The sequence below is a fragment of the Bradyrhizobium sp. 153 genome, from assembly GCF_023073835.1.
Taxonomy (GTDB): domain Bacteria; phylum Pseudomonadota; class Alphaproteobacteria; order Rhizobiales; family Xanthobacteraceae; genus Bradyrhizobium.
The window spans coordinates 1-114256 of record NZ_JADPKH010000017.1; the positions used below are offsets into that span (position 1 = coordinate 1).

The 114256-nt window shown below is 63.7% G+C and carries 107 protein-coding genes, 2 tRNA genes and 3 pseudogenes (1 of these 112 cut by a window edge); 64 read left to right on the top strand and 48 right to left on the bottom strand.

The genetic code is table 11. The annotated features are described in order from the left end of the window. A partial coding sequence (locus tag IVA91_RS03900; RefSeq protein ID WP_256466397.1) for a DUF899 family protein occupies positions 1-178 on the top strand: 178 nt, incomplete at its 5' end. Positions 179-377: 199 nt separating this feature from the next. Here IVA91_RS03900 and IVA91_RS03905 read toward each other — a convergent pair. The 15 genes from IVA91_RS03905 to topA form a co-directional block, all read right to left on the bottom strand. Then, a complete protein-coding gene (locus IVA91_RS03905; protein WP_247420633.1) occupies positions 378-1409 on the bottom strand; it encodes a nitronate monooxygenase in 1032 nt (343 codons plus the stop codon). Positions 1410-1629: 220 nt separating this feature from the next. Continuing rightward, positions 1630-2526, bottom strand: a complete 897-nt coding sequence (locus IVA91_RS03910) for an alpha/beta hydrolase (RefSeq protein ID WP_247277000.1) — start codon at positions 2524-2526, stop codon at positions 1630-1632. 174 nt (positions 2527-2700) lie between these two features. Further along, positions 2701-3585 carry a sugar phosphate isomerase/epimerase gene (locus IVA91_RS03915; RefSeq protein ID WP_247277001.1) on the bottom strand — a complete coding sequence of 295 codons (885 nt, stop codon included), beginning with the start codon at positions 3583-3585 and terminating at the stop codon, positions 2701-2703. Between the two features lie 59 nt (positions 3586-3644). After that, positions 3645-4412 (bottom strand): transporter substrate-binding domain-containing protein, encoded by a 768-nt coding sequence (locus tag IVA91_RS03920; RefSeq protein ID WP_247277002.1) that lies wholly within the window; start codon positions 4410-4412, stop codon positions 3645-3647. 32 nt (positions 4413-4444) lie between these two features. Beyond that, on the bottom strand, positions 4445-4798 hold the full coding sequence (locus IVA91_RS03925) for a cytochrome c (RefSeq protein WP_247277003.1): 354 nt from the start codon (positions 4796-4798) through the stop codon (positions 4445-4447). A gap of 94 nt (positions 4799-4892) precedes the next feature. Beyond that, on the bottom strand, positions 4893-6614 hold the full coding sequence (locus tag IVA91_RS03930; protein ID WP_247277004.1) for a PQQ-binding-like beta-propeller repeat protein: 1722 nt from the start codon (positions 6612-6614) through the stop codon (positions 4893-4895). 1151 nt (positions 6615-7765) lie between these two features. Beyond that, positions 7766-9535 carry an adenylate/guanylate cyclase domain-containing protein gene (locus IVA91_RS03935; protein WP_247277005.1) on the bottom strand — a complete coding sequence of 590 codons (1770 nt, stop codon included), beginning with the start codon at positions 9533-9535 and terminating at the stop codon, positions 7766-7768. A gap of 336 nt (positions 9536-9871) precedes the next feature. Beyond that, positions 9872-12127, bottom strand: coding sequence for a glucans biosynthesis glucosyltransferase MdoH (mdoH, locus tag IVA91_RS03940; RefSeq protein WP_346015465.1), 2256 nt, complete (start codon positions 12125-12127; stop codon positions 9872-9874). Further along, positions 12010-13470, bottom strand: a complete 1461-nt coding sequence (locus IVA91_RS03945; protein WP_247458398.1) for a glucan biosynthesis protein G — start codon at positions 13468-13470, stop codon at positions 12010-12012. The genes mdoH and IVA91_RS03945 overlap by 118 nt, the downstream gene beginning before the upstream one ends. A gap of 456 nt (positions 13471-13926) precedes the next feature. After that, positions 13927-14094, bottom strand: coding sequence for a 50S ribosomal protein L33 (gene rpmG / locus IVA91_RS03950; RefSeq protein WP_007603295.1), 168 nt, complete (start codon positions 14092-14094; stop codon positions 13927-13929). Positions 14095-14218: 124 nt separating this feature from the next. Then, positions 14219-15544, bottom strand: coding sequence for an LLM class flavin-dependent oxidoreductase (locus tag IVA91_RS03955; RefSeq protein WP_247277007.1), 1326 nt, complete (start codon positions 15542-15544; stop codon positions 14219-14221). A gap of 249 nt (positions 15545-15793) precedes the next feature. After that, on the bottom strand, positions 15794-16546 hold the full coding sequence (locus IVA91_RS03960) for an NUDIX hydrolase (RefSeq protein WP_247277008.1): 753 nt from the start codon (positions 16544-16546) through the stop codon (positions 15794-15796). A 32-nt stretch (positions 16547-16578) separates the two neighbouring features. Beyond that, positions 16579-17019, bottom strand: a complete 441-nt coding sequence (locus tag IVA91_RS03965; protein WP_247277009.1) for a DUF983 domain-containing protein — start codon at positions 17017-17019, stop codon at positions 16579-16581. Then, positions 17013-19370 carry a ribonuclease R gene (rnr, locus tag IVA91_RS03970; protein ID WP_247277010.1) on the bottom strand — a complete coding sequence of 786 codons (2358 nt, stop codon included), beginning with the start codon at positions 19368-19370 and terminating at the stop codon, positions 17013-17015. Before rnr ends, IVA91_RS03965 begins: the two co-directional genes overlap by 7 nt. Before the next feature lie 7 nt (positions 19371-19377). Next, positions 19378-22128: a type I DNA topoisomerase gene (gene topA, locus IVA91_RS03975; protein WP_247277011.1), complete on the bottom strand. Its 2751-nt coding sequence runs from the start codon at positions 22126-22128 to the stop codon at positions 19378-19380. Positions 22129-22356: 228 nt separating this feature from the next. Between topA and IVA91_RS03980 the strand changes: the two genes are divergently transcribed. Further along, positions 22357-22596 carry a hypothetical protein gene (locus IVA91_RS03980; RefSeq protein ID WP_247277012.1) on the top strand — a complete coding sequence of 80 codons (240 nt, stop codon included), beginning with the start codon at positions 22357-22359 and terminating at the stop codon, positions 22594-22596. 165 nt (positions 22597-22761) lie between these two features. On the opposite strand, the gene IVA91_RS03985 is transcribed toward IVA91_RS03980, so the two are convergent. Continuing rightward, positions 22762-23232 (bottom strand): helix-turn-helix domain-containing protein, encoded by a 471-nt coding sequence (locus IVA91_RS03985; protein WP_247458343.1) that lies wholly within the window; start codon positions 23230-23232, stop codon positions 22762-22764. A 122-nt stretch (positions 23233-23354) separates the two neighbouring features. Here IVA91_RS03985 and IVA91_RS03990 point away from each other — a divergent pair, with 122 nt between their 5' ends. Next, on the top strand, positions 23355-24128 hold the full coding sequence (locus tag IVA91_RS03990; RefSeq protein ID WP_247277014.1) for an SDR family oxidoreductase: 774 nt from the start codon (positions 23355-23357) through the stop codon (positions 24126-24128). Between the two features lie 71 nt (positions 24129-24199). Here the strand turns inward: IVA91_RS03990 and dprA are convergent, their stop codons facing one another. Then, complete coding sequence (gene dprA / locus IVA91_RS03995) at positions 24200-25342, bottom strand: DNA-processing protein DprA (RefSeq protein ID WP_247458345.1); 1143 nt, start codon at positions 25340-25342, stop codon at positions 24200-24202. Positions 25343-25433: 91 nt separating this feature from the next. Here dprA and IVA91_RS04000 point away from each other — a divergent pair, with 91 nt between their 5' ends. After that, complete coding sequence (locus IVA91_RS04000) at positions 25434-26678, top strand: amidase (RefSeq protein ID WP_247277016.1); 1245 nt, start codon at positions 25434-25436, stop codon at positions 26676-26678. Here the strand turns inward: IVA91_RS04000 and IVA91_RS04005 are convergent. The 4 genes from IVA91_RS04005 to IVA91_RS04020 form a co-directional block, all read right to left on the bottom strand. Then, on the bottom strand, positions 26670-27884 hold the full coding sequence (locus IVA91_RS04005) for a patatin-like phospholipase family protein (protein WP_247277017.1): 1215 nt from the start codon (positions 27882-27884) through the stop codon (positions 26670-26672). The genes IVA91_RS04000 and IVA91_RS04005 overlap by 9 nt on opposite strands. 215 nt (positions 27885-28099) lie before the next feature. Then, on the bottom strand, positions 28100-28696 hold the full coding sequence (plsY, locus tag IVA91_RS04010; RefSeq protein WP_247277018.1) for a glycerol-3-phosphate 1-O-acyltransferase PlsY: 597 nt from the start codon (positions 28694-28696) through the stop codon (positions 28100-28102). Between the two features lie 38 nt (positions 28697-28734). Continuing rightward, positions 28735-30045: a dihydroorotase gene (locus tag IVA91_RS04015; RefSeq protein WP_247277182.1), complete on the bottom strand. Its 1311-nt coding sequence runs from the start codon at positions 30043-30045 to the stop codon at positions 28735-28737. Between the two features lie 5 nt (positions 30046-30050). Further along, entirely contained in the window at positions 30051-30998 is a 948-nt protein-coding gene (locus IVA91_RS04020) for an aspartate carbamoyltransferase catalytic subunit (protein WP_157334028.1), read from the bottom strand. A gap of 222 nt (positions 30999-31220) precedes the next feature. Here IVA91_RS04020 and IVA91_RS04025 point away from each other — a divergent pair, with 222 nt between their 5' ends. Genes IVA91_RS04025 through IVA91_RS04035 form a run of 3 tightly spaced genes read left to right on the top strand, consistent with a single transcriptional unit; the run spans position 31221 to position 34388 of the window. Continuing rightward, positions 31221-31934: a M15 family metallopeptidase gene (locus IVA91_RS04025; RefSeq protein ID WP_247277183.1), complete on the top strand. Its 714-nt coding sequence runs from the start codon at positions 31221-31223 to the stop codon at positions 31932-31934. 22 nt (positions 31935-31956) lie between these two features. Next, positions 31957-33600 carry an acyl-CoA dehydrogenase family protein gene (locus IVA91_RS04030; RefSeq protein ID WP_247277019.1) on the top strand — a complete coding sequence of 548 codons (1644 nt, stop codon included), beginning with the start codon at positions 31957-31959 and terminating at the stop codon, positions 33598-33600. A 23-nt stretch (positions 33601-33623) separates the two neighbouring features. Then, positions 33624-34388 carry a type II CAAX endopeptidase family protein gene (locus tag IVA91_RS04035; protein WP_247277020.1) on the top strand — a complete coding sequence of 255 codons (765 nt, stop codon included), beginning with the start codon at positions 33624-33626 and terminating at the stop codon, positions 34386-34388. On the opposite strand, the gene IVA91_RS04040 is transcribed toward IVA91_RS04035, so the two are convergent. Next, entirely contained in the window at positions 34385-35308 is a 924-nt protein-coding gene (locus IVA91_RS04040) for an AEC family transporter (RefSeq protein ID WP_247277021.1), read from the bottom strand. The two genes, IVA91_RS04035 and IVA91_RS04040, sit on opposite strands and share 4 nt — an antisense overlap. Before the next feature lie 3 nt (positions 35309-35311). Then, positions 35312-35803: a Holliday junction resolvase RuvX gene (gene ruvX, locus IVA91_RS04045; RefSeq protein ID WP_247277022.1), complete on the bottom strand. Its 492-nt coding sequence runs from the start codon at positions 35801-35803 to the stop codon at positions 35312-35314. A gap of 45 nt (positions 35804-35848) precedes the next feature. On the opposite strand from ruvX, the pseudogene IVA91_RS04050 reads away from it, so the two are divergent. After that, positions 35849-36102: pseudogene (locus tag IVA91_RS04050) on the top strand (hypothetical protein). 206 nt (positions 36103-36308) lie between these two features. Here the strand turns inward: IVA91_RS04050 and IVA91_RS37070 are convergent. Both IVA91_RS37070 and IVA91_RS04065 read right to left on the bottom strand, forming a co-directional pair. Beyond that, positions 36309-37242 (bottom strand): annotated as a pseudogene (locus IVA91_RS37070) (cyclase family protein). 200 nt (positions 37243-37442) lie between these two features. Beyond that, a complete protein-coding gene (locus IVA91_RS04065) occupies positions 37443-38333 on the bottom strand; it encodes a LysR family transcriptional regulator (protein ID WP_247277025.1) in 891 nt (296 codons plus the stop codon). A 96-nt stretch (positions 38334-38429) separates the two neighbouring features. On the opposite strand from IVA91_RS04065, the gene IVA91_RS04070 reads away from it, so the two are divergent. The 9 genes from IVA91_RS04070 to IVA91_RS04110 all read left to right on the top strand — a co-directional run bounded on the left by IVA91_RS04070 (position 38430) and on the right by IVA91_RS04110 (position 46670). Beyond that, positions 38430-39437: a nitronate monooxygenase gene (locus tag IVA91_RS04070; RefSeq protein ID WP_247277026.1), complete on the top strand. Its 1008-nt coding sequence runs from the start codon at positions 38430-38432 to the stop codon at positions 39435-39437. Between the two features lie 24 nt (positions 39438-39461). Continuing rightward, entirely contained in the window at positions 39462-40538 is a 1077-nt protein-coding gene (locus tag IVA91_RS04075) for a nitronate monooxygenase family protein (protein ID WP_247277027.1), read from the top strand. A 77-nt stretch (positions 40539-40615) separates the two neighbouring features. After that, complete coding sequence (gene gatC / locus IVA91_RS04080) at positions 40616-40903, top strand: Asp-tRNA(Asn)/Glu-tRNA(Gln) amidotransferase subunit GatC (RefSeq protein WP_247277028.1); 288 nt, start codon at positions 40616-40618, stop codon at positions 40901-40903. An 18-nt stretch (positions 40904-40921) separates the two neighbouring features. Then, the gene (locus IVA91_RS04085; RefSeq protein ID WP_247277029.1) at positions 40922-41134 is read left to right on the top strand and encodes a hypothetical protein; all 213 of its coding nucleotides are present in this window, start codon (positions 40922-40924) and stop codon (positions 41132-41134) included. Continuing rightward, positions 41131-42606 (top strand): Asp-tRNA(Asn)/Glu-tRNA(Gln) amidotransferase subunit GatA, encoded by a 1476-nt coding sequence (gene gatA / locus IVA91_RS04090; RefSeq protein ID WP_247420662.1) that lies wholly within the window; start codon positions 41131-41133, stop codon positions 42604-42606. The genes IVA91_RS04085 and gatA overlap by 4 nt, the downstream gene beginning before the upstream one ends. Further along, positions 42597-42899, top strand: a complete 303-nt coding sequence (locus IVA91_RS04095; RefSeq protein WP_247277031.1) for a hypothetical protein — start codon at positions 42597-42599, stop codon at positions 42897-42899. The genes gatA and IVA91_RS04095 overlap by 10 nt, the downstream gene beginning before the upstream one ends. After that, a complete protein-coding gene (gene gatB, locus IVA91_RS04100) occupies positions 42896-44374 on the top strand; it encodes an Asp-tRNA(Asn)/Glu-tRNA(Gln) amidotransferase subunit GatB (RefSeq protein ID WP_247420665.1) in 1479 nt (492 codons plus the stop codon). The genes IVA91_RS04095 and gatB overlap by 4 nt, the downstream gene beginning before the upstream one ends. A 1535-nt stretch (positions 44375-45909) precedes the next feature. Further along, a complete protein-coding gene (locus tag IVA91_RS04105) occupies positions 45910-46176 on the top strand; it encodes a hypothetical protein (protein ID WP_247277033.1) in 267 nt (88 codons plus the stop codon). A gap of 400 nt (positions 46177-46576) precedes the next feature. Next, positions 46577-46670: transfer RNA gene (locus IVA91_RS04110), tRNA-Ser, on the top strand. Between the two features lie 270 nt (positions 46671-46940). Here the strand turns inward: IVA91_RS04110 and IVA91_RS04115 are convergent. Beyond that, positions 46941-49370: a lytic transglycosylase domain-containing protein gene (locus tag IVA91_RS04115; RefSeq protein ID WP_247277184.1), complete on the bottom strand. Its 2430-nt coding sequence runs from the start codon at positions 49368-49370 to the stop codon at positions 46941-46943. Positions 49371-49649: 279 nt separating this feature from the next. Here IVA91_RS04115 and dapA point away from each other — a divergent pair, with 279 nt between their 5' ends. From dapA to IVA91_RS04135, 4 genes are read left to right on the top strand one after another with little or no spacing between them, the layout of a single operon-like run. Further along, positions 49650-50540 carry a 4-hydroxy-tetrahydrodipicolinate synthase gene (gene dapA, locus IVA91_RS04120; RefSeq protein ID WP_247277034.1) on the top strand — a complete coding sequence of 297 codons (891 nt, stop codon included), beginning with the start codon at positions 49650-49652 and terminating at the stop codon, positions 50538-50540. A gap of 52 nt (positions 50541-50592) precedes the next feature. After that, positions 50593-51009, top strand: coding sequence for a large conductance mechanosensitive channel protein MscL (gene mscL / locus IVA91_RS04125; protein ID WP_247277185.1), 417 nt, complete (start codon positions 50593-50595; stop codon positions 51007-51009). Positions 51010-51068: 59 nt separating this feature from the next. Further along, positions 51069-51542, top strand: coding sequence for an SsrA-binding protein SmpB (gene smpB, locus IVA91_RS04130; protein WP_145629990.1), 474 nt, complete (start codon positions 51069-51071; stop codon positions 51540-51542). 3 nt (positions 51543-51545) lie between these two features. After that, positions 51546-52127 (top strand): peroxiredoxin, encoded by a 582-nt coding sequence (locus tag IVA91_RS04135; protein WP_247277035.1) that lies wholly within the window; start codon positions 51546-51548, stop codon positions 52125-52127. Between the two features lie 8 nt (positions 52128-52135). On the opposite strand, the gene IVA91_RS04140 is transcribed toward IVA91_RS04135, so the two are convergent. Together IVA91_RS04140 and IVA91_RS04145 are read right to left on the bottom strand one after the other, a co-directional pair. Continuing rightward, a complete protein-coding gene (locus IVA91_RS04140; protein WP_247277036.1) occupies positions 52136-52810 on the bottom strand; it encodes a uracil-DNA glycosylase in 675 nt (224 codons plus the stop codon). Continuing rightward, positions 52791-53435 carry an NYN domain-containing protein gene (locus IVA91_RS04145; RefSeq protein WP_247277037.1) on the bottom strand — a complete coding sequence of 215 codons (645 nt, stop codon included), beginning with the start codon at positions 53433-53435 and terminating at the stop codon, positions 52791-52793. Before IVA91_RS04145 ends, IVA91_RS04140 begins: the two co-directional genes overlap by 20 nt. A 329-nt stretch (positions 53436-53764) precedes the next feature. On the opposite strand from IVA91_RS04145, the gene rpoZ reads away from it, so the two are divergent. The 12 genes from rpoZ (at position 53765) to IVA91_RS04205 (ending at position 66582) form a co-directional block, all read left to right on the top strand. After that, on the top strand, positions 53765-54157 hold the full coding sequence (gene rpoZ, locus IVA91_RS04150; protein ID WP_007603391.1) for a DNA-directed RNA polymerase subunit omega: 393 nt from the start codon (positions 53765-53767) through the stop codon (positions 54155-54157). Positions 54158-54363: 206 nt separating this feature from the next. Next, a complete protein-coding gene (locus IVA91_RS04155) occupies positions 54364-56649 on the top strand; it encodes a bifunctional (p)ppGpp synthetase/guanosine-3',5'-bis(diphosphate) 3'-pyrophosphohydrolase (RefSeq protein ID WP_247277038.1) in 2286 nt (761 codons plus the stop codon). 45 nt (positions 56650-56694) lie between these two features. Beyond that, entirely contained in the window at positions 56695-57447 is a 753-nt protein-coding gene (locus IVA91_RS04160) for a pyridoxine 5'-phosphate synthase (RefSeq protein WP_247277039.1), read from the top strand. Further along, positions 57444-57863, top strand: coding sequence for a holo-ACP synthase (acpS, locus tag IVA91_RS04165; RefSeq protein ID WP_247277040.1), 420 nt, complete (start codon positions 57444-57446; stop codon positions 57861-57863). The genes IVA91_RS04160 and acpS overlap by 4 nt, the downstream gene beginning before the upstream one ends. Positions 57864-58111: 248 nt before the next feature. After that, complete coding sequence (lepB, locus tag IVA91_RS04170) at positions 58112-58876, top strand: signal peptidase I (RefSeq protein WP_247277041.1); 765 nt, start codon at positions 58112-58114, stop codon at positions 58874-58876. Further along, a complete protein-coding gene (gene rnc / locus IVA91_RS04175; protein WP_247420676.1) occupies positions 58873-59709 on the top strand; it encodes a ribonuclease III in 837 nt (278 codons plus the stop codon). The genes lepB and rnc overlap by 4 nt, the downstream gene beginning before the upstream one ends. Then, entirely contained in the window at positions 59699-60625 is a 927-nt protein-coding gene (gene era, locus IVA91_RS04180; protein WP_247277043.1) for a GTPase Era, read from the top strand. The genes rnc and era overlap by 11 nt, the downstream gene beginning before the upstream one ends. Before the next feature lie 21 nt (positions 60626-60646). Then, positions 60647-61027, top strand: a complete 381-nt coding sequence (locus IVA91_RS04185; RefSeq protein ID WP_247277044.1) for a hypothetical protein — start codon at positions 60647-60649, stop codon at positions 61025-61027. A gap of 40 nt (positions 61028-61067) precedes the next feature. Then, positions 61068-61820, top strand: a complete 753-nt coding sequence (gene recO / locus IVA91_RS04190; RefSeq protein WP_247277045.1) for a DNA repair protein RecO — start codon at positions 61068-61070, stop codon at positions 61818-61820. A 100-nt stretch (positions 61821-61920) separates the two neighbouring features. Then, on the top strand, positions 61921-62208 hold the full coding sequence (locus IVA91_RS04195) for a hypothetical protein (RefSeq protein ID WP_247277046.1): 288 nt from the start codon (positions 61921-61923) through the stop codon (positions 62206-62208). A gap of 60 nt (positions 62209-62268) precedes the next feature. Next, positions 62269-64527, top strand: coding sequence for a DNA topoisomerase IV subunit A (gene parC, locus IVA91_RS04200; RefSeq protein ID WP_247277047.1), 2259 nt, complete (start codon positions 62269-62271; stop codon positions 64525-64527). 1278 nt (positions 64528-65805) lie between these two features. Then, positions 65806-66582, top strand: coding sequence for a DUF4239 domain-containing protein (locus tag IVA91_RS04205; protein ID WP_247420680.1), 777 nt, complete (start codon positions 65806-65808; stop codon positions 66580-66582). A 36-nt stretch (positions 66583-66618) separates the two neighbouring features. On the opposite strand, the pseudogene IVA91_RS04210 reads toward IVA91_RS04205, so the two are convergent. Beyond that, positions 66619-66726 (bottom strand): annotated as a pseudogene (locus tag IVA91_RS04210) (IS110 family transposase); the annotation flags it as partial. A 457-nt stretch (positions 66727-67183) separates the two neighbouring features. Between IVA91_RS04210 and IVA91_RS04215 the strand changes: the two are divergent. Continuing rightward, complete coding sequence (locus IVA91_RS04215; protein ID WP_247420683.1) at positions 67184-69046, top strand: response regulator transcription factor; 1863 nt, start codon at positions 67184-67186, stop codon at positions 69044-69046. A gap of 271 nt (positions 69047-69317) precedes the next feature. On the opposite strand, the gene IVA91_RS04220 is transcribed toward IVA91_RS04215, so the two are convergent. The 3 genes from IVA91_RS04220 to IVA91_RS04230 all read right to left on the bottom strand — a co-directional run bounded on the left by IVA91_RS04220 (position 69318) and on the right by IVA91_RS04230 (position 72470). Beyond that, complete coding sequence (locus tag IVA91_RS04220) at positions 69318-69755, bottom strand: nuclear transport factor 2 family protein (RefSeq protein ID WP_247277050.1); 438 nt, start codon at positions 69753-69755, stop codon at positions 69318-69320. Between the two features lie 511 nt (positions 69756-70266). Next, on the bottom strand, positions 70267-71652 hold the full coding sequence (chrA, locus tag IVA91_RS04225) for a chromate efflux transporter (protein ID WP_247450876.1): 1386 nt from the start codon (positions 71650-71652) through the stop codon (positions 70267-70269). Further along, a complete protein-coding gene (locus IVA91_RS04230) occupies positions 71652-72470 on the bottom strand; it encodes a chromate resistance protein ChrB domain-containing protein (protein ID WP_247277053.1) in 819 nt (272 codons plus the stop codon). Before IVA91_RS04230 ends, chrA begins: the two co-directional genes overlap by 1 nt. Before the next feature lie 197 nt (positions 72471-72667). Here IVA91_RS04230 and dmeF point away from each other — a divergent pair, with 197 nt between their 5' ends. The 3 genes from dmeF to IVA91_RS04245 all read left to right on the top strand — a co-directional run bounded on the left by dmeF (position 72668) and on the right by IVA91_RS04245 (position 75598). Beyond that, positions 72668-73636 (top strand): CDF family Co(II)/Ni(II) efflux transporter DmeF, encoded by a 969-nt coding sequence (gene dmeF / locus IVA91_RS04235; protein WP_247277054.1) that lies wholly within the window; start codon positions 72668-72670, stop codon positions 73634-73636. A 72-nt stretch (positions 73637-73708) separates the two neighbouring features. Further along, positions 73709-74539, top strand: coding sequence for an N-acyl homoserine lactonase family protein (locus IVA91_RS04240; RefSeq protein WP_247277055.1), 831 nt, complete (start codon positions 73709-73711; stop codon positions 74537-74539). A 180-nt stretch (positions 74540-74719) separates the two neighbouring features. Then, complete coding sequence (locus IVA91_RS04245; RefSeq protein ID WP_247277056.1) at positions 74720-75598, top strand: DMT family transporter; 879 nt, start codon at positions 74720-74722, stop codon at positions 75596-75598. On the opposite strand, the gene IVA91_RS04250 is transcribed toward IVA91_RS04245, so the two are convergent. Both IVA91_RS04250 and IVA91_RS04255 read right to left on the bottom strand, forming a co-directional pair. Continuing rightward, on the bottom strand, positions 75595-75786 hold the full coding sequence (locus tag IVA91_RS04250; RefSeq protein WP_247277057.1) for a hypothetical protein: 192 nt from the start codon (positions 75784-75786) through the stop codon (positions 75595-75597). The two genes, IVA91_RS04245 and IVA91_RS04250, sit on opposite strands and share 4 nt — an antisense overlap. A 31-nt stretch (positions 75787-75817) precedes the next feature. Next, a complete protein-coding gene (locus IVA91_RS04255) occupies positions 75818-76975 on the bottom strand; it encodes an MFS transporter (RefSeq protein ID WP_247277186.1) in 1158 nt (385 codons plus the stop codon). 177 nt (positions 76976-77152) lie between these two features. Between IVA91_RS04255 and IVA91_RS04260 the strand changes: the two genes are divergently transcribed. Beyond that, positions 77153-78412, top strand: coding sequence for an adenylate/guanylate cyclase domain-containing protein (locus tag IVA91_RS04260; protein WP_247277058.1), 1260 nt, complete (start codon positions 77153-77155; stop codon positions 78410-78412). Between the two features lie 57 nt (positions 78413-78469). On the opposite strand, the gene IVA91_RS04265 is transcribed toward IVA91_RS04260, so the two are convergent. Continuing rightward, positions 78470-79714 carry an MFS transporter gene (locus IVA91_RS04265; RefSeq protein WP_247277059.1) on the bottom strand — a complete coding sequence of 415 codons (1245 nt, stop codon included), beginning with the start codon at positions 79712-79714 and terminating at the stop codon, positions 78470-78472. A 164-nt stretch (positions 79715-79878) separates the two neighbouring features. Between IVA91_RS04265 and IVA91_RS04270 the strand changes: the two genes are divergently transcribed. After that, on the top strand, positions 79879-81243 hold the full coding sequence (locus tag IVA91_RS04270) for an Nramp family divalent metal transporter (protein WP_247277060.1): 1365 nt from the start codon (positions 79879-79881) through the stop codon (positions 81241-81243). Positions 81244-81383: 140 nt separating this feature from the next. Here IVA91_RS04270 and IVA91_RS04275 read toward each other — a convergent pair whose 3' ends face one another. The 3 genes from IVA91_RS04275 to hemB form a co-directional block, all read right to left on the bottom strand. Beyond that, a complete protein-coding gene (locus tag IVA91_RS04275; protein ID WP_247277061.1) occupies positions 81384-82160 on the bottom strand; it encodes an arginyltransferase in 777 nt (258 codons plus the stop codon). 119 nt (positions 82161-82279) lie between these two features. Further along, entirely contained in the window at positions 82280-82819 is a 540-nt protein-coding gene (locus IVA91_RS04280) for an RDD family protein (RefSeq protein WP_247277062.1), read from the bottom strand. 211 nt (positions 82820-83030) lie between these two features. Beyond that, on the bottom strand, positions 83031-84095 hold the full coding sequence (hemB, locus tag IVA91_RS04285; RefSeq protein ID WP_247277063.1) for a porphobilinogen synthase: 1065 nt from the start codon (positions 84093-84095) through the stop codon (positions 83031-83033). A gap of 123 nt (positions 84096-84218) precedes the next feature. Between hemB and IVA91_RS04290 the strand changes: the two genes are divergently transcribed. The 12 genes from IVA91_RS04290 to IVA91_RS04345 all read left to right on the top strand — a co-directional run bounded on the left by IVA91_RS04290 (position 84219) and on the right by IVA91_RS04345 (position 94945). Further along, complete coding sequence (locus IVA91_RS04290) at positions 84219-84716, top strand: DUF6163 family protein (protein ID WP_247277064.1); 498 nt, start codon at positions 84219-84221, stop codon at positions 84714-84716. Between the two features lie 506 nt (positions 84717-85222). After that, a complete protein-coding gene (locus IVA91_RS04295) occupies positions 85223-85741 on the top strand; it encodes a MarR family winged helix-turn-helix transcriptional regulator (RefSeq protein WP_018320040.1) in 519 nt (172 codons plus the stop codon). 196 nt (positions 85742-85937) lie between these two features. Next, on the top strand, positions 85938-86174 hold the full coding sequence (locus IVA91_RS04300; RefSeq protein WP_247277065.1) for a hypothetical protein: 237 nt from the start codon (positions 85938-85940) through the stop codon (positions 86172-86174). A 37-nt stretch (positions 86175-86211) separates the two neighbouring features. Next, complete coding sequence (locus IVA91_RS04305) at positions 86212-86433, top strand: hypothetical protein (RefSeq protein ID WP_014494771.1); 222 nt, start codon at positions 86212-86214, stop codon at positions 86431-86433. A gap of 266 nt (positions 86434-86699) precedes the next feature. Continuing rightward, complete coding sequence (gene glyA / locus IVA91_RS04310) at positions 86700-87998, top strand: serine hydroxymethyltransferase (RefSeq protein WP_247277066.1); 1299 nt, start codon at positions 86700-86702, stop codon at positions 87996-87998. Positions 87999-88013: 15 nt separating this feature from the next. Beyond that, positions 88014-88496 carry a transcriptional regulator NrdR gene (gene nrdR, locus IVA91_RS04315; protein WP_011087793.1) on the top strand — a complete coding sequence of 161 codons (483 nt, stop codon included), beginning with the start codon at positions 88014-88016 and terminating at the stop codon, positions 88494-88496. Then, the gene (ribD, locus tag IVA91_RS04320; RefSeq protein WP_247277067.1) at positions 88493-89641 is read left to right on the top strand and encodes a bifunctional diaminohydroxyphosphoribosylaminopyrimidine deaminase/5-amino-6-(5-phosphoribosylamino)uracil reductase RibD; all 1149 of its coding nucleotides are present in this window, start codon (positions 88493-88495) and stop codon (positions 89639-89641) included. The genes nrdR and ribD overlap by 4 nt, the downstream gene beginning before the upstream one ends. Next, positions 89641-90252 (top strand): riboflavin synthase, encoded by a 612-nt coding sequence (locus IVA91_RS04325; protein ID WP_247277068.1) that lies wholly within the window; start codon positions 89641-89643, stop codon positions 90250-90252. Before ribD ends, IVA91_RS04325 begins: the two co-directional genes overlap by 1 nt. 155 nt (positions 90253-90407) lie before the next feature. Continuing rightward, positions 90408-90899 carry a 6,7-dimethyl-8-ribityllumazine synthase gene (gene ribH / locus IVA91_RS04330; protein ID WP_247277069.1) on the top strand — a complete coding sequence of 164 codons (492 nt, stop codon included), beginning with the start codon at positions 90408-90410 and terminating at the stop codon, positions 90897-90899. 3 nt (positions 90900-90902) lie between these two features. After that, complete coding sequence (gene nusB / locus IVA91_RS04335) at positions 90903-91400, top strand: transcription antitermination factor NusB (RefSeq protein WP_027548253.1); 498 nt, start codon at positions 90903-90905, stop codon at positions 91398-91400. A 193-nt stretch (positions 91401-91593) separates the two neighbouring features. Then, positions 91594-92592, top strand: coding sequence for a thiamine-phosphate kinase (thiL, locus tag IVA91_RS04340; RefSeq protein WP_247277070.1), 999 nt, complete (start codon positions 91594-91596; stop codon positions 92590-92592). A gap of 232 nt (positions 92593-92824) precedes the next feature. After that, positions 92825-94945: a sodium-translocating pyrophosphatase gene (locus IVA91_RS04345; RefSeq protein ID WP_247277071.1), complete on the top strand. Its 2121-nt coding sequence runs from the start codon at positions 92825-92827 to the stop codon at positions 94943-94945. Positions 94946-95095: 150 nt separating this feature from the next. Here IVA91_RS04345 and IVA91_RS04350 read toward each other — a convergent pair whose 3' ends face one another. Both IVA91_RS04350 and IVA91_RS04355 read right to left on the bottom strand, forming a co-directional pair. Then, positions 95096-96097, bottom strand: coding sequence for a tripartite tricarboxylate transporter substrate binding protein (locus IVA91_RS04350; RefSeq protein ID WP_247277072.1), 1002 nt, complete (start codon positions 96095-96097; stop codon positions 95096-95098). A gap of 191 nt (positions 96098-96288) precedes the next feature. Then, the gene (locus IVA91_RS04355; RefSeq protein WP_247277073.1) at positions 96289-96774 is read right to left on the bottom strand and encodes an outer membrane protein assembly factor BamE; all 486 of its coding nucleotides are present in this window, start codon (positions 96772-96774) and stop codon (positions 96289-96291) included. Between the two features lie 98 nt (positions 96775-96872). On the opposite strand from IVA91_RS04355, the gene IVA91_RS04360 reads away from it, so the two are divergent. The 7 genes from IVA91_RS04360 to IVA91_RS04390 all read left to right on the top strand — a co-directional run bounded on the left by IVA91_RS04360 (position 96873) and on the right by IVA91_RS04390 (position 101582). Next, the gene (locus IVA91_RS04360; protein ID WP_247277074.1) at positions 96873-97424 is read left to right on the top strand and encodes a ubiquinol-cytochrome C chaperone family protein; all 552 of its coding nucleotides are present in this window, start codon (positions 96873-96875) and stop codon (positions 97422-97424) included. Continuing rightward, a complete protein-coding gene (locus IVA91_RS04365) occupies positions 97421-97990 on the top strand; it encodes a DUF177 domain-containing protein (protein ID WP_247277075.1) in 570 nt (189 codons plus the stop codon). The genes IVA91_RS04360 and IVA91_RS04365 overlap by 4 nt, the downstream gene beginning before the upstream one ends. Positions 97991-98285: 295 nt before the next feature. Further along, positions 98286-99347: a phosphate acyltransferase PlsX gene (plsX, locus tag IVA91_RS04370; protein ID WP_247277076.1), complete on the top strand. Its 1062-nt coding sequence runs from the start codon at positions 98286-98288 to the stop codon at positions 99345-99347. Beyond that, a complete protein-coding gene (locus IVA91_RS04375; protein ID WP_247277077.1) occupies positions 99344-100324 on the top strand; it encodes a beta-ketoacyl-ACP synthase III in 981 nt (326 codons plus the stop codon). The genes plsX and IVA91_RS04375 overlap by 4 nt, the downstream gene beginning before the upstream one ends. 131 nt (positions 100325-100455) lie before the next feature. Continuing rightward, positions 100456-100797, top strand: coding sequence for an integration host factor subunit alpha (locus IVA91_RS04380; RefSeq protein ID WP_018456841.1), 342 nt, complete (start codon positions 100456-100458; stop codon positions 100795-100797). A gap of 24 nt (positions 100798-100821) precedes the next feature. Then, the gene (locus IVA91_RS04385; RefSeq protein ID WP_247277078.1) at positions 100822-101400 is read left to right on the top strand and encodes a MerR family transcriptional regulator; all 579 of its coding nucleotides are present in this window, start codon (positions 100822-100824) and stop codon (positions 101398-101400) included. Between the two features lie 104 nt (positions 101401-101504). Continuing rightward, positions 101505-101582 (top strand) — tRNA-Pro (locus tag IVA91_RS04390). Between the two features lie 361 nt (positions 101583-101943). Here the strand turns inward: IVA91_RS04390 and IVA91_RS04395 are convergent. From IVA91_RS04395 to IVA91_RS04405, 3 genes are all read right to left on the bottom strand, one after another. Next, positions 101944-102474 carry a septal ring lytic transglycosylase RlpA family protein gene (locus IVA91_RS04395; protein ID WP_247458347.1) on the bottom strand — a complete coding sequence of 177 codons (531 nt, stop codon included), beginning with the start codon at positions 102472-102474 and terminating at the stop codon, positions 101944-101946. Between the two features lie 374 nt (positions 102475-102848). Then, the gene (locus IVA91_RS04400; protein ID WP_247277080.1) at positions 102849-103052 is read right to left on the bottom strand and encodes a hypothetical protein; all 204 of its coding nucleotides are present in this window, start codon (positions 103050-103052) and stop codon (positions 102849-102851) included. A gap of 760 nt (positions 103053-103812) precedes the next feature. Then, entirely contained in the window at positions 103813-104052 is a 240-nt protein-coding gene (locus IVA91_RS04405) for a hypothetical protein (RefSeq protein WP_247458349.1), read from the bottom strand. Positions 104053-104579: 527 nt separating this feature from the next. Here IVA91_RS04405 and IVA91_RS04410 point away from each other — a divergent pair. Both IVA91_RS04410 and IVA91_RS04415 read left to right on the top strand, forming a co-directional pair. Next, the gene (locus tag IVA91_RS04410) at positions 104580-105551 is read left to right on the top strand and encodes an SDR family NAD(P)-dependent oxidoreductase (RefSeq protein WP_247458351.1); all 972 of its coding nucleotides are present in this window, start codon (positions 104580-104582) and stop codon (positions 105549-105551) included. 252 nt (positions 105552-105803) lie between these two features. Next, positions 105804-106916, top strand: a complete 1113-nt coding sequence (locus IVA91_RS04415; RefSeq protein ID WP_247458355.1) for an alpha/beta hydrolase — start codon at positions 105804-105806, stop codon at positions 106914-106916. Between the two features lie 13 nt (positions 106917-106929). On the opposite strand, the gene IVA91_RS04420 is transcribed toward IVA91_RS04415, so the two are convergent. Both IVA91_RS04420 and IVA91_RS04425 read right to left on the bottom strand, forming a co-directional pair. Then, positions 106930-107436 carry a MarR family transcriptional regulator gene (locus IVA91_RS04420; RefSeq protein WP_247458356.1) on the bottom strand — a complete coding sequence of 169 codons (507 nt, stop codon included), beginning with the start codon at positions 107434-107436 and terminating at the stop codon, positions 106930-106932. 26 nt (positions 107437-107462) lie between these two features. Then, positions 107463-107669 carry a hypothetical protein gene (locus tag IVA91_RS04425; RefSeq protein ID WP_247458358.1) on the bottom strand — a complete coding sequence of 69 codons (207 nt, stop codon included), beginning with the start codon at positions 107667-107669 and terminating at the stop codon, positions 107463-107465. Positions 107670-107844: 175 nt separating this feature from the next. On the opposite strand from IVA91_RS04425, the gene IVA91_RS04430 reads away from it, so the two are divergent. Next, positions 107845-109401, top strand: a complete 1557-nt coding sequence (locus tag IVA91_RS04430; RefSeq protein ID WP_247458360.1) for a porin — start codon at positions 107845-107847, stop codon at positions 109399-109401. Positions 109402-109666: 265 nt separating this feature from the next. Here the strand turns inward: IVA91_RS04430 and IVA91_RS04435 are convergent, their stop codons facing one another. From IVA91_RS04435 to IVA91_RS04445, 3 genes are all read right to left on the bottom strand, one after another. After that, positions 109667-110170: a GcrA family cell cycle regulator gene (locus IVA91_RS04435; RefSeq protein WP_247277086.1), complete on the bottom strand. Its 504-nt coding sequence runs from the start codon at positions 110168-110170 to the stop codon at positions 109667-109669. Positions 110171-110243: 73 nt separating this feature from the next. Next, positions 110244-110441 (bottom strand): hypothetical protein, encoded by a 198-nt coding sequence (locus IVA91_RS04440; RefSeq protein ID WP_247458362.1) that lies wholly within the window; start codon positions 110439-110441, stop codon positions 110244-110246. Between the two features lie 200 nt (positions 110442-110641). Further along, complete coding sequence (locus IVA91_RS04445) at positions 110642-111583, bottom strand: acetamidase/formamidase family protein (RefSeq protein WP_247458364.1); 942 nt, start codon at positions 111581-111583, stop codon at positions 110642-110644. 168 nt (positions 111584-111751) lie between these two features. Between IVA91_RS04445 and IVA91_RS04450 the strand changes: the two genes are divergently transcribed. The 3 genes in view from IVA91_RS04450 to IVA91_RS04460 are tightly spaced (at most 55 nt apart) and all read left to right on the top strand, a layout consistent with a single transcriptional unit that may run on beyond the window. Continuing rightward, complete coding sequence (locus tag IVA91_RS04450; RefSeq protein WP_247277187.1) at positions 111752-112519, top strand: YdcF family protein; 768 nt, start codon at positions 111752-111754, stop codon at positions 112517-112519. A gap of 55 nt (positions 112520-112574) precedes the next feature. After that, on the top strand, positions 112575-113357 hold the full coding sequence (locus IVA91_RS04455; RefSeq protein WP_247458366.1) for a DUF169 domain-containing protein: 783 nt from the start codon (positions 112575-112577) through the stop codon (positions 113355-113357). A 9-nt stretch (positions 113358-113366) separates the two neighbouring features. Beyond that, positions 113367-114256 carry the 5' portion of a saccharopine dehydrogenase NADP-binding domain-containing protein gene (locus IVA91_RS04460; RefSeq protein ID WP_247458367.1) on the top strand. Its footprint extends 289 nt past the window's final position, so 890 of the gene's 1179 nt are visible here — the first part of the coding sequence; the start codon lies at positions 113367-113369; its stop codon lies beyond the right edge, outside the window.

The window sequence follows — 114256 nt, forward strand, 5'->3', positions numbered from 1 at the left end:
CCACACGTACTCGGCATATTCCCGTGGCATTGAAAATTTGATGGGTGCCTTCATGTGGCTCGATCTCACGCCCAAAGGCCGCCATCAATTCGATGACGGCCACAGCCGGCTTAGTGACGACGGCCGGGACGTCCGAACGCTCGGGCGACCCAGCGGCGCGAGGACTGGCTGTCATTGACGGTCACTGGCGACATCACTGGGTTAGGAGAGCTTCATGTCCGCACTCGGCGGTAACCCGAAAGTCCCGCAATCAGGAGCAGAGCGGCGCGATTAGCCCTTAGCTATAGCAGGCAGAACCATTTTCCGAACGCAACTACGGCGGTAGACCGGACGCGCAACGACGCCTGCCTCAACGCCGCTTTTGACCCCCAAAGCAGTCACTCGTCTGGTGCTCGAGTTGACTGAGCGAGCTGAAAAACCAGCCGCCGGGCGCCATCGACCAGTTCTTGGACGACATCCGCTGCAGGCTTAATTTCATTCACTAAGCCGACGCCCTGTCCCGCTAGAAAATCCATCGAGTCCAGGTCGCCCGAGGCGTCTGGCGTCGGTGGAAAGCCCATGAAGCGCAAGAGTGGCGTCGCCCGGCCACCGACTTTCGTCTCGCCAATCTGCGGCTCATCGGCCCGCTGCTCACTGCCGCGCGCCTCATCTGGCAGCCAGCGTTCGACAAAGGGCGTGCGCAGTGTGCGATGAGGGGCATTGGGCCAGCCGTGACCGAAAAGCGTCGTCCGCACCGTGTAATCTTCCGCTGCATCGATAACCTTCTGTTTATAGACCGTATGCGCGTAGGCTTCTGTCGTAGCGATCAGCCTCGTTCCGATCATCACGCCCTGCGCTCCGAGAGCGAGAGCGGCGGCGAAGCCCCGCGCATCCGCAATGCCTCCGGCTGCAATGACGGGAACTGGAGCCACCGCGTCGACGACCCGCGGTACCAGCGCCATTGTTGTAATATCGCCAGCCAGGTGGCCACCGGCTTCCACACCCTGAGCAACGATGGCATCGACCCCGGCATGAGCAGCTCTTCGCGCGTGGGCAACCGAGCCGACTTGGTCGATCAGTTTCACCCCTGCCGCTTGGGCTGGGCCTACAAAGGGAGTCGGATCGCCCCAAAAGGTCAAGAGGACTGGAACCCGCTCCTCGAGGCACACTTCGATGACCGCCTCGATTGGAAATGGCAGATGCGGTCCACTCAGCAATATACCGACCCCGAACGGCTTTTCGGTGAGCGATCGCAGGCGCCCAATCTCCTCGCGCAGCACCGGCGGCGGGTTGCCGCTAAATGACATAATGCCGAGTCCGCCAGCGTTGCTCACCGCTGCCGCAAGCTCGGGCCCGGTGATAAACCCCATCGGTGCGGCAAAGACGGGCACATCAATCGCCAACAGATGGCAGAGCGCGGTGCGCAGCATGACAGCCTCCATTGCATTCGGTGTACCCCCGCCACCGCAGCGGAAGTAAACATCGCCCAGAGGGCGGACTCAAGGTGGCGCGTGCTCCAACAATCCGGTGTTGGCCCTGAGCGGTATTGCACCGCCACAAGAACTCGGTCGCTAACAGGACATAGCGGAAATTGTCCGACAACCGACTATTGTAGAGGGCGACGCTCGTGATCCAAACCGGACTACGGTGTTAATGTTTGCCGATAAACGTAAGGACAGCCTGGTCGTACGCGTCAGGAGCTTCTGCAGGCACGGTGTGCGAACTTCCGGCAATGATGATCCTCTCGCGGTTTGGTAGGCAGGTCTCTAGCTGGTCGACAATTCGATAGAAGAATTTGGGACTTCGCTCGCCATTGGACAGAAGCGTTGGCGCATTGATCGACTTGGCCATTTCGCACGTGAACGCCGGCCTCGGGCGTTTTGTTGTGGCGTCGGCTTGAAAGGACGCCACGTTATCGAAGTTCATCTTCTGGTCGGCAATGGATCGACGTTCATAGGCGCCCGGTCCGCCGACGGCGTTCACGAACAGCGGTATGCCGGTTTTCACGTCGCCTGCCTTGACTGCCTCCCTCGCCGGTGCCTGGGCATTGCCCCACTCTTTCAACATGTCGCCGAGCCCGGGAACGCCGGCCAGGATGCCCGTCGCGGGCGGTTCGTTGAGCGTCAGGCTGACCAACTTTTCCGGATGCACGGCGGCAAAGAAAAGCGCCGCATGCGCGCCAGACGAATGCGCAACGACCCTGACCTTCGACAAGCCTAGAGCCCGCACAAACGCGGCAAGATCCTCGCCGTGCGCATCCGCAGCGCCATCCGGCATGCTCTCAGGACTTGCCTCATTTGGGAAGTGGTTGCGGCGGCTGTAGGCAATGGCGCGATAGCGATCGGCGAACTTTGGAAGATGCTGCAGCCACATTCGGTAATCTTGAAGACCGCCGTGAACAAATATAACCGGTTCGCCTTGACCAACTTCCACGTAGGCAAGTTCAGTCCCATTGGCAGTGACGCGCTTTATGTCTTCTGCGTGGGCGCTGGAAACCTCGAGAAAAATACACGACGCTGCGGCGAACTTAGCGACGAGGCGGAGCATTGCAGTCTCCCTTATGGCTTATAGCCCCACGGCAGTGAGGCTAATTCGAGGCAATCTCAGGGCTGGTGGCCCGCCCTTATTTTTGTCTGCCGGGCCAGGCGCTGGAGGTGTTGGCGCATGTGGCAACTCGGCAGTGCATTCGCTCATTGCGGGTCCTCAATTCGCGTTACGAAACTATCGGGGCGTTCGCGGCGAAATACGCGTGTGGCGAAGGAAGGCGATGCTCGTCTCTATACTTTGCAACGGATCGGCCGAAACATCTTGCTCGACGAAAAAATGCTGCACGCCGCACCGAAACGACGCGTCGAGTATTTTTGCGAAGTCGATCGTGCCGTTGCCTAGCTCGGTGGTCGATCCGTCGCTCGCCATATCCTTGAGATGCACCAAGCGGAATCGAGATGGATGTGTCTTCAAGACTTTCACGGAATCGAGGTTTCCTTTGGTTGCCCAGTAAACATCGAGCTCGAACTTGACAAAGCGCTGATCCGTACGGCTGAGCAGAATGTCGTAAGGCTGGACGCCACCTGCGAGGTTCGCGAACTCAAAATCGTGATTATGATAGGCAAGTGTCAGCCCGGAACGCGCCGCCAATTCACCGATCCTATTCAATCTGTCACAAATCCGCTTCCAATCGTCGATTGTCTGCCGTTCCAACTGGTCCAGCCATGGACACACGACAAACCGGCTGCCAAGCAAATGAGCGATGTCGAACGATGATCCGGTATTGTCTCGCAGGTTGCCGTAGTCGATATGCAGCGACGGCGCAGTGAGACCCAGGCCCAGCAAAAGTTTCCGGGTGCGCCGCACATTGGGGCCGAGAATGCCGGCAAACTCCACCTCGCGATAGCCGAGACGGGCAACCTTCCGTAGGGTCCCGTCAAAGTCGGCTTTCAGCAGATCGCGGACCGTATAGAGCTGGAGACCAATTTTCGACAGCTCCCGACCGGATACCGGCGCAATCCCTATCGCGGCACCTCCCGCGATACCGGCGAGAATATCGCGTCTGCTGAGGACCGCGCGCGGGGAACCAACGGAGAAAGTTGTCGACCGGCGGACCACAATCCCACTGCCTCTCGATGCCCACCATTGATTGCCGGGTTGCCGAGACTGTCGCGCAGCTACTTCGGCGTTTGCAGTACGACCCCGTAACGACCGTATATCCGACCAATCGTGCCGTCGTTTCGCAGCCGTTCAAGCGCTCCATTGATGGCTTCGCGCAGTGCATCATCCGGCCGAACCATGCCAACGGCGACATTCCAGTTGAGATCGGCCACGGTCTCGTCGCGATCCAGGATGCGAAATGCTTTGTCCGGGTGCGTCAGATTGAAATAGCTCGCCGACGTGGGCGTGACCGCAGCGGCGTCAATCTCATGGTTTGACAGGGCGTCGAGGCTGTCGCTCTCGAAGCCAAAGGTCGACGTGGGTACGTGCCGTTGACCGATGATCATGGCTGCGACGGATCCGACCTGCACTCCCACCTTGGTATGCTCGTTGAGGCTCTTGAACGAGGTGAGTGGGCTGGATGACGGCACGACCAGCGCGACGCCAGTGCGATAGTAGGGCTTTGAAATTCTCAAGCGGGTTTCGCCTTGCGCGTCGCGGTCGGCGATGACATCCAGGAGAATGTCGCAGCCGGCGCTACGCATCTGGTACTGGGTGATGATCCAATCTAGCCTCAGCGAGACGCCGAGTTCGCGCGCGAGCGCCTGACCCAATTCGATCTGAAAGCCGGGAGGATCACCGGTTTTGCTCGCGAAGGGAAGCGAGTTGGGATGGGCGCAGAGCCCGAGCACGCCGGACGAACGGATCGCGTCCAGGGTCCGCGCTTGCGCTGGCCCCGACATTCCGATGACGGCGCCGATGACGAGCAGAAGAATTGTCTTCATTCGCGTCCCCGCGTAGATGGGGCCCCAGCGGCTCAGCCCTCGCGCGGCTTCAAGGCGCGGATATATTTGACGATCTGGTCGATCTGCGCGTCGGTGAGGGCGCCGTCAAATGCCGGCATCGCGCCTTGCTTGCCGTGCTTGATGCGGTTGTGCAGAAAATCGTCATCGCGCGGCGAATTCATCAGCTGCGGCCCCTTGCCGGCAGCCCGTCCGCCATCGGAGTGGCAAAAGCCGCAGGTCCCCGCGAACAACTGCTCGACATCGAACGTTCCGTTCTCTGGCGCAGGGGTAGCAGGCTGCGCTTGAACCAACCCGGTGAGACACAATAACGAAGCGCCCAACAGCGCCGATCGCAGCGCGGTGATCTTGTTCGATTGCGATTTCAAGGCATCCAGCTCCATGTCCTGAAACACGTCCGGCGAGTTCAACGTCCGGGGAGCAAGCTTGCGCCCGCTCCCCGGCAGATCAATTTGCGATAGCCTATTTCAGGCTGTAGACGATGAGCGCACCGTCGTCGCGCGGCATGCTCTTGTAAACGCCGCCGAAATTTGGCGCATATTCGTCGGACAACATGCCGCCAAAGCCCGCGACCACGGCGATATATTGCTTGCCTCCGGCGGAGTAGCTGATGATGCCGCCTTGATGGCCGGTTCCGTCGGAGTGATTCCACAGTTCACCCCCGGTTTCGGCATCGTAGGCGTGAAGTGTGCCGCGGGAGTCAGGTACGAACACGAGATTTCCCGCGGTCGAGAGCACACTTCCAAGCGGCGGCTCGGGATAGCGAACCTCCCATTTCTTCGCCCCGGTGACGGGATCGCGCGCATCCAGGTGACCATAGATCTCACCGCCCGGAGGCGGCGCCATCTTGAAATCGGCGCCGATGTTGAGCTGGACCTGTGGCGTGGTGACAGGCGTCGTCTTCTGGATATCGAGCGTCATGCACCATTCCTGGCCGATTTTATAATAGAGTCCGGTCTTAGGGCTGTACGAGCCGGAATTCCAGCTGACGCCACCTCCGATGAATGGACACAGCGGCGGTTCGGTCACTTTGCCCGCGGAGAAGTCGCGCCGGCCGATCAGCGCGCCCGTCTTGGGGTCGATATCCTTGACGAAATTGATGTTCTCAACGAGCCGCCAAACGTTCTTGACGGCGAGATTGCGGTCATAGACGAAGATGAAACCGCTCTTGTTCGGATGGACGACAAGCTTCTGACCGTCACGATCGAGCATCAAGAACTCGCCGACGGCGCTGTCGAAATCCCAGGCATCATGAGGCAGCTCCTGATGGTAGAACTTCAGCTTGCCAGTATCGAGATCGAGACCGATCACCGACGTCGTGTAGAGATTGTCGCCGGGCCGCGCGCCTTGCGTCTTGTAGTCGGCGCCCGACCAATCGTAGAGCGGCGCCGGGTTGGCGGTGCCCCACAGAATCGTGTTGGTCTCGGAATCGTAGGTGCCCGGCATCCAGCCGCCACCTCCACCCGTGCGCCAGGAATCGTTTCCCCAGGACTTCATCGCTTCATCAGTGCCTGCGACCGTCAGGAACTCCCACTTCTTTTTGCCGGTGGCGGCATCGACAGCAAATATCGGACCGCGGCCCGGCCACTCTCCGCCTTGCGAGCCGATGATCACCGTACCCTTCGCGTAAAGCGGCGCACCGGTGAAACCGACTGTAAGTTTTTGCGAATCGATCAGCTTGGTATCCCAGAGAACCTTCCCTGACTTCATATCGAGTGCGATCAGACGGCCGTCCATCGTGCCGACAAAGGCCTTGCCTTCGCCGAGCGCCAAGCCGCGATTGTAGGGGGAATGGGTCTGGCGCGCGATCAGCGCCTCGTCGAGCTCAGGGAAATAGGACCAGATCACCTCGCCGGTCGCGCCGTTTAGCGCAAAAACCCGGCTGTAGGAGCCCGTGTAATAAAGAACCCCGTCGGCCGCGAGCGGCATTGATTGCAGGCCGCGCGTCGAGCGTCCGGGAATATGGATCCAGGCAACACCCAGATTGCCGACGTTGCTTGCGTTGATCTGCGCCAGCGGGCTGTAGTGATAGGATTTGTAAGAGCCGTGATAGGTCAGCCAATCATTCTGACCAGCGGCCTCGATCCGAGCTGTATCCACGGATTGAGCCAATGCTGACGACACAATCAGTGTCGCGCCAATGGCAACAAGAGGTAAACCAGATTTGCGCCACCGCCTCTTCATGTATACGTCCTCCCGTTTTTGTTTATCGACCTGCATTTTTCAAGCGCCGACCGTGAGTTGCATGCAGTTCAGTGCCTCATCGATTCATCTCCAATCGCGCGTGAGTTCCCAGCAAGCTTCGATCTCTCCGGCGAAAATCGCCAAAGAAGCTACAAGTCCACGTTCGTTGGGTTGTCGTTGCACTTCTGCTTGCGATCATAGAGTACGCCGGATCACGCGGAGTGCAATGTCGGAAATGCGCCTGGCGCAAAATGACAGACCGGCTTACCTTTTGATAAATGTTTTCTTTCGAATAGCTGCGTCGTCAGGATGTCGCCTAGAGCAACGCAAAAAGCGAGATCCCGCGAAGAGCGATCGGCCGCTGTGCACGATGCCAAAGAATCCAGGGCTAGGCCGGCCGCCACATGTTCATGAGCGGCGCGGCGCTGCGGCGTCAATTTTCGATATGGGCAAAGACCCCCGTAAAGCGGGCGGCGGGCTCGCCACAACCGAGCGACGGTCTACTCGCCGTGATCGGAAGCCTAGCAGTCCGGTATTCCTGGTGGACGCGCTGAGGCATTGGCGTTGGCACTGGTCGCGGCAGAAGGTGTGGAAGGAGAGCCAGTGCTTGCGCCGGGCGACGTTGTTGAACCGACCGTCGTGTTTCCAGATGGTCCAGTTGCAGTGGTGCCACTCATGTCGCGAACGACCTTATTGGCTACGTCCCAGCATTGCTTGGTATCATGACCGCTCGACCCACCCGTCGAAGTTCCTTGTGCGTTTGCGAATGTACCGACAGCTAACAATGCGGCGCTGATCGCCGTTGACAGAAGAATCTTCCTCATGGACGAATCTCCTCCTTGAGAGCCGGCTGGAATGCCGACGCCTCTCAATGCTGACGCGCCATCCAACGTTCCTCACAGGGCGGCCGAACACATGGCTGCTCCGACCACCGCTGCAAAGTGCAGCTTCTTCTTGCCAACCCGGAGCCGTCACACATGGCCCTTGCGCCGTATTGCACCGCCACAGAACCCCGGTCGCTTGCGACCCGCTCGGCTCCTACACCATGGCCTGGCGCATCGGCGGCGCGTTGATCTGGTCAGCTGATGAAGCTAGGGCGGAAGCAAGTGGCAGACCACCCAAACGGATGTCCGTGCCCGTACCACGGTCTATTATCGTAAGTTCGTTACGCCGGCACGGCTTAGTCCGTCCGCGAGGTGTTCGCGATATCTCAAGTCGAGGTATGGAGTTGTTATTTCGAATTGCCGCCGCGGGTCCTTCGGTTGTCGGGATATAAACTCCTGCAGCAAAGGCTGTGCTTCTTCTATGCGTCCAAGTTGCCCCAGGCTCGCAAGAAGGGCTCTGAGAGCGAGATAAGGACGTCGTAGCTGGATCGCTAGTTCGCCGTAATGCACTGCCTCCTCGTAGTTCTCCTGATGGTAATGGGCCAGCGCAACGAAGCTAAGGAAGCTTCCGGCCTGTGGATCGTTCGGATTCAGGCGTAAGCTGCGCAATAACGAATCCAGAGCTTCAGTGAAATGCCCGATATGGACCCGAACCAAACCAAGGGAGAAAAACCCTAATGCGAAATTTGGATTAAGGTCGATTGAACGTTGCGCCTCGGCAAGCGCTTGGGAGTGCATCTGCCTCAATAAGCTGGCCCAACACAGGGCGTAGTGGCAGTAGGGATCGCGGTCGTCGAGCGCGACTGCGCGCGCGGCCGCAGTATAGATGTCCGACACATCTTTCGTGAGATCGCTGCTCCAGCCATACCAAATGCGGGCATTCAGTGTACGGGCAAGCGTCATGTGAGCCTGAGCGAGGTTCGGATCAAGCGCTAACGCCTGTCTTATAAGAGTTATCGCCTCTTCGTGCTCTTCAGGTGCGAGCTGCGAGAAGTGCCACATCGCACGCATACAGCAGTCGAAGGCATCGAGATTCCTGACGCTTTTTCGAAACGCTCGTCTCCCTTCGATCAGCAGCATCTCAGGCTCGATGGCACCGACTACGCTCTGCGTGATCTCGTCCTGAATGGCGAATATGTCGGCCAAATCGCGGTCGAAGCGCTCCGCCCAGAGGTGATTTCCTGTTTGTGCTTCGATCAGCTGTCCCGTGATCCGCACGCGCTGCCCAGCCCGTCGTACACTGCCCTCGAGGACATATCGAACGCCAAGTTCGCGAGCGACCTGTTTCACGTCAACTGCGCGCCCCTTGTACACGAACGTCGAATTTCGGGCGATGACGAAAAACCAGCGGTTATGGGACAGAGCGGTAATTATGTCCTCTGTGATGCCATCTGCGAAATATTCCTGCTCGGGATCTCCACTCATGTTCGAGAACGGAAGTACCGCGATGGAAGGCTTATCTGGGAGTGCGAGCGAACCACCCAGGATGCCGGTACTTACCGGATGCTCAGGTTGCCAATCCACCGAGTAAACCGAGACTGGACGACTGATATTCTTCAGTGAGCGCTGTCCGAGCGGAGTGAGTGCAAAGTTCAGCTTGCCTTCGATCTGATCTCGCACCGTACCTGAAATGCAAATTCCGCCTGGTTCAGCCACCCCTTCGAGTCGCGCAGCGACATTCACTCCATCGCCCAGTACATCATCGCCATCCGCCATGACGTCGCCAACATTGATGCCAATCCGAAACTCCATCCTGCGGTCCTGAGGAAGATCGGCGTTGTGGCGATCAAGAGAGCGCTGGATGGCCACGGCGGCGCGCACCGCCTGGACTGCACTACTGAACTCCGCAATCACGCTGTCGCCTGCGGTCCCAAAAACCCTGCCTGCGTGTTCGGCGATTAGATCGGATATCGTGCGACGATACCCGTCCAAAGTTTGCAAGGTCGCCTCTTCATCCGCCGACATCAGGCGGCTGTAGCCCGCAACATCTGCTGCCATGATCGCGGCCAAACGCCTTGTGATCGGAGGGTTGTTCATGGCTCCGCTCCATCTAAAGGAGCGAGTTTAGCCGAAACCAGCCCGCGGGGTAAGCCGTGCGATCTCGGCTGTCGACGGTGAAGCGGACGACGGGCGGCGCTTGGTTCGATCGCCGCTTGTGGCCCAAGGCCGACGTGGAGCCATTCTGCTGCCACGTCGGCTTCTGCGCGCAAAGCGAATGCGACAATTGCGGAGGCACGCGCCAGTCAACACTCTCGTGCCCCGGACGCAGCGCAGCGTCACTTCCGACGGTGCGCTGCCGAGCCGGGGCCCAAAGCTGCGGCTTTCTGGATCCCGGCTCGGCGCAGCAGCGCTCAGCGGCCCAGGTCGAGCTCTTCAACCAGCTCCATTCTTACCTGCGCGAGGCATCTCAAGGACCCTCTGGAGCAGCGTGGGATGGCCAAGAACGGCGCGCAATTCCGGTTTGTCGAGCCATGCTGCTGCGTCCTCAAAGCTTTGGCATTCCTCGAGCTTGATGGTTGCCGTCGCCAATGGCACGTCGACGGGGCCGAATTTGCGCGGACTGGCAAGCGATAGTGATCCCAAATGCGCGCCTAACAATTCCAGATCCTGGCTGAGCTGGTGTAGTGCCCCGGCCATCGCGGTGGGCTCAGATGCGGCGAGTTCGTTTGCACGGAGCACCACAGCGGGCGGGTTGTTGGTTTCCGGCGTGGCAAAAAGTCCAGGCGTCTTCAGTCGTGCAGACGTCATGAGACCCAACGGGATTGAAAGCAGAAGACCCAGTACGACAGGCGACATCCAAAGCAGCAGGGGCAGAGAGACCGCGTAGGCACTGAGCGATAGCGCCAATCCGCAGAGCGTAGGGCCGGCGAGCTTGCGATAGATTTCGCCGCGAGCCAGCTCGCCATCGCTCCGGCGCTGCACCTGCCAGCCGGCGTCCCGACCAGCTAGAATTTCAAACACGGCCTTGGTCTGGAGGATCATCATGCATGGAGCGATCAAAGCCGCAAGAAACGTCTCGCAAGCGACTCCGGCCAGTACGCGAGGACTCCTTGCGAATCCGATCCGCTCTTTTCGATTGCCGATCAGCACCAGGTAGGCGAGCAGCTTCGGCAGGATCAGAAGTCCCATTGTCGCTGCAAAGACCCGGGCGGCAAGCACCGGGTCCTGTTGCGGCCAGGTCGGAAACAAACTGAAGCCTTTGGGAAAATACTCCGGTCGGATGAAATGCGCCTGCAGTGCAATCAGCAGGCCGAGTACCAGGAATAGAAACCACAGCGGCGCGGTGACATAGGAGCCGATGCCCGTAAGCAAATGCAACCGCGAGACCCAATGTAGCCCGCGGGCGGGCAACACCGCCAGATGCTGAAGGTTACCCTGGCACCAGCGGCGATCTCTTGCCGCAAAGTCCAGCAGTGACGGCGGGACTTCTTCGAAGCTGCCGCCAAGGGCCGGTGCCAGATAGATTTTCCAGCCCGCGCGGCGCATCAACGCGGCCTCGACAAAATCATGGCTTAGGATGTGACCCCCGAAAGGCTTACGACCGCTCAGCTCCGGCAGGCCGGCCTCCGCAGCGAACGCCTGCACCCGGATGATGGCGTTGTGGCCCCAGTAATTGCTGTCGCCACCGTGCCACCAGGCATTGCCGGCTGCAATGATGGGGCCGTAAACACGCCCCGAGAATTGCTGCAGCCTACTGAAAATTGTGCGCGCGTTGACGATGACCGGCTGCGTCTGGATCAGCGCAGCAGCGGGATGGGACTCCATCGCGTGGACAAGGCGAACTATTGTGTCGCCCTCCATGAGGCTGTCCGCGTCGAGAACGATCATGTGATCATAGGCCGACCCAAACCTCATGACCCAGTCGGCGATGTTGCCGGATTTCCGCGCGATATTGTTGGAGCGATGCCGGTAGTACAGCCGCGCGGCGCAGCAGGCGCGGCGCAGCCCAATGAACGTCATCTCTTCACGAATCCAGATGTCGGGGTCGCTCGTATCGCTCAGTAAGAACCAGTCGAACTGGTCCCCATATCCGGTAGCTTGAACTGATTCATACATGGCGCGCAGTCGCGCCATGAGATGATGCGGGTCCTCATTATAGGTGGGTAGCAGCATGGCTGTGCGGGAGGTTACACGAGGCAGGGGGCCCGTCGTATCGATCGGCAGACAAGACCGGGTGCGCGTGAGCAGCACGAGGAATCCGGCGAACGCGGACATGAAGGAGAAGGCGACCCATGCGAGCAGCACGAGGAAAAAGCCGAGCAGCATCGCCTCGAGGAAGGTTACACCGCCAACCTTCACCACGTCATACATGCCGTAGCCGCCTGCAAGCGTCAGCACCCCAGTCCCGACAAAAATAAAGAGGCGGCGGAGCGTCAAGGCGGTGCCCGAATGTACCGGCGACGGGTTAGCCTCAGTCGCGCGATCCAGCCGGCACGGCAGCATCGGCATCGGGCTTTCTGGCGGGAGGAATGTGCTGCCAGGTGCGTCCGGCGACGGCGTCGGCGACGGCCTCAGGGCGTCCATCGATAGGTCCACACTTCGGAGACTGGCGCTTCGTTTTGCGCCAAGAAAGCTCGTAATTCGATGGCGGCTTGCTTCTTGACCGAGCATTGGAAGCTCAGACGCCATCCGCCTGTCATGGGATTAGGTTGCGTGACGATGTTGCTGATTTCGGCTTGTGCAGCGGTCACCACACCTTTGATGGTCTTGGCATCGATGCCTTTGAGTCGCTCCCCCATCAGTTCCAGCACGAACAGTTTGCTATCATCTCCCCGGCTTCCGATCGCCGTTCGCGTGAACCGTGCGAGCGCCTCCGGTTTGGGGGCGTCCGGACCCCAGTGCAGCCGATAGGTGAAGATGTGTTCGCTTTTGGCGGTCAGCGGGTGCTTGGGTTGCCAGAGCGCTGCGATGTTATCGTGAATGTCCTCCTTGGTAGGTATCTCGAATAATTTCACCGCTCCTTCGCCCCAATCTCCGATCGGCTCGAACCATAGACTTGGGCGCTTTTCGAAGTTGGATTCGAGATCCTGATAGGCGAAGAAGTTCCTCTCCCGCTGCATCAGTCCGAAGCCGCCCGGATTGACATCGGCAAAGCTGCTGACCTGCAGATCGTGCGGATTGTTGAGGGGACGCCAGAGTTGCTCACCTCTGCCGTTGAAGATCGCAAGTCCATCCGAGTCGTGAACCGCGGGGCGGAAATCGTCAAAATCTTTGCGATCGTTCGGCCCGAAGAAGTACATGCTGGTCATAGGCGCGAGCCCGGCATGCTCGATGTCTACCCGGGGATAGAGAACCATCTCGACGTCGAAAACCGTGCTTTGGCCTGGCCGGATCGTGAATCGGTAGCTTGCGGCCGCGCTCTTGCTGTCCAGCAGCGCGTGCACCACGATGGACGAGGCATTTGGCGTCGGCTTCTCCAGCCAGAAAGCCTTGAACACCGGGAATTCTTCGCCCTTGCTCTCGCCGGTATCGATCGCTAGCCCGCGCGCCGACAGGCCATACGTCAGTCCTTTCGCGACTGCTCGAAAGTAACTGGCGCCCAGGAACACACAAACTTCATCGTAATAATCCGGCCTGTTGATCGGCGCGTGAATGCGGAATCCGCTGAACCCGATGTTGACATCCGGCCATTGTCCGAGACCCTCTCCGAACGAGAAGTCGTCGCGCCGATACGGGATCGGTATGACGCTCCTATTCACCACCTGAAAAATGTCGACCCGGTTCTTGTAGAAAAAGCCGCGGTGAAAAAATTGCACTTCGAACGGTAGCTTCTCATCACGCCACAACGCCTTCTCAGGCGCGAAGCGAATTGATCGGTATTGGTCGTAGTTGAGATTCTTCAGTGCATCCGGCAGCTTCTCGTCGGCAGGCGCGAATGATTTCGCGGCAAGCGCGCGGGCAAGTTCGCGCACGTAGGATGGGCTGAATGGCTGGGCGGGCCCCGTCTCAGCCTTCCCTGCACGCAGTAGCATGTTGGCAACTGAGAACGCAGCCGATACGCGAAGGACTTGCCGGCGGTTCACGCTCACGTCTCCCGGTTCGAAACAGGTGGGAAAACGGCCTATGTTCCCCGGAGTTCCGTGCGGGTAGGAGGATCTGCCACTGGTGACTTCAGCAGAATGTTCGAATGGACTGAGGAGGGGATTTGAAGCAAGACTGGCGTGAACTGCGGGGCAGCTCTCGCGGCTGGTCTGCCAACTGCCGGAGCTCGCGGTGTTTGGCGTTTCCCAAGTCCGCACGCTCAGATTAGCTCAGCTCTCGCGACCCGGACGCAGCGCAGGGTCATCTCGGTGGTGTGCTGCAGAGCCGGGCCCATGGCCCTGGATCGCTGTGTGGCTTGCTCAGGCGCTGCAGCGCGCCGAGGGCGAGAGCCAAAATAAAACGGGGCCCTGAAGGGCCCCGCAAAGCTCTGCAACGCTGCGCCGAACTTACTTGATCTTGGCTTCGCGGAATTCGACGTGCTTGCGCGCGACCGGGTCATACTTCTTCTTGACCAGCTTGTCGGTCATGGTGCGCGAATTCTTCTTGGCGACGTAGTAGAAGCCGGTGTCGGCCGAAGACACGAGCTTGACCTTGATGGTGACCGCTTTGGCCATGTTCAAAACCTCAGGAATGAAGGAAATCTGGAGCCGGCCAAACGGCCCGCGTTGGCCGGCAACCTAGCCAGAAACCGCCTGATGTCAAGGTTTTAGGGGGCAGAAACCACCCAAATCGGCCCGATCAGGCCTCGAAGAAGCGGTTTTTCGGCCGCGGCAGGCCCAGATTCTCCCTCAAAGTGGCCCCTTCATACTCTTTGCGGAAAATCCCGCGGCGCTGCAGCTCCGGCACCACTTTGTCGACGAAATCGTCGAGACCGGCGGGCAGGAACGGGAACATGATGTTGAAGCCGTCGGAGCCGCGCCCGACAAGCCATTCCTCCATCTGATCCGCGATGGTCTTGGCCGTGCCCACGAACGAAAGGCCCCCATAGCCGCCGACGCGCTGGGCAAGCTGGCGCACGGTGAGCTTTTCGCGCGCGGCGAGATCGACCATGCGCTGGCGACCGCTCTTGCTGGCGTTGGTCTCGGGAATATCGGGGAGCGGGCCGTCCGGATCGAAGCCGGAAGCGTCGGTGCCGAGAATGACGGAGAGCGAGGCGATGGCGCTGTCGTAATGCACGCGGCTGTCGAGCAGCGCGCGCTTCTCCTTCGCCTCATCAACGCTGTCGCCGACCACGACGAAGGCGCCGGGAAGGATCTTCAGGTGCTCGGGATCGCGGTCGACCTTCGCCATGCGGCCCTTGATGTCGGCATAGAGCTTTTGCCCGTCGGCGAGGCTGCCGCCGCCGGTGAACACGGCCTCGGCCGTCTCTGCCGCGAGCTGCCTGCCATCTTCGGAGGCGCCAGCCTGCACGATCACTGGCCAGCCCTGCACGGGGCGGGCGATATTGAGGGGACCGCGCACTTTCAGATATTTGCCCTGGTGGTCGAGCGTGTGCATCTTCGCGGGATCGAAGAACAGGCCGGTCTCGACGTCGCGCACGAACGCATCGTCGGCGAAGGAGTCCCAGAGCCCGGTGACGACGTCGTAGAACTCGCGGGCGCGCTTGTAGCGTTCGGCGTGCTCCATGTGATCGTCGCGGCCGAAATTGAGCGCCGCGTCCGGATTCGAGGTGGTGACGATATTCCACCCCGCACGCCCGCCGCTGATGTGATCGAGCGAGGCGAAACGGCGCGCGACGTGATAGGGCTCATCGAACGTGGTCGATCCCGTAGCGATCAGGCCGATGCGCTCGGTGACGGCCGAGAGCGCCGACAGCAGCGTGAACGGCTCGAACGAGGTCACGGTGTGGCTGCGCTTGAGCGCGTTGATCGGCATGTTCAAGACGGCGAGGTGATCGGCCATGAAGAAAGCGTCGAACTTGCCGGCCTCGAGCTTGCGGATCAGCGTCTTGATGTGGCCGAAATTGAAATTGGCGTCAGGCCAGGCGCCGGGATAGCGCCAGGCGCCGGTGTGGATGCTGATCGGGCGCATGAACGCGCCAAGCTTGAGTTGCCGTTGTGCCATCGCCCGCTATCCGTTCTTGGTGACGCTCGGGAACACATAGGCATGCCGGGCAACTCCGCCATTGGGGAGGGCGGAAAGAATTTTTTGTTTTTCGATGTGGGCTCAGTAAATTCGCATCATTCCGGGGCGCCGCGTAGAGGCGAGCCCAGAATCCATCGAGCCGTGGAGACGATGGAGAAATGGATTCCGGGCTCGCGCTGCGCGCGCCCCGGAATGACCAGAGGAAAGAGCCGCGCCGTGAATGACGGCCTAGCTCAAAACATCCTTCTGCATCTTGCCGCCGTAGAAATGGAAGAACGGCACCGGTGCATCGTGGCGGAGCGGGCCGGTGGCAAGGCGGGTGTCGAGCTCGTTGAGCACGTTGCGTGTCATCGGATGCAGGTCTGCGAGTGGTTTTGAGCCGAGCTCGACCCAGACCAGCTCGACCAGCTCGGCATCGGCATGGATCACGCCCTCGACGCGATGGGTGATCGCGGAAGCATCCGCGGTAAAGAAGCGGGTGTCGAAGCGCTTGACGCGGCCGGGCGGAGTGATGGCGCGGGCGATCAGGAACAGGCCGGAGGGATCGGGCAGCAGGCCGGCATCCGCGAATGGCTTCCAGGGGCCCTCGAGCTTCGGCGCCTTGCCTTCAGCCTTGCGGCCGAGGCAGAGACCGGTCTCCTCGCAGGCTTCGCGAATCGCGGCAATGGCGAGCGATTTGGCGCGCGAGGGAGGAGTCTTCGGGCTGCCCTTGGCGAGATTGGCTTCGAGCTCCGCGGTGATGGGGGCGGCGCAGGGCACGCGATAATCGGCCTTGTCGACACGGCCGCCGGGGAAAACGAACTTTCCGGGCATGAACACCACCTTGTCGTGGCGCTTGCCGACCAGCACTTTGGGAATAGGCCCGCTGCGATCGACCAGGATCAGTGTCGCTGCATCCCTCGGACGAAAATAGGGATGGTGGTCGGCTTCCTTCTCCTCGTGAACTTTAGCCTTCTCCTCTGCCGGCGAAATATCCGTCATGTCCTCACCCAAACCGCTCTTGTTTGTTTTGCTTACACAGGCGGAATACCATCGGGAGGGTTCTCGTCAAACCCGTGCATGCGCAGAGCCCATTGCAAGCCGACCACAGCTCCCTTGACGGGCTGCAACAGCGCGAGCGAGGCGAGGAAGGTAAAAGGCAGATAGGCCACGAAACTGAGCCACACCGGCGTCGTGTAGTTGGTCTCGATCCAGAGGATGGCCGGTACCACGATGTGGCCGACGATGACGATCACGAGATAGGCGGGCAGATCGTCGGCGCGATGCGGGGTGAAATCGAGGTCACATTTGGCGCAATTGTCCGCCGTCTTCAGAAAGGCGCGGAACAGCTTTCCCTCGCCGCAGCGCGGGCAGCGGCCGCGAAAGCCATGCTTCATCGCAGCCCACACGTCGCGCCTCTCGACAAGGCCGGTCTCGCGCGTCCAGATCTTCGGCGCCGTGCTCATCGTCACCATGCCTTGCCCTTCTGTCCCTTGCTTTTGCTCTTGCTTTTCCCCTTGGCCTTCTTGCCCTTGCCGGATGTCTTCTGTTTCTCCGGCCTGCGCTTCTTCTCGGGACTGCGTCCCGGATGCGGCGTCGACGATTTGCGCTGCGGGCGGAACGGCCTGCGTTCGCGGGAGCCGGTCTCACCGGCCGATGACAGCAGCTCGAAGCGCAGCGCTCCTGCGATGGGAGCCGCTTCGATCAGACGAACGTCGACGACGTCACCGAGCTGATACATGGTGCCGCTGCGCGTGCCGACCAGCGCGTGGCGGCTCTCGTCATAGTTGAAATATTCCGTGCCGAGGGATCGGATCCGGATCAATCCGTCGGCGCCGGTCTCGGCGAGCTTGACGAACAGGCCGGCGCGGGTGACGCCGGAGACGCGGCCCTGAAAACTCGCGCCGATGCGGTCGGCGAGATGGTGCGCGATCAGGCGATCGACGGTCTCGCGCTCCGCCTTCATCGCGCGCCGTTCGGTGAGCGAGATATGGGCGGCGACTTCACCGAGAGATTCGGGCGTCGCGCTGTCGGGCAGGGCGCCTTCGCCGAGGCCGAGCGCGCGGACCAGCGCGCGATGCACGACGAGATCGGCATAGCGGCGGATCGGCGAGGTGAAGTGCGCATAGCGGCGCAGGTTTAGGCCGAAATGACCGTAGTTTTCCGAAGAGTATTCCGCCTGGGCCTGCGCGCGCAGCACGACCTCGCTCACCAGCGGGTAATAATCGTGGCCTTCGAGCTGGGCCAGCACGCGGTTGAACAGCGTCGGGCGCAGCGCACCTGATTTCGTGAAGGGGACGTCCAGTGTCTCCAGGAACTCGCTGAGGGCGTGGACCTTCTCCAGCGTCGGCTCGTCGTGCACCCGGTAGATCAGCGGCAGCGATCTCTTCTCCAGCATCTCGGCCGCGGCGACGTTGGCGAGGATCATGAACTCCTCGATCAGCTTGTGCGCATCGAGACGCTCCGGCACGACGACGCGGTCGACCGTTCCGTCGCTCTTCAAGAGGATCTTGCGCTCGGGCAGGTCGAGATTGAGCGGATCGCGCTCGTCGCGCGCGCGCTTGACGCAGGCGTAAGCCGCGTAGAGCGGCTTCAGGATCGGATCGAGCAGCGGGCCCGTGGTATCATCGGGCCGACCGTCGATCGCAGCCTGTGCCTGCGCATAATGCAGCTTCGCCGCCGAGCGCATCAGGATGCGGTGGAAGCTGTGCGAGCGCTTGCGGCCGTCGGGTCCGATCACCATGCGCACCGCCAGTGCGCCGCGCGGCTCACCCGGCACCAGCGAGCAGAGATTGTTGGAGATGCGCTCGGGCAGCATCGGCACGACGCGGTCGGGGAAATAGACCGAGTTGCCGCGATCGAGCGCGTCGCGGTCGAGCGCGGTGCCCGGCCGGACATAGAAGCTCACGTCTGCGATGGCCACGTTGACGATGAAGCCACCCTTGTTGTTGGGATCGTCGTCGGGCTGCGCGTGGACCGCGTCGTCGTGATCCTTCGCATCCGGCGGATCGATGGTGACGAGCGGCACGTCGCGCCAATCCTCGCGCCCTTTCAGGTTCGCAGGCTCCGCCGCCTCCGCCTCGCGCTCGGCCGCGGGCGAGAATTGCAAGGGGATGTCGTGGGCGTAGATCGCGATCAGGCTGATCGCCTTCTCCGACTTCACCGAGCCGAGCCTCTCCTTGACGCGACCGGAGGCCAGGCCAAAGCCGCGCGAGCGGACGATGTCGACGCTGACGAGGTCACCGTCTTGCGCGCCTTGTGTATCGGTCTTCGCGATGTTCAGCTCGCGGTCGGCGAACTTCTTGTCGACGGGAACGAGTCGTCCGCCGCCTTCGGAAAGACTGCGGAAGACGCCGAGGATGCGGCTCTTGGCCTTGTCGATGACCTTGATGATGCGGCCGCGATAGGCGGGACCTGCGTCCTCGTCCGAGCGCTCGACGCGCAGCAATGCGCGGTCGCCGACACCGGCGGCCGTGCCAGGCTTGGGCCGGCGCGGCATCTCGATCAGGATTTTTGGCGGCTCGCCGCTTTCGACCTCGTCCCATTCGGCGGGGGAGGCGATCAACTCGCCGTCGGAGTCGCGGCCGGTGATATCGGCGAGCAGCGTCGGCGGCAGCGTGTCGGGCTCGGAGACCTTGTGGCGCTTCTTCTTGATGATGCCGTCGTCGCCGAGCTCGCGCAGCATGCGCCTGAGCTCGGCGCGATCGGCGTTCTTCAGGCCGAACTCGCGCGCAATTTCGCGGGTCCCGACCTCTCCGTGGTTTGCCTTGATGAAGGCGACGATGGCTGCCCTGTCGGGAAAGCCATGGTCATTCTTGCGTTTCACTTAACCTCTAATTCTTGCCGGCACTCTTCTTGGCCGGGGCCTTGGTGGCGGCCGCCTTGGTCGGCGACGTCTTGGCAGTCGACGAGACGGCGGCGCGCGCCTTGCTGGTGGATTCGGTTTTCGATTTGGCCGGGGCTTTCTTCGCCGCCGGTTTCTTCGGCTTCGGCGCGGCGTCCTCGCCGTCCGCAGCCTTCTCAGTAGTCTTCTTGGCCTTGGCAGGCTTTGCCGCCTTCTTCGCCTTGGTCTTGCTGCCGCCCTTGGCCGCGCGTTCGTCGATCAGCGCGATCGCCTGCGGCAGCGTGATGGCATCCTTTTCGAACTCGGCCGGGATCGTCGCGTTGACACCGCCTGCGGTGACATAGGGGCCATAGCGGCCGCTCTTCACGGTGACGGTGCCGAGCGTCGGATGGTCGCCGATCGTCTTGCCGGGATCGGCGCCGAAGCGGCGGCTCGGGCCCTTCGCCGCCTTCTCGGCGATCAGCGTCACCGCGCGGTTGAGGCCGATGTCGAATACTTCGTCGCCGGCTTCGAGACTCGCATAGGTCTTGTCGTGCTTCACGAACGGCCCGAAGCGGCCGAGGCCGGCGGTGATCGGCTGCCCCGTCTCTGGGTGCTTGCCGATCTCGCGCGGCAGCGACAGCAGTTTCAGCGCAAGCTCGAGGTCGACATCGCTGGGCGAGGTGCCCTTCGGAATGCCCGCGCGCTTCGGCTTCTCGCCTTCCGCATAATCCTTCTGCTCGCCGAGCTGGATGTAGGGGCCGAAGCGGCCGGCCTTGACCCAGACATCGAAGCCGGTGTCGGGATCCTGGCCGAGCGAGCGGTCGGCGCTAGCTTCCCCATCGGCGGCGAGCTGGCGGGTGTAGCGGCATTCCGGATAGTTCGAGCAGCCGACGAAGGCGCCGAACTTGCCGGCCTTGAGGTTGAGCCGGCCGGTGCCGCAATTCGGGCATTGCCTGACGTCGCCGCCATCGGCGCGCGGCGGGTAGATGTGCGGGCCGAGCATCTCGTCGAGCACGTCCAGCACCTGCGCGACGCGCAGGTCCTTGATCTCGTCGACGGCGCCGATGAAGTCGCGCCAGAAATCCTTCAGCACCTCCTGCCAGGAGATCTCGTTGTTGGAGATGCGGTCGAGCTGCTCTTCGAGGCCGGCGGTGAAATCGTATTCGACATAGCGGCTGAAGAAGCTTTCGAGGAACGCGATCACGACGCGGCCCTTGTCCTCGCCGTGCAGGCGCTTCTTCTCCAGCTTGACGTAGCCGCGGTCCTTCAGAACCTGGAGGATCGAGGCATAGGTCGAGGGACGGCCGATGCCGAGCTCTTCCATGCGCTTGACGAGGGATGCCTCCGAGAAGCGCGGCGGCGGCTCGGTGAAATGTTGGGTGACGGCGAGCGACTGCCGCTTCAGGGCTTCGCCGGCGCTCATGCCGGGCAGGCGGCGGGAATCCTCGTCCTCCTCGTCGTCGCGCCCTTCCTGGTAGAGCGCGAGGAAGCCGTCGAACTTGATGACTTGACCGGTGGCGCGCAGCTCCAGCGTACGGCCGCCGGCCTTCGCGGTGATGTCGACCGTGGTGCGCTCGAGCTCGGCCGCTTCCATCTGGCTTGCGATGGTGCGCTTCCAGATCAGCTCGTAGAGTTTCGCCTGGTCGGAATCGAGCTTGCGGCTCATGCTGTCGGGCCGGCGCGACAGATCCGTCGGGCGGATCGCCTCGTGCGCTTCCTGGGCGTTCTTGGCCTTGGCCTGGTACTGGCGGGGAGCGTCCGGCACATAGGCGTTGCCGTAATCCTCGCCGATCACCTTACGCGCCTGGGTGATCGCTTCAGGTGCGATCTGCACGCCGTCGGTACGCATATAAGTAATGAGTCCGGTGGTCTCCCCGCCGATGTCGATGCCTTCATAGAGCCGCTGGGCGATGCGCATCGTGTGCGCCGGCGCAAAGCCGTATTTGCGGCTGGCTTCCTGCTGCAGCGTCGAGGTGGTGAAGGGCGCCTGCGGATTGCGCCGCGCGGGCTTGGCATCGACCGCGGTCACAGCGTAGGCGGCCGCTTCCAGCGCCTTCTTGAAGTCGTCGGCTTCCGCGCCGGTGCCGATGTCGAGGCGCTGGATCTTCTTGCCGTCGGCGCCGACCAGACGGGCCTCGAAGGCATCGCCGCGCGGGGTCAGCAGGGTCGCGACCAGCGACCAATATTCGCGCGCGACGAACTTCTCGATCTCGAGCTCGCGATCGCAAACGAGGCGCAGCGCCACCGACTGCACGCGGCCGGCCGAGCGCGCGCCCGGCAGCTTGCGCCACAGCACGGGGGAGAGGGTGAAGCCGACCAGATAGTCGAGCGCGCGGCGCGCCATATAGGCGTCGACCAGGGCGCCGTCGATCTGGCGCGGATGCTTCATCGCGTCGGTGACAGCCTGCTTGGTGATGGCGTTGAACACCACGCGCTCGATCTTCTGGTCCTTCAGCGCGCGCTTTTCCTTCAGCACTTCGAGCACGTGCCAGGAGATGGCCTCGCCCTCACGATCGGGGTCGGTGGCGAGAATCAGGCGGTCAGCGCCCTTCAGCGATCTCGCGATATCGTTCAGCCGCCCGGCGGCCTTGGGGTCGACCTCCCAGATCATCTTGAAATTGGCGTCAGGATCGACGGAACCGTTCTTGGCGGGAAGGTCGCGGACATGGCCGAACGAAGCCAGGACCTCGTAGGACGAGCCCAGATATTTGTTGATCGTCTTGGCTTTCGCCGGCGACTCCACAATAACGATATTCATGTAGTTCCAGTAACTTACGGGAAAATCTTGGGCCGAAAACCAAAGGATTCGGGTCGGCCGTTTCGACCCGAACATGGGTGGTGAGGCCGTCCCTGTCAAATCGGGGCGTGTTGAAGGCCGCCGCGGTAGGAAAAGTTTCATATCGAAAAAGTTGCAAAATACCACCTTGGAGTTGCGATCGATGTCGGCGTAAGGTTTCTGCGGGGCATGGATTCGGGGTGGGGTCTGGTGGCTAAGCCAGCAAGGAAACGGGCGCGCGCCGGATCAGGCGCGCCGGGAGGCTCGCGCAACGAGGAACCGGGGGAAGGCGGGGCGGATGAGGCGGTCGCCTTCATCGCGGAGCAGACGGCCGCCCTGCGCAAGCTCGCCGAGCGCCACAAGCTGCACATGTTGCATTATTTATTGGGCATGACCCAGCTCGAGGCCGACGAGCATCTGAGATTGCGGACCAAGCGCAAGCTATCGTGAGATTCTAAAGTCGTCTCGGCGAAGCTGGGACGCATAGGACGTGAACTATCGAGAGTGCGCACCATCCGCACCGGCGGAGGATCGCTGCCTGTCTTCGCCAAACTGCTCCCGGTGGTTATGGGTCGCGTCGCCGGGACGACGTTGAGGAGAGATCGTGCGCGACGGCTATCCCGCCGCCCTTCGCCGCGGCGCCGGCCGCGGTTTCAGCGTGGTATCGGCCGGCGAGAGCAGGCGGCCGTCCTCGGCGCGCAATTCGAGTTTCTTCACCGGGCAGCCTTTGGCGCGATCGACCAGAATGGTCGCGATCTCGTCGGGGTGGTCGTCGAACTCCTCGCTCCATTGCCGTAGCGCGACCAGCACCGGGAAGGTGCCGCGGCCCTTCGGCGTCAGCACATATTCCTGGTAGGCGCTGCCGTCGGAAGCGGGGGCGGTCGCCAGAATGCCGTGCTCGACCAGTGACCGCAGGCGCGCGGCCAGAATGTTCTTGGCCATGCCGAGCTTGCTCTGGAATTCGCCGAAGCGCCGCACGCCGAACAGTGCCTCGCGGATGATCAGCAGCGACCACCAGTCGCCAAGCGCCTCCAACGACCGTGCGATCGGGCAGGAATCGCCGTCGAAGCTCGTTCGTCTCACCATTGTCTCTCGTCCTGTCGCGTTCGCCCGCGTGCCGCGCCGATCACGCGCTTGTGTGGTTGCATCATAAAACCATTTGTCTTAGATGACAACTTAGTTTCATAATGCAACTACTGGAGGCGAGCGTGAGATTGAAGAACAAGACGGCCCTGATTACCGGCGGCAACAGCGGCATTGGCCTTGCGACTGCAAAGCTGTTCGTGGCCGAGGGCGCCAAGGTGGTGATCACCGGCCGCAACAAGGGGACGCTGGAGGCCGCTGCGAAAGAGCTCGGGCCGAACGCGCTTGCGCTGGTTGCCGACGCCACCGACATCGCCGCGACGGAGGCCGCGATCAAGAAGGGCGCGGACAGGTTCGGCAAGTTCGACATCGCCTTCGCCAATGCCGGCATCGCCGGCGGCACGCCGCTCGGCTCAGCCACGCTTGAGGTCTTCGAGACCGTGATCCGCACGAACCTCACCGGCGTGTTCTTCACCGTTCAATCCGCGCTGCCCTACCTCAACGACAATGCCTCGATCATCCTCAACGGCTCGGTGATCTCCGTGCTCGGCATTCCCGGCTACTCGGCTTACGGTGCCGCGAAGGCCGGCGTTCGCGCGATGGCGCGGACCATGGCCTCGGAACTGTCGCCGCGCGGCATCCGCGTCAACGTGGTCGCGCCGGGCGCGATCCGCACACCGATCTGGGGACCTGCGGTGGCGACGCCCGAGGCTGAGAAGGCATTCGAGAGGCGCATCGCGCTGTCGACGCCGCTGGGGCGCATGGGCGAAACGGATCACGTTGCGAAGACCGTGCTGTTCCTCGCTTCCGATGATTCCGCGCATGTGCAGGGCCAGGAGATCTTCGTGGACGGCGGCGCGGTCGCATCTCCGAGCGGCGCGCCGATCTATCGGGGCTGATTGCTCAAGCGAACTCGATTCCCTCTGGCGCAACTCGGCTGTTGCGCCGGACGGTTCAGCGGCCGCGAGCCCTAGAGCAGCGACACCAATCCGCCGCCGTGCCGTTCGAGCCGGCCCGCGAGCTCGAGCTCCAACAGCACGGTGCGCACGATTGCGGGCGAGGCGCCGGACATCCGCACGAGATCGTCGATCGAGATCGGGGCAGGCCCGAGCAGGGCGGTGATCTGGTCGCGGTCGTGGCCTTGCGGATCGCGATCGAACGGCTCGCTGTCGGGCTCGCCTGCGGGATGCATCAGCGGCCGCTCCATGATCGGCTGCACCGCGTTGATGATGTCGGCGGCCTCGGTGACGAGGGTTGCGCCCTGCTTGATCAGATCGTTGGTGCCGGCGGCGCGCGGATCGAGCGGCGAGCCGGGCACGGCGAATACCTCACGGCCCTGTTCGGCCGCCATGCGCGCGGTGATCAGCGAGCCCGAGCGGTGCGCCGCTTCCACCACGACCACGCCGAGCGAGGCACCGGAGATCAGTCGGTTGCGGCGGGGAAAGTCGCGGGCGCGCGGCTCGTGGCCGAGCGGCATTTCGGAGATTGCCGCGCCCTCATGGTCGAGGATCGCTGCGAGCAAATCGGCATGTTCGGGCGGATAGATGCAATCATGCCCGCCGGCGAGCACGGCGATCGTGCCGCCTTCGACGCTCGTGCGATGCGCGGCCTGGTCGACGCCGCGGGCGAGACCCGAGATGACGACAAAACCGGCTTCGCCGAGCTCGCGCGCAAGCTGGCCGGCAAACTTCAGCCCGGCGCCGGAAGCATTGCGCGAGCCGACGATCGCGATCATCGGCCGCATCAAGCTTTTCGTGTCGCCGCGCACGGCGAGCAAAGGCGGTGCATCGTCGAGCGTTGCGAGCCGCGCCGGATAGCCGTCTTCACCGGGCGCGAGCCAGGCGATGCCGAACTTGCGGCTTGCGGCGAGCTCGGCCTTGACTTCGTCGGCGCTACAGATGCGCCCCGACCGTGCCGCGCCGCCGCGGCGCGCCAGATCCGGCAGCCGCTCCAGCGCGGCGCGCGCGGTGCCGAAATGGTCGACCAGCGAACGGAAGGTGCGCGGCCCGACATTGTCGGAGCGGATCAGCCGCAGGCGGTCGATCCGCTCAGATTCGGTCAGCTCCACGCTTGGATTGATGGCGTCCACGGCGTCTCCTTGCAGGCACAGCATGGAACAACCTGAGGGCGTTGCGCAACAGTGACGTGCGCTTGCGCGACCGCGCCCCGATGCTAAAAGCGATGCCAATAAGAAGGATTTTGCCATGATCTCACTCGCCGACCTCCAGCGCCGCATCGAAGCGGGGGAGCTGTCGCCCGATTCCGCGATCGCGCAATCGCATTCGGCGATCGAGGCCAAGGAGAAGGACGTCCGCGCCTTCGTTCGCCACGACAAGGCTGCGAAGGCGCAAAGCGCCGGTCCGCTGCGCGGCATCGCGGTCGGGATCAAGGACATCATCGATACCGCCGATTTCCCGACCGAGATGGGCTCGGAGATCTATCGCGGGTGGCAGCCGCGCTCGGATGCGCCCGTCGTGATGATGCTGAAGCGGGCCGGGGCCACCATCATCGGCAAAACCACGACCACGGCGTTCGCCTCGCGCGATCCCACCCCGACGCGCAATCCGCATAATCTCGGCCATTCGCCGGGCGGCTCATCCTCCGGTTCGGCGGCAGCCGTCGGCGCCGGCATGATCCCGCTGGCGCTGGGCACCCAGACCGGTGGCTCGGTGATCCGTCCCGCCGCCTATTGCGGGACCGCTGCGATCAAGCCGTCGTTCCGCATGCTGCCGACGGTCGGTGTGAAGTGCTACTCGTGGGCACTGGATACCGTCGGCCTGTTCGGCGCGCGCGTGGAAGATCTCGCGCGCGGGCTGTTGGCGATGACCGGGCGCGGCGAATTCTCCGGCATTGCCGCCGCGACGTCGCCGCGCATCGGCGTGGTCAGGCAGGAATTCGCCGGCGCAGTGGAGCCGGCGGCCGAAGAGGGGCTGCAAGCCGCGATCAAGACGGCGACGCGCGCCGGCGCCAGCGTCCAGACCATCGATCTGCCCGAAGCGGTGCAGGAGGCCTGGCGCATCCATCCGATCATTCAGGATTTCGAGGCGCATCGCGCGCTGGCCTGGGAGTTTTCCGAACGCCACGACGAGATCGCGCCGATGCTGCGTGCCAGTCTCGATGCGACGGTTGGCCTGACGCCGAAGGACTATGACGAAGCGCGGCGGATCAGCCGCCGCGGCCGCCGTGAACTCGGCGAGCTGTTCGAAGGCGTCGACGTGCTCCTGACCTATTCCGCGCCGGGCACCGCGCCCGCCAAGGAGCTCGCGACCACGGGCGATCCCCGTTACAACAGGCTCTGGACCCTGATGGGCAATCCTTGCGTCAATGTGCCGGTGCTGAAGGTCGGCGGCCTGCCGATCGGCGTGCAGGTGATCGCGCGTTTCGGCAACGATCCGCGCGCACTTGCGGCGGCCTGGTTCCTGGAGGAGGCGCTGGCGAAATCAGGCTAGCGCAGGTTCGGGGGCAGCAATGCGATGGCCGGATGCAGCCGGCGCTGCGCTGTTATCTGCACCTTGCTTCAGCCAGCGCTCGGCGGCCTCGCGGCCGCTCCGGTGCAGCAGGCGAATGAAGCCGCGGCCGAGATCGGTGGATGAGCGCTGCGCCAGCCCGTCAACGGAATCTTCTGCCGCGATCCTGGTGAGCCGCAGCGACGGCGCGGCTTGCGACTGCGCCCATTCGATCGCGGCGATCTCGGCATTGAGGGCGGCGTTGGCCGCGATCTGGTCGAGCCGGCGGTCGATCGCGGCGAGTGTGATCGGTACGTAGCTGTCGCGCGCCGGCGTGACCTGGACGAGCAGCACATCGGCGGTCGTCGCGTCCTGCGCCAGGCGCAGCAGCGGCGGGTTGCCGCCAAGGCCGCCGTCCCAATAGGCTTCGCCGTCGATCTCGACGGCGCAGTGGACGAGCGGCGGGCAGGTCGAGGCCAGCGCGACGTCGGTGGTGATTGCCTCGTTGCGGAAGATCTGCTGCTGGCCGTCGCGGATCCGCGTCGCTGCGATCAGAAGCTTCGGGCAGTTCGGATGGCGCAGAGCGGCGAAATCGATGTCGCGCGACAGCGCCTGCCGCAGCGGATCGAGATCGAACGGATCAAAGTGACCGGAGCGCAGCGTCGGCCCGAACGCGACCGAGCTTCCCGCCGGCGAGAAGCCGCCGACCAGCATCAGTGCGCGGAACGAAGCTTCGTGCATCAGCCGGAGCCAGAACCGATTCAGCCGGGCGCGGGCGCCTTCGCGGCCACCTTCGGCAAAGCCGGAGCCGAGCAGCAGCGCGTTAATGGCGCCGGCGCTGGCGCCGCTGATGGTATCGATCGCGATGTCAGGCTCTTCCAGCAGCCGCTCGAGCACGCCCCAGGTGAAGGCCGCAAAAGTGCCGCCGCCCTGCAGCGCCAGCGAGAGTTTTCGCGGCGGCCATTGGGCGGAATGTGCACGCGCGGTGACGACCGGTAGAGTCTTCCTCACCACGATATCGAGTGGAGCGTCGGCTTTCGCGAGGGGCTCAGGCTGCGGCGCCTGCGATGAAATGGGCGCAGGCGTGTCGACAGGCGGCGAGGGCGCATCGGACCAGATATTGGTCATCGAAAGCAGTCGGCTCGCTGCGGTGCCGGAAGCACCCCGCGAACCAACCCCGTCATGCGCGCCGACAATCTTCTCGCTCATTCTGAGCAACCGCCATCATTTCCACTGTCGGGATGACAGGCTGTCAGGATGACAGGCTCGGGACCCGCTTGCCAATACAACCGTGATTCGGCCGCAAGTTGCGAACAGGATTTTGGCATATAATGCAGAAGGGCCGTTTCGGTATCCGTAGATGCCCGGCTTTGGATTCTTGTTCTGACGCGTTTTCTTGACGCGAACCGGCATCCACTTCGGCTCTAGGCCTTCTCGCCGATCCGGCTTTCCTTGCCCGCTTGCAAGCGCTTGATGTTCTCGCGGTGCGCGTAGAACAGCAGCAGCGTCAGCACTGCTGACAAAGCAGACAATGCCAGGTGCCCGAACCACCACAGGAACATCGGCGTGATGAACGCCGCCACCAGCGCCGACAGCGAGGAATAGCGGGTGGTGAAGGCGGTCGCCAGCCAGAGCAGGCAGAACACGACGGCGCCAGGCCAGAACAGGCCGAGCAGGATGCCGATGTAGACGGCCACGCCCTTGCCGCCTTTGAACTTGAGCCAGACCGGGAAGAGATGGCCGAGGAACGCGCCGAGCCCGGCCACCATGGCGGCATTGGGACCTGCGAGGTAGCCGGCGATCACCACGGCCACGGTGCCCTTGAGCGCGTCGAACAGCAGGGTGCCCGCGGCAAGGCTCTTGCGTCCCGTGCGCAGCACATTGGTGGCGCCGATGCTGCCTGAGCCGATCGAGCGGATATCCTGCGTGCCCGCGAGCTTGGTGAGAATCAGCCCGAACGGGATTGAGCCGAGGAGATAGCCGATGACGAAGGCCACCGGCAGGAATGCTTCAAGCCCCATGGCGGCATCTCCAAAGACTGGGTCTCCGTGCCGAACGATCACCCATGTCCGACATACTCGTAGACCGTCCGACCGCCGACAATGGTGCGCACGACGCGGCCTGTAAAGCGGGCCTCATCAAACGGGGTATTCTTACAGGGCGATTTCAGGTCGGCCGGATCGACCACCCACGGCGTATCGGGGTCGATCACAATGACGTCCGCCGGGCTGCCGACGCGCAACGTTCCGCCTGGTAGCCCGAGCAGCTCGGCCGGCCGCGTCGACATTGCGCGGATCAGCGTCTTCAGTTCCATCTCGCCATTATGCACGAGGCGGAGGCCCGCCGGCAGCATGGTCTCGAGCCCGACGGCGCCGGGGGCGGCTTCCGCGAACGGCAAGCGCTTGACCTCGACGTCCTGCGGATTGTGGTCGGACATGATGACGTCGAGAAGCCCGGAGGCGAGCGCCGCCACGACCGCGCGGCGGTCGTCCTCGGTCCGGAGGGGCGGCGACAGTTTCAGGAACGAACGGTAGGGCCCGATGTCGTTCTCGTTCAGCGCCAGATGATTGATCGAGACCGAGGCGCTGACGGCGAGCCCGGCGTCGCGGGCGCGCTCGAGGATCTCCAGGGAGTCAATGCAGGTCAGCGACGCCGCGTGGTAGCGGCCGCCGGTGAGTGCAACGAGTCGTAAGTCGCGCTCCAGCATGACGGCTTCGGCGGCATTCGGGATGCCCATCAGGCCGAGCCGGGTCGCGAACTCGCCCTCGTTCATCACGCCTTCGCCCACGAGGTTGGGATCCTCGGTGTGATGCACGATCAGCGCGTCGAAGTCGCGGGCGTAGGTCAGCGCGCGTCGCATCACCTGGGCGTTGGTCACGCTTCGGTCGCCGTCGCTGAAGGCGACCGCGCCGGCGGCCTTCAAGAGGCCGAACTCGGTCATCTCCTCGCCGAGCATGCCCTTGGTCAGCGCCGCCATCGGCTGGATATTGACGATCGCGGTGTCGCGGGCTCTGCGCATCACGAAGTCCACCGTCGCCGAATTGTCGATGACCGGCGAGGTGGCGGGCTGGCAGATGATGGTGGTGATGCCGCCGGTCGCGGCGGCCTGGCTCGCCGAGGCAAAGGTCTCGCGGTGGCTGAGACCGGGCTCGCCGACGAAGGCGCGCAAGTCGATCAGGCCTGGCGCGACGATCTTGCCGGAGCAGTTGATGATGTCGGTGCCTTCAGGCACGCCGGCTGCGCCAATGCCGCGGCGGGTCTCGCGGATGGTGCCGTCGGCAATGAGGACGTCCCCGATGCCGTCGAAATCCCTAGAGGGGTCGACGACGCGGGCGTTGGCGAGCAGGATGGGGCGGCGGTCGGTCAGCATCGGCATCACGCGTTCGGCAGGTTGCGGGCGAGCGCTTCCAGCACGGCCATGCGCACGGCGACGCCCATCTCCACCTGTTCGCGGATCAGGGACTGGGCGCCGTCGGCCACGATCGAGTCGATCTCCACGCCGCGGTTCATGGGACCGGGATGCATCACCAATGCATCCGGCTTGGCGTAGGCGAGCTTCTTCTGGTCGAGCCCGAAGTAGTGGAAATATTCCGATGACGAGGGCACGAACGAGCCGTTCATGCGCTCGCGCTGGAGCCGCAGCATCATGACGATGTCGGCGCCTTCCAGGCCCTCGCGCATGTCGCGCGCGACCTCGACTCCCATCCGCTCGATGCCGGGCGGCAGCAGCGTGGAAGGGCCGACGACGCGGACGCGGGCGCCCATGGTGTTGAGCAGGATGATGTTGGAGCGGGCGACGCGCGAATGCAGCACGTCGCCGCAGATCGCGACCACGAGGCCTTCGATCCGCCCCTTGTTGCGCCGGATGGTGAGCGCGTCGAGCAGCGCTTGGGTCGGGTGCTCATGCGCGCCGTCGCCGGCATTGATCACGGAACCGTCGACCTTGCGCGCGAGCAGTTCCACCGCGCCCGAGGCGTGATGGCGCACCACCAGGATGTCCGGGTGCATCGCGTTCAAAGTCACCGCGGTGTCGATCAGGGTTTCGCCCTTGCGGATCGAGGACGAGGACACCGACATGTTCATGACGTCGGCGCCTAAGCGCTTGCCGGCTAGCTCGAACGAGGACTGGGTTCGGGTGGAAGCCTCGAAGAAGAGGTTCACCTGCGTCCGTCCACGTAGGACGGTGCGCTTCTTGTCAACCTGGCGGTTGAGCTCGACATATTCTTCGGACAGGTCGAGGAGGCCGGTAATGTCGGCCGCGGAAAGGCCCTCAATGCCCAGCAAATGCCGGTGGCCGAGGACGAAGGTCGATTTCGATGTCATTAAAAGCAGAGCTATAGGGGGCGACGGCGGGGGGAGCAAGGGGCAAAGATGGGGAAGTGAGTTATCCCCTGATCTGTCACCCGCTCAGTCATTCCGGGATGGCGCGTAAGCGCCAGATCCGGAATCTCGAGATTCCGGGTTCGGCTCTTCGAGCCGCCCCGGAATGACGAAGGATGGGACGGCATCGTGAAACCACTTCTTGGTGCACTTATATCGATCATCATGAGCTCATCCGCCCGCGCCCAATCGCTGCCCGGCGGCTTCGTGTACCTGCGCGACGTCGACCCCCGCATCATCCAGGACATCCGCTATGCCACCTCGAACAATTTCGTCGGCCGGCCGCTCGCCGGGTATGGCGCCGGCGAATGCGTGGTGAAGCGCGAGGTCGGGTTGCGGCTGAAGGCGGTTCAGGAGGAACTGGCCGCGCAAAATCTCTCGCTCAAGATGTTCGACTGCTACCGGCCGGCACGGGCCTCGCTCGACATGGTGAAGTGGTCGCAGAACGGCCCCGAGCGCGCCGCCGGGCGGCGCTACAATCCGAAGATTCCCAAGACCGAGCTATTTCGGCTCGGCTACATCGCGAGCCGCTCGCAGCATTCGACCGGGGCGGCACTCGATCTCACTTTGGTCGATCTCAAGGCCGACAATTCCGCCAAATACGACCCATCAAAGGCCTATGCCGATTGCACGGCGCCAGCCGAGGCGCGGGCGCCGGAGGGCAGCGTCGACATGGGCACTGGTTACGACTGTACCGACGCGAAGGGGCATACTGCGGCACCGTCGATCAATGCGGAGCAGCGCGCCTGGCGCAAGCGGCTGGTGGCTGCGATGGCCAGGCAAGGCTTTGTGAACTATTCGAAGGAGTGGTGGCATTTTTCGCTGCCGGGGGCGGGTGGGGCGGCCTATGATTTCCCGATCAAGCCGCGGCGGAACTAAGGTCCGGTTCGAGGAGGCGCATATGACCCGGCCGAGCTTTGCGACCCACGAGGTCTTCAACCAGTCGCCGCCGTTCGAGGACGTCGACCTGTTCGCGGCCGACCGTCCGCTGGTCGATGCGGTGAGGGCCAATGGCGGCGCGGCGGCGGAACGGGAGCTGTCGGAGTTCGGCAGGCACTGGGGCTCGGCCGCGATGGCCGATCGCGGACGCGTCGCGAACGAGAACACGCCGAAGCTGCGCAGCTTCGATGCCAAGGGCAATCGCCGCGACCAGGTCGAGTTTCATCCGGCCTATCACGAGCTGATGGCGCACAGCGCGCATGCGGGCGTGCACAATTCGACGTGGACGGCGGATGGAAAGCCCGCTGGCGATGCGGCGGAGGTCATCCGCGCCGCAAAATTCTATATCGCCGCCCAGGTCGAGACCGGTCATCTCTGCCCGATCACGATGACACGAGCCTCTGTGGCCGCGCTGGCGATGCAGCCCGATCTGCTCGCGCGCGTGATGCCGGTGCTGTCAACGAGGAGTTATGATCCCAGCTTCGTACCGTGGTGGCAAAAGCGCGGCATGACGCTCGGCATGGGCATGACCGAGAAGCAGGGCGGCACCGACGTGCGCGCCAACATGACGCGCGCCGTACGCGACGGGGATGCCTATCGCATCACCGGCCACAAATGGTTCATGTCAGCGCCGATGTGCGATGCGTTCCTGGTACTGGCGCAGGCAGACGCGGGCCTAACCTGCTTCTTCATGCCGCGCTTTGCGCCGGACGGCTCGGTGAACGCGATCCAGTTCCAGCGGCTGAAGGACAAGCTCGGCAACCGCTCCAACGCCTCCTCCGAGGTCGAGTTCGTCGGTGCCTATGCAGAAAGGGTCGGCGAGGAGGGCAAGGGCATCCGCACCATCATCCAGATGGTGCAGCTGACGCGCCAGGATTGCGCGATCGCCTCTGTCGGCCTGATGCGTTCGGGGCTCGCGCATGCGCTGCATCACGCCCGTCACCGCAGCGTGTTCCAGAAGCATCTCGCCGATCAGCCCTTGATGCAGGCCGTGCTGTCAGACATGGCGCTGCATGTCGAGGCGAGCACCGCCCTGGTGATGCGGCTCTGCCGCGCCTTCGACCGCACGCCGCACGCTGCGGCGGAGGCCGCCTATATGCGGCTGCTGACGCCCGCGATCAAATATTGGACCTGCAAGAGCGCGCCGCCGTTCCTCTACGAGGCGATGGAGTGCCTCGGCGGCAACGGGTATGTCGAGGACGGCATTTTGGCGCGTCATTATCGCGAGTCTCCGGTCAACGCGATCTGGGAAGGCTCGGGCAACGTCATGTGCCTCGACGTGCTCCGCGCGCTCTCGCGCGAGCCGGAGGCGGCGATGGCCGTGCTGCAATCGCTTGCGGCCGAAACAAAAGGACTGCCCGGAGCGGGTGAGGCCGCCGCGTTCATCGGCAAGACCTTTCGCCGTGCCGACGGCGAGCGCGTCGCGCGGCTGCCAGTCGAGAAGCTGGCATTGCTCGCCGCGGCTGCGGCGCTGGGTGGCGTGTCACCGCGCAATGCCGAATTGTTCGCCGCAACGCGCCTTGCTGCCAATCACGCCAGCATGTACGGCGCCGTGGAGTTGGAGAGCGCCGACGTGTGCGCGCTGCTGGAGCGAGCGCTGCCGTGAGTCTCCCAAACGAAAGCCTTTTGATGGATTCCCTCAATCCCGACCATCCGCCGCTCACCATGACGCCTGCGACGCCGCGGGTCTGGATGTTCTGGAGCACCGCACTGTGGGGTCTCCTCATCTTCCTCGCGATGTTCGTCGGGCAGATCGGCGCGATCGTTCTGCTGGTAGCGCAGCGTGGTCTGCCCATGGATCTCGCCTCGCTGCAAGTCGTCGGCCATGAGCCCCAGGCGCTTGCGCTGTCAGTGGCCATGGGCCTGCCGTCGACGCTGGCCGTGGTCTGGCTTGCCATTCGCATCAAGAAGGCGTCCTTCGTGGATTATCTCGCGCTGCATTGGCCGTCCTGGAAGCAGCTGCTGTTCGGCGCGGTCGGCCTGGTCCTGATCGTGTTGGCCTGGGAGACAATGTCGCGCGCGCTCGGCCGCGAGGCGACGCCGGGCTTCATGACAGATTTGTTGAAATCAGGTCGCGACAAGGGCGCCGCAATGGTGCTGCTGTTTGCCTTCAGTGTGGCGGCGCCCATGTCGGAAGAAGTGTTGGCGCGGGGCTTCCTCTATCGCGGCTGGTCTGCGAGCTTCTTGCGCGTGCCCGGCGCGATCATCCTGTCGTCGCTGGTGTGGACAATCGTGCACCTGCAATACGACATGTATTTTCTCGCCGAGGTTTTCACCATCGGCCTGTGGTTTGGCTACATGCGCTACCGTGCCAATTCGCTCTGGCTCACGGTCGTGTTGCATGCGCTCAACAATCTGACCGCAGTGGTGCTGACGATGTGGTTGGCAAGTTAGGCGGCCAGCGCGATCGCGACCGGCATCGTGATGGCCGCAAAAATCGTTTGCAGCGTGATGATCTGCGCCAGCAGCGGCGCGTCGCCGCCCATCTGGCGGGCCAAGACATAGGCGCTGGGCGAGGTCGGCACCGCCGCGCAGATCGCGACGATCGCGAGGCTGTCGCCGGAGAGCCCGAACCAGGCGCCGAGCCCCAGCGCGAGCGCGGGCATCAGCGCGAGCTTGAAAACGACGCCGGTGGCCGCGCCGAGGCTCGGGCGCAAGAGACCTTCGAGATGCAGGCCGGCACCGGTGACCAGCAGGCCGATCGCCAGCGAGGAGCGGCTCAGCGCATCCGCCACCTCGTGCCAGAGTTTCGGCAGCGGCAGGTGCGTCAGATTGACGGCAAGGCCGATCACGCAGGCCCAGATCAGGGGATTACGAACCACCGTCATGACGATGGCGCGTGCGGACTGCTTTTCGGGGGCGGCGTAATGGGCGAGCACCACGACGCTCAACACGTTGACCAGGGGAATGATCGCGACCATCGCTACGGAGGCGAGCGCCAGCCCGACGTCGCCGAACATATTGGCTGCGACCGACAGTCCGACGAAGGTCTGCCAGCGCGTTGCGCCCTGAAAAATCGAGGTGAAGGCGGGGCCGTCGATGCCGAGCCGGGTAAGGGCGGGGCGCAGTGCAAGGCACAAGAGTGACATCGCGAGCGCTGACAGCAGCAGCGCGCCGCCGACCCCGGCGACCGGTACCTTGGAGAGGTCCGCCTTCACCAGCGTCTGGATCAGCAGCATCGGAAACAGCACGAAGTAGGTCAGCCGCTCCAACCCTTGCCACTGCGCATCGAGCCGCATCAGGCTGCGCTTCAGCACGACACCGAGCACGATGAGGATGAAGACCGGCAGCAGCGCCGCGATCACGACGGCCATGAATCAGTCCGTCCCCGGGCCAGCGCGAAGATTGGCAAGGCGGTCGAGCGCGCCTTGCAGGATGAAGATCGCCGCGTGCTCGTCGATCACCTCGGCGCGCTTGGCGCGGCTGACGTCCATGCCGATCAGCTCGCGCTCGACTGCCGCCGTCGAGAGGCGCTCGTCCCAGAGGCCGATGGGGAGCGCGGTCAGGCCGGCAAGATTGCGGGCGAAGGCACGGGTGGATTGCGCGCGCGGGCCCTCGCTGCCGTCCATGTTGATGGGCAGGCCGAGCACGAAACCGGCTGCCCTGCGTTCAGCCGCGATGGCGAGCAGCCGGGCGGCATCCTGCTTGAACGCCTTGCGCTGGATCGTCTCGACGCCGGTAGCCAACCGCCGGTCGGGATCGGACACGGCAACGCCGATGGTTTTCGTGCCTAAGTCAAGCCCGACCAGCGCGCCGCGCGCGGGCCAGTGTGTTGCAGCATCGACGAGAGGCAGGATAAGAGCCGGCATGGCTTAGCGCATATCACGCGTCGCGCTGCGGAGTGAACCCTGGACATGGATGCAGTGACACTATTCGGCTTGCCGTGACGGCGATGCTGGTCTGCTATGCATTGGAAGACCGCAGCCATTGGTTCGTGCCGCTGTTCGCGGCGTGCTGCGCACTCGGCTCGGCCTATGGCTTCTTGCAGGGCGCTTGGCCGTTCGGGCTCGTCGAGGCGATCTGGACTCTCGTGGCGCTGCGGCGGTGGCACCGGAAGGGCCAGCGACGGAGGCTCGTCTTCGGACCCACCCGAAGAGAGCCTTTCTAAATCGCCCGGGCCGCGAAACCGACGCGGCGTTCGGGTGAGGGTAGCGGTGCGCTCTACAGAGACGCTGAAGGACCCTCACCCGGCTTCGGCCAAAACGCGAGGAGATTAGGATGAATTGCCATCGCGCTTTGGGTTTTTGTTGAGCATGATCTCTTCGGAAAACCGCCGCAACTTTTCCGGATCATGCTCTAGGCCCGTTACAGGCGTCAGCGGATCGCGATCGGATTGATCATCGCCTGTACGCCGCCGGTCCAGCGCGGCTGGCCAAGTACGAACAGGAATTCGTAGCCCTTGTCCCGGGCAAGCGCAGCCGTGTCCATGTTCTCCAGGATGTAGGTCCCGTTCATCGCGAGCAGGATCTGGTGTACCTCAAACACGTTCTTGGATTCGAACGGCAGCACCTCGAGACCCCAGGTGTCGGCGCCAACCGCGACGACGCCCTTGCCGGTCAGGTACTTCGCACCCTCGACACCGAGGCCGGGCTCGGCGGCCGAATAGCGTTTATCGTCCTTGCCGATCAGGCTGAGCCAGCCGGTGTGGAAGATGACGACGTCGCCCTGACGGATTTCGACGTTCTGCTGCTTGGCGGCCTCCTCGATCTCCTTGACGTTGAAGGCGGTGCCTTCCTTCACCACGTCGGTCTTGAAATAAGCGGCCATGTCGAGCAGGACGCCACGGGTGACCATCGGCGGCACCTTCTCGATGCCGAGCTTCTTCAACCCGTTAGGATCGGCGAAATCGGCGAGCTTGTTGCCGTTGTAAGACGTGCTCGATGCCGAGATGGCCGAGCCCGTCGAGCTGGCTGCCGATGCCGACCCAGGTGTCGAGGATGTCGTCGTTATAGGTCGCCTTGTTAGGACCGAGACCCGGGCTGCCGGCTTGTCCGGGCTGCACAATGGTCAGCTTGAACGCGCGCGGCGGATAGGCTGGTGTCTGCGGCGTGACGGGAATGCCGAGGGCATAGGTCTTGCCGGTCTTCACCAGTGAGGCGGCTTTCACCACGAGTTCGGGTGTCATGTAGTTGGCGGCGCCGATCTCGTCGTTCGGACCCCATTTTGATTTGGTCCAGTCCTGTGCACTTGCAGTTCCTGTTATCGCCGACAACGCAGCGACACAGCACAACACGAGGGTATTGCGCATTGATAGTCCTCCCGATGTTTTGGCTTCGTTATGGTTTCGCGCCGGCCAGTGACGCATCGTAACGCAGAACAGTCGGACGCTTCAAACTTTTCGACGTATTGCGCTGCGACGGCCGAGCACGGCATCCGCAGGGCACGACGAATTCAGGTGCGACAGAGTTGTGACAGCGAATTTCGCGCGGTGGAACGAATTGCGCCGCGTCAGGCCGCGATGACGTCGTCATCCTTCGTCAGGCACGCGGCAAAACCGGAGAGCGCGCTGGTTTGGTGTCCGGCGCAGCGCTGGATGAAAAGCGTTTCGGCGCGGGCGTGCGAGGCGCCCAGCGCGTGGATCGACACGCTTCCGTTCATCGCGCTGCGTTCGACCACAATGCGCGGCAGCAGCGTCACGCCCATGTCGGCAGCGACGCAGCCGATCATGCCATCCAGCGTGCCGAGCTCGAAGCGCGCCGCCGACGGCCAGCCGAACTCGACGAACACCTGCTCGAGCCGTTGGCGGTAGGTGCAGCCGGTGCGGAACACCAGCGCCGTCGGGCCGGGCTCCGGCGTGCCGGCGCGCAGCTCGGCCAACGAAGCCCAGCGCCGCGCGCTGACCAGCACCAGCTCTTCGCGGAAGGCGCTCGTCGCAATGAGCTCGGCATGCGCGATGGGACCCGCGACGAAGGCGCCGTCGAGCGAGCCGTCGAGCACGGCGGCGACGAGGTCTGCGGTCGGCGCGGTGCGCAGAGAAAGGCGCACGGCAGGAAAACGGCGGTGGAAATCCGCCAGCACGGGCGGCAGCCGCACGGCCGCGGTGGTCTCCATCGATCCAATCGCGAGCGGTCCCTTCGGCTCACCGTCATCTTGCGCGGCGAGCACGGCTTCACGCGAGAGCGCCGCCATTTTTTGCGCATAGGGCAGGAGGCGTTTGCCGGCACCGGTCAGCGTCATGCCGCGGCTGTGACGTTCGAACAGCGGCGTGCCGATCTCGGCTTCCAGCGCCTTGACGCGCTGCGTGACGTTGGACTGCACGGTATTGAGCTCTTCGGCGGCGCGCGTGATGCCGCCGGTACGGGCGACCACGGCAAAGGTCTGGAGATCACTGAGTTCCATGGCATCGTTCCGCATTTGAGATGGCAGCGTTCTCTAGAATTCAATTTTAGAGAATGCTATTCGCGGCTAGTGTTCCTGTCCAGAGTGGGAGGACGCATGCCGATCGCCACGCCACTGACCGAGCTTCTGGGGATCAAGCATCCCATTCTGTCGGCTCCCATGGACACCATTGCAGGCAGCCGGTTGATCCGTGCCGTCAGCGGTGCCGGCGGCTTCGGAATCTTGGGTGGTGGCTACGGCGACCGGGCCCGGCTGGAGGCCGAAACCAAGGAGCTGAAGGGTCTTGCGCCGTTCGGTGTCGGCTTCATCACCTGGAGCCTGGCAAAACAGCCGGAGCTCCTCGACATTGCGTTGGACGCCCAGCCGCAGGCCATCATGCTGTCGTTTGGCGATCCCGCGCCGTTCGCGCCGCGCATCAAGGCGGGCGGCGCGCGATTGATCTGCCAGGTGCAGAGTGAGGACATGGCGAAGCAGGCGCTCGATGCTGGCGCGGACATCCTGATCGCACAGGGTACCGAGGCTGGCGGCCATGGCGCATCGCGCACTACGATCGACATCGTGCCTGCGATCGTCGATCTCGCGGCAGGGCGCGTGCCGGTCGTTGCGGCCGGCGGTATCGCGGATGGCCGGGGTCTCGCTGCAATGTTGATGCTGGGCGCATCCGGCGTGCTGATCGGCACGCGCTTTTATGCGAGCGTGGAGGCCAATGGCGCGGAGGAAGCGAAGCGGCGCATTCGTGACGCCGACAGCAATAATACCGTGCGCGGCGTCGTCTTCGACTGGTCGCGAAATCTGTTCTGGCCGGCGCCGTTCACCGCGCGCTCGCTGGTCAATGATCACATCAAGCGCTGGACCGGCCGCGAGATCGAGTTGATGCAGCGCGCAAGCGAGGTCGCCGTGGAGTATGCTGCGGCGAAGGCCGCGGGCAATTTCGAGATCGCGGCGGTTTTTGCCGGCGAGGCGGTCGGACTGATCCATGACATTCCGTCCGCCGCGGAGATCGTCGAGCGGATTGCGCTTGAGGCGGAGCAGTTGCTGGAGGGCCGGCGGAATTCGATAGTCGCGGCGCAGAATTCTTCACCCTCCCCCTCCAGGGGAGGGTAAGCAAAAACGAGAAAGAGACACACCATGTGGCCTGACCGTCGACTGATCGATCTCTTCAAGATCGAATTCCCGATCGTGCTAGCGCCGATGGCGGGCGTGATGGATACAGAGCTGGTGATTGCGGCCGCGCGGGGCGGGGCGCTGGGGTCGCTGCCTTGCGCGATGATCTCGCCGGAGAAGGCGCGCGAGCAGGTTGGTCTCATCCGCCAGAGCGTGAAGGCGCCGGTCAATCTGAACTTTTTCTGCCACACGCCGGTCGAACTCACGACCGAGGCCGAGGCACGCTGGAAGCAGCGGCTCGCGGGCTATTACACCGAGCACGGTCTTGATCCGGCGGCGCCGATCGCTGCGGCGAACCGTGCGCCGTTCGACGCGGCCTTCTGTGAGGTCGTCGAGGAGCTGAAGCCGGAAGTCGTCAGCTTTCACTTCGGCTTGCCGGAGCAAACTCTGCTCAAGCGTGTGAAGGCAGCCGGCTGCCTCGTGATCTCATCGGCCACCACGGTGAAGGAAGCGGTCTGGCTCGAGCAGCGCGGCGTCGACGCCATCATCGCGCAAGGCGCGGAGGCGGGCGGTCATCGCGGCATGTTCCTGACCGACAAGATCGCGGAGCAGCCCGGCACCTTTGCGCTGGTGCCGCAGGTCGTCGATGCCGTGAAGGTGCCGGTGATCGCCTGCGGCGGTATTGCGGATGGGCGCGGCATTGCCGCGGCCTTTGCGCTCGGTGCATCCGGTGTGCAGATCGGCAGCGCCTATCTGCGCTGTCCTGAATCCAAGGTCACGGCGGGAGGCCGCAAGGCCCTCGCCGAGGCGGGCGACGAATCCACTGTCATCACCAATGTCATGACCGGTCGTCCGGCGCGCGGTGTCCAGAACCGGCTGATGCGCGAGGCTGGCCCGATCTCGCCGGATGCACCTCCCTTTCCCCATGCTGCGACCGCGCTCGGGCCCCTGAAAGCGGCTGCCGAAAAGCAGGGGAGGGTGGATTTCACCAATCTCTGGGCTGGGCAGGCCGTGGCCCTCGGCCGGGACGTCCCCGCGGCCGAATTGACCCGCGATCTCGCCAAATCGGCGCTAGCTCGCATGAAAGCGCTCGCTGGATAGGTGGGAAGCGCCGGTTGCGGCGCAAAACCGGCCTCTGCTATACGGCACATAGGTTTTGCCGTGAGAGGCCTTATATAATGTCCGTCGACGCCACGACCGTCCGCCGCATCGCGCATCTGGCGCGCATTGCGGTTTCCGAGGACGAGGTTCCGCATTTGCAGGGCGAACTCAACGCCATGCTCGCCTTCGTCGAGCAGCTCTCGGAGGTCAATGTCGAGGGCGTGGAGCCGATGACCTCGGTCACGCCGATGCAGATGAAGAAACGGCAGGACGTCGTCACGGACGGCGGGATCGCCGATGATATCGTTGCCAACGCGCCCGCGACCGAAGGTCACTTTTTCCAGGTGCCGAAGGTCGTCGAGTAACTTTTAGGACGTGGTCCGATGTGTCTGCTTTGCGACGATGAGAAGGCCTATCAGGCCTACATGACCTATCTCGACAAGATGGAGCGGCAGGGCAAGGCTGCCGATCCCGACGTCGCCGTCAATGCCGTGCTCGACGAGATCGAGGCCGCCGCAAAAGCAGCCGCCAAAAAAGACGACCCGGCCAACGACAAGACCCTGTCTCCGTTCTTCTGTAGCCCGATCAATAAATGACCGATTTGACATCGCTGACGCTCGCCGCGGCCCGCAAGGGTCTCGCCGACAAGACTTTCACGTCGCTCGAGCTGACCGATGCGCATCTTTCCGCGATCGAAGCTGCGCGCGTGCTCAATGCCTTCGTCATGGAGACGCCGGACCAGGCGCGCAGCATGGCGCGCGAGGCGGACGCCAGAATCGCCAGGGGCGACGCCGGTCCGCTCGCCGGCATCCCGCTCGGGATCAAGGATCTGTTCGCGACCAAGGGCGTGCGCACCACAGCGTGCTCGAAGATCCTCGACAATTTCGTGCCGACCTACGAATCGACCGTGACGTCGCAGCTCTGGCGCGACGGCGCGGTGTTGCTCGGCAAGCTCAACAATGACGAGTTCGCGATGGGTTCGTCGAACGAGACCTCGTGCTTCGGCCCGGTCGGCAATCCCTGGCGGCGCGACGGTTCGAACGCAACGCTGGTGCCGGGCGGCTCGTCCGGCGGTTCGGCCTCGGCCGTAGCGGCGCTGCTCTGCATGGGCGCGACCGCGACCGACACCGGCGGCTCGATCCGCCAGCCGGCCGCGTTCACCGCGACCGTCGGCATCAAGCCGACCTATGGCCGCTGCTCGCGCTGGGGCATCGTCGCCTTTGCCTCCTCGCTCGACCAGGCCGGCCCGATCGCGCGCAGTGTGCGCGATGCCGCGATGCTGCTGCGCTCGATGGCCGGGCACGATCCGAAGGATACGACCTCGGTCGACATCCCCGTGCCGGACTACGAGGCTGCGATCGGCAAGTCCGTGAAGGGCATGAAGATCGGCATCCCCAGGGAGTATCGTCTCGACGGCATGCCGGCCGAGATCGAGAAACTCTGGAGCGCGGGCGCGGACTGGCTCAGGAGCGCCGGCGCCGAGCTTGTCGAGGTGTCGCTGCCGCACACCAAATATGCGCTGCCGGCCTATTACATCGTGGCGCCGGCAGAGGCGTCCTCCAACCTCGCGCGCTATGACGGTGTGCGCTACGGCCTGCGCGAGCAGGGCAGGAACATCATCGAGCTGTACGAAAACACCCGGGCCGAGGGCTTTGGCGCAGAGGTGAAGCGCCGCGTCATGATCGGCACCTATGTGCTCTCGGCCGGCTATTACGACGCCTATTACCTGCGGGCGCAAAAAGTACGTACGCTGATCAAGAAGGACTTCGAGGACTGCTTCACCAAAGGCGTGGATGCCATCCTGACGCCGGCGACGCCGTCGGCTGCCTTTGGCATCGGCGAGAAGGGCGGCGCCGATCCGGTCGAGATGTACCTCAACGACATCTTCACGGTGACCGTGAACATGGCGGGCCTGCCCGGCATCGCCGTGCCCGCCGGCAAGGACGCGCAGGGCCTGCCGCTCGGCTTGCAACTGATCGGCCGTCCCTTCGACGAAGAGACGCTGTTCTCGCTCGGCGAGGTGATCGAGCAGGCTGCCGGCCGCTTCAGGCCCGCGAGGTGGTGGTGAATGTCGCCGCGTTCATCGCGAGCCTTGACGGCGCGGCGCCTGCGCCGGAATTGAACGCGTCGCTCGCCGGCCTCTGGTGGGCGGCCAAGGGCGACTGGGAGCGCGCACACAGAATAGTCCAGGACGAGAGCAGCCGCGAGGCGGCGTGGGTGCATGCGTATCTGCACCGCGTCGAAGGTGATCTCGGCAATGCTGGCTACTGGTACCGCCAGGCCGGTCAGCCCGCGGCAAAGGATTCATTGGAAGCAGAGTGGGAGCGGATCGCTGCCACGCTGCTTGGGAGCAAGACATGAGCACGGCCACGCACAAGCTTCTCAAGGGCGCCACCGGCGATTGGGAGATGGTCATCGGCATGGAGATCCATGCCCAGGTGATCTCGAACTCAAAACTGTTCTCGGGCGCCTCGACCACATTCGGCGGGGAGCCGAACAGCCACGTGTCGCTGGTCGACGCCGCGATGCCGGGCATGCTGCCCGTCATCAACGAAGAATGCGTCAGGCAGGCTGTCCGGACCGGGCTTGGCCTCAACGCAAAGATCAATCTGCGTTCGGTGTTTGACCGCAAGAACTATTTCTATCCGGACTCGCCGCAAGGCTACCAGATCAGCCAATACAAATCGCCGGTGGTGGGTGAGGGCGAGGTGCTGATCGAGCTCGACGGCGGCCGCAGCGTCACCATCGGCATCGAGCGGCTGCATCTGGAGCAGGATGCAGGCAAATTGCTGCATGACCAGTCGCCAAGCATGTCCTTTGTCGATCTCAACCGCTGCGGCGTGGCGCTGATGGAGATCGTCTCCAAGCCCGACATCCGCGATGCCGAGCAGGCCAAGGCCTATGTGACCAAGCTGCGCTCGATCCTGCGCTATCTCGGCACCTGCGACGGCGACATGGAGAAGGGAAGCTTGCGTGCCGATGTCAACGTCTCGGTACGCCGGCCCGGCGGTCCGCTCGGCACCCGCTGCGAGATCAAGAACATGAACTCGATCAACTTCATCGGTCAGGCGATCGAGTACGAGGCGCGGCGTCAGATCGAGATCTTGGAAGACGGCGGCGCGATCGAGCAGGAGACGCGGCTCTATGACCCCAATAAGGGCGAGACACGCTCGATGCGGTCCAAGGAAGAGGCGCATGACTACCGCTACTTCCCCGATCCCGACCTGCTGCCGCTGGAGTTCAGCCAGGAGTTCGTCGACGATCTGAAGGCGAAGCTGCCCGAGCTGCCGGACAAGAAGAAGATGCGCTTCGTCGCCGACTTCGGCCTGTCGGCCTATGACGCGAGCGTGCTGGTCGCCGAGCGCGAGAGCGCGGTGTTCTACGAGACGGTGCTCGACAAGCTCGCCAACCGCGCGCGCGACGCCAAGATGGCGGCGAACTGGGTGATCAATGAGCTGTTCGGCCGTCTCAACAAGGAAGGCCGGGATATTACGGGCTCTCCCGTCAACGCCGAGCAACTCGCCGCGATCATCGACCTGATCGGCGAGGGCACGATCTCAGGCAAGATCGCCAAGGATCTGTTCGAGATCGTCTGGCAGGAGGGCGGCGACCCCCGCGCGCTGGTGGAAAGCCGCGGCATGAAGCAGGTCACCGACCTCTCGGCGATCGAAAAGGTGGTTGACGACATCATCGCGGCCAATCCCGACAAGGCCGCGCAGGTCAAGGACAAGCCGCAGTCGCTCGGCTGGTTCGTCGGCCAGGTGATGAAGGCGTCGGGCGGCAAGGCCAACCCGCAGAGCGTCAACGACCTGCTCAAGTCCAAGCTCGGCGTCTAGCCTCGCGCATTCGAACGAGGTGACGAGTACGCTTCGTCACCTCGTTGTCGGCTCTCGGTGCGGCGCTCGCGCGCATCCTCGGCGGCAGAACTTCATCGCATCGACAGCGATGCGGCGACCGAATCGCAGGCACGCGATTCGCGCAAAACGGCGGTTTGCACACGATCAGGCGGGCCTTCGTGCCGTTAAGCATGAAAATTTTTTCGTTGCCAAAACTCGCGACTCAGAGTCCGCGAAACGCCTTCGCGCGGCAATCGTGGGATCGAAGAGGCACGTCATCACATCGATCATGCGCGATGCATGTGTGCAGAAAAATACTTTCTGCATAGTGTTTTTCTGCAATCGCATCTGTTGCAGACGCCGACGATGCGCCCACTCTCTGCGATCGCAAGCACATGTAATGCAGTGCGCTTGCGCCGCGCTCGCCAAGCGCACGCGCGTTGCGTCGTCAACACTTCTTTAAGCGAGACGCTGTTTTTTTCTTCGTGTTGGTGTATTCGGGATGAGTGCATTCGATCCCCGAGTGCACGCAGCGATTAAAGCCATCTCACACATCGGAGGGCAACATGGCCAAGAAAGCGAAGAAGGCGAAGAAGGCGAAGAGCGCAGTGAAGAAGACTGCGAAGAAGACCCGCAAGGTCGCGAAGAAGAAGAAGTAACTTCGCTTCTGAAGTTGCCGGCTCTAGATAGCCGGCACGTCATCAGCGCCTCCTAAGGGTTCTGGTCGACGATAGAGGGTGTCGGCGAGACATCAGGTCAACGGTCGGGTCGTCTCTTGCGGCCCGGCAGAAGAAACGAGTTTTCTTCGTTCGGTGCGGTTCTCCTCAAGGGCTCCGCAATTTCACAAGCGGCCTTCGCGCCAACGTGAAATCTGGTCCTGACGTGTTCGCCGACGCCCTCGTTCTCTTGAGGCCGGGGCATTGCCGGCATTCCTTTCCCCAGACATTGCTGATCTGATTGCGACGCGGCCGCGCGCTTGCTCGCCCTGCCTTGGGCAAGGCTGGGGCGTGCGCCCACGTCGCCTGTCTGCTCTAGCCCGAGCGCCGTTCTACGTGTGCGGTGTCATCGCCCGGCTTGGACCGGGCGATCCAGTACCTGCGGCGTCTCGACTGATGACTGCTATCGGCGGAACACCGGGTCACGCGCCTGCGCGGGCGAGGACAGCAAGCGGCACGCGGGACCCCCACAATGCGCGTCCGACCCTGCGCGATGGTTATCGTTCTCCCAAAATCGCAGGGTAAACCGAATCTGACGAAGCGCAGAAGTGCTTGCAAATCAGGCGCTTTTTGAATTCCGTGCGCAAGCACCGCGCGCTCGCGTTTACGTCTGCTTCATCGCGATACTTAAACTGCCATTCAAATTTGCCCGCCATCATCGCTCCACAAGCCGGCAAACGGCATGGGCAAAAGCCTTGGGGATGAGTTGAACAGCGCAAAAGTGGTCTTCCGGTTTTCCGGGAAGGATCATGCGAAATCAGAGTTGGACGGGAGCCGCGCTCGGGGAAACGGGGCGGCATAAGAAAAAGGGGATGCGACATGTTTCAGGGTACTTTCGATCTGGAGACGGCGACGCCGATCGGCGCGAGCGCGCTCTCGGACGTGCTGTTCGAACGCGGGATGTACTGGGCGAGCGGCCGCTCCGGCCTCGTCGACCTCGTCGCCGCGCATAAATGGTTCAACCTCGCCGCGCTGAAGGGCCGCAAGGACGCCGTCGCGCTGCGCCAGGAAGTCGCCGGGCAGATGTCGGAGGCCGAGATCTCGGCCGCGCAGCGTGAGGCGAGGGCGTGGGTTTCCGCTCACTGAGCGGAAAATCGCATCCGGAACCGCCCTTACGGGTACGTCCGGTTGAGCATGGGGCAGGGCTGCGATTCAGATCGCCTGATGACCTGGAACCCTGCCGGCTGCACGAGGCCGGTGTGTCCAAGATCAAGGTCTCGGACTTTCCATGCCGGCGCAATCCGGCGTCTGGTTCAACGTCTGGCCGGCGAGGCGGTGCCGATCTCGTCCTCGCGTTGGCGATCCGGCGGTCCGGTCGCCCGAGGCGGAGACATACATAAGGCGGCACGCATCGGTGGTCGCGCGCTGCGGATCCTTTCGCGTGCCTGAGCAGCCGCCCGCCTGGCAGCTTTCAGGTGAAAAGAACCCGCCGACCTCAATTCTGCCGCTTGCGGCTCGCCGCCGTGTCGGGCATACCCGGCATATTGGAGACGTGGCCGAGTGGCTGAAGGCGGCGGTTTGCTAAACCGTTATAGGCTTGTAAAGGCCTATCGAGGGTTCGAATCCCTCCGTCTCCGCCAGCCGAGCTGTACTGATCTTCAATATCCCCCGCGCCCGCCCCTAGAATACTGCCGCCTCTACGGCGGGTGTCGCCGTGACCGCATGGCGCTATCGCAGAAACTGTAACCAGGACAGTATGTTGCGAGAGGGAAGGCGGCTAACCGGAGTTAAGGCCAAGGGAGCCAAGCTCAGGACGCCGCCATCCAGCTGATCTGGAACAAGATTCGGGCATCGACCCGCGCACGGCGACCAGATACGGCGGGCATGCTTTCACCCGAAAGATGGCGCGGCTATTCCACGCTGCCGGTGCCGCGGCGCAGGTCGGCCTCGATCTGCAACCGGGTGCCGCCGCCGAAGCGGGCGCGGTAGACCTGAAGGTTTTCCATGATCCGCTGCACGTAATTGCGCGTCTCGGAGAACGGAATCAGCTCCACCCAATCGACCGCGTCAACTTTCGGATCGCGTGGATCGCCGTAGCGCTCGACCCATTTCTTCACGCTGCCGCGACCGGCATTGTAGGCGGCAAAGGTCATGATGTAGGAGCCGCGATAATCCTCGAGCAGCCCACCGAGTTCGGCCGAGCCGAGCGTGGCGTTGTAGACCGAATCGTTCTTCAGCCGGGACAGGTCGTAAGTCGCGCCGTGGCGTTTGCAAACGTAGCGCGCGGCGTCCGGCGTCACCTGCATCAGCCCGTAGGCCTGCGCCGGCGAGACCACCGACGGATTGAACGCGCTCTCCTGTCGCGCGATCGCATAGACGATGCTGCGCTCGACCTCGGGCCCGATCGGCGTGAACTGCGGAATGCCGTTGACGGGATAGGCGTAGAAGTCGAACGGCAGGCCGCGATTGAGTGCGGCCTTGCCGAGCAGCAGCATGCCGCGCGCGTCGCCGTAGCGCTGGGTGAGCTCGCCAAGGCCGGCAAGCGCTTCGGGATCGCCGTTCTCGCCCATGTCGGCGAGCAACGGCACTGCTATCTCACGCTCGTCAAGCTCGTAGAGCAGTTGCGCGGCGCGCACGATCTCGAGCCGCTCGGCGCCGCGGCCCCGCGGCTGACTGTGGAGCTCGATCTGGGGCAGTCCGAGTTTTGCGCGCGCGAGCTGGCCGTAATAGCTGGTCGACTGCTCGGCTGCGCGGGCATAGGCGTTGCGCGCCTCCTGCTGGCGGCCCATCGCTTCCGCGGCGCGGCCCTGCCAATAGCCGGCGCGCGCTAGCGTCGTCGGATTGACGCTGCCGACCCCGATGCGGGCGAAATGCTGGGCGGCGGTCGCGGGATCGTTGAGGAAGCGGAGTGCGATCCAGCCCGCTGTAAATTCCTGCTCGGTCTTGTAGATGTCGCGCGAGGGCAGGGCGGCATCGCGCGCGATCAGATAGGCGCTGCGGAATTCCTCGGTGTCGATCATCTTGCGCGCCAGGAGGCGCCGCTCGATCCACCATTCGTCGAGATTGTAGAGCCGGTTCGGATCCTTCGGCGCCGACAGCATGAGCTGCGCCGCTTCGGCAAACTTCTCCTCGCGGCGCAGGAGCTGGATCTTGCTGAAGACGAAGCCGGGATCGTTGTGCAGCTCACGCGGCACGGCGTCGAGCAGCGCGCGCGCGTTCGGCGCCTTCTTGACGGCGGCGATGCGAGCCTTGGCGAGCGCGACATAGCCGGCGCCAAGGCGCTTGGCGGCGCGCAGCGCGGCCTCGTTCTCGCTGCCGTAGAGCAAAGTGTCCATCCGCGCCTTCTGATCGCCTGGCGTCAGCAGGGCGCCGAACTGGTCGAGCGCGTTGTTCTCGGTGTCCTCCGACATCGGATCGCTGCGCCAGGCGTCGCGCACCAGCCGCTCGGCGTTGGCGCGGTCGCCGCGCGCCAGCATCGCCTTGGCGAGCGTGAAGCGGCCCTTGGCGGAGATCGGCGACTCATTCTCGAACCACGACCACGCAACTGAATCGTCGCGCCTGTCGTCCCACATCGCGGCCTCCAGGCGCCGGCGGAGGAAAGTCTGCGACGGCCAGCTCGGATTGGCGGACAGGAAGGCGCGGTAGCGCTCCACGGTCGCGCCATTGTCCTCGCTGCGCAGGATGATCCATTCCGCGAGCTTTCGCGCGACGGGATCCAAGATCGAAGCTGCATAATTGGTGGCATCGCCCGCCTTGCGCTTGCGCACGAGCTCGATGACGGTCTCCAGCGTGTCCTTGTCGGCCTGCGAGGTCGACGACGTTGCGGCGACCGCAGCCGGTATGACCGGCTTGCGCGGCGCTGCATGCTGGCGGGTCGCAGGAGCCAGCACGGGAGCTGCGACGGGTTTGGCCGCGGCCGGGGCGGCCGGTCTGACGGTGGCCGTTGAAGCCGGGGCGGGTGCGGTTTTGGGCGGCGCGCCGTTGGCGGCCGGTTTTGATGCTGGCGCGGGGGGAGCTGTCGCGGGCTTGGATGCTGCCGCGGGCTTGGACGCTGCCGTGGGATTGGGCGCTGCCGCGGGTTTTGGCCTGTCCTTCGCGGGTTCCTTGCCGGCGTTCGTCCCAGCGTCCTTGGCAGATTTCTTCGCGGTATCTTTCGCCGGGGCGCTGGCGGCACCCTTGCTGGCCCCCTTGGCCGTATCCTTCGAAGTTGCCTTGCCGGTTCCCTTGGACGAGTCCTTGGCGGCTGGCTTCGCGGAATTCTTAGCCTCGTCCGCAGTCGTCTCGTTGGACTTGTCATTGGACTTGGCCAAGGCAGCACAGCCGACCGACAGCCCTGCCATCAGGCACACGACCAGACCGGTGGATCGCCATGCGGCACGAGGGAGGGAGGTCACGGCGTTTCGTCGCCCCGAATCAGTCAAGTGGCCCAAGATCTAGCTGAATTTGATTGAATATGCGGACAAAATACCAACAGCCGCTTACCTCGGGCCGATTTGCACCATCACCGCGGCAAAATCGCGGCCTAAACGGTGAGTCACACGCGGCGGGCCTTTTACCGGCCGGACAGACCCGATATGAATGGGCCTTGCTCAAGAGATCGCCGCGTACGGAGGAAGTCCATGGCAGCCAAGACGAAATTCCGGGGGTCGTTCACCGCCTTGGTCACGCCGTTCAAGAACGGCTCGCTGGACGAGGCGGCGTTCCGCTCCCTGGTGAATTGGCAGATTTCAGAGGGCACCAACGGCCTGGTCCCGGTCGGCACCACCGGCGAGAGCCCGACGCTCAGCCACGACGAGCACAAGAAGGTCGTCGAATGGTGCATCGCTGAAGCCAAGGGCCGCGTGCCGGTGATCGCGGGCGCCGGCTCCAACTCGACCAAAGAGGCCATCGAACTCTCCCAGCACGCCGAGAAGGCGGGCGCCGATGCCGTGCTGGTCGTCACGCCCTACTACAACAAGCCGACCCAGGAAGGCATGTATCAGCACTTCAAGGCGATCAACGACGCGATCGGCATCCCCATCATCATCTACAACATTCCGCCGCGCTCGGTGATCGACATGTCGGTCGACACCATGAAGCGCTTGTGGGAGCTCAACAACATCGCCGGCGTGAAGGACGCCACCGCCAGCATGGTCCGCGTGTCGCAGCAGCGCGCGGCGATGGGCGAGGATTTCAATCAGCTCTCCGGCGAGGACGCAACCATCCTCGGCTACATGGCCCATGGCGGCCACGGCTGCATCTCGGTGACCTCGAACGTCGCGCCGCGCTTGTGTTCGGAGTTCCACGTCGCCTGGCAGAAGGGCGACCATGCCACCGCCTTGAAGCTGCATGACAAGCTGATGCCGCTGCACAACAACCTTTTCATCGAGAGCAATCCTGCGCCGATCAAATACGCGATGTCGCTGCTCGGCAAGCTGGACGAGACGCTGCGGCTCCCGATGGTGCCGGTCTCCGAGCCGACCCGCGTTGCCGTGCGCAGCGCGATGGTGCACGCGGGCCTGATCAACTGACGCGTTGGCCTTCGGGGAGCCTTTCATGAGCGTCGAGGAAAAGGGCACGCGTATGCTCAAGGAGTTCCGCGAGTTCGCCATGAAGGGGAACGTCGTCGATCTCGCGGTCGGCGTCATCATCGGCGCGGCCTTCGGTGCCATCGTCAACTCGCTGGTCGGCGATGTCATCATGCCGATCATCGGCGCCGTCACCGGCGGACTCGACTTCTCGAACTACTTCACCCCCTTGTCGGCGAAGGTCACAGCCACCAACTTAGCCGATGCAAAAAAGCAAGGCGCCGTACTTGCTTGGGGCAGCTTTCTCACGCTGACGATCAACTTCATCATCATCGCCTTCGTGCTCTTCCTGGTGATCCGCGCCATGAATACCTTGAAGCGCAAAGAGGAGGCGGCACCTGCCGCTCCGCCGAAGCCGTCGGCCGAGGTCGAGCTGCTGACCGAGATCCGTGATCTCCTCAAGAAGTCTTGACGCGCGCGCTTCATCCGACCTGTTAGAATCCGTGCGCATCTTGATCAGGTTTGTCTGCGATGGCCGATAAGAACGAACGTCCGATCAAGGTCATGGCGGAAAATCGCAAGGCCCGCTTCAACTACGCCATCGAGGATACGATCGAGGCGGGCATCGCGCTGACCGGCACCGAGGTCAAGTCGATCCGCAACGGCAAGAGCACGATCGCGGAATCCTATGCCGACTCGAAGAACGGCGAGATCTGGCTGATCAACGCCACCATTCCCGAATATCTCCAGGGCAACCGCTTCAATCATGAGCCCAAACGGCCGCGAAAACTGCTGCTTCACCGCCGACAGATCAACAAGCTGATGGGCGCGGTCGACCGCGAAGGCATGACGCTGATCCCGCTCAAGCTGTACTTCAACGAGCGCGGTCGGGCCAAATTGCAGCTGGCGATTGCCAAGGGCAAGAAGCTGCACGACAAGCGCGAGTCCGAGAAGAAGCGCGATTGGAGCCGGGAGAAGGGCCGCCTGATGCGGGCAAGGGGATAGGGGATGATCCAGAGGAACCTGCTCGAGGTCGATTGGAGCCAGATTCCCGCGCCGGCCGACGACGGCGGCGCCGCGCATCTGACGGGCATGACGTTGCCGGCGATCGGCCTGCGCGCGACGGACGACACGTCAGTCACGCTGTCGGCGCTGCGCGGCCGGACCGTGGTGTTCGCCTATCCCCGCACAGGCGAGCCCGGCAAGATCGCACTGGTCGACGATTGGGACATGATCCCGGGCGCGCGCGGCTGCACCCCTCAGACTTGCGCGTTTCGCGACCTGTTTGCCGATTTGAAGGCGGCTGGCGCCTCGCACGTGTTCGGTCTCTCGGCCCAGAGCAACGACTACCAGATCGAGATGGCCTCGCGGCTGCATCTGCCGTTCCCGGTGCTGTCGGACGAGAAGCTGAAGCTGACGCGCGCCCTGAATTTACCGACGATGCAGGTCGCAGGCCTGACGCTGATCAAGCGGCTTGCACTGATCATCGACGACGCCAGGATCACGCACGTGTTCTATCCGGTGTTTCCGCCGGACCGGAACGCCGGCGATGTGCTCGGTTGGCTGAAGGCCAATCCAGTCAGGGGCTAGGTCGGGGCCTAATCGAGGTCGGCTTTCACCTTCGCGAACACGGACCGGAACATGTCGGGCGTCAGCACCCCTGTGTTGGTGTTGTAGCGGGAGCAGTGATAGCTGTCGTAAAGCTTGACCGCGCCCGCCTGGTGCACGGCGCCGTGGCCGAAGGGAGCTTGCGAGCCCTTCAGATTCAGCGGCTTGAGCACGCTGTCGTGCGCAATCCGCCCGAGCGCGACGATGGCGCGCAGGTTCGGCATGGTCGCCAGATTGGCGACGAGAAACCGGCGGCAGGTGGTGATCTCGATCGGAAGCGGCTTGTTCTGCGGCGGCACGCAATGCACGGCATTGGCGATCCGGCAATCGACCAGCTTCAGGCCGTCATCGGGGCGCGCCTGATAGGTGCCCTTGGCGAACCCATATTCGAGCAGCGTCGCGTAAAGGAGATCACCGGCATAGTCGCCGGTGAAGGGACGACCGGTGCGGTTGGCTCCCTGCATCCCCGGCGCAAGGCCGACGATCAGCAGGCGCGCCTTTATGTCACCGAAGGGCGCAACCGGCGCATTGTGCCACGACGGCTCACGCGCGCGGTTGGCCTCGCGAAAGGCGACCAGGCGCGGACAGAGGGGGCAGTCACGGTCGGGAACGACGGTGGATGGCTGGCGGCTTGGCCGGGCCGCCTCACTCCTCGAAGTCGTCATCGCCCCTCGGCGCCATCGTGGTTGCGCGCTGGAGGAATTGCGGGGCGTGGTGGCGTCCCTCGCGCTCGCCGCGATCACGCGGGGCGGGGCGTTCGGACGGGTCGCGGCCGAGCTTGGATTGCAGCTCGACGAGGTCGGTGAAGACGTCGGCCTGGCGGCGCAGCTCGTCGGCGATCATCGGCGGCTGGCTGGCAATGGTGGAGACCACGGTGACCCGCACGCCGCGGCGCTGGACGGCCTCGACCAGGGAGCGGAAGTCGCCGTCACCCGAGAACAGCACCATCTGGTCGATATGCTCGGCGAGCTCCATGGCGTCGACGGCGAGCTCGATGTCCATGTTACCCTTGACCTTGCGGCGGCCGGAGGCGTCGATGAATTCCTTGGTCGCCTTGGTGACGACGGTGTAGCCGTTGTAGTCCAGCCAATCGATCAGCGGGCGAATCGAGGAGTATTCCTGATCCTCGATGATAGCGGTGTAGTAGAACGCCCGAAGCAGAGTCCCGCGGCTCTGAAACTCCTTCAGCAGGCGCTTGTAATCGATGTCGAAGCCCAGAGTTTTCGCCGTCGCGTAGAGATTGGCGCCATCGATGAAGAGCGCGATCTTGTTGGTAGGAGAAATTGACATTCAGTTTGCTCGCGTAGTGGTCGTGATTGATCGTTTATTGTTGGCGCGGCGGCAGCAAGCCGCGCAGTTCTAAGGCGCCGTCGAAAGCCGTCGAAACCGCAAATCCGGAGAAGTCGGGGCAATCAAGGTATAGTTATGGCGGACTTCCACACGCCCGGCGTTACCTTCGATGGCAGCCCGGGAAATCACCCATCCCAGCCCCAATGTGGGGGTAGCAGAGCCGTTTGGCGAGGCCAAATCACAAATTGGCCTTGCGAAAGCGGCCCGGTCCCTATAACTAGCCCCGATCACCCACATATTTCGTCCCACCCACAACGGAGCGACAGTCCATGGCTCGCGTCACCGTAGAAGATTGTATCGACAAGGTCGACAACCGGTTTGACCTGGTCCTGCTGGCCGCCCACCGCGCCCGCATGATTTCGTCCGGTTCACAACTAACGGTTGATCGCGATAACGACAAGAACCCTGTTGTGTCCTTGCGCGAAATTGCCGAGACGACCATTTCGCCGGAGGACCTCCGCGAGGAGCTGGTGCACTCGCTCCAGAAGTTCGTCGAGGTCGACGAGCCGGAGCCTGATACGGTGCCGCTGATCGGTTCCGCGGGCGCGAGCGTCGATGCGGACGATACCGAGGTCGCCGTCGAACGCATGACCGAAGAGGAGCTCCTAAAGGGTCTCGAAGGCCTCGCACCGCCCGAGGAGCAGCCGGAGGAGGACGAGTAGGTCGTCCCGTCGCAATCATCGACCTCTTGTGATCTTATCAAGGCCCGAACCGTTGTTCGGGCCTTTGCTTTTGTTGGCGTTTTCGTGGTTACCATAGTGTTGTCGGTTCGCGCTGCGCCCTGTCACTGAATTGATCGGACGCGCCGGGGATCGGCGTTAAGATGTATGCAACGGGTCGCGTCGGGGTCCGTTTGAAGGCAGGACTTATGGTGTATCGGCGCTGGAAACCAATGCAGATGCAGGCCGCAACCGAATCGGTTGCCGTGGCCCCGACTGCGCCGGTGGCGCGCCCGGCGAAGCCTCGCGCACGCATGATGCGTCAATATGACCTCGTCGAGCGCGTCAGGTCTTACAATCCCAACACCAACGAAGACCTGCTCAACCGTGCCTATGTCTATGCGATGAAGGCGCACGGCTCGCAGACCCGCGCCTCAGGCGATCCGTATTTCTCGCACCCGCTTGAAGTGGCGGCGATTCTCACCGACCTCAAGCTCGACGACGCCACCATCGTGGCCGCGCTGCTGCACGACACGATCGAGGACACTGAAGCGACACGGGCCGAGATCGACCAGATCTTCGGGCCCGAGATCGGCGCTCTGGTCGAGGGCCTGACCAAGCTGAAGCGGCTGGAGCTGGTGTCGCGGGAGGCCAAACAGGCCGAGAACCTGCGCAAATTGTTGCTGGCCATTGCCGACGATGTCCGAGTGCTTCTGGTCAAGCTCGCCGACCGCCTGCACAACATGCGCACGCTGGACTTCGTGCCGACGGAATCGCGCAGGCGCATTGCCGAGGAGACGCTCGACATCTATGCGCCGCTGGCCGGCCGCATGGGCATGCAGGAAATGCGTGAAGAGCTGGAGGATCTGTCCTTCCGCACGCTCGATCCCGAAGCCTATTCGGTGGTGATGCAGCGGCTCGATGCGCTCGCCGAGCGCAACCGCAATCTGATCGGCGAGATCGAGGACCAGCTCTCCAACAATCTGCGCCACCGGGGGCTGGGCGCAAGGGTCTATGGCCGCCGCAAGAAGCCGTTCTCGATCTGGACCAAGATGGAGCGCAAGTCGGTCGGCTTCGAGCAATTGTCCGACATCTTCGGCTTTCGCCTCGTCGTCAGCGACATCGAAGCCTGCTATCGCGCGCTCGGCATCGTCCACACCACCTGGCCGGTCGTGCCGGGGCGTTTCAAGGACTACATCTCGACGCCGAAGCAGAACGACTACCGTTCGATCCACACCACCGTGATCGGCCCCGGCAACCAGCGCGTCGAGCTCCAGATCCGCACCGAGGCGATGGACCAGATCGCCGAGCGCGGCATCGCCGCGCACGTCTTCTATAAGGAGGGCGTAGGCTCGCCGACCGAATACCTCAAGCGCGAATCCAACGCCTTCGCCTGGCTGCGCCACACCATCGGCATCCTCTCCGAGAGCGCCAATCCCGAGGAATTCCTCGAGCACACCAAGCTCGAGCTGTTCCATGATCAGGTGTTCTGCTTCACCCCCAAGGGCAAGCTGATCGCGCTGCCGCGCCATGCCAACGTGATCGACTTCGCCTATGCGGTGCATACCGACGTCGGCAATAGCGCGGTCGGCTGCAAGATCAACGGCAAGTTCGCGCCGCTGTCCTCGGAGCTCCAGAACGGCGACGAGGTGGAGGTGCTGACCTCGGAAGCGCAGTCGGCACCGCCGTCGGCCTGGGAGACGCTCGCGGTCACCGGCAAGGCGCGCGCCGCGATCCGCCGCGCCACGCGCACCGCCATGCGCGATCAATATGTCGGTCTCGGCCGGCGCATCGTCGAGCGCCTGTTCGAGCGCGCCAAGATCGAATATGCCGACGACAAGCTCAAGGGCGCGCTGCCGCGGCTGGCGCGGACCTCGATCGAGGACGTCATGGCGGCGGTCGGGCGCGGCGAGATCAAGGCTTCCCACGTCGCGCGCGCGATGTATCCGGACTACAAGGAGGAGCGCATCGCGCGCTACGGCATCAAGAAGGGGCTCGCCGCCAAGCTCAAGGAGAAGTCGTCGGAGTCGCCACGCAGCCCGGTCGCCATTCCGATCCGCGGCATCAATTCCGACCTGCCGGTGAAGTTCGCGCCGAACGGCGGCGCCGTGCCCGGCGACCGCATCGTCGGCATCGTGACGCCGGGCGAGGGCATTACGATCTACCCGATCCAGGCGCCCGCCCTGAAGGATTTCGAGGAGGAGCCGGAGCGCTGGCTCGACGTGCGCTGGGACATCGAGGATTCCTTGCCGCAGCGCTTCCCGGCCCGCATCAAGGTCGAGAACGTCAACGAGCCCGGCGCGCTGGCACAGATCGCGACCGTGATCGCCGAGCACGATGGCAACATCGACAACATCAGCATGCAGCGCCGCTCACCTGATTTCACGGAGACGACGATCGACCTCGAAGTCTACGATCTGAAGCATTTGAGCGCGATCCTGGCCCAATTGCGCGCCAAGGCGGTCGTCGCCCGCGTCGAACGTGTTAATGGATAGACGCTTCTCGCATGCGTCTGTCCCCCTGAGCTCGAGAGTCCTGCAATGCCCGCACTTCCGCTCCGCCTCGGCGTCAACGTCGACCATGTCGCGACCCTGCGCAACGCCCGCGCCGGCCGCAATCCCGATCCGGTGCGCGCCGCGCTGGTGGCGATCGAGGCCGGCGCGGATGGCATCACGGCGCATTTGCGTGAGGATCGCCGGCACATCCGCGACGAGGACATGGCGCGGCTAAAGGCGGAGATCTCCAAGCCGCTCAATTTCGAGATGGCGGCGACCGACGACATGATGCGGATCTCGCTCGCCACAAGGCCCCACGCGGTGTGCCTCGTGCCGGAGCGGCGGCAGGAGGTGACGACCGAGGGTGGGTTAGATGTCGTCGGCCAGCACGATGCGCTCGCGCCCTACATCGCGCGGCTGAGCGATGCCGGCATCCGGGTCTCGCTGTTCATCGCCGCCGACCCCGCGCAGATCGAGATGGCGGCGCGGCTGCGCGCCCCCGTGATCGAGATCCACACCGGCGCCTGGTGCGACGCCGTCCTCGACGGCCCGACCGGCAAGGCCGATGCCGAATGGCAGCGGATCGTGGCGGGGGCGAAGCTGGCGAAGGAAGCGGGGCTCGAGGTCCATGCCGGCCACGGGCTCGACTATACGACGGCGGAGACGATCGCGGCGCTGCCTGAGATCATGGAGCTCAACATCGGCTACTACATGATCGGCGAGGCGCTGTTCGTAGGGCTCGCCGAGACCGTGCGCAGCATGCGCGCGGCGATGGACCGCGGCCGGAGCCGGGCATGATCATCGGAATCGGCTCGGACCTGATCGACATCACCCGCGTCGGCAAGGTGATCGAGCGCCATGGCGAGCGCTTCCTCGACCGCATCTTCACCGCGGCCGAGCGGGCCAAGGCGGAGCGGCGCGCCAAGAACGAGAAGATGGTGGTGGCGACCTACGCCAAGCGCTTTGCCGCCAAGGAGGCCTGCTCCAAGGCGCTCGGTACCGGGATCCGGCGCGGCGTCTGGTGGCGCGACATGGGGGTGGTCAACTTGCCGGGCGGACGGCCGACCATGCAACTGACCGGCGGCGCCTTGGCTCGGCTTCAGGCCCTGACACCGGAAGGGTTCGAGGCGCGGATCGATGTTTCGATCACAGACGACTGGCCGCTCGCGCAGGCCTTCGTCGTCATTTCCGCCGTCCCGCTGGCCAAGCCCTGACCGGATCCTGTAATCTCATAATTCATTTGAAATACCAATATCTTATGCAGTTTTGATGCGATCCTTGATTGCGCGGTCTCCGACAACCGTCTAAAAGTCCGTCGACGCAAATCAGGCTGGGTGAATTCGGCTTTACGCCGGAATTGGCCCTCACTATCAGAATCAGGACAATCTCCTTGGGCCGCGAGCCGATCGGCTGTTCGCGGGAGGAGGGCGCTCTGTGACCGCCGGCCGGAATTGAGAGAGCAATGAGCGTGACTTCGGGAACGAAAACTGAGAGCGGTGTCGGCGAAACGATTCGGGTCGTGATCCATGCTCTGCTGATCGCGCTGGTGATCCGCACGTTCCTGTTCCAGCCGTTCAACATCCCGTCCGGTTCGATGAAGGCCACGCTGCTGGTCGGCGACTATCTGTTCGTCTCGAAATATTCCTACGGCTATAGTCACTATTCGATCCCGTTTTCGCCGCCGCTGTTCTCGGGGCGGGTCTGGGGCTCTGACCCCGACCGCGGCGACATCGTCGTGTTTCGGCTGCCCAAGGACGATTCCACCGACTACATCAAGCGCGTGATCGGTCTTCCCGGCGACCGCATCCAGATGCGGGACGGTCTGCTCTACATCAACGATACCCCGGTCGAGCGGCAGCGCATGAGCGAGTTCGTCGGCGAGGATCCGTGCGGCTCCGAAGGCGGGGGCATCTCCCGGGTGAAGCGCTGGAAGGAGACGCTACCGAACGGCGTGTCCTACGAGACGCTGGACTGCGCCGACAACGGCTACATGGACAACACCAACGTCTACACGGTGCCGCCCGGTCACTTCTTCATGATGGGCGACAACCGCGACAACTCGACCGACAGCCGCTTCCTCGGCCAGGTCGGTTATGTACCGCAGGAGAACTTGATCGGCCGCGCGCAGATGATCTTCTTCTCCATCGCCGAAGGCGAGCATGCCTGGATGTTCTGGCGCTGGCCTTGGGCGGTGCGCTGGAATCGTTTCTTCAATATCGTCCGATGAAAGACGAAGCCAAGGACATCGCGACCCCACTGACGGAGGCGCAAGCCGGCCCCGAGGGCGAAGCTGCGACCAAACCGCTTGCGAGCAAGGCGCCCGCGAAGAAGAAGCGGACGCGAAGCAGCAAGGCCAAGGGCGCGGACGCGAACGCGGCGCTCGAGGCGCGCATCGGCCACAGCTTCACTGACCCGAACCTCTTGATGCAGGCGATCACGCATGTCTCGGCACTGAAGTCCGGGCGCAAGCGCGGCGACAGCTATCAGCGGCTGGAATTTCTCGGCGACCACGTGCTCGGGCTGGTCGTCTCCGACATGCTCTATCACACCTTTCCGAACGCCGACGAAGGCGAGCTGTCCAAGCGGCTTGCCGAGCTCGTGCGCAAGGAGAGCTGCGCCGACGTCGCAAAATCGCTCGGTCTGCTCGACGACATCAAGCTCGGCTCGGTCGGCCCCAGCGCCGACGCCCGCCTGCGCAAGAGCGTGCTCGGGGACATCTGCGAGGCCGTGATCGGCGCCGTTTTCCTCGACGGCGGGTACGCGGCGGCGGCCGAATTCGTCAGGCGCAACTGGACCGAGCGCATGCACAAGCCGCGCCGTCCCTTGCGCGACCCCAAGACCGTGCTCCAGGAATGGGCGCAGGGGAAAGGCTTGCCGACCCCGGTCTACCGCGAGGTCGAGCGCACCGGCCCGCATCACGATCCGCAATTCCGCGTCGCCGTCGACCTGCCGGGATTGGCCCCGGCCGAAGGCATCGGCGGCAGCAAGCGTGCGGCAGAGAAGGTGGCGGCTTCAGTGATGATCGAACGCGAAGGCGTTGGCGGCGGCAATGACGGCTGAAGCAAGCGGCGAGGCGCCCACTGCTACGCGCTGCGGCTTCGTTGCGCTGATCGGCGCGCCGAATGTCGGCAAGTCCACGCTGACGAACGCGCTGGTCGGCGCCAAGGTCACGATCGTTTCGCGCAAGGTGCAGACCACGCGCGCGCTGATCCGCGGCATCGTGATCGAGAACAACGCGCAGATCATCCTGGTCGACACGCCCGGCATCTTCTCGCCGAAGCGCCGGCTCGACCGTGCCATGGTCTCGACCGCCTGGAGCGGGGCTCACGACGCCGATCTCGTCTGCGTGCTGCTCGATGCCAAGACCGGGATCGACGAGGAGGCCGAGGCGATCCTCGCCAAGGCGGCCAGCGTCAATCACGAGAAGATCCTGGTGATCAACAAGGTCGACCTGGTCCAGCGCGAGAAGCTGCTGGCGTTGGCCCAAGCCGCCAACGAGCGCATGAAATTCGCGAAGACCTTCATGATTGCGGCGATCTCGGGCGACGGCGTCGACGACATCCGCACGACGCTGGCCGAGATGGTGCCTCCTGGTCCATTCCTCTATCCCGAGGACCAGATGTCGGACGCGCCGATGCGGCAGCTGGCTGCCGAAATCACGCGCGAAAAAATCTATCAGAAGTTGCACCAGGAATTGCCCTACCAGTCCACGGTCGAGACCGACAAGTGGGAGGAGCGCAAGGACAAGTCAGTCCGCATCGAGCAGACGATCTTCGTCGAGCGCGAAAGCCAGCGCAAGATCGTGCTCGGCAAGGGCGGCGCCACCATCAAGTCGATCGGCGCCGACTCGCGCAAAGAACTGATGCAGATCCTGGATGTGCCGGTGCATCTGTTCCTGTTCGTCAAGGTGCGCGAGAACTGGGGCGACGATCCGGATCGCTATCGCGAGATGGGCCTGGACTTCCCCAAGGAATAACCAAGAAAAGATCGGTATCCGATGAGCGTGCCCAGCAACGTCCGGCGCTTCGAAGCGCTGCTCTATGCATCGTTGATGCTGGATGCCCTGTCGGTCGCGGTGCAGGACCGCACGCCCAACGCCGAGATGGCCGAGCAAATGATCATGACCGCCACCCTGCTCGCCGGCGGCATGATCCTGCTTCTCGTCTATTTCGTCTGGCTCGCCGCGCATGGACGCAAGAACTGGCCGCGCTGGGTGCTTGCGGCAGCCCTCGTGCTGTCGGTGATCTCGCTCGGCCAGATCATCGGCGAGAAGGGCATGGAGCTCGACAGTGCCATCGAGATCGTCTCCTGCGTGCTGACGACGATGGGCCTGTATTTCTCCTTCACGGGCGATGCGCAGAGCTGGTTCAACGCCTAGCGTCTCGCGCGACGCCGCAGGGTGGGCTACACTTCCTGCCATGGAATGGACCGACGAAGGCATCGTGCTGGGGGTGCGGCGGCATGGCGAGAGCAGCGCCATCGTCGAGTTGCTGACGCGCGCGCACGGCCGGCATCTTGGTCTCGTCCGCGGCGGTGCCGGCTCGCGGATGCGGCCGCTTTTGCAGCCGGGGAACAGCGTCAGTGCGGTGTGGCGGGCGCGGCTCGACGAGCATCTCGGGACCTATGCGATCGAGGGATTGAAGCTGCGCGCGGCGACGCTGCTGGCATCATCCCACGGCGTCTACGGCGTTACCCATCTCGCTTCGATCGCGCGGCTGCTGCCCGAGCGCGATCCGCATGAGGCGATCTTTGCTCTGCTCGAACATTCGCTCGACGATTTCGACGATATCGGCGGCGCCGCCGTGCATGTCATCCATTTCGAGCTGGCGATGCTCGCCGAACTCGGCTTTGGGCTCGCGCTGGAGAATTGCGCGGTGACCGGGGAGACCACGGACCTGATCTATGTCTCGCCCAAATCCGGCGGCGCGGTGTCGCGCGGCGCGGGCGAGCCGTGGCGCGATCGGCTGTTGCGGCTGCCGTCATTCCTGCGCCAGGGCGAGGTGCACACCGACCTTACCGAGCAGGATCTCCAGGACGGCTTTCGGCTCACCGGCTTGTTCCTGCTGCGCCACGTGCTGGAGCCGCGCGGGCAGGGCCATTCCGACGCGCGCGCCGGATTCATCAACGCCTTGATGCGGCAGCAGGCAAGGGCGGAGATTCCGGTGCCATGATGAAAAGCGCCTGGGCCTGCCAACCTACTTGAAAGTTCCCCGGGAACCAAATCTCGGCCGGCCGAATTGACCCGCCGGTTCCACAGCGGGGTTAGCCTAAATGTTGATCAAGGGATTCGCCTTATCGGCGGCGCTGCTCGCGTGCGCGCCTGATGCAATGGCCGGCGAGCCGCAACCTGGCGTGTTTCGTCGGGCATCCTGCACCGTCATCCGGTACTATGTGGCCAAATATTCGGCTGCAGCCGCAGAGGCATGGGCGCGGTCCAAGGGCGCGAGCGAGGCTGAGATCGAGACCGCCCGGCATTGCCTGGCGAATGCACCGTCCAGCACGCAGGCTCAGAGTCCGCAAACCACCCAGCCTGTGACGGCCGGCTGGGCGGGGCACTAGCCACCCACAAGGAACCAATCCATCCTTGCCCGATTCGCTTCCACGGTTTAACCGGGCGACATGGGAAAACGAATCGTTCCGCCGGAAGAACCGGCCGAAATTCACGAGGTGCCGCTGCGTGAAGCGCTGGAAGAGCGCTATCTCGCCTATGCGCTCTCCACCATCATGCACCGTGCGCTGCCGGACGCGCGCGACGGCCTGAAGCCGGTGCACCGGCGCATCCTCTACGGCATGCGCCTGCTCCGGCTCGACCCCGGCACGGCCTTCAAGAAATCCGCAAAAATCGTCGGCGACGTGATGGGCTCGTTCCATCCGCATGGCGACCAGGCCATCTATGACGCCATGGTGCGTCTCGCGCAGGACTTCTCCTCGCGCTACCCGCTGGTCGACGGCCAGGGCAATTTCGGCAATATCGACGGTGATAACCCGGCCGCCTACCGTTACACCGAAGCGCGCATGACCGACGTCGCGCGTCTTCTGCTCGATGGCATCGACGAGGACGGGGTCGAGTTCCGCGCCAATTACGACGGCCAGTCGAAGGAGCCGATCGTCCTGCCCGGCGGCTTCCCGAACCTGCTTGCCAACGGCGCGCAAGGAATCGCGGTCGGCATGGCGACCTCGATCCCGCCGCACAACGCCGCCGAGCTGTGCGACGCCGCGCTGCATCTGATCGAGAAGCCCGACGCGAAATCCAAGGCGCTGCTGAAGTGGGTCAAGGGTCCGGATTTCCCGACCGGCGGCATCATCGTCGATTCCAAGCAGGCGATCGCCGAGGCGTACACGACGGGCCGCGGTTCGTTCCGCGTGCGCGCGCGGTGGGAGCAGGAGGAGGGCGCTCGCGGCACCTGGGTGGTCGTTGTCACCGAGATCCCCTGGCTGGTGCAGAAGTCGCGGATGGTGGAGAGGATCGCCGAGCTTTTGGATCAGAAGAAGCTCCCGCTGGTCGGTGATGTCAGGGACGAATCGGCCGAGGACGTCCGTCTCGTCATCGAGCCGAAGTCGAAGAACGTCGATCCCGCGCTGATGATGGAGTCGCTGTTCCGGCTGACCGAGCTTGAAAGCAAGATCCCGCTGAACCTGAACGTACTGATCAAGGGCAAGGTGCCCAAGGTGGTCGGCCTGGCCGAGTGCTTGCGCGAGTGGCTCGACCATCTGCGCGACGTGCTGATCCGCCGCAACAATCACCGCAAGGCGCAGATCGAGCACCGGCTGGAAGTGCTCGGCGGCCTCCTGATCGCCTATCTGAACATCGACAAGGTGATCAAGATCATCCGCACCGAGGATGAGCCGAAGCCCGAGCTGATGAAGGCGTTCAAGCTCACCGAGGTGCAGACTGAAGCCATCCTCAACATGCGGCTGCGCAGTTTGCGCAAGCTCGAGGAGATGGAGATCCGCACCGAGGACAAGAAGCTTCGCGCCGAGCTCAAGGGCATCAATGCGGTGCTCGCCTCGGAAGCCGAGCAATGGAAAAAGGTCGGCGAGCAGGTCGGCAAGGTCCGCGACATGTTCGGGCCGAAGACGCCGCTCGGCAAGCGCCGCACCACCTTTGCCGACGCACCCGAGCACGATCTCGCCGCGATCGAGGAAGCCTTTGTCGAGCGCGAGCCGGTGACGGTCGTGGTCTCTGACAAGGGCTGGATCCGCACCATGAAGGGCCATGTCGAGGATCTCTCCGGCCTTGCCTTCAAGCAGGACGACAAGCTCGGTTTCGCCTTCTTTGCGGAGACGACCTCGAAGCTGCTGCTGTTCGCCACCAACGGCAAGTTCTACTCGCTCGATGTGGCGAAGCTGCCCGGGGGCCGCGGCCACGGCGAACCGATCCGCCTGTTCATCGACCTCGAGCAGGAGGCTGCGCCGGTTGCGCTGTTCGTCAACAAGGGCGGGCGCAAATTCCTGGTCGCGAGCCACGAAGGCCAGGGTTTTGTGGTCAACGAGGACGATTGCGTCGGCACCACCAAGAAGGGCAAGCAGGTCCTCAACGTCGAGATGCCGAACGAGGCGCGCGCGATCACCGAGGTAACAGGCGACACCGTTGCTGTCATCGGCGAGAACCGCAAGATGCTGATTTTCCCGCTTGACCAAGTCCCCGAGATGGCCCGCGGCCGCGGCATGCGCTTGCAGAAATACAAGGACGGCGGCCTCTCCGACGTCGCGGTATTCGATGCCAAGGCGGGGCTGACCTGGAAGGACTCCGCGGGGCGCGAATTCTCGGCAACGATGAAAGAGCTCGCCGAATGGCAAGGTAACCGCGCCGATGCCGGCCGTCTGGCACCGAAGGGGTTTCCGAAGTCGAACAAGTTCGGCCGGGCGATTGGGTAGCACTCTCTTGTCCCGGACGCGCTGCAACGCTTTTCGCGTTGCTGCGCAGAGCCGGGACCCGTGCGGCACGGATCGCTCGGAGACATGGGCGCCCCGGCTCAGCAGCGCACCGCTGAAGTAGCGCTGCGCTGCGTCCGGGGCACCAGAGGGGAGCGCCGTCTCACATGGTCATTGCGAGCGCAGCGAAGCAATCCAGAATCCCGCCGCGGAAAGACTCTGGATTGCTTCGCTGCGCTCGCAATGGAGCAAGTGGCGAGGCCATCGCTCTCCGATTCGCATCTCAAACAGCAGACATACCATCGCGTTCTCGCGGCGCATCTCGCCCGAGCTTTGCTTCACGGCGCGCCCTCGGAAAAGACAAGGGCGCAGGGAAGGCCAGGCGCCGGCGGCACCCGAGTCCGTGTGCGATAGAAATGCACACGGGGTGGACAACAGGTGATGCCGGTCGCCCGGCCTTCCCTGCGCGAATGGTTTTAACGGTGTCCTTCGTGCTCTCCTCGGGGAGCGATGCACTGTTGCCCCCGTCGCCATGCAGATGACTGATGCGCGGGCCCGGTCGGGCCGCTACATCACCACAGGACTTGACGCACAGACCCCGGGCGTCAGGACCACACGACTTCTCCGTCCGCGCACGTCTTCGCTGGGAATCCGAGGGGTGGCGTGTGCTCGCCCCCGAAGCCATGCGAAGACGCTGTCGGCGTCGTGTCGTTCGCGCGAAGGCATTGCTCACGGCTGAAGCCGCCCTGCAATGCCTGTTACGCTCGACGCCGTCGCGTCCATCGCTGCCCAGCCCGCGGTTCGTGACGATCGCGATCCGCCCCTTGTCTCGGGCCAGGGTGCTTTTCTATACGACAAATCCGAATTTCGGTAAATATGAATATTTTGCAGAGCGGGTCTTGACAGCCGAGGGTGCGGAAGTGGTCAGCTGTTTTGCCCGACGGGTGATGGCCGACGGGTGCGCCGTGACGAGCTTTTGTTTTGAGGGCTGGTGCTCCTGAACGGCATCTTCTAAGGGGCAAAGCGGAAGTCGCCCCGCTCGAGCATTATCGAGGGCTCCTGACCCCTCCGGACATCGGGATCGAACTGCCGCGGCGCAGCAGTTAACGGCTTCGGCATCCGCCGATTGTCGGTGAAGCCATATTCCTGATCCTAGTCGGTGTCGTCCTTCGGCACCACGCGAATGCCCGCTTGCCTGCAGCACCCGTGCGGTGTGGCCTTCCGGTCAGGGGACTCGGGGCGTATTCTAGAAGGACAGGAGTAGCCAGCTCAGGAGGACCAATGTTGCATTGGGTTGAGTCCCATTCGATTCCCGGCATCATGCTTCTTGTATTCGGCTTCTGTTACGTGTTGGCGATTGCGACTTTCGGCGCAGCGGCAATCCTGTCCCGGCGCGCAGTGGTGAGGCAGCTGAAGGCGGCCTCGCCTGTGACGTTGACGCCTCTGGCGGTTATCCTGGCCCTGCTCCTCGCCTTCCTGTCCTCGCGCGTATGGACAAATGTCGATCGGGCCGGGGAATATGTCGGTCAGGAAGCCAGTGCTCTCCGACAGGCCATGCTCCTCGCGGATGCTTTGCCACCGGATGTTCGGAACAATCTGCGCGATAGCCTCAAGCGCCACCTTCATTTCATTGAAACGCAGGATTGGCCAGCGATGGGCAGGGGCGAAGCCACTTTGCAAGCAATCCCGACTGGATTGACTGACGCGATGGCGGCGGTCCTTTCCTTTACGCCCGCACAACCCGCTCAGCAGCTGGCCCAGGAGCGCGCCTTGGTCGCGATCGAACATGCGTTTGAAGTCCGGCGAGATAGAATTCGGCTCAGCCAGCTTCAGATCGCGCCGATCCAGTGGGCAGTCATCATTGTCTTGACGATGCTGATCCTCGTGACGATCGCAATGATACATATCGATAATCGAGCGGCGATGGCGGCGACCTTGTTTATCTTTTCTACGGCAATCGCTGTGTGCCTCGTCCTGCTCATGGTCTATGACCGGCCTTTTGGCTTTGGCGGCGTGTCCATGGCGCCGACAGCGTTTCGACAGGTCGCTGTGGATTGACACCCTATACCCTTGGGGATGGGAGGCGTGACCACTTCTGCGCAGCACGATGGCAGCGCGGTGATCATGACCCACGAGGTGGAACGAATTCTTGCCAATACCGATGCCGATCACTGCGATCGCTGCATTGAGGTTCTGAGACATGGCGTGCTCCTTGCCTTGAGCGCCCCTTGCCACCTTCTCGCAGTGGCGGGGCTGGAGCACAGCCGGACCATCCCATGAGCGGACGGTTTGCTCATCTCGTTCTGCCCACACTGTGATTTCCTATCCGATGGGCTTTCTGCCGGCTACGAGGGCCATCGATCGGCTGCAAGCACGAACATCATCCGATTGCCGTACTAATCTACAGGAACCAAGAGGATTGTTGTGCGTTGCCGGGCTGCTCTTGAGTGTCACTCCGTTCAATCTAGCTCGCCTCTGCTGGGTGACTTAGGACGGAAGGCCGGGCGAGGTAGAGCAGGTGCTTCGTATCCGACTACTGATAGCAGATCGTCGTCCGATCGTTCTGCAGGGTTTTGGGACGCTACTTGCGGCGGAGCGTGACTTCGAGATTGTTGCGTCATGCACTAATGGAGCGGCTTGCCTCGAAGCAGTCCGGAGGTTGACGCCAGATGTCGCCCTTTTGGAGGACGGATTTTCTGACGTGACGGCTTCTGAAATGCTCGCCGCCGTTACTGCGGAAAACCTTCCCACGCGCTTGGTATTCTACACAGCATCGGTTGCGCGAGGCGATATCGCTGACGCCGTCGCGGCGGGCGCCTGCACTGCGATTCCGATGCGCGAGGAGCCCGAAACCTTGTTCCGGTCCCTGAGGCTGGTGGCACCGACCGCCGATCGGGCGGCTATCCGCAAGCCCGGCAAGGGCGCGTGCGGCGAAAATGGACTTGCAGCGTCGACGGACCTGGAGCGCAAGATCCTACGTCTGGTCGCCTGCGGTATGTCGAACAAGGAGATTGCGCGCCAGCTCAACGTCGCCACAGGCACGATCAAGGCGCGAGTTGATCACATGTCTGCGCAGTCTGAGATCAAAAACCGAACCGAGCTCGCAACGTTCGCCCTATCGCGCCTTTACGGCAGGGTCGGCGCGCTTGCAGCTCTGATTTGGGCAGCGCTGGACGACGTTCAGCCCGCGAGCGCGAGCGCAGTTCATCATGCGCTTACCGATAGTGTCACGGTAATGGCCGCAGACGACACCGGCGCTGTCGTGACCATCAAAATCAGCCCCCCAAAAACGACCGCGGCTTCGGGTAAAACGGCCAGAGCCGTGGGTAAAGCCGATCGTGCCGAGAACTCTGGAGCTGACATCCCGACGCGGGGCAGCAAGCTCATCGAGTCCCGCGCCGATATTGCCGCCAGCACGATCACATCGCCGGCACTCAACCCTCCAAGGTCAAGCATCAGTGACTTTGGCGGGTTTATGCTCATGGCGGTCGGAGTTTCGATTTACGAACTCCTTAACAGTCCTGCGCAGGCGTTCACTTTTTGGGATAGCTTTGCGTCGGCTGCCGAAAACGCCACCAGCGAATTGGGCGCCCTTAATATGCCTGGCAGCGCCGATGCGACCCTAAACGAGTTGGAGAACCTAGCCCGGCTTAATCCCGAAGGCCGCCATGAATCATTCGTTTTCGAGGCTGGCCGAAGCGATGCCATCGGCAAAAGCGACGAGCATCAGATCGTCGATGCAGCCGCAAGCGAGCATAGCGTAGGCGCCGGCGGCAACCCTCACGTCGGATCCGGCGCCATCGACGCTCCGATCGATCATAGCGGCTTCGAGCAGGCGGCCGCGACGGACGCGTCGAGGAATGCCGAACACGGCACAATACACGCGACCGCAGCCGACGGATCCAATGATGAACAATCGCAGCGTGATTTGCATGTTTCGGAACAGGGAGCAGCAGCCGGTAAGCCACACGCCGGAGACGGGCCACCGGGAGACGATCCAGATCATGGACAATCGCAGCGTGATTTGCATATTTCGGAACACGGGGCAGCAGCCGATAAGCAGCCCGCCAAGCACGACTCAACCGGACACGATTCTGACTGGGGGCAATCGCATCGCGACTTAGACGCTTCGGAGGAAGGTTCCGCAACTGCCGATCAGCACGCCAAGGACGATGTACAGAGTAGCCATTTCAATTCCGGCCAATCGCAGGCTGACTTGCCCAAGGTGCCCATAAGCGGTTCTAAAACTCTGCATGCGGGGCCGGACCAGAATGCAACGGCAGCTGCGCCCCAGTTCGAAGATTCCTTTCATTTCAAGAATGATAGGGCAGAGGTCAGAGTTTCAGAGAATTCTGGGAACGGCCACGGACCGGATGCAGTGGAATATACTCTGCACGATGCCGGAAAAAATGGACTGGCGCTAATTCAGGATGCGGACCTGATTGGCCCTTCGCACGCCGAGCAAAGCGCCCTTGATCACGCAAGCGTTGAGCACCATCTGACGCATGATTTGTTTGTGTAGCTTACTCGGCGCCTCGCTAGCGTCGGTACTGCTGCTTTGAGCGTTGCCGGCGCGTCCGCAGCGTCTGCTTCTAGGCCCTTAGCCGCCACGCAGCCCTGTCGGTTCAAGTCGCGTTCCGGCAGCAGCTTCTAAGGGCGAATCGGAAGTCGTCCCGCTTGGTCATCATCGACGGCTTGCGACCCACCCCGGACATATCTTGCACCGGGACAAGTAGCCCTTCTGAGTGTCCGGTAAGGCCGCCGCCTCACCGGACTGATCAGCTTCGACCGCTTTAGTTGAATGTTTGCAGCCTCAATTTGAGCGATCCATCGGCTTGGCGTTCGAATACGTGCATCGCCAGACCACCCAATGGAGACGGCTTGCCCTCCTTGTCCTTACCCGTGGCACTCCACTTGGCTGTCCCGAACACAACCTTGTCGTCTCCGCCGGCGTCAATCATCTCCAACTTGTGACCCGTCACGCCGTTCGCGAACAGTCCAGCAAAGAAACTCTCGATCTCAGCCGGACCTGACGCCACCTGATGTGTAGGCGGCATCAATTTTGCCGTCGCGACATAGGAAGCGCCGATGGCTTTTGCGTCGTGCTTGTTGAATGCGGCATCCCAAGAGGCGTATGCCTTCTCCACATCCCCCTTGGCATCCGCAGCCAGCGAAATCCCTGGCGCGCCAAGCAGACAAATGACTAGTGCTGATGTTTGAGCCAACTTCATAGGATACTCCTCTGTTGGATAATGCCTTTCCCGATTGATCAGATTATCAGTCCGGTCGTCCGGCGCGGCTGCGCTCCCGCGGGCATGACGACACCGTCGCCGGTCGCGTTGTGGCCGGCCATTGGTTCATTAAGGAAGAGGTGCAGGCGATGGTAACTTCAATGACGCCGTTCACCTCGGGAGTCCGTATCGCGCGCCATGGCACCGCTGATGCAGCCGGTCACACATGCGCCGAACTTCAACCACCACGACCAGTTTGCGAAGGCATATTGATCATGGCTGGTTGCCCGAAGACTCCATCCAATAGCTCGCGGAACAGCAATTCCGGGCAACTACCGTCAACCACGTTGACGAATGGGAGAGAGCGCCGGCGCACAGTACGTAGGCCGGAAATCCCTGCGCTGGTCACGGTGTAATTCGCCATTTTGGGCAAGACCGCCATGTAGCGCTGTCGCCTTCAACGTCGCCTTCCGATGGCAAGTCGGGCGCGACGGACTCGTGGGTGCAGGCCCTAAATTACCCCCGCTAACCGCATCGCCACGCCCGCGGCACAACTGCCGGCGAGAACTGTGAGCATGCCGAGCTTGAACCGGAAGATCGCGGTGGCCGCTGCAATCGACAGCACCAGCGCCGGCACGTCGACGCTCGTCAGCACCGGCATGTCGAAGTCGAACGGGAAGGCGGTCACCGGCACCGTGGCGCGGAACAGCGTGTGCAGCGCGAACCAGATCGAGAGGTTGAGGATCACGCCGACAACCGCGGCGGTGATCGCACCGAGCGCGCCGGCCAATCCCGTGTTGCCGCGCAGGCGCTCGATATAGGGCGCGCCGAGAAAGATCCAGAGGAAGCAGGGCGTGAAGGTGACCCAGGTCGCGAGCAAGCCGCCAAGCGTTGCCGCCAGCATTGGCGACAGGCCGCTCGGGTCGCGGTAGGCGGCCATGAAGCCGACGAACTGGAGCACCATGATCAGCGGGCCCGGCGTGGTCTCGGCCATGCCGAGGCCGTCCAGCATCTCATGCGGCTTGAGCCAGTGATAATGCTCGACCGCCTGCTGTGCGACGTAGGCCAGCACGGCGTAGGCGCCGCCGAAGGTGACCAGCGACATTTTCGAGAAGAACAGTGCGATCTGGCTGAACACATTGTCTTGCCCAAGAGCGAGCAACAACCCGATCACCGGTATCAGCCAGAGCGCCAGCCACAGCGCGCCGACGCGGATCGCGCGCGCCGTATTGGGCCGCACGTGCTCAGGCACAGCTTCGCCGAGCATGCTGTCGATCGCGGCGCCGCTGCCGCCGTGGCCGTGACCAGCCGGTGCGAATTCCGGACGGCCAGCGCGCGCGCCGGCATAGCCGATGATGCCGGCGGCGATGATGATGATCGGGAAGGGGACCGCGAAGAAGAAGATGGCGACGAAGGCCGCGGCCGCGAGCGCGATCATGATGCGGTTCTTCAGCGCGCGCTTGCCGACGCGGACCACGGCCTCGACCACGATGGCGAGCACGGCGGCCTTCAGTCCGAAAAACAGCGCCTCGACGAAGCTGACATTGCCGTAGGCGGCGTAGACGTAACTCAGGCCCATGATGGCGATGATGCCGGGCAGGATGAACAGCCCGCCCGCCATCAGCCCGCCGGCGGTGCGATGCATCAGCCAGCCCACATAGGTCGCGAGCTGCTGTGCTTCCGGTCCCGGCAGCAGCATGCAGTAATTCAGCGCATGCAGGAAACGGGCTTCAGAGATCCACTTCTTCTCCTCGACCAGAATACGATGCATCACCGCGATCTGGCCCGCGGGCCCGCCAAAGCTCAGGCAGGCGACGCGGAGCCAGACACGAAAGGCCTCATTGAAGCTGACCCCGTGACCGGCGTCAGCTCCTGCTTGAACGTTGCGGATATCCATTACGCCTTCACCTTGTTGGTCGGCCAGTTGTGGGTCTCGGTGGTGGCGTCGCGGCACCAGCGGTAGAAGGCGTCGTAGAGCAGCATGCCGGCCTCGAGCTGCGCGAGGTCGTCGTCATACATGCGCGATAGTCCGAGCGAGGCCGCGAGCAGGCCCGGCGCTTCTGGCGCGAGATCAGGCCGCGCGGTGTCGGCGCCGCGCACCAGCGTCGCCAGCCGGAGCAGGGGTGGCGAGGCGATCCCGAATTCCTCGATCATGACGTCGAAGGTGCAGAGCTCGCCGCGGTGGCTCCAGAACACGTTCTCAATGTCGAAGGGAGCTGCATTGAACCGCTCCCCGACGCCGATCACCTCGGACGGTGCCACATACAGGAACACCGCATTGGGATCGACAAAGCGGCGGATCAGCCAGGGGCAGGCGATGCGGTCGACCTTCGGCCGGGCCCGCGTGACCCAGACAGTGCGCCCTCTGGCATCGCGCGGCGGCAGCTTGCGCGTGTCGAGCAGCGGCAGGTTTGCCGCTTTCCAGCCCTCGAAGCCGCCCTCCAGCGTCTCAGCCTCGACGCCGAGCTGGCGCAGCCACGCCGCCGCGCCCTGCGCGAGCTTTTCACCGCGCAGGCAGGAGACGATGGCCCGGCGGCCGGCGAAGTCGCCGCCCCAGTCCGTCACCTTGTCGTGACTGAGCTTAATGGAGCCTGGGATCAGCCGCCGGTCGACGGCAAAATCCTCCTCGGTGCGCACATCGATGAGGGCCGGGCTGTTCGCGGTGCCGACCAGCCGTGCCAATTTGTCAGATGAGATGGTCGTGAAAGTAGACATGATGCGTCCTCGCAAGAAACGAACGGGACGCGATGCTTGGGCGTGTCGCCTCGTGGGGAGATCGCTCAAATCCCCATGGCGCCGATTACAGCGAAACTAAGCAGGACTGTCAATCCGCGGCACGATTGGGCCTTAGAAAATCGCGCCTCGGCGGTCTATACTGCAGGCCGACAGACCTGAATCTTCTGGAGAATTCGATGCATTCCCACTCCATCGAACAATGGACCCATGACCACGCCTTTCTTGGCGACAAGCACGACGAGAACGAGCGGCGTACCTGGCTCGTGGTCGTCCTGACGCTGGTCATGATGGTCGGCGAGGTCGTCGCCGGCTCGCTGTTCGGGTCGATGGCGCTGCTGGCCGACGGCTGGCACATGGGCACGCATGCGGCGGCGCTCGGCATCGCCGCCTTTGCCTATCGTTTTGCGCGCCGGCACCTGAAAAATGCGCATTTCACCTTCGGCACCGGCAAGTTCGGCGATCTCGCCGCCTTCTCCAGCGCGATCATCCTCGGCCTGATCGCGATCGAGATCGCCTATGAGAGCGTGCTGCGGCTGATCACGCCGGTGCCGATCGTCTATGGCGAGGCGATCGCGGTCGCCGCGCTCGGCCTGTGCGTCAATCTCGCGAGCGCGTGGCTCTTGCGCGGCAACCACGATCATCATCACGGCCACAGCCACGCCCATGATCATCACGACGATCATGACCACGACCAGGATGATCATGGCCATCACCATCATCATCACGACAACAATCTTCGTGCCGCCTATGTGCACGTCATGGCGGACGCAGCGACCTCGGTGCTGGCGATCGCAGCACTCGCCGTCGCGATGTATTCGGGCTGGGTCTGGGCCGATCCAGCCGTCGGGCTGATCGGCAGCGCCGTGATCGCGAGCTGGGCGTTCGGCCTGATCAAGTCATCGGGGGCGGTGCTGCTCGACGTGCGCGCCGACGAGAAGCTGGAGCGGGTGATCCGGGCGCGGATGGAAGTTGGCGACGACCGCGTCACCGATTTGCATCTGTGGCAGGTGGGGCCCGGCCATTGTGCCGTGCTGCTCTCGGTGGTGTCGGACCAGCCGAAGCAGCCGGCCGTCTACAAGCGGCGGCTCGCGGGGCTAAAGGGCCTCAGCCACGTCACGGTCGAGGTCGAGACCTGCCCGCATTGATTTGCTTGACGGGAATTGCGCGAACGGGCCGGGGTTGATCCTCGGTCGTCGCCCTGTACGGGAGGAACAACAATGATGCCCAGGATCAAGCTCGCGCTCGCCATCGCTGCACTCGCTCTGCCCGGCCCTTCGGCGCTGGCGCAATCGGAGAAGACCGGGGTCGAAAAGCTCTACGTGCTCAATTGCGGCGAGGGCACCGCCGGCGACATCTCCCGCTGGACGCCTGGCCTCAACGAAGGCAAGACGATGGACTTCGTCGACAGCTGCTATCTCATCAAGCACGCCAAGGGCTGGTTCCTGTGGGACACCGGCATTGCCGATTCCGTCGCCGCGATGCCGAATGGACTCGCGCCCGCCGATCCCAAAGCCGTCACTTGGCGCCGGCCGAAGACGCTTGCCGCCCAGCTCGAACAGCTCGGGCTGAAGCCCGACGACGTCAAAGTGGTGGCCGTCTCGCACACGCATCCCGATCATACCGGCAATGTCGAGCTGTTTCCGCAGGCCATGCTCTACGTGCAGAAGGCCGAATATGACTGGCCCGGGCCCAACAACGCGCCGCGCTTCAAGCCGTCGCATCCGGTCGAGCTGCTCGCAGGCGACAAGGACGTGTTCGGCGACGGCAGCGTGACCATTCTATCCACGCCCGGCCATACGCCGGGACACCAGTCGCTGCTGGTGAAACTGCCAAAAACCGGCGCGGTGATCCTGTCGGGCGATGCCGTCCACTTCAAGGACAATTGGGACAACCGCCGCGTGCCGAGCATGAACGTCAACAAGGACCAGAGCGCGGCCTCGATGCAGAAGATTGCCGACACGCTCGCCAGGGAAAAAGCGCAGCTCTGGATCAACCACGACAAGGCCCAGCGCGACAGCCAGAAGATGGCGCCCGAGTTTTACGAGTAGAGCGTTTTCGAGCGAAGTGGGCACCGGTTCGCGCCAAGAAAACGCGTCAAAACAAGCATCCAGAGCTTCCGTTCCGATCGCATCGGACCGGAAGCGCTGGGCGTGTGAAGAAGCTGCTGCCACGACGATGGCAGCAGCTTCGTGCTAGGCCCGCCAAAAGCTCCGCGACAGGAGACAGCGGTGGGCGAATGGGCCGGGGTTGCGATCGCGCTGGCGTCGAGCAGCCTCGGTGGCACGGCGGCGGCTATTACCCGCTATCTCGTGGGCGGCGCCGATCCGATCATGCTCGCGATCCTGCGCTGGGGGATCGGCTTTCTCTGCCTCGTGCCATGCGCGCTGCTGCTTGGCGTGCGTTGGCCGCAGCGGTCCGATTGGCCGACCGTGGCGCTGCTCGGCATCTGCTTCTTCGGTCTGTTCTTCATCCTCTACAACATCGCGGTGTCCTACACGACCGCTGCCCGCGCCAGTCTTGCGCTCGCGACGCTGCCGCTTCACACGATGGTGGTGGGGGCGCTCCTTGGCGTCGAGCGGCTGACGGTGCGGAAGATCATCGGTGTCGGCATCGCCGTGCTCGGCGTGGCGGCAGCGCTGGCTACCGGCCTGGCGCACAGTCCGCCAGGGGCCTGGCGCGGCGAATTGATCATGACTGCAGCCGTGTTCTGCATGGCGTTCTACAACGTATTGTCGCGTCCGTTGATGCAGCGCTCGAGCGCGCTCGGCTTTCTCACCGTGGGCATGGGTGCGGGTGCCGTCGTGCTGGTACTGGCGGGTCTGGTGAGAGGCAGCTTTGCGGCGCTCGAGCACTTCACCACGGCGCAGTGGATTGCCGGCATCTATCTCGGCATTGGCGGCGGCGCACTCGCCTTCATCCTCTGGGTCATGGCGCTGGAGCGGGCAACGCCGACTCGCGTCGCCAACACGATGACGATCAATCCGATCGCCGCCGCTCTGCTTGCTGCGCTCCTCATCGGCGAGCCGATTACGGCTCATCTGCTTGTCGGATTGGTTGCGGTGTTCGCCGGGATCTGGATCGCGACCAGCGAGACGAAGCCCGCCTAGCTCCGCGGGACGGTCACCGTGGGCGGACTCGCTTCCGGCGTCTTCTTCGGCTTCAGCGTGCCGGCATAGAACGAGAGCAGCCAGACCAGCAGGACGGCGAGGAGATAGACGCCCCAGGCCTGGGGCGCCGTGGTCGCCCAGCGCAGGAGGCCTTTGAACGTGCGTGGCGGGCCGGGGTCTTCGCTCATGGCCCGCTTGTGCGCGAAAGGGGCCGGGCGGTCAATCCGGGCGCGGCCCGGCACGGATCAGGAACAACGCCGCCAACGCCGACAGGCTGAGCGCGGAGGAGACGATCAGCACCTTGGCCCCCATGATGTCGATCAGCAGACCGAAGGCGAGCGGCGCCACCGCCTGGGCCATCCGCGCCGGTGCGCCGATGATGCCGAGACGGTAACCAAAGTCCTTTGGTCCGAAAATCGCGAGCGGCAGCGTGCCGCGCGCGATCGTCAGGATACCGTTGCCGGAGCCGTGGAACAGCGCAAACGCGCTCGCCGCAGCGCCGCCGAAGATCGCGACGACCACCGCGCCGATCGGATGGGTGAGGCAGGCGAGCCGCGTCGACCACAGCGGATGGAAACGGCTGAGGAAGCCCGCCTCGAGCATGCGCGCGCCGACCTGGGCCGGGCCGATCAGCGCGCCGGCCGCGATGGCTTCGACGGGTGTTGCGCCCGTCGTCTCCAGGATGCGGGGGAAATGCGCGGCCATCGCGCCGGTGACGGTCCAGACCGCGGCGAAGATGAAGGCCAGCAGGATCATGGTGCGGTCGAGCGGCAAATGCGGCTTCTCGGCGGTCGCCGCCGTCTGCCTCGCACCCCTGATCACCGGCAGCATGAAGAAGTTGAGGGGCAGGCCGATCAGGATATTGGCAGCCGCCCAGGCAAAGCAGGTCTCGCGCCAGCCGATATGGGACAGACCCCAGGCGGTGAGCGGCCAGCCGACCGTGGAGGCGAAGCCCGCCATCAGCGTGATGCCGGTGATGGGCCTGCGCGCCTCGGTGCCGTAGATGCGCCCCAGAGCGGCGAAGGCGGCGTCATAGAGGCCCATCGCCATGCCGACGCCGAGCACGAGCCAGGCGATCGCCATCACCGCCACCGAGTGCGAGAGGCCGAGGAGGACGAGGCCGGCGGCGATGGTCAGGTTCGAGGCCGAAAGCACCTGCCGTCCGCCGACGAGATCGATCTGCCGCCCGATGCGCGGGCCGAGCAGCGCCGCGATCACGAGCGAAGCCGAGAACGCGGCAAAAATCCAGTTGGAGGAAATGCCGAGGTCGTGCGCCATGGGATCGGCGAGCAGCGCCGGCAGATAATAGCTGGAAGCCCAGGCCAGGGTCTGCGTGGCGCCGAGCGCCAGGATGATCGGAAGCTGGCGCCGGCTCATCTGCGCGTGGCTCCGATTCTTGCCGACAAGCTCGTCATTGTGGGCATCTGCCGCGCGCGCGGCGAACACGTCAACCGCCCCTGCGACATATTCGATCTGCAAGGGATGGGAGCCTTGCGCACGGCCCGCGCGTGGCTCGCGCCTTTCGCTCGTCACGAATGCACGCCATAATGGCGCATGCAATTGACCTCGCGCCTCGAATTGATGAACTGGATCGCCGGCCAGGGCCTTACCAGCCTGCCCGAACCGGAACTGCTGCGTGGCTTCTGCGAGCGCTGCCGCGCCGAGGGGCTGGAACTATCGCGCGGGCTCGTCGTCATCGACACGCTGCATCCGATTTATGAAGGGCGCGGCTTTCGCTGGAGCGACCGGCCGAGCAACGAGAGCGATGCGTTCGAATACGGCTCGACTGCCGAAGGCGATGCAGCCAAGAGCTGGCGCCGCTCGGTCTTCTTCCACATGCTCGAGCACGGCCACGACGAGATGGTGATCGATCTCGCCGACGCGCCGTCGCTGGATTTCTCGCAGATCGGCGAGCTCGCCGAGAAGGGGCACAAGCACTATCTCGCCTTCGTGCATCGCTTCGGCGAGAACGGCGCGCTCGGCCTGATGGATTGCCTCTATTCCTGCTGGACCACGCGTCGTGACAGCGGGTTCTCCGAACCCGAGCTCGAAGCCCTGCGCGATCTGGTGCCGGTGCTGGGGCTCGCGATCAAATCGGCACAGCAGGTCGACATCGCCCGCACGCTCGGCCGCGTCTATCTCGGCCGGGACGCCTCCGAGCAGGTGCTGCGTGGACGTATCTCGCGCGGCGTCACCGAGCGCATCAACGCCGTGCTCTGGTATTCGGACTTGCGTGGCTCGACCGGGATCAGCGAGAGCATCGGTCCCGACGAGATCATTCCGTTCCTCAACGACTATGCGCAAGCCGTGATCGACCCGATCCACGATGCGGGCGGCGACGTGCTGAAGCTGATCGGCGACGGCGTGCTTGCAATGTTCACCGGCGAGGACATGGCGGCGGCGCGCCGCGCCGCGCTACGGGCGGAGCATCTGTTTCGCAAGAACGTCGCGGCGCTGAACGCACGCCGCGCGGCCGACGGTCGTCCCACCACGTCGGCCTATATCGGTCTGCATGTCGGGGAGGTCTTCTACGGCAATATCGGGAGCGAGGACCGGCTCGACTTCACGGTGGTCGGACCGACCGTCAACGAAGTCAGTCGCATCGCCTCGATGAGCCGCTCGGTCGATCGCGAACTGCTGGCGTCCTCGGAATTTTACAAGGGCCTCGACACCGCCGGCCGCCGCTATCTCGTCTCCACCGGCCGTTACGCGCTGCGCGGCATCGGCCGCGCGCAGGATCTCTACACGCTCGATCCCGACGTCGATGTCAGCGAGCCGGTGACGGGGAGCTACGAGCGGTATCTGGCGGGCTAGGTGATTTCACCAGTCATTCCGGGCTCGATGCTCGCATCGCCCCGGAATGACCGGACTTCAGCACCCCGCCACCACTTCGTCCCTCACCATGTCCGGCTGCCGGTCGAGCGCCACCGCCGGTGACAGCAGGATCACCAGGGCCTGTACGCCGAACACTGCCGCTGCGAGATAGAGGCAGGCCTCCGCGCTCCAGAACCCGCCGACGATTGCGCCCAGCGCCGAGCCGAGCGGGCGGGCGCCGTAGCTCATGATGTTGATGGCGGAGACGCGCCCCAGAAGGCGCGGCGGCGTCACCGATTGGCGCAGCGTCGTGGTCGAGATCACCCACAGGATCGGTCCGACGCCGAGCAGGAAGAAGCTCAAGGCCGCAAGCCAGGGCGAGGGGACCAGCACCGTCAGCGCCATCACCAATGCTGCGACGAAGCCCGTGACGGGGCCGAGGCCGACGACGGTGCCGAACGCGACGCGCTGCATCACGCGGGTGGCGACCAGCGCGCCGATTACCATGCCGACGCCGTACATCGTCAGCACGGTGCCGACGCCGGCGGCGGTCAGGCCGAGATGGCGCACCGCGTATGGCACGAACACCGCGATCTGCAAGAACCATCCGGTGTTGAAGATGAATTGGGTGATGAACACCGGCCGCAGCAGCGGATGGTGAAACACGAAGGCCGCGCCTTCGCGGATATCCTGGAACGGATGGCGCCGCGGAGATGCTGCCCGCGCGGGCTCGTAGATGCCGGCAAGCAGCACCACGGCGATAGCCGACAGCGCAGCCGCAAAGCCGAAGGCCGGGCTTGCGCCCCACCAGCCCACGAGCACGCCGCCGAGCGCAGGTCCGCTCGCAAACGCGATGGTGCGCGCGAGCTCGATCCGCGCATTCGCCGCCGGCAGCAGGTCCGAACTCACTAGCGAGGGCACCAGCGCCGGTGCCGCCACACTATAGACGACGGTGCCGCACACCGCGGCAAAACCGAGCAGCGCCAGCAGCGGCAAATCGAGCGTCCCCAGCGCCAGCAGGAGGACGATGGCCGCGAGTGCGGCGGCCCGCACCGCCTCGGCTCCCGCCATTAGCCAACGGCGGGAGATGCGGTCGGCGAGCACGCCGGCAGGAATGGCGAACAGGACGAAGGGCAGGGTGAGGGCGGTCTGCAGCAGGCCGGTCTGGCCTTCGGCGACACCCAGCGTCAGCACCGCGACGATGGGCGCTGCGGCCAGTGCGATCTGCTCGGCCGATTGCGCCGCGAGGTTCGACCAGGCGAGGCGGTTGAAGGTGTCAGGGAGGCGCGGGGGCGTTGACATGGCTCATATCCTGCAAAAGGCGAATTTGCGCCCATGTTCGCCCGCGAGAACCGCCGAACCCACCCGCTTCCCGACAAGGGCCACGGGTCTGTGCTGAGAACCGGTGCGGCTAGATGCAGTTGCAAATGAGTTGCAATAAGAAGCAAGTTGGGTATTCTGCCGGCATGGATGCCCAATCACCCCATCTGACCCGAGACTTGAGCCAAGACGCCGCCGGCTGGCGCACCGATGCGCCCACCACCAAGAGCCTCGCCGAGGTCAATTCCACAATTGCCATTCCGGCCGCCGGCCGCTGGTGGCGGCGGCTGCTGGCGTTCGTCGGTCCGGGCTATCTCGTCTCGGTCGGCTACATGGATCCCGGCAACTGGGCGACCGACCTCGCCGGCGGATCGAAGTTCGGCTACACGCTGCTCTCGGTCATCCTGCTCTCGAATTTGATGGCGATCCTGCTGCAGTCGCTGGCAGCGCGGCTCGGCATCGTCACCGACCGCGACCTCGCGCAGGCCTGCCGCGCGACCTATTCGCCCGTGGTGAACTTCCTGCTCTGGCTTGCCTGCGAGGCGGCGATCATCGCGTGCGACCTCGCCGAAGTCATCGGCACCGCGATCGCGCTGAAGCTGCTGTTCGGCATTCCCCTGATCGGCGGCGCGCTGCTCGCCGCGCTCGACGCTTTCCTGCTGCTGCTCCTGATGAATCGCGGCTTCCGTTTCCTCGAAGCGTTCGTGATCGCGCTGCTTGGCGTCATCGCGGTCTGCTTCGCGGTCCAGATCGTGGCTGCGGCGCCGCCGGTCGCGGAGGTGCTGCGTGGCTTTGTGCCGAAGACCGAGATCTTCACCAATTCCGAGATGCTCTACATCGCGATCGGCATCATCGGCGCAACCGTGATGCCGCATAATCTCTACCTGCACTCCTCGATCGTGCAGACGCGCGCCTATGAGCGCAATGACGCTGGCCGGCGCGAGGCGATCAAATGGGCGACGACGGACTCGACCATCGCCCTGATGCTGGCGCTGTTCATCAATGCCGCCATCCTTATCGTCGCTGCTGCGACCTTCCACAGAAGCGGCCATTCCGACGTCGCCGAGATCGGCCAGGCTTTTGAACTGCTATCGCCGCTGCTCGGTCTCGGCATCGCCTCGACGCTGTTCGCGGTGGCGCTGCTCGCCTCCGGCCTCAATTCAACGGTTACGGCGACGCTCGCCGGCCAGATCGTGATGGAAGGCTTTCTCGATCTGCGTCTGCCGAGCTGGGCGCGCCGCCTGCTCACGCGCGGCATTGCCATCATTCCCGTGATCGTCGTCACCGCGATCTATGGCGAGCGCGGCACGGCCGATTTGCTGGTGTTCAGCCAGGTCGTGCTGTCGATGCAACTGCCATTCGCCGTCATCCCGCTGGTTCGCTTCGTCTCCGACCGCCGCAAGATGGGGAAGTTCGCGATTCCGATGTCAGTCGCCGCGATCGCGTGGATCGTCGCAGGCGTAATCGTTGTTTTGAACGTGAAGCTGCTGGCGGATACGCTGTTCGGGTGAGTGTCCGCCGAATGCACAGCTGTCGTCGCCTGGCTTGACCGCGCGACCCGTACTCGGTGAAGCCTGCGATCGAACGGAGAAGCCGCGGCGTACTGGATGCCTCGCATTCGCGGGCATGACACCAGTGCGCGTCGGCTAAATTAATCCTGCGGCTCGGATGCCACATCCCCCTGCGCGTCGACGCGTAGCCAGCCTGAGGGCGCGAGGCGCTGCTGCGGCAGGAAGCGGGCCTTGTAGTCCATCTTCTTCGAGCCCTCGATCCAGTAGCCGAGATAGACGTAGGGCAGCCCTTGCCGGCGCGCGCGGGCGATGTGGTCGAGGATCATGAAGGTGCCCATCGAGCGGCTGACCTGGCTCGGCTCGAAGAACGAATAGACCATCGACAGCCCGTCGCTGAGCACGTCGGTCAGCGCCACCGCGATCAGTTCCTCGCCGCGGCCGGTGAGGCCGCTGTCGGGGCCGCGCTTGCGGTACTCGATGATGCGGGTCTCGACATGGCTGTCCTCGACCATCATGGCGTAGTCGAGCACGGTCATGTCGGCCATGCCGCCATGGCGATGGCGGGCATCGAGATAGGCGCGGAATATCGAATATTGCTCGGAGGTGGGAACGGCGCTGCGCTGCTCGCCGATGATGTCGGCGTTGCGCGCCAGCACTTTCCTGAAGTTGCGGGACGGCCGGAACTCGTTGGCGACGACCCGCACCGAGACGCAGGCGCGGCACTGGTCGCAGGCGGGACGGTACGCAATCGACTGGCTGCGGCGGAACCCGCCATGGGTCAGGAGATCGTTGAGGTCACCGGCGCGCTCACCCACGAGGTGCGTAAACACCTTGCGCTCATGCCGGCCCGGCAGATAGGGGCACGGGGAGGGCGCCGTGAGGTAAAATTGCGGGGTATCGCGCGAGTGCTGGGTCAAGGGACGTCGTGGGCCTCCGAACTGTGTGTCAGCATCGCGCTACGGAAGCTCCGGGTCAATTGGCCTGCTCGGCAGATCAGATCAGTCAGCTTAGAAGATCCGGGTTGATAGGTCCTTGATCAGGACGTCCTTGCGGCCTGGGGCGCGGGTACGCGGACCGAATTGTTGATCACGACCGTTCCCAAGACGAAATCATGCAGCAGGCGACGGCGGCCGTTGAACAGGCCGACCAGCACCACGAAGGGCGACAGGAACGAGACGGTCACCCAGAACAGCACCGCATGGGTGGCGCCGAGCACGAAGTAGCCGGGCGCGCCGTACCAGGTGCGCAGTTCCAGATCCATCAGGCGCATGCCCACTGTCGCGGAGGAAGGGCCGCCGATGCTGGCGCCGTAATAGACGATGGCCCAGACCACCGAGGCCGGCCAGGCGATCCAGAACAGCGCCCAGCCGATGCCGAGCGTGACCACACCGAACAAGGCGATGAAGATATAGCCGAGGATCACCGGCACCGAGATCACGACCATGTCGACCAGGAAGGCGAACACCCGCCGCGTCGCAACACCGCGGAACAGCTCCGGATGCAGATAGGGATCGTAGGCGTGCGGCTGCACGCCGCTGTCGTTGCGCCAGGCGCCTGAATTGCCCGAGTCCGACATGTCCGTTCTCCCAGCGAACCCCCGTGGCAGGACATGGGAACAGGCCGTTCGCATGCCAAGGGCGCGCTGGGATCAACAAGCGAAAATATTCCGGCAATTCGGCGGCGGAGCGGCGCGGAGGCCGCGCTGGCGCGACGCTTCCGTCGTCCTGGCCAAGACCAGGACAGGTGGCCGGCCTTCGCCGGGACGACATCAAAGAGGCGGTGGGCGTTTATGACCCCTGCGCCCGCAGCTTCTCCGCGACCTTCGGCGCAAAGTAGCTCAGCACACCGTCGGCGCCGGCGCGCTTGAAGGCGAGCAGGCTTTCCATCATCGCGCGCTCGCCGTCGAGCCAGCCGTTATTGGCCGCGGCCGCGATCATCGCGTATTCGCCGGAGACCTGGTAGGCGAAGGTCGGCATCGCAAAAGTATCCTTCACACGGCGGACCACGTCCAGATAAGGCATGCCGGGCTTCACCATCACCATGTCGGCGCCCTCGGCGATGTCGAGCTCGACCTCGCGCAGTGCTTCGTCGCTATTGGCGCTGTCCATCTGGTAGGTGCGCTTGTCGCCGGTGAGTGTCTTGGCCGAGCCGATGGCGTCGCGGAACGGGCCATAGAAGGCGGAAGCGTATTTGGCCGCATAGGCCATGATCTGCACGTCGAGCAGGCCTGAGCAGTCGAGCCCCTCGCGGATCGCGGCGACGCGGCCGTCCATCATGTCCGACGGCGCGATGATGTCGCAGCCGGCTTCGGCCTGCACCAGGGCCTGGCGCACCAGCACCGCGACCGTCTCGTCGTTCAAGATCTTGCCGTCGGAGATCAGGCCGTCATGACCGTGACTGGTGAAGGGATCGAGCGCGACGTCGCAGAGAATGCCGATCTCCGGAAACTCCTTCTTGATCGCGCGCACAGTTTGGCAGACCAGATTGTTCGGGTTGGTCGCTTCCGATCCTTCCTCGTCGCGTAAGGACGGGTCGGTATAGGGAAACAGCGCGATACAGGGGATGGTGAGCTTCATGGCGCGCTCGGCCTCGCGCACCGCCTGGTCGACGCTGAGGCGGTCGACGCCGGGCATGGAGGCGACGGGCTCGCGCTTGTCGCTGCCGTCGATCAGGAACAGCGGCCAGATCAGATCATCCGTGGTGATGGCATTCTCGCGCACCATGCGCCGGGCCCACTCGGCCTTGCGGTTGCGGCGCGGGCGGACGGTCAGATCGAGGGCAGGGGAGGCGCTAGCGCCATCCCGGCGCGAAACCTCGCGCAGTTCGATCGGACGTCCGTATTTGATCGCCATCACTCTTCCTCCGGCTGGAATTATTCTTATACCAGCTCGCATGGTTCCCGTCACCGCGGCTTGACCTGCCGCAAGGGATGGCAGCCGATTGATTTTGCGAGGCGAAGCAGCCAGAAGGGGGCCATGTCCGAGATTTCCACACGCGATGCGGCCCGCGACAGCGCCCGGGACAATGCCAGAGACAGCGCCAGGGATAGCGCGATGTCGGTGGCGGCGATCTCGTCGGAGCGCTCTGCGTCCGATGACAATGTCTGGACGCGCCGGCTCGTGCTGTTCCTGCGTGTGATGGCGCTGCTCTCGATCCTGAAGGGTCTCTATCACTGGGCGCAAGTGACGGGTTTCGTCGGCGGCGACGACGAGGCCTTCGAGAACCAGGCGATGGCCTGGCAGGCCGCAACCGTCTACTTCGCCGTGATCGAGCTCGTCGCAGCAGTTGGTCTCTGGCTGGCGACGCCCTGGGGCGCTGTGGTGTGGCTGACGACCGTGGTGTCGATGGCGGTGATCGAGCTGATGTTTCCCGGCATCTACGGCGGCAGCCTGGTCGTGGTCGGTGTCGAAGCGTTCATGCTCGCCGCCTATCTCGCGCTCGCCTGGATGGCTGCGCGGGAACGACCGCCGTAGCGCGTTTCGCGGAAATGCTCTCGTGCCCGGGCGCAATGCAGCGCGCTGCATTTGCGGCGTAATGCTTGTAGAGCCGCGCCGCATCTTTTTACGGTCCCGATTATGGCATCTGAGTCCCGGCTCTGCGCCCTGCTTCGCGGCGCTTGTCGGGACAAGAGATGTTGCACTTGGTTGACCGTTGGTTGCCTAAAATTTGCGGTAAGTTTTCGTTGACCAGCATTGTTCCGCCACAGCTGTTACGCCCGCGTTTCGAAACGGGGCGCCGCTGTGCTGGAATGCGACAAGGGGGCGGACGGAGGGTGAACAGGACCTTGCGAGGGTCAACAGAGTGTTGCGAAAAGTGCTTGTAGTACAGGCTTAATCCGCAATTCACTGTCTTAAATTCATGATCTCTTTATTCTCTTATTTAAGCCGTTCTTCAAACGAGCCCCTTAAGTTGCACCTATCAGGCGGGACACAAGTTTCGTCGAATAAGTGTCGATAAAAACGACAACAGGGGAAGTGTCATGATGAAAGCCGTCGCAACTGCGGCAGATACCGCAGAGCGCGTCTCCGGCCAGCAGGGTTCGGTGCAGTCGCTCTATCTGGAAGCTTTGACTCTGGTGGAGCGGCTGCATCGCCGGCTCCTCGACGTGATCAAGGACGAGTTCGATCGCCGCGGCCGTGCGGACATCAACTCGGTCCAGGCGCTCTTGCTCTACAACATCGGTGACAAGGAGCTGACCGCGGGCGAGCTGCGCACGCGCGGTTACTATCTCGGCTCCAACGTCTCCTACAATCTGAAGAAGCTCGTCGAGCTCGGTTTCCTCGATCATCAGCGGTCGCGCGTTGATCGCCGCTCGGTGCGCATCCGCCTGACCCCGCAGGGCCAGGAAGTCCGCCGCATAGTCGATGCGCTCTACCAGAAGCACGTCAAGACGGTGGAGCAGGTCGGCGGCATCTCGGGCGAGGAGTTCTCGACCCTCAACAAGTCGCTGCACCGCCTCGAGCGGTTCTGGACCGACCAGATCCTGTATCGGCTCTGAGTTCCAAGGGATTAAGGCCAAGCCGGCCCCAAACAAGACCGGCAAACCGCCCGAACGTGCCTCAACTTCCCCAGAGCGCCGGCCCGGATTCGTCCGGACCGGTGCGCTTTACTTTTTGCGCTGCGAAGAAAATGTCTCGCCGTGAGGAACCAGTTCCGGGCTCGGCGCTTATCTCCTTCGGATCGGAGAAACGTCGATGCTGGTCGAGCGTGGGCTTCAGGCGCTGAACGTGGAACTTGTGAGCGAAGCCTACGCCATTGCCGCCAACTACCTTCGCCGCTCCGGCGCGATCCCAGATTCCCTCGTCACCGACGAGCGCCTGCTCGGGATCATCGTCAAGCTGCTCCAGCAGGGCGAATTCAACAAGATCAGGCTCGCCAACAAGGCGATCACCAGGTTTGAGATGCAGTCCGAGGCTCGAGCGGTTGCCTGATCAAAACTCCCAAAATTCGAGAGAACCAGAGGGTGCCATGGAAGCCGCCATCGACCGCATCATGCAGACCTATGACCTGCTCGCCAACCGCACCGCGGCGGCAAGCGAGGAGGCACGGGCCAAGGTCACGAACTATCTCAATACTTTGATGGAGGCCGGCGAGAAGGACCCGCACCGCTTGACGGTCTGCGGCCTGACTTATCTGCGGCAGCTCGACGGCAGCGTGGACCCCGTGAAAGCGGGGTATACCGGGCTCTAAAACGACGCCGGCTGCGGCCGCCGGCCGTTGGCGCGACGTGCGGTCCAAAGTGGTCCTGTCCGGACATTCGCGGAGGAGCGGTTCTATGAAACCGCTCCAATGCCGAAAACCTCCAATCCCCACCATATCTTGCACAAATCTCAGGCCCGACCCGCAAATGCTTGGCCGGGAGCGGGCAATGTGGTAGATCGCGCATTGCTTCCGACCGCCACACCAGACCCGCCCGTAGCCCGCCAACAGGCTGCGGCGGTGGAGATATTCGCAAGATGACCTCAGCCAAAACCGCTTCCGCGCCCGATTCGTTTTTCACCGCCTCGCTCGAGCAGGCCGACCCGGACATCGCCGCCGCCATCAAGGGCGAGCTGGGCCGGCAGCGCCATGAGGTCGAGCTGATCGCCTCCGAGAACATCGTCAGCCGGGCCGTGCTGGAAGCGCAGGGTTCGGTGATGACCAACAAATATGCGGAAGGCTATCCGGGCGCGCGCTACTACGGCGGTTGTGAGTGGGTCGACGTCGCCGAAAACCTTGCGATCGATCGCGCCAAGAAGCTGTTCGGCGCCAACTTTGCCAACGTGCAACCGAACTCTGGCAGCCAGATGAATCAGGCGGTGTTCCTGGCGCTGCTCCAGCCGGGCGACACCTTCATGGGACTTGATCTTGCGGCCGGCGGCCATCTCACCCACGGCTCGCCCGTCAACATGAGCGGCAAGTGGTTCAAGGCCGCGCACTACACCGTGCGCCGCGAGGACCAGATCATCGACATGGACGCGGTCGCCAAGCAGGCCGAAGAGGTCAAGCCGAAGCTGATCGTCGCGGGCGGCTCGGCCTATTCTCGCGCCTGGGACTTCAAGCGTTTCCGCGAGATCGCCGATAGTGTCGGCGCGTATCTGCTGGTCGACATGGCTCACTTCGCCGGCCTCGTCGCCGGCGGCGTGCACGCCTCGCCGGTGCCCTATGCCCACGTCACCACCACCACGACGCACAAATCGCTGCGCGGTCCGCGTGGCGGCCTGATGCTCTGGAACGACGAGACGCTGACCAAGAAGCTAAACGGGGCGATTTTCCCGGGCCTGCAGGGAGGTCCCCTGATGCATGTGATCGCGGCGAAGGCGGTCGCCTTCGGCGAAGCGCTGCGTCCGGACTTCAAGGTCTACGCCAAGAACGTCGTCGAGAATGCCAAGGCGCTGGCCGAGGCGATGAAGAGCCATGGGTTCGATATTGTCTCGGGCGGCACCGACAACCATCTGATGCTCGTTGACCTCAGGCCGAAGGGCCTGAAGGGCAACGTCTCGGAGAAGGCGCTGGTCCGCGCCGCCATCACCTGCAACAAGAACGGCATTCCGTTCGATCCCGAAAAGCCGTTCGTCACCTCCGGCCTCCGCCTCGGCACTCCGGCCGCGACCACCCGCGGTTTCGGTGTCGCCGAATTCCAGCAGGTCGGCGGCATGATCGCCGAAGTGCTCAACGCGATCGCACAATCCGACGACGGCAAGGCGCCGCTCGTGGAAGCGGCGATCAAGGAACGGGTCAAGGCGCTCACCGACCGGTTCCCGATCTACCAGTAAGGTCAAGGTACACGGATGCGCTGCCCGAACTGCAACAGTCTCGATACGCAGGTAAAGGACTCGCGTCCGACCGAGGATTCGTCCGTCATCCGCAGGCGGCGCGTGTGCGTCGCCTGCAATTTCCGCTTCACCACCTTCGAGCGCGTGCAGCTGCGCGAGCTCACAGTGATCAAGCGCAACGGCCGCCGCGTGCCGTTCGACCGCGACAAGCTGATGCGCTCGGTGCAGATCTCACTGCGCAAGCGGCAGGTCGAGCCGGAACGGGTGGAGAAGATGGTCTCCACCATCGTGCGCGAGCTCGAGACCGGCGGCGAGGCGGAGATCTCCTCCGAGGTGATCGGCGAGACCGTGATGGAGCATCTGCGCACGCTCGACGACGTCGCCTATGTGCGCTTTGCTTCCGTCTACCGCAATTTCCGCGAGGCCAAGGATTTCGCCGACGTGCTCGGCGAGCTCTCCGGTGAGGAGGAAGCGCGGCTCGCCGCGATCCGCAAATGATCTTCCGCATCCTGGAAGATCAGTTCGCGCAGAAGGCCCGTGAGGCCAAGGATGCGGATCTCCGCTTCATGCAGCTTGCGCTGGCGCTTGGGCGCCGCGGGCAGGGCCGCACCTGGCCTAATCCGGCCGTGGGCGCGGTCATCGTCAAGGACGGCGTGATCGTCGGTCGCGGCTGGACACAGCCTGGCGGGCGGCCGCATGGCGAGCCCGAAGCCTTGCGGCGGGCAGGCGAAGCGGCGCTCGGCGCCACGCTTTACGTCACACTGGAGCCGTGCTCGCATTTCGGCAAGTCGCCGCCTTGCGCCGATGCGGTGATCGCCGCCGGGATCGCGCGGGTCGTGGCGGCGATCGAGGATCCCAATCCTGAAGTCGGCGGCCAGGGTCATGCGCGCTTGCGGGCAGCCGGCATAACGGTGGACGTCGGTCTCTGCGCGGCAGAGGCTGCGTTCGATCACGCCGGGCATTTCCGTCGCATCCGGGACAAGCGTCCGCACGTGATCCTGAAGCTTGCGGTCTCGCCTGACGACAAGATCGGTGCGGCCGGCGGCAAGCCGGTCGCGATCACCGGCGAGGCGGTGCGCAATCGCGTGCACCTCTTGCGCGCTCAGAGCGATGCCATCCTGGTCGGCATCGGCACGGTGCTGGCGGACGATCCGATGCTCACCTGCCGCCTGCCGGGCATGGGGGCGCGCTCGCCGGTGCGGGTCGTGCTCGATCAGAGCCTGCGCATTCCCGGCGCGAGCAAGCTTGTCCGCACTGCGCGAGAAACACCGCTCTGGGTGGTGAGTTCTGAACTCGCCGAAGCCGCAGCCGCCACACGGCTTGGCGCGGCCGGTGCGCAAATGTTGCGTGTGCCGTCGGTCGGTGCATCAGGACTCGATCTCACGGCCGTGCTGCATGCGCTGGCTGAGAAAGGCATCACGCGGCTGATGGTCGAAGGCGGCAGCCGTGTCGCCGCGTCCTTCGTCGCGGCCGACCTCGCCGACGAAATCTGGCTGTTCCGCGGCACGGAAGAGGTGGGCTCTGGCGGCGTCGATGCGCTCGATGCATTGCCCCTGTCGAAAATCACGCAGTCGCGGGCCTACAAGGTTCATGCTAGCGAGACATTCGACAAGGATACTCTCACCGTTTACGAGCGCTCGTAATGTTCACTGGCATTGTCACCGATATCGGCGAGATCGTCAGTTTCACGCCGACGGCGCAGGGGCAGCTGCACCGTCTGCGCATCGCCTGCAATTATGATCGCGCCACCATCGCCGATGGCGCCTCGATCGCCTGCAACGGCGTCTGCCTCACCGTGGTCGCCTCCGGCGTTCAGGCGGGCAAGACGTGGTTCGACGTCGATGCCGCCGCCGAGACGCTGGCGCTGACGACCGCAAAACACTGGAAGGTCGGCACACGGCTGAACCTCGAGCGGGCGCTGAAGATCGGCGACGAGCTCGGCGGTCATATCGTCGCCGGCCATGCCGACGGTGTCGCGACGCTGCTCAGCCGCGAGGACCTGCCCGAGATGGCGAGGTTCGAGCTCTCGACGACGCGCGAGCTGGCGCGCTTCATCGCCACCAAGGGCTCGATCACGCTCGACGGAGTCTCGCTGACCGTCAATACAGTGAAGGACGTGACCTTTTCGGTGCTTATCATCCCGCACACGCTGACGGTGACGACGATCGGCGGCTGGAAAGCGGGGGACGAGGTCAATATCGAGGTCGATCTGATGGCTCGCTACGCGGCGCGGCTGACGGAAATGACGGCGTAGCCGTCATTCCGGGGCGATGCGTTAGCATCGAACCCGGAATCTCGAGATTCCGGGTTCGGCTCTTCGAGCCGCCCCGGAATGACCATGTCTTTAGAACTTGGCTTACCTGCTTCCGGCGACTACATAGCGCCGACCCTTTCGAAACGGATTGAACGATGGCAGACGCGCGGCGCGCACCCCTGAAAGACCAGACCGACATTTCCGGCGCCCGCGCGCTGATTGTCGAAGCGCGGTTCTATGACGATCTCCAGGACGCGCTTCTCGACGGCGCAATCGCCGAGCTGAAGGCGGCCGGCCTGACGCATGACGTCATCACGGTTCCCGGCGCGCTGGAAATTCCGGCGGCGGTCGCCATCGCGGTCGACGCGGCTGCGGCGAACGGCAAGCCCTATGACGCAGTGATCGCGCTCGGCTGCGTCATCCGCGGCGACACCATTCATTTCGAGATCGTCTCGCAGGAATCCTCGCGCGCGCTGATGGATCTTGCCGTGGCGCGAAAGCTGCCGCTCGGCAACGGCATTCTCACCGTCAACACCGAAGCGCAGGCCTGGGCGCGGGCACGCGCCAGCGAGCTCAACAAAGGCGGCGATGCCGCACGTGCCGCGCTTGCGATGCTGCGCATCAAACGCCGTCTGGCGCAGGCCTGAGCCATGGCCGACAACAACAAAAAGCCGGCGGGTGCTCCGGAGAAGAAGGCGAACCGCCGCGGCGCGGCGCGGCTCGCCGCCGTCCAGGCGCTCTACCAGATGGACATCGCCGGTGCGGGCATCAACGACATTTTTGCGGAGTTCGAGAGCCACTGGCTCGGCAACGAGGTCGAGGGCGATACGTACCTTCCGGCGGAGGCCGCCTTCTTCCGCGACGTCGTCTCCGGCGTCGTGCGCGACCAGAAGAAGCTCGATCCGCTGATCGACGAGGCGCTGTCGAAGGGCTGGCCCCTGAAGCGGATCGAGGCGATCCTGCGTGCAGTGCTGCGGGCCGGGGCCTATGAGCTCCAGCACCGCAAGGACGTCCCGGGCCGCGTCGTGGTCTCCGAATATGTCGACGTCGCCAACGCTTTCGTCGACCGCGAGGAGACCGGCATGGTCAACGCAGTCCTCGACCAGATCGGCCGCCAGTTTCGCGGTGACGAGTTCGGGCGTGGGTAGCGATACCCTGGGGTGGTGAAGTGATGCGATATGATTGCCCCATATACCGGCGTCATCACCGGCGAATCCAGTACGCCGCGGCCTATCGATGTCGCCCGACCGTCTCTGGAATACCGGATCGCCCGGTCGCTTTTTTGATGACGCGCTTCGCGCTTTTCCCGGGCGATGACAGAGAGGGGTGAGGCTGGCGCCGATGGCAGACACGCAAAATCTCTCTGGCGAAGACTCCCTTATCGCGCGTTATTTCAAGCCGCTGGCGATCGATCCCGGCGCGTTCGGACTGGTCGACGATGCCGCGATCCTGAGATCGGCTGGCGAGGACATCGTCGTCACCACCGACGCGGTGGTGGAGGGCGTGCATTATCTTGCCATTGATCCCCCTGACACCATCGCGCGCAAGGCGCTGCGGGTGAACCTGTCCGATCTCGCGGCCAAGGGCGCGGTCCCAGCCGGATTCGTGCTGACGCTGGCATTGCGCAACAGGGAGGATGCCTGGCTGCGGCCGTTTGCGGATGCGCTCGGCGAGGACGCCAAGAGCTTCGCGTGCCCGCTGCTCGGCGGCGACACGGTGTCGACGCCGGGGCCGCAGATGATCTCGATCACCGCCTTCGGCCGCGTCCCGCAAGGACGAATGGTCGGTCGCATCGGCGCGCGGCCGGGCGAGCGCATTCTGGTGACGGGAACGATCGGCGATGCCGCGCTCGGCCTCGACGTGCTCACCGGCGGCGCTGCGGCCGGCGCGCTGACATCCGATCCCGCCGCACGGGATTTTCTGGTCTCGCGCTATCGCGTGCCGCGGCCGCGCAACGCGCTGGCGCAGGCCGTGCGCGATCACGCAACCGCCGCGATGGATGTCTCCGACGGGCTTGCGGGCGATCTCGCCAAACTTTGCGCAGCGTCCGGTGTCTCGGCCACCGTCGACGTGGCGAACGTACCGCTATCGGCTGCGGCAGCTGGCCTGGTCGCGCGGATGGCCGTTGGCATCCAGACGCTACTGGCCGGTGGCGACGATTACGAGGTGCTGTGCACCGCGCCGCCGGCGCAAAGCGATGCGCTGATCGCCTCGGGGCGGGCGGCTGGCCTTGCCGTCACGGCGATCGGCACGATTGTTGCGGGCCAAGAGCCGCCGCGCTTCCTTGATGGGCAGGGGCAGGAATTGACTTTGAAGCGCCTTTCGTACAGCCATTTCTAGGAATCGCTCCAAGCCGGCGCCAGACGCTCAGGGCCTGGCCTAAATACCTGCCGAGATCGGCTGTTTCGGCCTTATCCGGCGTTGCACCCTCAATTTGATTTTGGCAAGCTCGCAACCGACTGGGGCCGCCCCTTCGGGCAAGGGCGGCTTTGTTCAAAATCAAGGCGCCGCACCGCACGACGGAGAACAAAAGGCGCCGGGGGTACATCAAGGATCTGAGGCAAAAAATCACATGACAGCATTATGGTTGATAGTACTCTGCGGAGTGCTTTCCGTCGTCTACGCGATTTGGGCGACGTCTTCGGTGTTGAGCGCGGATGCGGGGTCGCCGCGCATGCAGGAGATCGCAGGAGCGGTGCGCGAAGGTGCACAGGCGTATCTGCGGCGCCAGTACACCACGATCGGTCTCGTCGGCATCGTCATCTTCGTGCTGCTTGCCTATTTCCTTGGGGTTTATGTCGCGATCGGTTTTGCCATCGGCGCCATCCTGTCGGGGGCGGCCGGCTTCATTGGCATGAACGTCTCGGTCCGCGCCAATGTGCGCACTGCCCAGGCCGCGACGACCTCGCTCGCCGGCGGCCTGGAGCTCGCCTTCAAGGCGGGCGCCATCACTGGCCTTCTGGTCGCCGGTCTCGCCCTGCTGGGCGTGACCCTCTATTTCGCCTTCCTGGTCCACTCGCTGAAGCTCGCGCCTGACAGCCGTGTCGTCGTCGACGCTCTGGTGGCGCTCGGCTTCGGCGCCTCGCTGATCTCGATCTTCGCTCGTCTTGGCGGCGGTATCTTCACCAAGGGGGCCGACGTCGGCGGCGACCTCGTCGGCAAGGTCGAGGCCGGCATCCCCGAGGATGACCCGCGCAACCCCGCCACGATCGCCGACAATGTCGGCGACAATGTCGGTGACTGCGCCGGCATGGCCGCCGACCTGTTCGAGACCTATGCGGTGACCGCGGTCGCCACCATGGTCTTGGCGGCGATCTTCTTCGCAAAGACGCCGATCCTCGCCAACATGATGACGCTGCCGCTCGCGATCGGCGGCATCTGCATCATCACCTCGATCATCGGCACCTTCTTCGTCAAGCTCGGGCCAAGCCAGTCGATCATGGGCGCGCTCTACAAGGGCCTGATCGCGACCGGCATCCTGTCCCTGATAGGCATCGCGCTGGTGATCTACTACTTGATCGGCTTCGGCAAGCTCGACGGCGTCGACTACACCGGCATGGCTCTGTTCGAATGCGGCGTGGTCGGCCTCGTCGTCACGGCGCTGATCATCTGGATCACCGAATACTACACCGGCACCGATTATCGACCGGTGAAGTCGATCGCCCAGGCCTCGGTGACCGGCCACGGCACCAACGTGATCCAGGGCCTCGCCGTCTCGATGGAAGCGACCGCGCTGCCCGCGATCGTCATCATCGCGGGCATCCTGGTCACCTACAGCCTCGCCGGGCTGTTCGGCATCGCGATCGCGACCGCCACCATGCTGGCGCTGGCCGGCATGATCGTCGCGCTCGACGCATTCGGTCCGGTCACCGACAATGCCGGTGGCATTGCCGAGATGGCGGGCCTGCCGAAGGAGGTGCGCAAGTCGACCGACGCGCTCGACGCGGTCGGCAACACCACCAAGGCGGTGACGAAGGGCTACGCGATCGGCTCGGCCGGTCTCGGTGCGCTGGTGCTGTTCGCGGCCTACAACCAGGACCTCAAGTTCTTCGTTGCCGACTCCGCGCGCCATCCCTACTTCGCCGGCGTCAATCCGGACTTCTCGCTCAACAATCCCTACGTGGTGGTGGGCCTGTTGTTCGGCGGCCTCTTGCCGTATCTGTTCGGCGCGATGGGCATGACGGCCGTCGGCCGTGCGGCCGGCGCGATCGTGGAAGAGGTGCGCCGGCAGTTCCGCGAGAAGCCCGGCATCATGCAGGGCACCGACAAGCCGGACTACGGCAAGGCGGTGGATCTGCTCACGAAAGCGGCGATCAAGGAGATGATCATCCCCTCGCTGCTGCCGGTGCTGTCGCCCATCGTCGTCTACTTCCTGATCTACGCGATCGCGGGCGGAGGTGCGGCCGGCAAGTCGGCGGCGTTCTCGGCGGTGGGCGCGATGCTGCTCGGCGTAATCGTGACGGGCCTGTTCGTCGCGATCTCCATGACCTCGGGCGGCGGCGCCTGGGACAACGCCAAGAAGTACATCGAGGACGGCCATTTCGGCGGCAAGGGCAGTGATGCCCACAAGTCGGCGGTGACCGGCGACACTGTCGGCGATCCCTACAAGGATACGGCCGGCCCCGCGGTGAACCCGATGATCAAGATCACGAACATCGTGGCCTTGCTGCTGCTGGCGATCTTGGCGCATTGAGCGGCGGAAGTGGAACGAGACAAAACCCCGCGGCGCGAGCCGCGGGGTTTTCTTTCTCATTGTCATTCCGGGGCGGTCCGCAGGACCGAACCCGGAATCTCGAGGTTCCGGGTTCGGCTCGTTGGAGCCGCCCCGGAATGACGCTGTGCGTTACTGCACGTCCATTTGCAGGCCTTCCTTCTGGATGATCGCGGCGAACTTCTTTGTCTCGGCATCCACGAAGACGGCGAATTGCTGCGGCGTGCCGTAGTCGGCGCGGGCCCCCATGGCGGCGATCTGCTTCTTGATGTCGTCGCGCTCCAGCATCGCCTTCACTTGGAGATTGAGCGCTTCGAGCACGGGCGCAGGGACGCCCTTCGGCAGGAAGACGGCGAACCAGGAGGAGACGTCGAAGTTCGCCAGCTCCGGCGCGCTCTCGCGCATGGTCGGCAGATTGGGCGCGAGCTCGCTGCGCTCGGTCGTGGTGACGCAGAGGCCGTTGAGCGTGCCGTTCTGCACCTGCGGCAGGCTCGGATAGAGATTGTCGAACAGGATCTGGATGTCGCCCGCGAGCGCGGCCTGGAGTGCGGGGCCCGCGCCGCGGAATGGGATGTGGGTCATCTTCAACCCGGTGAGCTGGAGGAACCAGGCGCCGGTGAGGTGAGGGCTCTGGCCGACGCCTGAGGAGGCGTAGCTGAGCTTGTCCGGATTGGCCTTCAGGTACGCGATCAGCTCGGGAATCGACTTGATGCCGGTCTTCGGATGCGCCGAGACGATGTTCGGAATCCGGATCATGTTGGAGACCGGCTGGAGCTGGTCCGGCTTGTAGGTGAGGTTCTTGAAAATGCTGTAGGCGATCGCGTTCGGCCCCGGATTGCCGATCAGGATGGTGTGACCATCGGGCTTGGCGCGGACCACCTCGGCTGTACCAATAGTGCCGCCACCGCCCGAGCGGTTCTCCACGACCGCCGACTGGCCCCAGGCAGTCTGCAGATGCGCGGCCAGGAGCCGGCCCATGACGTCGGTCGAGCCGCCAGCCGCCGCCGGCACGACGAGGCGAACGTTCTCGGTGGGCTTCCAGTCGGCCAGGCTCGATCGCGGCAGGATTGCTGCGGCCGAGAGGCCGGCAGCGCCAGCGAGCACACCACGACGGGACAAAAAAGTCTTGGGCACGAATCCACTCCCTGCTTCTCGTTTTGCAGCGAGCGTAGGGAACCCGACGCGCGACGGCAAGTCGCACGAAACGGCACGACGCCGCAGGCTCGAGCCGATTCCGGTGCAATCGGAACGGGTTCCAGATTCTTGTTTCACGCGTTTTCTTTACGCGAACCGGTATCCACTTGGCTCGAAAACGCTCTAAGGGCTCAGTTAAAGCTGAGCAGCTTGAATAGCGGGGCGAGGTAGCTCATCTCCTGACCCGACGTCGCCGTGGTGCGGCTGATGAAGTCGAAGATCTTGCCGTCCTGAAGGCCGTAATTCGCCAGCCGGCGCACGCGCCGGTTCTTGTCGAAATAGATCGCGATCACGCGTTGGTCGACCACCTTCTGGTTCATGAAGGCGACGGGGCGCTCGGAGCGCTGGGAGATGTAGTAGAACACCTCGCCGTCCAGGGTCGCCACGGTGGAGGGCGTGCCCATCACGATCAGCACCTGGTCCTGGCTCGCGCCAATCGGAATCTGCTCCAGTGCCCCAGGCGGCAGGATGTAGCCCTTCTGGAACTGCTCGCCGGTGCAACCCGCAAGCGCCGCGCCGACCAGGGTCGCGGCCGCGAGCATGCGCAGGCCGCGCCAGCGTGCGTAAAGGCCGCGCCGCTGACGTGCGCGCTGGCTGGTCTGGTTCGTTATCGTCATTGCGGAACTGATTCCGTCCCCTTGCGTCGCACGAGGCGCTGAAGTACCGGGCGGAGGCTCTGAATGCAACACGCGCGCGCCCGCTTGCGGAAACCACAATGCTTTGGCCGTTCAATCACTTCAGGAAACCCCGGCTAGCCCCGCGGGGCACCATCGAGGCCATCTATGGCATGATCGTGACGCAGGCGCGAGAACCCATATTTTACCGTGACTTGGGCGTGCCGGATACGGTTAACGGGCGTTTCGACCTGTTGCTGCTGCATCTTTGGCTGCTGCTGCGCCGCCTGCGGACGGTCCAGGGCGCCACCGAGCTGTCGCAGGCGCTGTTCGATCGGTTCTGCGAGGACATGGACGACAATCTGCGCGAGATGGGGGTGGGGGACCAGACCGTACCGAAGCGGATGCGGGCTTTTGGCGAGGCCTTCTATGGCCGCGTCCAGGCCTATGATCAGGCCATGGAGGGCGGCGGCGAGGCGCTGGCATCGTCGATCTGCAAGAATATCTTGAACGGGACCGGCATGGATCAGGCGAAGAGGCTCGCGGCTTATGCTCGGGACACGGAAGCCGATCTCGGCCGGACCGACGAGGCCGCGCTCTTGCGCGCGTCCTTCAAGTTTCCCCCGGCCCTCCCAGAGGATGTCACGCCATGAGCCGACCGACGACCGGATCCGAGCCCGATCCCTGGCGGGCGCCCGTCATCGTGGCGCAGGTCCCCGACACCGGCCTGCATCGCGTACTCGAGGCCTCGGCGGCCGAACGGCAGGCCATGGCCGAGCTCGCAGGCCTGCGGGAGATCCTGTCCGCCCATGCCAGCTTCGATGTCGTGCCGAAAAGCGGCGGGCGGATCCAGGTCACGGGGCTGGTCCGCGGCCGGATCGGCCAGACCTGCGTCGTCACGCTCGATCCAATCGAGAGCGAGATCGAGGAGGAGGTGGACATGATGTTCGCCCCCGAAGCCGAGGCGCGCCGGCTGGCCGACCTGATCGAAGAGGGGCGGGACGACGAGGCGCTGCCTGCGGTCGCCGACCCGCCGGAGGCGATCGTCAATGGCATCATCGACCTCGGCCGTCTCGCCACTGACGCGCTGTTTCTGGCGATCGATCCCTACCCGCGCAAGGAGGGGGCCGTGTTCGAGGCGGACGTCACCGCCCTCGATCCCGAGGACCATCCCTTCGCAGCCCTGAAGGCCCTGCAGGACAAGAAAAAGGGCAAATAGCTCGGCATTTGCGGCGGGACCGCTTCGGACCGGGCACAAGCCGTTTGCTGCGATGGTTTGAAGAACGGTTTCATCCGTTTGATTTCAATGCGTTTCCGGCCTGATTTGTCGGTCCGCTCGCGGATCGTCCTGAATGCAAAAGGCTGGGGGCAAGAGGTTGTTTCGGGGGTACAAAACGCTATTGTCGCGGCCCGTCCGGGTGCGGCGTGGCGCTCGGCCAATCGCCATGTCCGTGGCGAACCCATTTGCGGCCCCACTAGCTCAAGACCGCACGAGACCAGGTTCCAGGACTTTCATGCTAAGCAAGATTCGCATCGCGCTGGACGCCATGGGAGGCGATGTCGGCCCCGCCGTGGTCATTCCCGGCGCTGCCATCTCGCTTGGCAGGCACCGCGATAGCGAATTCCTGCTGGTCGGGGACAGCGCCAAGATCGAGCCCGAGCTCGAAAAGCACCCCGCGCTCAAGGCCGCCTCGAAGATCATCCATACCGACGTCGCGGTCAGCATGGAGGACAAGCCGAGCCAGGCGTTGCGGCGCGGCCGCAAAACCTCCTCGATGTGGCTCGCGATCGATGCCGTGAAAAAGGGCGAGGCGGATGTTGCGATCTCCGCCGGCAACACCGGCGCGCTGATGGCGATGGCGCGTTTCCACCTACGCATGCTGCCGGGCATCGACCGCCCGGCGATCACCGGAATATGGCCGACCAAGCGTGGCCAGTCCGTCGTGCTTGACCTCGGTGCGACCATCGGCGGCGACGCCCACCATTTGGTGTCGCTCGCGCTCATGGGCGCGGCCATGGCGAGCGTGCTGTTCGACAAGACGCGGCCCACGGTCGGGCTGCTCAACATCGGCGCCGAGGAGATCAAGGGCCACGAGGAGATCCGCGAGGCCAGCGAGATCCTGCGTGCGAGGAACCTGCCGGAGCTCGACTATATCGGCTTCGTGGAGGGCGACGGCATCGGCAAGGGGCTGGCCGACGTCATCGTGACCGAAGGTTTTAGCGGCAACATCGCGCTCAAGGCCGCCGAGGGAACCGCACGGCAGATGGCGGAATTACTCCGTAACGAGATGCAGCGGAGCTGGCTGTCCAAGCTCGGCTATCTGTTTGCGCGCAGCGCTTTTCAGGCCCTGCGCGACAAGATGGACCCAAACAAGTCGAATGGCGGCGTGTTCCTGGGTCTGAAGGGACTAGTGGTCAAGAGCCATGGCGGAATCAGCGCCGAAGGCTTTGCCTATGCGATCGATGTTGGCTATGAGATGGCTCACTACGATCTCCTGAACAAGATCAATCAGATGCTCAACCGCGAGGGTGGTGCACTCAGTTCCGTGCAGGCCGCGCAGGAGGCTGTTTCGTGACGAAAATTCGTTCGGTCGTGCTCGGCTGCGGCTCTTATCTGCCGGAGCAGGTGGTGACCAACGCCCAATTGGCGGCGCGCATCGACACCTCCGACGAGTGGATCGTACAGCGCACCGGCATCCGTGAACGGCACATCGCGGCTGAGGGCGAGTTCACCTCGCACTTGGCGCTGCGGGCGGCGCAGGCTGCGCTGAGCGATGCAGGCGTGGACGCGCAATCGATCGAGCTGATCGTGCTGGCGACCTCGACGCCGGACAATACGTTCCCCGCAACCGCGGTCGCCGTGCAGCACGGGCTCGGCATCAACCATGGCGCGGCGTTCGACCTCCAGGCGGTCTGCTCCGGCTTCGTGTTCGCGCTCGCCACCGCCGACAATTTCCTGCGCACCGGCGCCTATAAGCGCGCGCTGGTGATCGGCGCCGAGACCTTCTCGCGCATCCTCGACTGGAACGACCGCGGCACCTGCGTGCTGTTCGGCGACGGCGCCGGCGCTGTCGTGCTGGAGGCGCAGGAGCAGCCGGGCAATGCGGCGACCGACCGCGGCATCGTGACCACGCATCTGCGCTCCGACGGCCGCCACAAGGCAAAGCTGTTCGTCGACGGCGGGCCGTCCTCGACACAGACCGTCGGCCATCTGCGCATGGAGGGCCGTGAGGTCTTCAAGCATGCGGTCGGCATGATCACGGACGTGATCGTCGATGCCTTCCAGGCGACCGGGCTCAACGCCGACAGCATCGACTGGTTCGTGCCGCACCAGGCCAACAAGCGAATCATCGACGCTTCCGCCCACAAGCTGCACATCGCGCCGGAGAAGGTGGTGCTGACAGTGGACCGCCACGGCAACACCTCGGCGGCTTCGATTCCCTTGGCGCTGTCGGTGGCACGCAGGGACGGCCGCATCAAGAAGGGCGACCTGGTTCTCCTGGAGGCCATGGGCGGCGGCTTCACCTGGGGCTCCGCGCTCGTGCGCTGGTAGCAACAGTCGATAAAATTTTGCCGGAATCAGCGCGATTATCGATGCGTCTGCATTGATGAGCGCTGTTGACCGTTGTATCGTAAGCTCCTAATTTCAGACAACAATTGTTCGCCGTGATGTGGGGCAGGGCGATGACCGATCAAAGCAAAACCGTAACGCGTGTCGATCTGTGCGAAGCCGTCTACCAGAAGGTGGGCCTGTCGCGCACGGAATCGTCCGCCTTCGTGGAACTCGTGCTCAAGGAGATCACCGACTGCCTTGAGAAGGGCGAGACGGTGAAATTGTCCTCGTTCGGCTCCTTCATGGTGCGCAAGAAGGGTCAGCGTATCGGCCGTAATCCGAAGACCGGCACCGAGGTGCCGATCTCGCCGCGCCGCGTGATGGTGTTCAAGCCGTCGGCGATCCTGAAGCAGCGGATCAACGCCCAGCACCGCACCAACGGCGACGCCAGCAAGGCTCAACCCGAGGCGTAACCGCCTTTCGGAAAGGATTGGCATTTGGACAAGGCGCCGGATGCGTTCCGAACCATCAGCGAAGTAGCGCAGGAACTCGACATTCCGCAGCACGTGCTGCGGTTCTGGGAGACGCGGTTCTCCCAGATCAAGCCGATGAAGCGCAGCGGCGGCCGCCGCTACTACCGCCCCGACGACGTCGACCTGCTCAAGGGCATCCGCCGCCTGCTCTACGGGGAGGGCTACACCATCCGCGGGGTGCAGCGGATCCTGAAAGAGCACGGCGTCAAATCGGTGCAGGGCCTCGCCGACAGCGCCGCCGCGGTCTCGTTCGGGGCCATCGAGGACGCCATCGGCGCGAGCTTGATGGAGCCCGACGACGAGGCGCCGATCAAGGGCGTCACCGACAGCGACGATGACGATTACCAGGGCGACGAAGAGGAGGGCATCGACTTCCGCTTCGCCGAGATCGACGACGAGGACATCCTCACCACCTTCCGCAAGGGCGGCACTGCCGCCGCGCCGGCCGGCCCCAGCGCGCTGGACCGGGAGCGGCTAGGGCGGGCGCTCGCCGACCTCGTTGCCTGCCGTGAGATGCTGGATCAGGCGCTGAAGGACGGGTAGGGCCGCTCGGCCGGCTTTGCGGGCAGTTCCGGGAATTTGAGCCGACACCAATTTGGTGCGGGCGCCTTGCACAAAGCGGCGATCCTAGCTAATGGAACGGCATTCGGAGCGTGGCGCAGCCCGGTTAGCGCACTAGTCTGGGAGACTAGGGGTCGGAGGTTCAAATCCTCTCGCTCCGACCATTTTTCTCAACTCATCTGTCGGGCGGATTGACCGTCGGCGTGGAGCCTGCTCCCGGCCGTCACGGATGCGTGGCGACAAGTAATGGGTGGCCCCTTCGGTGGTCGGGAAACAATAACGCCGAAAACAACCCCATGCACAGTAGCGATCTCATTGGAGAATAACGGTTTTCCGAAGCGGTTTGACAGCGGTGGAGAAGAGGCTGCTGAGGCACTTAAGTAGAGGATCGGGGGTGATCGCATTTGCACCATTCGGCGCTGCCGTCGGCCCGCAGAGTAAATGGTATACTGACGAGAATAATGGCGCAGTAGCGTCGGAGTTCTTTTGATTGCAGGCAATTTCGCTTTGACGCCGGTTGTATGTTCACAACACCTCTGCACGAATCTGAGCCACGCCACGATCCGTAATCCCCAAGCTGCGCGCAGCAGCCAGCGAAAGGTCGAGGACGCGACTGCGGACGAACGGACCGCGGTCATTGACTGTCACGATGACGCTTCGGCTGCCGTGAGTGACGCGCAACTTGGTGCCGAAGGGCAGGTGGCGGTGCGCCGCTGTTAGCCGATTACGATCAAACGATGAACCGCTTGCTGTCTTGCCTTTGGGATAAGAATAGTAGGAGGCTTTGCCGGAAATGACTCGATGAGAAGATTGGGCTCCTAAACTATCTTTCGAGGGCTCTTCCGGAATCGGAGGTTGCGCTTGCTGCGGGGTCGAAGGTTGCGATTGCGTTTCGTCCTTCTTTGTCTGGTCGAGCCCTTCAGGAGCTGGCTCCGCGTGAGCTTTTGGAATGATGGACCACCTATCATCGAAGCTTTGCGCGACAGCAGGAGTCGAGCAGATCGTCATCCAAGCTGGGATTGTCGCAATCGCGATCATTCTACAAAGAACTTGCATGGTCGGCCTCACGCATAAAACTGATGGACAATGCAAACTCATCGGCCTGTGTTCCTGCACCCGCATTCTCGTGCAGACAAAGGTGAATGCATACCGCTGGTTCGATGCCTAGTTCCGAGAGTACTAAGGGCAGCGCAGCAAGCACTTGTTTCGCTGCGGCGCATCACGCCGTAGATCTGCAACCCAAAGACACGAAATTGCCGCGTGCAGCAGCCGCTACTTGGCTTCTACTTCGATAGTACAGTCCTTCGATCTCCAAACTGCTCGGGCTTCGCAATTTGTGTTAGCTGCCACAACGCCCAGTCAGACAAGGTAGAGACCCAACCTTCGGGGCTTGTCGATGCTCTCGCAATGAGCGCTCGCAATATCGACTGCTAAGCGGTTGCTCGCAAATACCCCACCACCATCCGCGTCGTCTCGTCCGCCAGCGTCCTCACCATTTTCTCTGGCAGCATCTCGGCCTGGTTCAGCACTGTGTTGTGTGCGACCGCTTCGATCGCGCTGACGCAGATGAACGTCGCAAGGCCCGGAGCGATCTTGCGCATCTCCTTGCGGTGGCTTTCGAGATAGGCGCGCACGAGAACGTGGACAATCGCGGTTGAAGGCTTCGAGGTCCCTCAGCTGGCCGGTGCGTGGGATCTGCTCGGCGAGGACGCGGTGCAGGTTCGGGTCGATACGGTGGCTTCGATTGCCTCATGCATGGAACTACCATTTAGCTCCTTGCGAAATGCTCCGGCACATTTGGCGCGCGGGCCGCAGCGATGTTTCGCTGCGGCCATCCTCGTCAAGGCTCGGGTCAATCGGCGACCCTCTCAACTCTCATTGCGCACGTGACTTCTTCGTCGAAGTCGGCGGCTTTGCTGCGCCGCCGCTGCTCGGATTGTCATAGTGTGCCGAGTTACGTCCCCCTCCCGGCTTGCCATCCATTTTGCCCGCGGATACTGGCGATGTCATGAAACCCGCGGCGACTACAACACATCCGAAGGCAAGGATCGTAAACAGGGCAACAGCTCTTACTATTGACATTGATTTCTCCGATCCAAAATATCGCCACGACAAACGTGGCTTCGGCAGCCTACTCCAGGCCTATTACACTGGCGAGCGTATCTTGAGCCGGATCGATTACGTTCGTAGCCAGAGCGCGTGCGAGGACTCAGCCGTCGGCCTGCTGCGATTGGTTGTTGCTGACCGCAGCGGTCACTTTTGCCAGTCACGGTCAGCATCTCGCTGACTTTCCCACGTAGCAAACTCGTTTGAATTCTTCGTAGGAGCTCGGCGCTAACAGTTCGTGCGGTGTGCGCCTCCGGGGCGTTTCCTCGACGTCGTAGTTCTACGGGCCTAGGCGTGGCCCTTGATCTCGTAGTGACCAGGCACGCATTTGTAGCGCTCGAGGCGCCAGTTGGCGCGATAGATCGGATGCTCGCCCATCCATTTCGCGAGCGGGGCTTGTGCGCCGATCGCGCATTGCATCATCGACATCTCGGGCGTCATGTTGCTGTCGGTCACGATTTCCTCGACGCAACTGCCTGAGCTGGCTGCGCTTAGCCGGCAGAGCACGGCAACGACGGTCACGAACATTCCTGTCACCTCATCGGTTATTTCTGACCACGAAGAGGATGCAAGCGGAGTGCCAGAGCCTGTGACACGCAAGAAATACGCTGGGCTGGGCCGGACTTGCCCCAGCGTACGGAATCGATTTGACGATTCGGATTGTAAAAAAATTCCCCCTAACACGAAGCCGGACAAATACGGGGCCAGCCTCAGCGACGGGCGGATTGTGGGCTATCGCATACGGCTTTTTGAGCAGTCTTGCGCGGACGCCTCGTCCTTGAGACCGCTTCACGCGGTCTGCTCAGGATGAGGCTAACGGCATTGGTGCTCGCTCAAGCTGCTGCCGCACACCGGCTCCTCATCTCGACCGCGGTGACCTCGACGAGGTTGCTGATGCCCTCATGTAAATAGTCCGCGGCCCGAAATCACCGGCGTCGAAGGATCCGCGCCGATGCGCTTTTACCTGCGGAGCGACGCTGCTACATTTTACGCGGCGCCTCGCAGCGCGGGCAGCTCTGAAGAAACATACCGACAAGGGGAGGGACCGAAGTCCCATGAAGGATTTTGCAGGAAAGATCGCAGTCATCACCGGCGGCGGCACGGGAATGGGGCGCGAGCTCGCACGGCAGCTCGTGGCCGAGGGCTGCAACGTCGCGATGTGCGACGTCTCGGAAGCCGCGATGGCCGAGACCAAGCGGCTCTGCGAGGCCGAGAAGCTGCCGCAAGGCCTGCGGGTCACGACGCATGTCGCCGATGTCGCGATCGAGGACCATCTGAAGCGTTTTCGCGACGAGCTCGCCGAGCAGCAGAAGACGGACAGGATCCATTTGTTGTTCAACAATGCCGGCATCGGCGGCGGCGGCAGCCTGTTCACCAACACGCGCGAGCAGTGGGAGCGCACGTTCAACATCTGCTGGGGCGGCGTCTATCTCGGCGTGCGCACCTTCCTGCCGATGCTGGTCGCCGCGGACGAGGCGCACATCGTCAACACCGCGAGCGTCAACGGCTTCTGGGCCTCGATCGGCATGAACCAGGCGCACACCGCCTACAGCTCGGCGAAGTTCGCGGTGAAAGGATTTACCGAAGCGCTGATCAACGACCTCCGCCTGCACGCGCCGCACGTCAAATGCTCGGTGGTGATGCCCGGTCACATCGGCACCTCAATCGTCTCCAATTCGCGCAAGGTGCAGAGCAGTGACGGCTCGGACCGGCTCAATGCCGACGAGGTCGCGCTGACCCGCAAGCGCATGATCGCGGCCGGCGTGCCAGATGCCGACAAAATGACTGAGGAGGACATCCAGGCGGCGTTTGCCGAGCGCGCCCGCAGCTTCCTGGAGGATGCGCCGACTACGGCGGCCGAGGCCGCGAAGACCATTCTCGACGGGGTCAAGGCGGAGCGATGGCGCATTCTCGTCGGCGAGGACGCCAAGCGCCTGGACGAGCGCGTGCGCGCCGCGCCGGAGCAGGCCTACGACCGCGCCTTCTTCGAAAGTTTTACGCAGGAGGTCGGCTGGCGGCTCGGTTGAGACCGCCTGTGAGCGGGGTGCCAATGTGGGTATGATGATCGTCATGGCAAGAGGTGCTCAGGCAATTTTGTGTGCCACCTCTTGCCAATGTGACGTCCGCATCATGACCGATCGGTATGTCACGCATGCGACACGACAATGTTCAAGCGATGGTGATCTCGAACGGCTTTCATTTTGGTCGCGGCTGCTTGGTTGGGGACCTGAAATAGTTTAGTCAATCAGGCGTAACGCGACGATAGAGCGTAGCTCCCGATGATGCCCGCATGCCTCTCCGACGACTGGACCCTTTGCCCGGAGCGAGAGGACATCTCCGCTGAATTCACGCGGCTGCTCACCGCCGCGCAGGAGGGCGGCGCCACCATCGCCGAATGCCTGATGATCGCGCGGCAGCTGAAGCGGGGCGACGGCCGCTCCTGGCACCGCGAGTGGAAGAAGCTGGCGCAAGCCAATCGGCAGCGCGCCGAGGCTGCCTCCGCAGAAGGCCACATGGCGAGCGCACGGCGCAACTGGCTGCGCGCCATGAACTACTATGGCGCGGCGGCGATGCCGCTCGAGCAGGACGACGAGCGCCGCTGGGTCGCTGTGCTCGCAATGCAGGAATGCGCACGCAGCTACCTTTCGGCGCGCAGCCCGGCCGGCGAAGTCGTGACCGTCCCTTGGCTCGACGGACATGCGCTGCAGGGCTACTTCCTACCTGCGCCGACGGGAAGCGGGCGGGCTCCGACCGTGATCTGCATCGGCGAACCCGGCCACCGCAAGGAGGAATTTCTCTTCAAGCTCGTGCCACATGCGTGCGAGCGTGGATTCTCGGTGCTGGCGCTGGACCTGTTCGGCGATCAGCGCGACGATTATATTGATGTGCTGTTGCGGCGCCGGGATCTCGAGAGCGCGATACCGTGCGTCATGGACTATCTGGAGACGCGCAGTGACGTCGATTTCGCGCGCGTTGCAATCGTCGCGGATGGCTGGGGCTCTTCCTTCGTGGCGCGCGCGGTGTTGCAGGAGCCGCGGCTTGCCGCCGCCGTCTGCGACGGCGGCCTGTGGGACCTGCACGAGCGGGCCTTCTTCGCCAGCCGATTCGCACTGAGCGACGTCAGCATCGTGCCGGTGCCGCATGCGCCGCTGATGGCTTCCAGCATCGACTGCCCGGTGTTGATCACGCTCGGCGAGGATGGCTGGCTCAAGGCCGACCGGGCGCGTCAGATCGTCCAGAGCTCCCGTATTGGCAGCTCGGATGTCATGTTGAAGGTGTTCACTGCGGCCGAGACCGGCGCGGCGCAGGCCCATGCGGACAATCCGAGCCTTGCCAACGAATACATCTTCGACTGGCTCGAATCGCGGCTCGGCGCAGCCGGCCAGATATGATCTAAAGCGCGCGTCAGAAATCGAGTGTGAGGCGGACGCAGGCCTTCTCGAGGCGGGACTTCAGCATTGCGAGCTTGGCGGTGAATTCGGTGAGCTCTTGCTCGTCGAACTCCTGGAAGACGAATTCCTTGATGGTCTTGTACTGCTCGTTGAGGCTCGCCAGGTGCTTCTGTGTCTTCTCGGTCAGGGACAGCCGGACCACCCTGGCGTCGGTCGGCGAGGGCCGACGGCGCAACAGGCCGTTTTTCTCGAGCAGCTTGGACTGGGTGGTGACGAACGACGGATCGACGTGGAGAAGCTTGGAGACGACGTTGACCGGAATGCCGTCGTCCTTATCGAGGTCGGAGATGGCCATCAGGATCAGCCATTGCGGGCCGCTGATGCCGAGCGTCCTCGCCCAGAACTGACGCAGCTCCTCCAGATACATGTTGATCGAAGAGATCTCCCAGGTGAAGCGCCTGATGATATCCAGATTGCCGACGGAGCGCAGGCGTGAACCCTCTTTCCTCGTTGCGGACACAGCGTCACTCCCGGTGAACTGATTCTTCAGGCCAGTGTTCGTAGCAGGCCATAGTCCACGCAAGCCTGTCCTGACGCAAGTGCAGAGCAGGGTAATTTCGTCACTAAAACTACAAAGATGATCAGCTCAGTTGATTGCTCCTTGAGCAGTCGGTGTTGCGCGCCGGGCACAGGTTCAGCAAAACCAAAAAGCTGATCTAATAAACTATTTTGATTACCGAACGACGCAGGCATATTGATCCATGACGGTGGGGGGTTCTCGATCGTCCCGTTGCAGGTGGTTCGCTCACGTCCCTCGCTCGAAGCGGGTGTGTCCGAAAGCGCAAAGCGGCCGAGCGGATTTGAGAGACGGAGATCTGGGGGGCCATACGGTCCGGTCTCCGTAAAATGAGCAACTTGGAGGTTTTAAATGAAACTGGTGAAGAGCCTTTTGCTCGCCACTGCGGCGGGTCTGATCGCCGTCGGTGGAGCCCAGGCGGCCGATCTTCCGGTCAAGGCCAAGGCGGTCGAATACGTCAAGATCTGCACGCTCTATGGTGCGGGTTTCTACTACATCCCGGGGACCGACACCTGCATCAAGCTGGGCGGTTATCTGCGTGCTGAAGTCGCCCTCAACGCGGGCGGCAACTACAGCGCCCAGTACAACGGCGTCTTCGCGGCGAACAACCGCTTGACGAACTACTACTCGATGCGCGCTCGTGAAGATCTCAACATCGACACGCGCACCGCGACCGAGTACGGCGTGGTCCGCACCTATTTCGACGCGGTCTTCACCTGGACGACCGGCAATTACGTCGGCACCGGTTCGGGCACGGGCGCCACCCAGTACAGCGGCACCCTCGGCCTCAACGCTGCGGGCACGGGCCTCGTCGGCTCCTCCAGCGGCAACGTCAACGGCACCGACGGCGGCATCTCGGGCGGCGCGCTCGGCGTCTACTATGCCTTCATCCAGTTCGCCGGCTTCACGATGGGTAAGGCGGTATCGCAGTTCGACGCGCCCTGGGTCAACTATCCCGGCAACAACTTCGACCAGTTGGTCGGCGGCAGCGGCTCGACCAACGGCGTCGCCCAGTTCACCTACACGGCCGATTTCGGCCAGGGCGTGACGGCGACGATCTCGGCGCAGGACCAGACTCAGTTCTTCACGACCAACCTCTGGAACACGGCGGGCATGAGCACCACCGGCGTCCTCGGCGGCGCCTACGGCTCGAACGACATCGGCGGCACCCGATCTCCCGACCTCGTCGGTATGGTCCGCGTCGACCAGGCCTGGGGTATGTTCCAGGCGTCGGTCGCCGCACACGACAACCACGTCGGCTATTACGGCGCCACTGAAGTCACCGGTCATCCGGAAGACAAGTGGGGCTGGGCCGTCCAACTCGCTCTGTCGATCAAGAACATTCCGACCGGCGCCGGCGACGTGATCAATCTGTCCGGCGTCTACACCGAGGGCGCGAGCCGCTACAACTTCCAGTCGCTGGCAGCGACCAGCTACTCGATGTTCGGCAGCTCGAACGCCGCTTATCAGAGCATCGGCTTCGCCGGCGTGTCTGACGCGGTGTTCGGCCCGGGCGGCAACCTCGAGCTGACCAAGACCTACGGCTTCCGGGGTGCCTACACCCACAACTGGAGCCCGTACTGGAACACGGCACTCTATGGTGCGTGGGCTGCGGTCAACTACAACGGCACCGCCAAGGGCCTGATCTGCGGCAGCGCGGCGTTCGCCACCCTGACCGGTACCTGCAACCCGGACTTCAACATTGGCCAGGTCGGCGTCATCACGCGCTGGACGCCGGTGAAGAACCTGACGTTCTCGGCTGACTTCACCTACAGCCATCTCGACCAGAAGTACTCGGGCGCGATCACGACCGGAGCACTGACGACTGTCGCCAAGCCGGCGGCCACCTACGAGCTGAAGGACCAGGACACCTACAGCCTGCTGCTGCGCGCACAGCGCAACTGGTAAGCTCGGTCTTCGAAGATGAAGCAGCCCCGGCGGGAAACCGCCGGGGCTTTTTTACAAGGAGGCGGTTCGGAATCGGCAGCCTCCCACGCAGTCGATGAAGACGTGCTATGCGATTCAATCGCCTCAGATTTATTTACTTACCTGAGTTACTAAGCTATATAGCTCTCAGCCGATTACGAAAGTTGCGGCTCTTGGCTTCACGCTAAGCCTCCAGAAACCTCCGGTGATGCCCCACCGGAGGTTTTTCGTTGTGGGAGTGCCTGTTTCAGCCGCGGATAGCGCGGGTGCGTGAGTTCGGCCGGTAGGCGAGGCGGCTGTGGCCGCCGCAGTAGGATTGGCCCTCCGGCGCAGCATTGCCGCAGAAGCAGAAATCGTCTTCGCCCGGCGTCGAGATCGGCCAGCGGCAGCGATTCTCAGACAGCTCCAGCAGCGAGCAGCGGTTGCCGTCGTCGATCGGCTCTGCAACCACGGGCATGCCGGTCTCGCCGTAGATCGTGGCGAGCATCTCGTATTGCAGCCGCGGGACGGCCCTCGACGCGCGCGCCGGCGCAAAGCCCCTGTCGTGAACCTTGCGGTCATCGACCGTCCGGCCCCGCGTCAGATTCAATCGGGACAGCTTGCCGATCACGGCGTTGCGGCTGACGCCGATGTCGGCGGCGATCTCTCGGCAGGAGAGGCCGGCGTCGAAGTGCCGCTTCAAGAGTTCAATGCGTTCGTCGGTCCAAGTTGGTGAAGCGGTCTGAGAAGGAGTCGGGGAAAGAGCAGGCATGTGTAACGGTCCCAGGTTGCAGATGTCGGCCATCCGCCTCTCGAGATCGGTCCGCCTCACGTCCGGCGCGCGCTCACGTCCTGCCATTGTCGCGGATCGACAAAAGCCCGTCCTTGATGGCGAGACGGATGCCTTCCTCGATCAATGTCCGCGCAACGCCGGGAACGCTCGTGCCGTGGGTGCCCTGTCTCACCAGTTTCTCCAGATAGGTGATGGTCGAGAGCGCCAAGGTTACGGGAATGCGGTCAGTCTCGGCTTTTTCGGTGGGCATGGCCCGAACGCTAGCCTCTTACTCGGGTACATAAAAGTAACGATTAAGACTCTATTTAGGTTCGGGGGTGCAAGTCAAATCCGGGCCAGACCGGTATGTCAGCCCGTTGGAATCGCTGGAGAAGTTCGGGCATGGCGCGGCACGTCGCCCGAAAGCCGGGCGGCGGCGTGGCGTCACCACATCAGGAGAGGCGCGCCGGCTCAGCCGTGCACGATCGCCTTTTCGATCATGCAATGGATACCCTTGGCGCCGTTAACGGTCTGCGTCACCCGCAGATCGGCGGCCAGGCTGCACAGCGTGTAGGCGTCCTCACGCGACAAGTTTCGCGTCTCGCCGAGCAGCGCGATCATGTCGCGCAGCGCGCGCACCACGCACTGGTCGAGGTCGGGGTCCATCGCCATGGTCATGTAGTGCGTCGCCGTCTCGGCGCGGGGATAGTCGAACTTGAGATCCTTGCGCAATGTCAGGCGGAAGCGGCCCCGGAGTGCAGTCTCGATCGCGGTGACGCAGACCTCGCCGTCGCCTTGCACGCCGTGCCCGTCGCCGCAGGAGAACAGCGCGCCCGGCACGAACACCGGCAAATAAAGTGTTGCGCCCGCGCCGAGCTCCTTGTTGTCGAGATTGCCGCCCATCGCGCGGGGGACCAGCGAGGAGATGCGGCCCCAGGCCGGCGGCGGCGACACGCCCATCACGCCGAAGAACGGTTTGAGCGGCAGGTCCAGACCCCATGGCATGCGGCCGGTCATCCGCGTTCGGTCGAGCGGGATGTTCAGGATACGCGTCGCGTGGAAATCGTCGGGCAGGGTGCCGGACAGCGGCTTGATCATGTTCCAGCCCCAATCCTGCCGGAGCTCGACGTCGAGGATCTCGACCGCGAGCACATCGCTGGGCTCGGCGCCTTCGACCGCGATCGGACCGGTGAGGATGTGGCCGGGCAGCATGCGCTCGTTCCTGGCGTGAACCTCCAACATCTCCGGCGGAATGTGAAACTGATTGCGGTCGGGCAGCATGTCCGGACCGCCGCTGATGGTGTCGATCGTCACCTCGTCGCCGCTGGCGATGGTGAGGACAGGCCTGAGCGCGGCTTCGAAGAAGCCCCAATGGCAGGTTTCGGGGCTGGAATGCAGGTGATGATGGGTCATTTGCCGGGTCCGGTTGGTTTCATCGGCCGCGGGCTTGACCCGGCGATCGATCCTCTTTCAAGAAGATTTCTGAAGAAGGCCGGGCCGGTCAAGCCCGCGCATGACGGGCACGATCATTCCAGCGAGGCTCTCCTGTTTTTCGCTCTCTCCAAGACCCTCGGCGTCGCGCTGCTGCCGATCAACCTCCTGGTCGAGCTTGGGATCGTGTCTGTCGTGCTGATGGCGACGCGCTTTGCCGCGTTCGGCCGCAAGCTTGCCGCAGTCACGCTGGTTCTGCTGGCGCTCGCAGCGTTCTCGCCGCTCGGCAATCTCTTGCTCTATCCGCTGGAGTCGCGCTTTGCGCCCTGGGATCCGTCGCGCGGTGCGCCCGACGGCATCATCGTGCTCGGCGGCTCCGTCGACACCGATCTGTCGGCGGCTCATCGCACGCCGGTGGTCGCGCACGCGGCCGATCGTCTGTTTGCGCCGGCCGAGCTCGCCCGCCGCTATCCCAATGCGCGTATCGTCTTCACCGGAGGCACGTCGAACCTGGTCTCGACCGTCGCGAGGGAAGCTGATTACTCCGCGCCAGTCCTGGAGAATGTCGGCATAGCGAAGCAACGCCTGATCCTCGAGCGGGACTCCCGCAACACCTGGGAGAATGCCATCTTCACGAAGCAATTGGTGTCGCCGAAGCCGGGCGAGCGCTGGCTTCTGGTGACGTCGGCCTTTCACATGCCGCGCTCGATGGGGATCTTTCGCAAGGCCGGATTTGACGTCGAAGCCTACCCGGTGGACTGGCGAATGGGCGGGCGTGACGATCTCTTTTCCTTCACCAATATGGGTGCGGACGGGCTTGGCCGAACCGACGTCGCCGTGCGCGAGTGGATCGGCCTCGTGGCCTACCGCCTGATGGGCAGGACCGGCGAGTTGCTTCCGGGGCCCACCAAGGACTAGAACGAGAGCCGCAAACAACAACAGGCGGCGCGCGATCGCCGGACCGGAGGACGCCATGCAACAGCAGAGCGCGGATAGGATCGACCTTGCTGCACTCGTCGCCGATCTCAACAGCCTGCTCCGGCTGAAGACGACGGTGATCGGCATGAAACTGTTCGCGCGCGCGGCGGACATGGAGGCGATGCCAAAAATCCGGCGGCCGAACGCGATCCACACCACCGACCAGATCGTCAGCATGGCCGCGCGTCTGGGATGGACCGTCGGCATCACGGCCGACGATCTCGTGGGTGCGCAATGCCGCGCCGTGATCGGTCTTGCGCCGCAGGATGATAAATGGCTCGCGGGCGACAGTTACGTCGGGGTGTGGCACGGCACGGCGGAAGATGCACGCAAGCGCCAGGAAGCGCTCGATGTGGTGCCGTTCGGGCAATATCAGGCGCTCGCCGTCAGCCCGCTCGCGAGCGGCAGGCTCGATCCGCCCGACATTTGCCTCGTTTACGCGACGCCCGGGCAGATGATCATCCTGATCAACGGGCTGCAATATACCGGCTACAGGAAGTTCGAATGGGGCGTGGTCGGGGAGACCGCCTGCGCGGATTCCTGGGGGCGGGCGCTCAAGACCGGCGAGCCCAGCCTGTCCTTGCCATGCTATGCTGAACGGCGCTATGGCGGCGTGCCGGACGAGGAGATGCTGATGGCCTTGAAGCCCTCGCACCTCGCCAAGGCAATCGAGGGCATGAAGGCGCTGGCTAAGAATGGCCTGCGCTATCCGATTCCGCCCTATGGCATTCAAAGCGACGTCCGTGCCGGCATGGGCGTGAGCTACGCGAAAAAGTAAAGGCCGATTATGAGCTCTGCGAAATTCGACATCGTCGTCTACGGCGCGACCGGTTTCACCGGCCAACTCGTCGCCGAATATCTGTCGGCGCATTACAAGGACGGCAAGGCGCTGACATGGGCGCTGGCCGGCCGCAGCCTCGACAAGCTGAGATCGGTGCGCGAAGCGATCGGCGCACACGCCGAGACGCCATTGATCGTGGCCGACGCGTCGGATGCGGCTTCGCTGAAGGCGATGGTGGCGCAGACCAGATCGGTGATCACGACGGTCGGACCGTATCAGTTCTACGGCGAGGAACTGCTCGCGGCCTGCGTCGCTGCGGGCGTGGATTATTTCGATCTCTGCGGCGAGCCGGTCTGGATGCGGAAGATGATCGACAAATACGAGGCCGCGGCCAAGGCAAGCGGCGCGCGCATCGTGTTTTCCTGCGGCTATGATTCCGTGCCGTTCGAGCTTGGCACTTTCTTCGTGCAGGAAGAGGCCAAGCGCGTGTTCGGCGCGCCGGCGCCGCGCGTCAAGGGCCGCGTGCGCGACATGCGTGGTACGCTGTCAGGCGGCACCGCGGCGAGTGCAAAAGCGACCTTCGATGCGGTTGCCAAGGACCTCAGCCTTGTCGCCATTCTCAACGACCATTTTGCACTGACGCCGGGCTTCACCGGCCCGAAGCAGCCGAAGGGCAACAGGGCGGTCTACGAGGAGGATCTGCAATCCTGGGCCGCACCGTTCATGATGGCACTGATCAACACGCGCAACGTCCATCGTTCCAACATGCTGATGGGCTTTCCCTACGGGAAGGAGTTCGTCTACGACGAGATGGTTCTGACCGGTCCCGGCGAGAAGGGTGAGGCCAACGCGAAGCGCGTGATGGCGGCCAATGCCGAGAAGACCGGGCCGAACGC

Coding starts and splice junctions, on each gene's coding strand:
- IVA91_RS03905 (WP_247420633.1), bottom strand. CDS start 1,409: ATGCTGCGCACCGCGCTCTGCCATCTGTTGGCGATTGATGTGCCCGTC.
- IVA91_RS03910 (WP_247277000.1), bottom strand. CDS start 2,526: ATGCTCCGCCTCGTCGCTAAGTTCGCCGCAGCGTCGTGTATTTTTCTC.
- IVA91_RS03920 (WP_247277002.1), bottom strand. CDS start 4,412: ATGAAGACAATTCTTCTGCTCGTCATCGGCGCCGTCATCGGAATGTCG.
- IVA91_RS03930 (WP_247277004.1), bottom strand. CDS start 6,614: ATGAAGAGGCGGTGGCGCAAATCTGGTTTACCTCTTGTTGCCATTGGC.
- IVA91_RS03935 (WP_247277005.1), bottom strand. CDS start 9,535: ATGAACAACCCTCCGATCACAAGGCGTTTGGCCGCGATCATGGCAGCA.
- mdoH (WP_346015465.1), bottom strand. CDS start 12,127: ATGGCGTCTGAGCTTCCAATGCTCGGTCAAGAAGCAAGCCGCCATCGA.
- IVA91_RS03945 (WP_247458398.1), bottom strand. CDS start 13,470: ATGCTACTGCGTGCAGGGAAGGCTGAGACGGGGCCCGCCCAGCCATTC.
- rpmG (WP_007603295.1), bottom strand. CDS start 14,094: ATGGCCAAAGCGGTCACCATCAAGGTCAAGCTCGTGTCTTCGGCCGAC.
- IVA91_RS03955 (WP_247277007.1), bottom strand. CDS start 15,544: ATGGCACAACGGCAACTCAAGCTTGGCGCGTTCATGCGCCCGATCAGC.
- IVA91_RS03960 (WP_247277008.1), bottom strand. CDS start 16,546: ATGACGGATATTTCGCCGGCAGAGGAGAAGGCTAAAGTTCACGAGGAG.
- IVA91_RS03965 (WP_247277009.1), bottom strand. CDS start 17,019: ATGGTGACGATGAGCACGGCGCCGAAGATCTGGACGCGCGAGACCGGC.
- topA (WP_247277011.1), bottom strand. CDS start 22,128: ATGAATATCGTTATTGTGGAGTCGCCGGCGAAAGCCAAGACGATCAAC.
- IVA91_RS03985 (WP_247458343.1), bottom strand. CDS start 23,232: ATGGTGAGACGAACGAGCTTCGACGGCGATTCCTGCCCGATCGCACGG.
- dprA (WP_247458345.1), bottom strand. CDS start 25,342: ATGCTGTGCCTGCAAGGAGACGCCGTGGACGCCATCAATCCAAGCGTG.
- IVA91_RS04000 (WP_247277016.1), top strand. CDS start 25,434: ATGATCTCACTCGCCGACCTCCAGCGCCGCATCGAAGCGGGGGAGCTG.
- IVA91_RS04005 (WP_247277017.1), bottom strand. CDS start 27,884: ATGAGCGAGAAGATTGTCGGCGCGCATGACGGGGTTGGTTCGCGGGGT.
- plsY (WP_247277018.1), bottom strand. CDS start 28,696: ATGGGGCTTGAAGCATTCCTGCCGGTGGCCTTCGTCATCGGCTATCTC.
- IVA91_RS04015 (WP_247277182.1), bottom strand. CDS start 30,045: ATGCTGACCGACCGCCGCCCCATCCTGCTCGCCAACGCCCGCGTCGTC.
- IVA91_RS04020 (WP_157334028.1), bottom strand. CDS start 30,998: ATGACATCGAAATCGACCTTCGTCCTCGGCCACCGGCATTTGCTGGGC.
- IVA91_RS04025 (WP_247277183.1), top strand. CDS start 31,221: ATGAGCTCATCCGCCCGCGCCCAATCGCTGCCCGGCGGCTTCGTGTAC.
- IVA91_RS04030 (WP_247277019.1), top strand. CDS start 31,957: ATGACCCGGCCGAGCTTTGCGACCCACGAGGTCTTCAACCAGTCGCCG.
- IVA91_RS04035 (WP_247277020.1), top strand. CDS start 33,624: ATGGATTCCCTCAATCCCGACCATCCGCCGCTCACCATGACGCCTGCG.
- IVA91_RS04040 (WP_247277021.1), bottom strand. CDS start 35,308: ATGGCCGTCGTGATCGCGGCGCTGCTGCCGGTCTTCATCCTCATCGTG.
- ruvX (WP_247277022.1), bottom strand. CDS start 35,803: ATGCCGGCTCTTATCCTGCCTCTCGTCGATGCTGCAACACACTGGCCC.
- IVA91_RS04065 (WP_247277025.1), bottom strand. CDS start 38,333: ATGGAACTCAGTGATCTCCAGACCTTTGCCGTGGTCGCCCGTACCGGC.
- IVA91_RS04070 (WP_247277026.1), top strand. CDS start 38,430: ATGCCGATCGCCACGCCACTGACCGAGCTTCTGGGGATCAAGCATCCC.
- IVA91_RS04075 (WP_247277027.1), top strand. CDS start 39,462: ATGTGGCCTGACCGTCGACTGATCGATCTCTTCAAGATCGAATTCCCG.
- gatC (WP_247277028.1), top strand. CDS start 40,616: ATGTCCGTCGACGCCACGACCGTCCGCCGCATCGCGCATCTGGCGCGC.
- IVA91_RS04085 (WP_247277029.1), top strand. CDS start 40,922: ATGTGTCTGCTTTGCGACGATGAGAAGGCCTATCAGGCCTACATGACC.
- gatA (WP_247420662.1), top strand. CDS start 41,131: ATGACCGATTTGACATCGCTGACGCTCGCCGCGGCCCGCAAGGGTCTC.
- gatB (WP_247420665.1), top strand. CDS start 42,896: ATGAGCACGGCCACGCACAAGCTTCTCAAGGGCGCCACCGGCGATTGG.
- IVA91_RS04105 (WP_247277033.1), top strand. CDS start 45,910: ATGTTTCAGGGTACTTTCGATCTGGAGACGGCGACGCCGATCGGCGCG.
- IVA91_RS04115 (WP_247277184.1), bottom strand. CDS start 49,370: ATGGCAGGGCTGTCGGTCGGCTGTGCTGCCTTGGCCAAGTCCAATGAC.
- dapA (WP_247277034.1), top strand. CDS start 49,650: ATGGCAGCCAAGACGAAATTCCGGGGGTCGTTCACCGCCTTGGTCACG.
- mscL (WP_247277185.1), top strand. CDS start 50,593: ATGCTCAAGGAGTTCCGCGAGTTCGCCATGAAGGGGAACGTCGTCGAT.
- smpB (WP_145629990.1), top strand. CDS start 51,069: ATGGCCGATAAGAACGAACGTCCGATCAAGGTCATGGCGGAAAATCGC.
- IVA91_RS04135 (WP_247277035.1), top strand. CDS start 51,546: ATGATCCAGAGGAACCTGCTCGAGGTCGATTGGAGCCAGATTCCCGCG.
- IVA91_RS04140 (WP_247277036.1), bottom strand. CDS start 52,810: ATGACGACTTCGAGGAGTGAGGCGGCCCGGCCAAGCCGCCAGCCATCC.
- IVA91_RS04145 (WP_247277037.1), bottom strand. CDS start 53,435: ATGTCAATTTCTCCTACCAACAAGATCGCGCTCTTCATCGATGGCGCC.
- rpoZ (WP_007603391.1), top strand. CDS start 53,765: ATGGCTCGCGTCACCGTAGAAGATTGTATCGACAAGGTCGACAACCGG.
- IVA91_RS04155 (WP_247277038.1), top strand. CDS start 54,364: ATGGTGTATCGGCGCTGGAAACCAATGCAGATGCAGGCCGCAACCGAA.
- IVA91_RS04160 (WP_247277039.1), top strand. CDS start 56,695: ATGCCCGCACTTCCGCTCCGCCTCGGCGTCAACGTCGACCATGTCGCG.
- acpS (WP_247277040.1), top strand. CDS start 57,444: ATGATCATCGGAATCGGCTCGGACCTGATCGACATCACCCGCGTCGGC.
- lepB (WP_247277041.1), top strand. CDS start 58,112: ATGAGCGTGACTTCGGGAACGAAAACTGAGAGCGGTGTCGGCGAAACG.
- rnc (WP_247420676.1), top strand. CDS start 58,873: ATGAAAGACGAAGCCAAGGACATCGCGACCCCACTGACGGAGGCGCAA.
- era (WP_247277043.1), top strand. CDS start 59,699: ATGACGGCTGAAGCAAGCGGCGAGGCGCCCACTGCTACGCGCTGCGGC.
- IVA91_RS04185 (WP_247277044.1), top strand. CDS start 60,647: ATGAGCGTGCCCAGCAACGTCCGGCGCTTCGAAGCGCTGCTCTATGCA.
- recO (WP_247277045.1), top strand. CDS start 61,068: ATGGAATGGACCGACGAAGGCATCGTGCTGGGGGTGCGGCGGCATGGC.
- IVA91_RS04195 (WP_247277046.1), top strand. CDS start 61,921: ATGTTGATCAAGGGATTCGCCTTATCGGCGGCGCTGCTCGCGTGCGCG.
- parC (WP_247277047.1), top strand. CDS start 62,269: ATGGGAAAACGAATCGTTCCGCCGGAAGAACCGGCCGAAATTCACGAG.
- IVA91_RS04205 (WP_247420680.1), top strand. CDS start 65,806: ATGTTGCATTGGGTTGAGTCCCATTCGATTCCCGGCATCATGCTTCTT.
- IVA91_RS04220 (WP_247277050.1), bottom strand. CDS start 69,755: ATGAAGTTGGCTCAAACATCAGCACTAGTCATTTGTCTGCTTGGCGCG.
- chrA (WP_247450876.1), bottom strand. CDS start 71,652: ATGGATATCCGCAACGTTCAAGCAGGAGCTGACGCCGGTCACGGGGTC.
- IVA91_RS04230 (WP_247277053.1), bottom strand. CDS start 72,470: ATGTCTACTTTCACGACCATCTCATCTGACAAATTGGCACGGCTGGTC.
- dmeF (WP_247277054.1), top strand. CDS start 72,668: ATGCATTCCCACTCCATCGAACAATGGACCCATGACCACGCCTTTCTT.
- IVA91_RS04240 (WP_247277055.1), top strand. CDS start 73,709: ATGATGCCCAGGATCAAGCTCGCGCTCGCCATCGCTGCACTCGCTCTG.
- IVA91_RS04250 (WP_247277057.1), bottom strand. CDS start 75,786: ATGAGCGAAGACCCCGGCCCGCCACGCACGTTCAAAGGCCTCCTGCGC.
- IVA91_RS04255 (WP_247277186.1), bottom strand. CDS start 76,975: ATGAGCCGGCGCCAGCTTCCGATCATCCTGGCGCTCGGCGCCACGCAG.
- IVA91_RS04260 (WP_247277058.1), top strand. CDS start 77,153: ATGCAATTGACCTCGCGCCTCGAATTGATGAACTGGATCGCCGGCCAG.
- IVA91_RS04265 (WP_247277059.1), bottom strand. CDS start 79,714: ATGTCAACGCCCCCGCGCCTCCCTGACACCTTCAACCGCCTCGCCTGG.
- IVA91_RS04270 (WP_247277060.1), top strand. CDS start 79,879: ATGGATGCCCAATCACCCCATCTGACCCGAGACTTGAGCCAAGACGCC.
- IVA91_RS04280 (WP_247277062.1), bottom strand. CDS start 82,819: ATGTCGGACTCGGGCAATTCAGGCGCCTGGCGCAACGACAGCGGCGTG.
- hemB (WP_247277063.1), bottom strand. CDS start 84,095: ATGGCGATCAAATACGGACGTCCGATCGAACTGCGCGAGGTTTCGCGC.
- IVA91_RS04290 (WP_247277064.1), top strand. CDS start 84,219: ATGTCCGAGATTTCCACACGCGATGCGGCCCGCGACAGCGCCCGGGAC.
- IVA91_RS04295 (WP_018320040.1), top strand. CDS start 85,223: ATGATGAAAGCCGTCGCAACTGCGGCAGATACCGCAGAGCGCGTCTCC.
- IVA91_RS04300 (WP_247277065.1), top strand. CDS start 85,938: ATGCTGGTCGAGCGTGGGCTTCAGGCGCTGAACGTGGAACTTGTGAGC.
- IVA91_RS04305 (WP_014494771.1), top strand. CDS start 86,212: ATGGAAGCCGCCATCGACCGCATCATGCAGACCTATGACCTGCTCGCC.
- glyA (WP_247277066.1), top strand. CDS start 86,700: ATGACCTCAGCCAAAACCGCTTCCGCGCCCGATTCGTTTTTCACCGCC.
- nrdR (WP_011087793.1), top strand. CDS start 88,014: ATGCGCTGCCCGAACTGCAACAGTCTCGATACGCAGGTAAAGGACTCG.
- ribD (WP_247277067.1), top strand. CDS start 88,493: ATGATCTTCCGCATCCTGGAAGATCAGTTCGCGCAGAAGGCCCGTGAG.
- IVA91_RS04325 (WP_247277068.1), top strand. CDS start 89,641: ATGTTCACTGGCATTGTCACCGATATCGGCGAGATCGTCAGTTTCACG.
- ribH (WP_247277069.1), top strand. CDS start 90,408: ATGGCAGACGCGCGGCGCGCACCCCTGAAAGACCAGACCGACATTTCC.
- nusB (WP_027548253.1), top strand. CDS start 90,903: ATGGCCGACAACAACAAAAAGCCGGCGGGTGCTCCGGAGAAGAAGGCG.
- thiL (WP_247277070.1), top strand. CDS start 91,594: ATGGCAGACACGCAAAATCTCTCTGGCGAAGACTCCCTTATCGCGCGT.
- IVA91_RS04345 (WP_247277071.1), top strand. CDS start 92,825: ATGACAGCATTATGGTTGATAGTACTCTGCGGAGTGCTTTCCGTCGTC.
- IVA91_RS04355 (WP_247277073.1), bottom strand. CDS start 96,774: ATGACGATAACGAACCAGACCAGCCAGCGCGCACGTCAGCGGCGCGGC.
- IVA91_RS04360 (WP_247277074.1), top strand. CDS start 96,873: ATGCTTTGGCCGTTCAATCACTTCAGGAAACCCCGGCTAGCCCCGCGG.
- IVA91_RS04365 (WP_247277075.1), top strand. CDS start 97,421: ATGAGCCGACCGACGACCGGATCCGAGCCCGATCCCTGGCGGGCGCCC.
- plsX (WP_247277076.1), top strand. CDS start 98,286: ATGCTAAGCAAGATTCGCATCGCGCTGGACGCCATGGGAGGCGATGTC.
- IVA91_RS04380 (WP_018456841.1), top strand. CDS start 100,456: ATGACCGATCAAAGCAAAACCGTAACGCGTGTCGATCTGTGCGAAGCC.
- IVA91_RS04395 (WP_247458347.1), bottom strand. CDS start 102,474: ATGCAAGTTCTTTGTAGAATGATCGCGATTGCGACAATCCCAGCTTGG.
- IVA91_RS04405 (WP_247458349.1), bottom strand. CDS start 104,052: ATGTTCGTGACCGTCGTTGCCGTGCTCTGCCGGCTAAGCGCAGCCAGC.
- IVA91_RS04410 (WP_247458351.1), top strand. CDS start 104,580: ATGAAGGATTTTGCAGGAAAGATCGCAGTCATCACCGGCGGCGGCACG.
- IVA91_RS04415 (WP_247458355.1), top strand. CDS start 105,804: ATGATGCCCGCATGCCTCTCCGACGACTGGACCCTTTGCCCGGAGCGA.
- IVA91_RS04425 (WP_247458358.1), bottom strand. CDS start 107,669: ATGCCTGCGTCGTTCGGTAATCAAAATAGTTTATTAGATCAGCTTTTT.
- IVA91_RS04430 (WP_247458360.1), top strand. CDS start 107,845: ATGAAACTGGTGAAGAGCCTTTTGCTCGCCACTGCGGCGGGTCTGATC.
- IVA91_RS04435 (WP_247277086.1), bottom strand. CDS start 110,170: ATGCCTGCTCTTTCCCCGACTCCTTCTCAGACCGCTTCACCAACTTGG.
- IVA91_RS04440 (WP_247458362.1), bottom strand. CDS start 110,441: ATGCCCACCGAAAAAGCCGAGACTGACCGCATTCCCGTAACCTTGGCG.
- IVA91_RS04445 (WP_247458364.1), bottom strand. CDS start 111,583: ATGACCCATCATCACCTGCATTCCAGCCCCGAAACCTGCCATTGGGGC.
- IVA91_RS04455 (WP_247458366.1), top strand. CDS start 112,575: ATGCAACAGCAGAGCGCGGATAGGATCGACCTTGCTGCACTCGTCGCC.